93 protein-coding genes and 1 pseudogene (1 of these 94 only partly in view) are annotated in these 114,498 nt (G+C 72.4%); 43 read left to right on the top strand and 51 right to left on the bottom strand.

Annotated elements, in window-relative coordinates:
• Positions 1-653 carry the 3' portion of a phosphotransferase enzyme family protein gene (locus tag ACZ5CZ_RS31440; RefSeq protein WP_468947715.1) on the top strand. 211 nt of this gene lie to the left of the window's left edge, so the window shows 653 of its 864 coding nt (coding positions 212-864); its start codon lies beyond the left edge, outside the window; its stop codon occupies positions 651-653.
• Positions 654-672: 19 nt separating this feature from the next.
• Here ACZ5CZ_RS31440 and ACZ5CZ_RS31435 read toward each other — a convergent pair whose 3' ends face one another.
• Both ACZ5CZ_RS31435 and ACZ5CZ_RS31430 read right to left on the bottom strand, forming a co-directional pair.
• On the bottom strand, positions 673-1,398 hold the full coding sequence (locus ACZ5CZ_RS31435) for an exonuclease domain-containing protein (protein ID WP_468947713.1): 726 nt from the start codon (positions 1,396-1,398) through the stop codon (positions 673-675).
• A gap of 102 nt (positions 1,399-1,500) precedes the next feature.
• Positions 1,501-2,739, bottom strand: a complete 1,239-nt coding sequence (locus ACZ5CZ_RS31430; protein ID WP_385840672.1) for an SAV2148 family HEPN domain-containing protein — start codon at positions 2,737-2,739, stop codon at positions 1,501-1,503.
• Between the two features lie 294 nt (positions 2,740-3,033).
• Between ACZ5CZ_RS31430 and glgX the strand changes: the two genes are divergently transcribed.
• The gene (glgX, locus tag ACZ5CZ_RS31425; protein WP_385840671.1) at positions 3,034-5,142 is read left to right on the top strand and encodes a glycogen debranching protein GlgX; all 2,109 of its coding nucleotides are present in this window, start codon (positions 3,034-3,036) and stop codon (positions 5,140-5,142) included.
• A 111-nt stretch (positions 5,143-5,253) separates the two neighbouring features.
• Here the strand turns inward: glgX and ACZ5CZ_RS31420 are convergent, their stop codons facing one another.
• Entirely contained in the window at positions 5,254-6,534 is a 1,281-nt protein-coding gene (locus ACZ5CZ_RS31420; RefSeq protein ID WP_468947710.1) for an MFS transporter, read from the bottom strand.
• Between the two features lie 81 nt (positions 6,535-6,615).
• On the opposite strand from ACZ5CZ_RS31420, the gene treY reads away from it, so the two are divergent.
• Positions 6,616-8,985, top strand: a complete 2,370-nt coding sequence (treY, locus tag ACZ5CZ_RS31415) for a malto-oligosyltrehalose synthase (protein ID WP_468947708.1) — start codon at positions 6,616-6,618, stop codon at positions 8,983-8,985.
• Between the two features lie 269 nt (positions 8,986-9,254).
• Entirely contained in the window at positions 9,255-10,505 is a 1,251-nt protein-coding gene (locus tag ACZ5CZ_RS31410; RefSeq protein WP_468947706.1) for a M14 family zinc carboxypeptidase, read from the top strand.
• 28 nt (positions 10,506-10,533) lie between these two features.
• On the opposite strand, the gene ACZ5CZ_RS31405 is transcribed toward ACZ5CZ_RS31410, so the two are convergent.
• The gene (locus tag ACZ5CZ_RS31405; protein ID WP_468947704.1) at positions 10,534-11,013 is read right to left on the bottom strand and encodes an SSI family serine proteinase inhibitor; all 480 of its coding nucleotides are present in this window, start codon (positions 11,011-11,013) and stop codon (positions 10,534-10,536) included.
• A gap of 160 nt (positions 11,014-11,173) precedes the next feature.
• The gene (locus ACZ5CZ_RS31400; protein ID WP_450787507.1) at positions 11,174-11,725 is read right to left on the bottom strand and encodes an FHA domain-containing protein; all 552 of its coding nucleotides are present in this window, start codon (positions 11,723-11,725) and stop codon (positions 11,174-11,176) included.
• A gap of 192 nt (positions 11,726-11,917) precedes the next feature.
• On the opposite strand from ACZ5CZ_RS31400, the gene treZ reads away from it, so the two are divergent.
• Positions 11,918-13,663 (top strand): malto-oligosyltrehalose trehalohydrolase, encoded by a 1,746-nt coding sequence (treZ, locus tag ACZ5CZ_RS31395; protein WP_385840663.1) that lies wholly within the window; start codon positions 11,918-11,920, stop codon positions 13,661-13,663.
• Positions 13,664-13,733: 70 nt separating this feature from the next.
• Here the strand turns inward: treZ and ACZ5CZ_RS31390 are convergent, their stop codons facing one another.
• From ACZ5CZ_RS31390 to ACZ5CZ_RS31375, 4 genes are all read right to left on the bottom strand, one after another.
• Positions 13,734-14,678: an aminoglycoside phosphotransferase family protein gene (locus tag ACZ5CZ_RS31390; RefSeq protein ID WP_385840654.1), complete on the bottom strand. Its 945-nt coding sequence runs from the start codon at positions 14,676-14,678 to the stop codon at positions 13,734-13,736.
• Between the two features lie 51 nt (positions 14,679-14,729).
• Positions 14,730-15,857: an aminopeptidase P family protein gene (locus ACZ5CZ_RS31385; protein ID WP_468947701.1), complete on the bottom strand. Its 1,128-nt coding sequence runs from the start codon at positions 15,855-15,857 to the stop codon at positions 14,730-14,732.
• Between the two features lie 132 nt (positions 15,858-15,989).
• Positions 15,990-16,553, bottom strand: coding sequence for a PDZ domain-containing protein (locus ACZ5CZ_RS31380; RefSeq protein WP_385840651.1), 564 nt, complete (start codon positions 16,551-16,553; stop codon positions 15,990-15,992).
• 151 nt (positions 16,554-16,704) lie between these two features.
• Entirely contained in the window at positions 16,705-17,571 is an 867-nt protein-coding gene (locus ACZ5CZ_RS31375; RefSeq protein WP_468947698.1) for a LysR family transcriptional regulator, read from the bottom strand.
• A 107-nt stretch (positions 17,572-17,678) separates the two neighbouring features.
• On the opposite strand from ACZ5CZ_RS31375, the gene ACZ5CZ_RS31370 reads away from it, so the two are divergent.
• Positions 17,679-18,401, top strand: coding sequence for a CTP synthase C-terminal region-related (seleno)protein (locus ACZ5CZ_RS31370; RefSeq protein ID WP_385840648.1), 723 nt, complete (start codon positions 17,679-17,681; stop codon positions 18,399-18,401).
• On the opposite strand, the gene phsA is transcribed toward ACZ5CZ_RS31370, so the two are convergent.
• Complete coding sequence (gene phsA, locus ACZ5CZ_RS31365) at positions 18,389-20,245, bottom strand: O-aminophenol oxidase PhsA (RefSeq protein ID WP_468947744.1); 1,857 nt, start codon at positions 20,243-20,245, stop codon at positions 18,389-18,391. The two genes, ACZ5CZ_RS31370 and phsA, sit on opposite strands and share 13 nt — an antisense overlap.
• 225 nt (positions 20,246-20,470) lie before the next feature.
• Between phsA and ACZ5CZ_RS31360 the strand changes: the two genes are divergently transcribed.
• Positions 20,471-22,009: a hypothetical protein gene (locus ACZ5CZ_RS31360; protein ID WP_468947696.1), complete on the top strand. Its 1,539-nt coding sequence runs from the start codon at positions 20,471-20,473 to the stop codon at positions 22,007-22,009.
• Here ACZ5CZ_RS31360 and cyc2 read toward each other — a convergent pair.
• Positions 22,002-24,164, bottom strand: a complete 2,163-nt coding sequence (cyc2, locus tag ACZ5CZ_RS31355; protein WP_468947694.1) for a germacradienol/geosmin synthase Cyc2 — start codon at positions 24,162-24,164, stop codon at positions 22,002-22,004. The two genes, ACZ5CZ_RS31360 and cyc2, sit on opposite strands and share 8 nt — an antisense overlap.
• Before the next feature lie 178 nt (positions 24,165-24,342).
• Between cyc2 and ACZ5CZ_RS31350 the strand changes: the two genes are divergently transcribed.
• Together ACZ5CZ_RS31350 and ACZ5CZ_RS31345 are read left to right on the top strand one after the other, a co-directional pair.
• On the top strand, positions 24,343-25,125 hold the full coding sequence (locus tag ACZ5CZ_RS31350) for an alpha/beta fold hydrolase (RefSeq protein WP_468947692.1): 783 nt from the start codon (positions 24,343-24,345) through the stop codon (positions 25,123-25,125).
• On the top strand, positions 25,122-26,384 hold the full coding sequence (locus ACZ5CZ_RS31345; protein ID WP_468947690.1) for a cytochrome P450: 1,263 nt from the start codon (positions 25,122-25,124) through the stop codon (positions 26,382-26,384). The genes ACZ5CZ_RS31350 and ACZ5CZ_RS31345 overlap by 4 nt, the downstream gene beginning before the upstream one ends.
• On the opposite strand, the gene ACZ5CZ_RS31340 is transcribed toward ACZ5CZ_RS31345, so the two are convergent.
• The 3 genes from ACZ5CZ_RS31340 to ACZ5CZ_RS31330 form a co-directional block, all read right to left on the bottom strand.
• Positions 26,361-27,560, bottom strand: coding sequence for a damage-control phosphatase ARMT1 family protein (locus ACZ5CZ_RS31340; RefSeq protein ID WP_468947688.1), 1,200 nt, complete (start codon positions 27,558-27,560; stop codon positions 26,361-26,363). The two genes, ACZ5CZ_RS31345 and ACZ5CZ_RS31340, sit on opposite strands and share 24 nt — an antisense overlap.
• 22 nt (positions 27,561-27,582) lie before the next feature.
• A complete protein-coding gene (locus tag ACZ5CZ_RS31335) occupies positions 27,583-28,230 on the bottom strand; it encodes a ScbR family autoregulator-binding transcription factor (protein ID WP_385840640.1) in 648 nt (215 codons plus the stop codon).
• A gap of 356 nt (positions 28,231-28,586) precedes the next feature.
• Positions 28,587-29,240, bottom strand: a complete 654-nt coding sequence (locus ACZ5CZ_RS31330) for a Tat pathway signal sequence domain protein (RefSeq protein WP_385840639.1) — start codon at positions 29,238-29,240, stop codon at positions 28,587-28,589.
• Between the two features lie 604 nt (positions 29,241-29,844).
• Here ACZ5CZ_RS31330 and ACZ5CZ_RS31325 point away from each other — a divergent pair.
• Positions 29,845-30,543: a DUF6230 family protein gene (locus ACZ5CZ_RS31325; protein ID WP_385840834.1), complete on the top strand. Its 699-nt coding sequence runs from the start codon at positions 29,845-29,847 to the stop codon at positions 30,541-30,543.
• A gap of 5 nt (positions 30,544-30,548) precedes the next feature.
• Positions 30,549-30,998 (top strand): DUF6114 domain-containing protein, encoded by a 450-nt coding sequence (locus tag ACZ5CZ_RS31320; protein ID WP_468947685.1) that lies wholly within the window; start codon positions 30,549-30,551, stop codon positions 30,996-30,998.
• Between the two features lie 53 nt (positions 30,999-31,051).
• On the opposite strand, the gene ACZ5CZ_RS31315 is transcribed toward ACZ5CZ_RS31320, so the two are convergent.
• Together ACZ5CZ_RS31315 and ACZ5CZ_RS31310 are read right to left on the bottom strand one after the other, a co-directional pair.
• Complete coding sequence (locus tag ACZ5CZ_RS31315; protein WP_385840636.1) at positions 31,052-32,017, bottom strand: ABC transporter substrate-binding protein; 966 nt, start codon at positions 32,015-32,017, stop codon at positions 31,052-31,054.
• Positions 32,018-32,095: 78 nt separating this feature from the next.
• A complete protein-coding gene (locus ACZ5CZ_RS31310; RefSeq protein ID WP_385840635.1) occupies positions 32,096-32,515 on the bottom strand; it encodes a CBS domain-containing protein in 420 nt (139 codons plus the stop codon).
• Between the two features lie 227 nt (positions 32,516-32,742).
• Here ACZ5CZ_RS31310 and ACZ5CZ_RS31305 point away from each other — a divergent pair, with 227 nt between their 5' ends.
• Positions 32,743-33,168, top strand: a complete 426-nt coding sequence (locus tag ACZ5CZ_RS31305) for a CBS domain-containing protein (RefSeq protein WP_385840634.1) — start codon at positions 32,743-32,745, stop codon at positions 33,166-33,168.
• Between the two features lie 29 nt (positions 33,169-33,197).
• Here ACZ5CZ_RS31305 and ACZ5CZ_RS31300 read toward each other — a convergent pair whose 3' ends face one another.
• The 8 genes from ACZ5CZ_RS31300 to ACZ5CZ_RS31265 form a co-directional block, all read right to left on the bottom strand.
• Positions 33,198-33,866 (bottom strand): ABC transporter permease, encoded by a 669-nt coding sequence (locus ACZ5CZ_RS31300; RefSeq protein WP_385840632.1) that lies wholly within the window; start codon positions 33,864-33,866, stop codon positions 33,198-33,200.
• Positions 33,863-34,516, bottom strand: coding sequence for an ABC transporter permease (locus tag ACZ5CZ_RS31295; RefSeq protein WP_468947681.1), 654 nt, complete (start codon positions 34,514-34,516; stop codon positions 33,863-33,865). Before ACZ5CZ_RS31295 ends, ACZ5CZ_RS31300 begins: the two co-directional genes overlap by 4 nt.
• Positions 34,513-35,631 (bottom strand): ABC transporter ATP-binding protein, encoded by a 1,119-nt coding sequence (locus ACZ5CZ_RS31290; RefSeq protein ID WP_468947679.1) that lies wholly within the window; start codon positions 35,629-35,631, stop codon positions 34,513-34,515. The genes ACZ5CZ_RS31295 and ACZ5CZ_RS31290 overlap by 4 nt, the downstream gene beginning before the upstream one ends.
• Positions 35,632-35,737: 106 nt before the next feature.
• Positions 35,738-37,018 (bottom strand): PP2C family protein-serine/threonine phosphatase, encoded by a 1,281-nt coding sequence (locus tag ACZ5CZ_RS31285; protein ID WP_468947677.1) that lies wholly within the window; start codon positions 37,016-37,018, stop codon positions 35,738-35,740.
• An 81-nt stretch (positions 37,019-37,099) separates the two neighbouring features.
• The gene (gene msrB, locus ACZ5CZ_RS31280; RefSeq protein ID WP_385840627.1) at positions 37,100-37,507 is read right to left on the bottom strand and encodes a peptide-methionine (R)-S-oxide reductase MsrB; all 408 of its coding nucleotides are present in this window, start codon (positions 37,505-37,507) and stop codon (positions 37,100-37,102) included.
• A 23-nt stretch (positions 37,508-37,530) separates the two neighbouring features.
• On the bottom strand, positions 37,531-38,922 hold the full coding sequence (murC, locus tag ACZ5CZ_RS31275) for a UDP-N-acetylmuramate--L-alanine ligase (RefSeq protein ID WP_468947674.1): 1,392 nt from the start codon (positions 38,920-38,922) through the stop codon (positions 37,531-37,533).
• Positions 38,923-39,027: 105 nt separating this feature from the next.
• Positions 39,028-39,501 carry an indole-3-glycerol phosphate synthase gene (locus ACZ5CZ_RS31270; RefSeq protein WP_385840625.1) on the bottom strand — a complete coding sequence of 158 codons (474 nt, stop codon included), beginning with the start codon at positions 39,499-39,501 and terminating at the stop codon, positions 39,028-39,030.
• A 129-nt stretch (positions 39,502-39,630) separates the two neighbouring features.
• A complete protein-coding gene (locus tag ACZ5CZ_RS31265; protein WP_468947672.1) occupies positions 39,631-40,464 on the bottom strand; it encodes a pyrimidine reductase family protein in 834 nt (277 codons plus the stop codon).
• Positions 40,465-40,501: 37 nt separating this feature from the next.
• Here ACZ5CZ_RS31265 and zapE point away from each other — a divergent pair, with 37 nt between their 5' ends.
• The 8 genes from zapE to ACZ5CZ_RS31225 all read left to right on the top strand — a co-directional run bounded on the left by zapE (position 40,502) and on the right by ACZ5CZ_RS31225 (position 47,846).
• A complete protein-coding gene (gene zapE / locus ACZ5CZ_RS31260; protein WP_468947670.1) occupies positions 40,502-41,620 on the top strand; it encodes a cell division protein ZapE in 1,119 nt (372 codons plus the stop codon).
• 153 nt (positions 41,621-41,773) lie between these two features.
• Positions 41,774-42,169: a hypothetical protein gene (locus tag ACZ5CZ_RS31255; protein WP_385840621.1), complete on the top strand. Its 396-nt coding sequence runs from the start codon at positions 41,774-41,776 to the stop codon at positions 42,167-42,169.
• A 104-nt stretch (positions 42,170-42,273) separates the two neighbouring features.
• Entirely contained in the window at positions 42,274-42,852 is a 579-nt protein-coding gene (locus ACZ5CZ_RS31250; RefSeq protein WP_385840620.1) for a carbonic anhydrase, read from the top strand.
• 8 nt (positions 42,853-42,860) lie between these two features.
• Positions 42,861-44,345, top strand: coding sequence for a SulP family inorganic anion transporter (locus ACZ5CZ_RS31245; protein ID WP_385840619.1), 1,485 nt, complete (start codon positions 42,861-42,863; stop codon positions 44,343-44,345).
• 80 nt (positions 44,346-44,425) lie between these two features.
• Positions 44,426-45,238 (top strand): slipin family protein, encoded by an 813-nt coding sequence (locus ACZ5CZ_RS31240; protein WP_385840618.1) that lies wholly within the window; start codon positions 44,426-44,428, stop codon positions 45,236-45,238.
• Positions 45,239-45,241: 3 nt separating this feature from the next.
• Positions 45,242-46,093: a PPK2 family polyphosphate kinase gene (locus ACZ5CZ_RS31235; protein ID WP_468947666.1), complete on the top strand. Its 852-nt coding sequence runs from the start codon at positions 45,242-45,244 to the stop codon at positions 46,091-46,093.
• Between the two features lie 17 nt (positions 46,094-46,110).
• Entirely contained in the window at positions 46,111-47,637 is a 1,527-nt protein-coding gene (locus ACZ5CZ_RS31230; RefSeq protein WP_468947664.1) for an FAD-dependent oxidoreductase, read from the top strand.
• A 26-nt stretch (positions 47,638-47,663) separates the two neighbouring features.
• Positions 47,664-47,846, top strand: coding sequence for a hypothetical protein (locus ACZ5CZ_RS31225; RefSeq protein ID WP_468947662.1), 183 nt, complete (start codon positions 47,664-47,666; stop codon positions 47,844-47,846).
• Here ACZ5CZ_RS31225 and ACZ5CZ_RS31220 read toward each other — a convergent pair.
• Both ACZ5CZ_RS31220 and ACZ5CZ_RS31215 read right to left on the bottom strand, forming a co-directional pair.
• Complete coding sequence (locus tag ACZ5CZ_RS31220; protein ID WP_468947660.1) at positions 47,838-48,509, bottom strand: ABC transporter; 672 nt, start codon at positions 48,507-48,509, stop codon at positions 47,838-47,840. The genes ACZ5CZ_RS31225 and ACZ5CZ_RS31220 overlap by 9 nt on opposite strands.
• Positions 48,506-49,390, bottom strand: a complete 885-nt coding sequence (locus ACZ5CZ_RS31215) for an ABC transporter ATP-binding protein (protein WP_468947658.1) — start codon at positions 49,388-49,390, stop codon at positions 48,506-48,508. The genes ACZ5CZ_RS31220 and ACZ5CZ_RS31215 overlap by 4 nt, the downstream gene beginning before the upstream one ends.
• Positions 49,391-49,449: 59 nt before the next feature.
• Here ACZ5CZ_RS31215 and ACZ5CZ_RS31210 point away from each other — a divergent pair, with 59 nt between their 5' ends.
• A complete protein-coding gene (locus tag ACZ5CZ_RS31210; protein WP_468947656.1) occupies positions 49,450-50,166 on the top strand; it encodes a peptidyl-tRNA hydrolase in 717 nt (238 codons plus the stop codon).
• Between the two features lie 21 nt (positions 50,167-50,187).
• On the opposite strand, the gene ACZ5CZ_RS31205 is transcribed toward ACZ5CZ_RS31210, so the two are convergent.
• Positions 50,188-51,105: a GNAT family N-acetyltransferase gene (locus ACZ5CZ_RS31205; protein ID WP_468947654.1), complete on the bottom strand. Its 918-nt coding sequence runs from the start codon at positions 51,103-51,105 to the stop codon at positions 50,188-50,190.
• 161 nt (positions 51,106-51,266) lie between these two features.
• Here ACZ5CZ_RS31205 and ACZ5CZ_RS31200 point away from each other — a divergent pair, with 161 nt between their 5' ends.
• From ACZ5CZ_RS31200 to ACZ5CZ_RS31185, 4 genes are all read left to right on the top strand, one after another.
• Entirely contained in the window at positions 51,267-52,949 is a 1,683-nt protein-coding gene (locus ACZ5CZ_RS31200; protein WP_468947652.1) for an MbnB/TglH/ChrH family RiPP precursor modification enzyme, read from the top strand.
• 649 nt (positions 52,950-53,598) lie between these two features.
• Positions 53,599-54,309: a DUF4142 domain-containing protein gene (locus tag ACZ5CZ_RS31195; protein ID WP_468947650.1), complete on the top strand. Its 711-nt coding sequence runs from the start codon at positions 53,599-53,601 to the stop codon at positions 54,307-54,309.
• 97 nt (positions 54,310-54,406) lie between these two features.
• Positions 54,407-55,192, top strand: coding sequence for a TIGR04222 domain-containing membrane protein (locus tag ACZ5CZ_RS31190; protein ID WP_468947648.1), 786 nt, complete (start codon positions 54,407-54,409; stop codon positions 55,190-55,192).
• A gap of 371 nt (positions 55,193-55,563) precedes the next feature.
• Positions 55,564-57,207 (top strand): alpha/beta hydrolase, encoded by a 1,644-nt coding sequence (locus ACZ5CZ_RS31185; RefSeq protein ID WP_468947646.1) that lies wholly within the window; start codon positions 55,564-55,566, stop codon positions 57,205-57,207.
• 12 nt (positions 57,208-57,219) lie between these two features.
• On the opposite strand, the gene hemQ is transcribed toward ACZ5CZ_RS31185, so the two are convergent.
• Both hemQ and hemG read right to left on the bottom strand, forming a co-directional pair.
• Positions 57,220-57,951 (bottom strand): hydrogen peroxide-dependent heme synthase, encoded by a 732-nt coding sequence (hemQ, locus tag ACZ5CZ_RS31180; protein ID WP_385840602.1) that lies wholly within the window; start codon positions 57,949-57,951, stop codon positions 57,220-57,222.
• Between the two features lie 5 nt (positions 57,952-57,956).
• The gene (hemG, locus tag ACZ5CZ_RS31175; RefSeq protein ID WP_468947644.1) at positions 57,957-59,411 is read right to left on the bottom strand and encodes a protoporphyrinogen oxidase; all 1,455 of its coding nucleotides are present in this window, start codon (positions 59,409-59,411) and stop codon (positions 57,957-57,959) included.
• An 88-nt stretch (positions 59,412-59,499) separates the two neighbouring features.
• On the opposite strand from hemG, the gene ACZ5CZ_RS31170 reads away from it, so the two are divergent.
• A complete protein-coding gene (locus ACZ5CZ_RS31170) occupies positions 59,500-60,891 on the top strand; it encodes an FAD-dependent oxidoreductase (protein WP_385840600.1) in 1,392 nt (463 codons plus the stop codon).
• A gap of 6 nt (positions 60,892-60,897) precedes the next feature.
• On the opposite strand, the gene ACZ5CZ_RS31165 is transcribed toward ACZ5CZ_RS31170, so the two are convergent.
• Complete coding sequence (locus tag ACZ5CZ_RS31165) at positions 60,898-61,167, bottom strand: hypothetical protein (protein ID WP_385840599.1); 270 nt, start codon at positions 61,165-61,167, stop codon at positions 60,898-60,900.
• A 91-nt stretch (positions 61,168-61,258) separates the two neighbouring features.
• On the opposite strand from ACZ5CZ_RS31165, the gene ACZ5CZ_RS31160 reads away from it, so the two are divergent.
• Complete coding sequence (locus tag ACZ5CZ_RS31160; protein ID WP_468947641.1) at positions 61,259-62,083, top strand: rhomboid family intramembrane serine protease; 825 nt, start codon at positions 61,259-61,261, stop codon at positions 62,081-62,083.
• Positions 62,084-62,086: 3 nt separating this feature from the next.
• Here the strand turns inward: ACZ5CZ_RS31160 and hemE are convergent, their stop codons facing one another.
• A complete protein-coding gene (gene hemE / locus ACZ5CZ_RS31155; RefSeq protein ID WP_385840596.1) occupies positions 62,087-63,145 on the bottom strand; it encodes a uroporphyrinogen decarboxylase in 1,059 nt (352 codons plus the stop codon).
• Between the two features lie 130 nt (positions 63,146-63,275).
• On the opposite strand from hemE, the gene ACZ5CZ_RS31150 reads away from it, so the two are divergent.
• The 3 genes from ACZ5CZ_RS31150 (at position 63,276) to ACZ5CZ_RS31140 (ending at position 66,372) form a co-directional block, all read left to right on the top strand.
• The gene (locus ACZ5CZ_RS31150; protein ID WP_385840594.1) at positions 63,276-63,953 is read left to right on the top strand and encodes a DUF3000 domain-containing protein; all 678 of its coding nucleotides are present in this window, start codon (positions 63,276-63,278) and stop codon (positions 63,951-63,953) included.
• A gap of 290 nt (positions 63,954-64,243) precedes the next feature.
• Positions 64,244-64,900 carry a response regulator transcription factor gene (locus ACZ5CZ_RS31145; RefSeq protein WP_158925899.1) on the top strand — a complete coding sequence of 219 codons (657 nt, stop codon included), beginning with the start codon at positions 64,244-64,246 and terminating at the stop codon, positions 64,898-64,900.
• 182 nt (positions 64,901-65,082) lie between these two features.
• Positions 65,083-66,372 carry a ribonuclease D gene (locus tag ACZ5CZ_RS31140; RefSeq protein WP_467543324.1) on the top strand — a complete coding sequence of 430 codons (1,290 nt, stop codon included), beginning with the start codon at positions 65,083-65,085 and terminating at the stop codon, positions 66,370-66,372.
• Between the two features lie 58 nt (positions 66,373-66,430).
• On the opposite strand, the gene ACZ5CZ_RS31135 is transcribed toward ACZ5CZ_RS31140, so the two are convergent.
• The 3 genes from ACZ5CZ_RS31135 to ACZ5CZ_RS31125 are packed head-to-tail and all read right to left on the bottom strand — an operon-like array spanning position 66,431 to position 69,440.
• A complete protein-coding gene (locus ACZ5CZ_RS31135; protein WP_468947637.1) occupies positions 66,431-67,261 on the bottom strand; it encodes a carbohydrate ABC transporter permease in 831 nt (276 codons plus the stop codon).
• Complete coding sequence (locus tag ACZ5CZ_RS31130; protein WP_468947635.1) at positions 67,258-68,121, bottom strand: carbohydrate ABC transporter permease; 864 nt, start codon at positions 68,119-68,121, stop codon at positions 67,258-67,260. The genes ACZ5CZ_RS31135 and ACZ5CZ_RS31130 overlap by 4 nt, the downstream gene beginning before the upstream one ends.
• A complete protein-coding gene (locus tag ACZ5CZ_RS31125) occupies positions 68,121-69,440 on the bottom strand; it encodes an ABC transporter substrate-binding protein (protein ID WP_468947633.1) in 1,320 nt (439 codons plus the stop codon). The genes ACZ5CZ_RS31130 and ACZ5CZ_RS31125 overlap by 1 nt, the downstream gene beginning before the upstream one ends.
• Positions 69,441-69,596: 156 nt before the next feature.
• Between ACZ5CZ_RS31125 and ACZ5CZ_RS31120 the strand changes: the two genes are divergently transcribed.
• From ACZ5CZ_RS31120 to ACZ5CZ_RS31105, 4 genes are all read left to right on the top strand, one after another.
• Positions 69,597-71,981 (top strand): glycoside hydrolase family 2 protein, encoded by a 2,385-nt coding sequence (locus ACZ5CZ_RS31120; RefSeq protein ID WP_468947631.1) that lies wholly within the window; start codon positions 69,597-69,599, stop codon positions 71,979-71,981.
• Positions 71,981-73,039, top strand: coding sequence for a LacI family DNA-binding transcriptional regulator (locus tag ACZ5CZ_RS31115; protein ID WP_385840586.1), 1,059 nt, complete (start codon positions 71,981-71,983; stop codon positions 73,037-73,039). The genes ACZ5CZ_RS31120 and ACZ5CZ_RS31115 overlap by 1 nt, the downstream gene beginning before the upstream one ends.
• Positions 73,040-73,140: 101 nt before the next feature.
• Positions 73,141-74,358, top strand: coding sequence for a thiolase family protein (locus ACZ5CZ_RS31110; RefSeq protein WP_385840585.1), 1,218 nt, complete (start codon positions 73,141-73,143; stop codon positions 74,356-74,358).
• Positions 74,355-76,484, top strand: coding sequence for a 3-hydroxyacyl-CoA dehydrogenase NAD-binding domain-containing protein (locus ACZ5CZ_RS31105; protein WP_468947628.1), 2,130 nt, complete (start codon positions 74,355-74,357; stop codon positions 76,482-76,484). The genes ACZ5CZ_RS31110 and ACZ5CZ_RS31105 overlap by 4 nt, the downstream gene beginning before the upstream one ends.
• A 63-nt stretch (positions 76,485-76,547) precedes the next feature.
• Here the strand turns inward: ACZ5CZ_RS31105 and ACZ5CZ_RS31100 are convergent, their stop codons facing one another.
• From ACZ5CZ_RS31100 to ACZ5CZ_RS31090, 3 genes are all read right to left on the bottom strand, one after another.
• Entirely contained in the window at positions 76,548-77,564 is a 1,017-nt protein-coding gene (locus ACZ5CZ_RS31100) for a DUF8189 domain-containing protein (RefSeq protein WP_385840582.1), read from the bottom strand.
• Positions 77,565-77,673: 109 nt separating this feature from the next.
• Positions 77,674-79,077: a C4-dicarboxylate transporter DctA gene (gene dctA, locus ACZ5CZ_RS31095; protein WP_468947625.1), complete on the bottom strand. Its 1,404-nt coding sequence runs from the start codon at positions 79,075-79,077 to the stop codon at positions 77,674-77,676.
• Entirely contained in the window at positions 79,074-80,192 is a 1,119-nt protein-coding gene (locus ACZ5CZ_RS31090) for a PrpF domain-containing protein (RefSeq protein WP_385840580.1), read from the bottom strand. The genes dctA and ACZ5CZ_RS31090 overlap by 4 nt, the downstream gene beginning before the upstream one ends.
• A 147-nt stretch (positions 80,193-80,339) precedes the next feature.
• Between ACZ5CZ_RS31090 and ACZ5CZ_RS31085 the strand changes: the two genes are divergently transcribed.
• Both ACZ5CZ_RS31085 and ACZ5CZ_RS31080 read left to right on the top strand, forming a co-directional pair.
• A complete protein-coding gene (locus ACZ5CZ_RS31085) occupies positions 80,340-81,245 on the top strand; it encodes a LysR family transcriptional regulator (protein WP_385840578.1) in 906 nt (301 codons plus the stop codon).
• 15 nt (positions 81,246-81,260) lie between these two features.
• On the top strand, positions 81,261-81,644 hold the full coding sequence (locus ACZ5CZ_RS31080; RefSeq protein ID WP_385840577.1) for a PIN domain-containing protein: 384 nt from the start codon (positions 81,261-81,263) through the stop codon (positions 81,642-81,644).
• Positions 81,645-81,651: 7 nt separating this feature from the next.
• On the opposite strand, the gene ACZ5CZ_RS31075 is transcribed toward ACZ5CZ_RS31080, so the two are convergent.
• The 9 genes from ACZ5CZ_RS31075 to ngcE form a co-directional block, all read right to left on the bottom strand.
• Positions 81,652-83,175 (bottom strand): amino acid permease, encoded by a 1,524-nt coding sequence (locus tag ACZ5CZ_RS31075; protein WP_385840576.1) that lies wholly within the window; start codon positions 83,173-83,175, stop codon positions 81,652-81,654.
• 121 nt (positions 83,176-83,296) lie between these two features.
• On the bottom strand, positions 83,297-85,225 hold the full coding sequence (dxs, locus tag ACZ5CZ_RS31070; RefSeq protein WP_468947621.1) for a 1-deoxy-D-xylulose-5-phosphate synthase: 1,929 nt from the start codon (positions 85,223-85,225) through the stop codon (positions 83,297-83,299).
• 166 nt (positions 85,226-85,391) lie between these two features.
• Positions 85,392-86,714: a sugar ABC transporter permease gene (locus tag ACZ5CZ_RS31065; RefSeq protein WP_385840574.1), complete on the bottom strand. Its 1,323-nt coding sequence runs from the start codon at positions 86,712-86,714 to the stop codon at positions 85,392-85,394.
• Positions 86,711-87,502 carry an ATP-binding cassette domain-containing protein gene (locus ACZ5CZ_RS31060; protein ID WP_450787404.1) on the bottom strand — a complete coding sequence of 264 codons (792 nt, stop codon included), beginning with the start codon at positions 87,500-87,502 and terminating at the stop codon, positions 86,711-86,713. The genes ACZ5CZ_RS31065 and ACZ5CZ_RS31060 overlap by 4 nt, the downstream gene beginning before the upstream one ends.
• A 206-nt stretch (positions 87,503-87,708) precedes the next feature.
• Positions 87,709-88,806, bottom strand: a complete 1,098-nt coding sequence (locus tag ACZ5CZ_RS31055) for a substrate-binding domain-containing protein (RefSeq protein WP_385840833.1) — start codon at positions 88,804-88,806, stop codon at positions 87,709-87,711.
• A 133-nt stretch (positions 88,807-88,939) separates the two neighbouring features.
• The gene (locus ACZ5CZ_RS31050; RefSeq protein ID WP_385840571.1) at positions 88,940-90,139 is read right to left on the bottom strand and encodes an ROK family transcriptional regulator; all 1,200 of its coding nucleotides are present in this window, start codon (positions 90,137-90,139) and stop codon (positions 88,940-88,942) included.
• 204 nt (positions 90,140-90,343) lie between these two features.
• Entirely contained in the window at positions 90,344-91,267 is a 924-nt protein-coding gene (locus ACZ5CZ_RS31045; protein ID WP_385840570.1) for a carbohydrate ABC transporter permease, read from the bottom strand.
• A 4-nt stretch (positions 91,268-91,271) separates the two neighbouring features.
• On the bottom strand, positions 91,272-92,198 hold the full coding sequence (locus ACZ5CZ_RS31040; protein ID WP_385840569.1) for a carbohydrate ABC transporter permease: 927 nt from the start codon (positions 92,196-92,198) through the stop codon (positions 91,272-91,274).
• A gap of 28 nt (positions 92,199-92,226) precedes the next feature.
• A complete protein-coding gene (ngcE, locus tag ACZ5CZ_RS31035; RefSeq protein WP_385840567.1) occupies positions 92,227-93,672 on the bottom strand; it encodes an N-acetylglucosamine/diacetylchitobiose ABC transporter substrate-binding protein in 1,446 nt (481 codons plus the stop codon).
• A gap of 371 nt (positions 93,673-94,043) precedes the next feature.
• Here ngcE and ACZ5CZ_RS31030 point away from each other — a divergent pair, with 371 nt between their 5' ends.
• A complete protein-coding gene (locus ACZ5CZ_RS31030; RefSeq protein WP_468947616.1) occupies positions 94,044-97,847 on the top strand; it encodes a GH92 family glycosyl hydrolase in 3,804 nt (1,267 codons plus the stop codon).
• An 18-nt stretch (positions 97,848-97,865) separates the two neighbouring features.
• Here the strand turns inward: ACZ5CZ_RS31030 and ACZ5CZ_RS31025 are convergent, their stop codons facing one another.
• Positions 97,866-101,132, bottom strand: a complete 3,267-nt coding sequence (locus tag ACZ5CZ_RS31025) for a GH92 family glycosyl hydrolase (RefSeq protein WP_468947614.1) — start codon at positions 101,130-101,132, stop codon at positions 97,866-97,868.
• A gap of 133 nt (positions 101,133-101,265) precedes the next feature.
• Positions 101,266-102,342 (bottom strand): lytic polysaccharide monooxygenase auxiliary activity family 9 protein, encoded by a 1,077-nt coding sequence (locus ACZ5CZ_RS31020; protein WP_468947741.1) that lies wholly within the window; start codon positions 102,340-102,342, stop codon positions 101,266-101,268.
• 218 nt (positions 102,343-102,560) lie between these two features.
• Here ACZ5CZ_RS31020 and ACZ5CZ_RS31015 point away from each other — a divergent pair, with 218 nt between their 5' ends.
• Entirely contained in the window at positions 102,561-102,926 is a 366-nt protein-coding gene (locus ACZ5CZ_RS31015; protein ID WP_468947612.1) for a hypothetical protein, read from the top strand.
• A gap of 74 nt (positions 102,927-103,000) precedes the next feature.
• Here the strand turns inward: ACZ5CZ_RS31015 and acnA are convergent, their stop codons facing one another.
• Positions 103,001-105,718, bottom strand: coding sequence for an aconitate hydratase AcnA (acnA, locus tag ACZ5CZ_RS31010; protein ID WP_468947610.1), 2,718 nt, complete (start codon positions 105,716-105,718; stop codon positions 103,001-103,003).
• Positions 105,719-105,936: 218 nt separating this feature from the next.
• Between acnA and ACZ5CZ_RS31005 the strand changes: the two genes are divergently transcribed.
• The 5 genes and pseudogenes from ACZ5CZ_RS31005 (at position 105,937) to ACZ5CZ_RS30985 (ending at position 113,933) form a co-directional block, all read left to right on the top strand.
• The gene (locus tag ACZ5CZ_RS31005) at positions 105,937-106,269 is read left to right on the top strand and encodes a hypothetical protein (protein ID WP_468947608.1); all 333 of its coding nucleotides are present in this window, start codon (positions 105,937-105,939) and stop codon (positions 106,267-106,269) included.
• Between the two features lie 148 nt (positions 106,270-106,417).
• Entirely contained in the window at positions 106,418-107,947 is a 1,530-nt protein-coding gene (locus tag ACZ5CZ_RS31000) for a helix-turn-helix domain-containing protein (protein ID WP_385840560.1), read from the top strand.
• A gap of 307 nt (positions 107,948-108,254) precedes the next feature.
• Positions 108,255-108,989 (top strand): annotated as a pseudogene (locus tag ACZ5CZ_RS30995) (IS5 family transposase); the annotation flags it as partial.
• Positions 108,990-109,631: 642 nt separating this feature from the next.
• Positions 109,632-110,015, top strand: a complete 384-nt coding sequence (locus ACZ5CZ_RS30990; RefSeq protein ID WP_468947606.1) for an effector-associated constant component EACC1 — start codon at positions 109,632-109,634, stop codon at positions 110,013-110,015.
• Positions 110,016-110,021: 6 nt separating this feature from the next.
• Positions 110,022-113,933: a caspase, EACC1-associated type gene (locus tag ACZ5CZ_RS30985; protein ID WP_468947605.1), complete on the top strand. Its 3,912-nt coding sequence runs from the start codon at positions 110,022-110,024 to the stop codon at positions 113,931-113,933.
• 49 nt (positions 113,934-113,982) lie between these two features.
• Here ACZ5CZ_RS30985 and ACZ5CZ_RS30980 read toward each other — a convergent pair whose 3' ends face one another.
• Positions 113,983-114,150, bottom strand: a complete 168-nt coding sequence (locus ACZ5CZ_RS30980) for a hypothetical protein (RefSeq protein ID WP_468947739.1) — start codon at positions 114,148-114,150, stop codon at positions 113,983-113,985.
• Between the two features lie 8 nt (positions 114,151-114,158).
• The gene (locus ACZ5CZ_RS30975) at positions 114,159-114,380 is read right to left on the bottom strand and encodes a beta family protein (RefSeq protein WP_468947604.1); all 222 of its coding nucleotides are present in this window, start codon (positions 114,378-114,380) and stop codon (positions 114,159-114,161) included.
• Positions 114,381-114,498 lie beyond the last annotated feature (118 nt).

Genomic DNA, 114,498 nt, shown 5'->3' with positions numbered 1-114,498 from the left:
TGCGGGCGGCCGAGCCGGAGCCGCGGCTGGTGGCGGGGTATCCGGTGACCGTGTGGCTGCGGCTGCCCGAGGCGGTCCGGCCGGCCGAGCCGCGCGACCTGGCCGAGCTGCTGCGGGTCGTGCACACGCTCCCCGCTCCCCCGTTCGCGCTGCCGCCCCGGGATCTGCTGGGCGGGGTGGAGCGATGGCTGCGGCTCGCGGGGGACGCGATCGACCCCGCGGACGCGGCCTATCTCCGTGCCCGCCGGGACGGCTTCGCGGCGGCCGCGGCCGCGCTGACGCCCCGTCTGACACCGGGGCCCGTCCACGGCGACGCGCTGCCCCGCAATGTGCACGTGGGGCCGGACGGGCCGGTGCTGGTCGATCTGGAGACCTTCTCCATGGACCTGCGCGAGCACGACCTGGTGGTCATGGCTCTCTCCCGGGACCGGTACGGGCTGCCCGCCGAGAGGTACGACTCCTTCGTCGAGGCGTACGGCTGGGATGTGCGGGAGTGGGAGGGGTGCGCGGTGCTGCGCGGGGCGCGGGAGACCGCCAGCTGCGCGTGGGTGGCCCAGCACGCACCGGGCAACGCGGCGGCACTGGCCGAGTTCAGGCGGCGGGTGGGGTCCTTGCGGGACGGGGACGAGACCGTGCGGTGGTATCCCTTCTGAGCCACCGGCCGCGCCGGCGCTACGCGGGCCGGGCCGCGGTCAGCTCTCGCAGGGGCCAGGTGCCGTCCACCACCGCGTCCGCCTCGCCCTTGCGGCGCAGGAAGTCCTGGAAGTCCGCCGCCCATTCCGCATACCACTCGATCTGGGCCCGGTGCAGTTCGGCCGGGCCGAGCGCGGCGATCTTGGCGTGCCGGTCGGCTATCGCGGTGGCGAGGCGGGCCGCGGCCAGGGCGTCGGCGGTGGCGTCATGGGCCGCGCCGAGGACTATGCCGTACTCCGCGCACACCGCCTCCAGGTTCCGCTTGCCCCGGCGGTAGCGGTCGACCCGGCGGTCGATGGTGTACGGGTCGACGACCGGCGCCGGGGCCCGGCCGCCCAGCCGCTCGGACAGCGACGGCAGGCCGTGCCGCAGCAGTTCCGCGGTGAGCAGGGTGAGGTCGAAGGCCGCGTTGTAGGCGACGACCGGCACGCCCGCCTGCCAGGCGGAGACCAGGGCGTCCGCGATCGCGTCGGCGACCTGGTCGGCCGGTTGGCCCTCGGCCGCCGCGCGTTCGTTGCTGATGCCGTGCACGGCCACCGCGTCGGCCGGGATCTCCACTCCCGGGTCGGCCAGCCACTCCCGCCGCCCCACGGGCTCGCCGGCCCTGACCTCGATCACCGCGCCGGTGACGATGCGCGCCTCGCGCGGATCCGTTCCGGTCGTCTCCAGGTCGAAGCCGATCAGCAGCTCCCGGTGCCAGCCCATGGGTGATCCCCCTCCTTGGTGGTGCTTTCCCCCAGTGGGCTCCACCATCGCACGCGGCACTGACAATCCGAGGGGCGCGTTCCGCCCGGGACCGCGGGCCGTTCAGGAGACGGGGCGGGAATCCGCCCAGGCCAGCTCGAACTCCTCCCGATAGGTGGAGAAAAGTCCGGCTTCGCCCACATCGTCCGACCTGACCAGCTTGCTGCCGTTGCGCAGCACCAGTACCGGTGACTCCATGCCCCGCGCCCCGCGCAGATAGGACTGCACCACGGCGACGCCGTCGGCACCGTCGCCGTCGACCAGGTAGGCGGTGAAGCGGGGCGTCTCGTCGTACACCTGGATCTCGAAGGCGCCCGGGTCGCGCAGCCGGGAGCGCACCCGGCGCATGTGCAGGATGTTCATCTCGACCGAGCGGCTCAGCTCGCCGCGCTTCATGCCCAGTTCGCGCTCGCGGCGCTTGACCGAGCTGGAGGCGGGGTTGAGGAAGAGCAGCCGCACCCGGCAGCCGGACTCGGCGAGCCGGACCAGGCGCCGTCCGGAGAAGTTCTGCACCAGCAGGTTGAGGCCGATGCCGATGGCGTCCAGGCGCCGGGCGCTGCCGAAGATGTCCTCGGCCGGGAACTGGCGCAGCAGCCGTACCCGGTCCGGGTGGACGGCGACGACGTCGGCGTACCGGTCGCCGACCAGGTCCTCGACCGCGTCGACGGGCAGCCGGCGCGCGGAGGGCACGTCACCGCCCGCGCCGAGCATCTCCAGCAGACGGGCCGAGGCCCGCTCGGCCTGGCCGAGGACCGCCTCGGACAGCGCACGGTTGCGGGAGACGACGTTGCGGGTCACCTCCAGCTCGTCCAGGGCGAGTTCGAGGTCGCGGCGCTCGTCGAAGTACGGCTCGAAGCACGGCCAGTGCTGCACCATCAGCTCGCGCAGCTGCGGCAGGGTGAGGAAGCTGAGCACGTTGTCGTCGGCCGGGTCGAGCAGATAGCCCTTGCGGCGGCTGACCTCCCGTACGGCGACCGCGCGCTGCACCCACTCCTGGCCGGCCGGACCGGCCGCGGCGACCACCCAGTCGTCCCCGTGGACGGGTTCGTAGACGGGCCGCAGGACGGCGGCGACGACCGCGCGCAGCCGCTGTTCGACGAGGTTCAGCCAGATGTAGGCCCGGCCGGCCCGCTGGGCGCGGGTGCGCACCTCGTGCCAGGCGTCGGCGTCCCAGTCCAGCTCCGGCCCGATGGATCCCGCGTCCATCGGCCGGGCCAGGGACACCGCGCCGGGCGGGACGTCCGCGGAGTTCCCCTCATGACCCTCGTCACCAGGGGGCAGCTCCAGCCCTCCCGAGCCCACCCGTGCACCGCCTTCCGCTTTCCGCGCTTCTCCCCGTCTCAACGATCAAGGAAGGGTACTCCGGGAGCGGTACGCGGTGCAGCCGGATGGACAGGTCGGTTTCCCGGATGGTTTTCTCAACTCCTCTGCCTTCCACGGCCGTTCCGCCGTGGCCGTGCGCGGGGAGTGAGCGGATTCATAGCCGCCGTGCGCGAGCCGCACTGACCCCGGGCGCGGGACGCCCGCCGCACTTTCCGGGAGACTCGCTGGGCGACCGGCCCCCGGCCGGGCGGCACACCTGGGAGAGTCGTGTCCATGCAGGTCTGGCCTGGAACGGCGTATCCGCTCGGCGCCACCTATGACGGCGCCGGAACCAACTTCGCGGTCTTCACGGAGGCCGCGGACCGAGTAGAGCTGTGTCTGCTGCACGACGACGGCTCGGAGACGGCGGTGGAACTGCGCGAGAGCGACGCGTTCGTGCGGCACGCATACCTGCCCGGTGTGATGCCGGGGCAGCGGTACGGGTTCCGGGCGCACGGTCCGTACGACCCCGGGCGCGGACTGCGCTGCAACTCGGCGAAGCTGCTGCTCGACCCGTACGCGAAGGCGGTCGCCGGGGCCGTCCGGTGGGGCGAGGAGGTGTACGGCTACCACTTCGGGGCGCCCGAGCGGCGCAACGACCTGGACTCGGCGCCGCACACCATGACCTCGGTGGTGATCAACCCGTACTTCGACTGGGGCGACGACCGGCCGCCGCGCACCGAGTACCACCACACGGTGATCTACGAGGCCCATGTGAAGGGCCTGACCATGCGGCATCCTGGGCTGCCCGAGGAGCTGCGCGGCACCTACGCGGGGCTCGCCCATCCGGCCGTCATCGAACATCTGACGGAACTGGGGGTGACGGCCCTGGAGCTGATGCCCGTACACCAGTTCGTGAACGACCACCGGCTGGCCGATCTGGGGCTGAGCAACTACTGGGGTTACAACACCATCGGCTTCTTCGCCCCGCACAACGCGTACGCCTCCTGGGGCGACCGGGGCCAGCAGGTGCTGGAGTTCAAGTCGGCGGTGCGGGCGCTGCACGAGGCCGGCATCGAGGTCATCCTGGACGTCGTCTACAACCACACCGCCGAGGGCAACCATCTGGGGCCGACGCTGTCCTTCAAGGGCCTCGACAACCCGTCGTACTACCGGCTCGCCCAGGACCGCCGGTACTACATGGACACCACCGGCACCGGAAACTCGCTGCTGATGCGGTCCCCGCACGTGCTCCAGCTGATCATGGACTCGCTGCGGTACTGGGTCACCGAGATGCATGTCGACGGGTTCCGCTTCGACCTCGCGGCGACCCTGGCCCGGCAGTTCCACGAGGTGGACCGGCTGTCGTCGTTCTTCGATCTGGTGCAGCAGGACCCGGTGGTGTCCCAGGTGAAGCTGATCGCCGAGCCGTGGGACGTGGGCGAGGGCGGCTACCAGGTGGGCAACTTCCCGCCGCTGTGGACCGAGTGGAACGGCAAGTACCGCGACACCGTGCGGGACCTGTGGCGGGGCGAGCCGCGGACGCTCGCGGAGTTCGCCTCCCGGCTGACCGGCTCCTCCGACCTCTACCAGGACGACGGGCGCCGCCCGCTCGCCTCCATCAACTTCGTCACCTGCCACGACGGCTTCACGCTGCACGACCTGGTGTCGTACAACCACAAGCACAACCAGGCCAACGGTGAGGAGAACCGGGACGGCGAGAGTCACAACCGGTCCTGGAACTGCGGGGCGGAGGGCCCGACCGACGACCCCGGGGTGCTGCGGCTGCGGGAGCGCCAGATGCGGAACTTCATCGCCACCCTGATGCTGTCCCAGGGTGTGCCGATGATCAGCCACGGGGACGAGTTCGCGCGCACCCAGCACGGCAACAACAACGCCTACTGCCAGGACAACGAGGTGGCGTGGCTGGCGTGGCCCGAAGAGGGCGGCACGCTGCTGGACTTCACGCGCGCGATGGTGTGGCTGCGGCGCGACCACCCCGTCCTGCGGCGGCGCCGCTTCTTCCACGGCCGTCCGGTGGAGGGCACCCATGACGACCTGTCCGACATCGCCTGGTTCACCCCGGAGGGGCGGGAGATGACACAGCGGGACTGGGACTCGGGGCGGGCCTCCGCGCTGACCGTGTTCCTGAACGGCAACGCCATCTCCGAGCCCGGTCCGCGCGGGGAGCGCATCACCGACGACTCCTTCCTGCTGATGTTCAACGCCTCCCCCGAACCACTGGAGTTCGTGGTGCCGGTCGACCACGGCCGGCAGTGGCAGCTGGTGGTCGACACCGCCCAGGAGGACGGAGTACCGCCGGGCACCGGGGAGAAGGTGGCGGCCGGCGACCGCATCACCCTCCCGGACCGCAGCCTGACAGTCCTCCAACGCCCCGCCTGACACCCCGCCGGGCCGGCCCCGTCCACTGAGGCCGGCCCCCGACCTGGCTCGGCTCGCGCCCACGCGCGCGTGGGCAGGCGGGCGCCCTTAAGTCGTCAGCCGTGTCCTGGGTCAGGTCGCGTCCGCGCGTGCGGGGTTGGTGGATTCGGTCGGGGGCAGGAAGGGTGCTGGGCGGGCTGTCAGCGCGATGGTGAAGGTGAGGGCCGCGGACGCGGTTGCCGTCGCGAAGGCTGCCGAGGGGCCGTGGGAGTCGGCCAGGGGGCCGGTGGCGGCGACCGCGAGGGCCTGGCCGGCGACCAGGGAGCTGGTCGCGGAGGCCATCGCCTCGGCCAGCCGGGACGGTGGCACGGCGCGTTCGGTGAGCCCGAACACCGTGACGAGGTGCGGCGCGTAGGAGGCGCCGAGGACCGTGACGACCGCGTACAGACCGGGCAGGCCGTGGGTGACGGGCAGCGGCAGCGACAGCAGGAGCGCGGCGCCGGTCGCCAGCCGCCAGCGCGTGCGCAGCCCGATCCGGGCCGGTACGGCGGCCATGCCGAACCCCGCGAGCGCGCTCATCACCCCCATGGCCGCGTACACGAGCCCCGCCTGGTCCTCCTGCCCGAGCCGGGCGGTGAGCGCGGTGATCCCGGCCTGGCAGGCCCCGAACATCGCGCCCTGAAGCGCCAGTGCGGCCCGCAGGGCGTGCACGGAGCGGGGCATGGGGCTGCGGGGCATGGGGCTGCGGCGCCCGGGGGTGGGGCCGGCCGGGGTCGGTCGTACGGCGTGGGCGGTCGGGTGGAGGGCGAAGGCGGTGCCGCAGGTGGCGGCGAGGAGCGCGGCGGCGGCCAGCGCGTACGCCGGATGGGCGAGCACGGCGGCGAGGCCGACCAGGGCCGGGCCGAGGACGAAGGACAACTCGTCCAGGGTGCTCTCGAAGGACAGCGCGGCGCCGACCGTGTGCTCGGGGGCGCCCGCGCGGCGGGCGAGGGCGACCAGCCGGGCGCGGGCGAGCGGCCCGACGAGCGGCACGGTGGCCCCCGTGACGGCCCCGAGGAGGGCCAGGAGCGCCGTGGGCAGCCCGGCGAGCGCACCGGTGACGAGGGCGGCCGTGGCGAGCGCGTGGGCGAGCGAGAACGCGAGCACGACCGGACGCTGCCCGTGCCGGTCGGCGAGCCGTCCCACCAGCGGCCCGCAGACCACCTGGCCGAGCGCGAGGGCCCCGCCGGTCAGCCCGGCGGCGGACAGCGAGCCGCTCGTGCGGGCGACGAGCAGCACGCTGCCGAACTGGACGGTGGCCGTGGGCAGCCGCCCCAGGAACGACACCCCGGGCAGCAGCGGCCCGGTCAGGCCGATCACGTCCCGGTAGGTGTCCCGTGTGCGGCGCGGGCCCGGTTTCCCCGTTGTTCCCATCGCTCGACGCTAGGCACACGTGCGGGGGGCCGTGCAGGGGGCGATGACACGAAAGACGGCGGGCGGGGTACGTAGCTTTCCATGACCTCTGCGCGCCCCCGGCCCCAGGTGCCCACGGCCACCTACCGGCTGCAAGTGCAGCCCGCGTTCCCGTTCGCCGCCGCCACGGCCGCCGTGCCGTACCTGGCGTCGCTCGGCGTGTCGCACCTGCATCTGTCCCCCGTCCTGGAGGCCGTACCGGGCTCCACGCACGGCTACGACGTCGTCGACCCCGCGCGCGTGCGCGAGGAACTGGGCGGCGAGGCGGGCCTGCGCACGCTGGCCCGGACCGCGCGGGAGCACGGTCTGGGGCTGGTGGTGGACATCGTGCCGAACCACATGGCGATGGCGCCCCGGCACAACCGGGCCCTGTGGGAGGTGCTGCGCGCGGGGCCCGGATCGCCGTACGCGCGCTGGTTCGACATCGACTGGGAGGCGCAGGGCGGCCAGGTGCTGCTGCCGGTGCTCGGCGGGCCGGTCGGCGAGCAGCTGGCACACCTGGTGGTCGACGGGGACGTGCTGCGCTACCACGACCACGCCTTCCCGCTCCGCCCCGGCACCGAGGAGCTGCCGCTGCCGGAGCTGCTGGACGCGCAGTGGTACCGGCCGGTGTGGTGGCGGCTGGCCCGCACCGAGCTGAACTACCGCCGGTTCTTCAGCATCTCGGAGCTGATCGGGGTGCGGGTCGAGGACCCGGAGGTGTTCGAGGCCACCCACGCCAAGATCCTCCAGCTGGTGCGGGAGGGCGTGATCGACGGGCTGCGGGTCGACCATCCGGACGGGCTCGCCGACCCCGAGGGCTATCTCACCCGGCTGCACGAGGCGACCGGCGGCTGCTGGACGGTGGTGGAGAAGATCCTCGCCGACGGCGAACGGCTGCCGGTCTCCTGGCCGGTCGCGGGCACCACCGGCTACGACGCGCTGCGGCACGTCGACGGCCTGTTCACGGACCCGGCCGGGGCGGCGGAACTCCTCACCGAGTACCGGCGGTTCGCGGCCCCGCAGACGGACCGGGGCGGCGACTGGGACGCCACCGCCCGCCGGGCCGCCTACGAGGTGCTCCGGCACGAGCTGGCCACCGAGGCCGACCGGCTCACCCGGGTCGCCGCCCGGCTGTGCGCCGCCTCCCCGGACCTCTCGCTGCGCGACCGGGCGCCCTGGGCGCTGCGCACCGCGCTGGAGGAGCTGCTGGTACGGCTGCGGGTGTACCGGCCGTACGCCGGCGGCGAGGTGGCCGAGGTCGTCACCGCCGAGGCGGCCGAGGAGGCCCGGCATGCCTTCGTGGTGCCCGAGGAGGCCGGCGCGGTGGACGTCGTACGCCGGCTGCTCCTGGAGCCGCCCGGTGACCCGTCGGCCCCCGACCACGCCGGCCGGGTGGAGTTCTTCACCCGGTTCGCGCAGACGGCGTCGGCGTTGCGCGCCAAGTCGGTGGAGGACACCGCGTTCTACCGCTATGTGCCGCTGCTGTCGGCGACCGAGGTGGGCGGCGATCCGGGCCGCCCCGGGGTGTCCCCGGCGGAGTTCCACGCGTACTGCGCGCGCGTGCAGCGCGACTGGCCCGCCACCGGCACGGTGGTCTCCACCCACGACACCAAGCGCAGCGCCGATGTGCGTGCCGCACTGGCCGTGCTCACCGAGTGCCCCGGACGGTGGGCGCAGCTGCTGGCCGAGGTCAGCCGGGGCGAGTCGATCGTGCCGGACGGCCAGCTGGCCTGGGCGGCCTGGCAGACGGTGTTCGGGCTGGGCCCCGCCGAGGAGGAGCGGGTCCGGGGGGCGCTGCTCAAGCATGTGCGCGAGGCCGGTCTGTACACCAGCTGGACGGAGCAGGAGCCGCCGTACGAGGAGGCGGTGACGGCGTTCGTCGGGGCCGGGCCGTGCGGTCCGCCGGGCGAGCGGGTGGCCGCGTTCCGCAAGGTGCTGGAGCCGTATGTGCGGGCCAACGTCCTCGGCACCGCGCTGGTCCATCTGACGATGCCGGGCGTGCCGGACGTGTTCCAGGGCACGGAGGGCGAGTACCGGGCGCTGGTGGACCCGGACAACCGGCGGGCGGTGTCCTTCCCGCCCGGGCTGCCGGGCGAGAAGGACGCGCTGACGGCGGCGGCGCTGCGGCTGCGCGCCCGCCGGCCGGACGCCTTCGGCCCGGCGGCGACGTACGAGGCGCTGGCCGCCGAGGGCCCGGCGGCGGAGCACTGTGTGGCCTTCGCCCGCTCCGGGGAGGTGGTCACGGCGGTGACCCGGCTGCCGCTGCGGCTCGCCGAGGCGGGCGGCTGGCGGGAGACCCGGCTGCCGCTGCCGCCGGGCCGCTGGACCGGTCTGCTCGCTCCGGGGCGGGAGTTCTCCGGGTACGCGCGCGTGGCGGAGCTTTTCGAACGGCTGCCGGTCGCCCTGCTGGAGCGCGCCCCGGAGGACTGAACCCAGCGTTGAGGCCGATCCGGAGGGCGGACGCGGCTCCGCCCGGCGCGGCGAGCGGGGCGGTCGGATGCGCCGGAGGCGCCGGGGGTGGTGCTGCTGAGGCCCGCGGGCCGTGCCGCGCCTCCTGAGGTGCACCGGGAAACGCAGGGGACGCGTCACCGCCCCGGGCCCGCGTCCGGGCGCCCCCGGGCGCCTCCCCCGCCGTCTCCTTGACAGTTCACCCGTCCCGTGCGGGACTGGGAGGGCGAAGCCGGGCGGACTAATCGGGGGTGAGTCTCCTGCCGGAGCTGCGCTACCCCAGCGTTCCCGAACTGGTCGGCTTTGCCCGGGCATTGACCACTCGGGCACCCGGGCTGTGCACGCTGCGCCAGGTGGGGCTCTCGCGCGCGGGACGGCCGCTCCATCTGCTGTCGGTGGGGCACGCGCGCCGGGCGGTGCTGGTGGTCGCGGGCGCCCACGCCAACGAGCCGACCGGCGGCAGCACCCTGCGCGTGCTGGCCGAACGGGTGGTGGCCGAGCGGGAGTTGCGGGCCGGCGTCTCCTGGCACTTCCTGCTGTGCGCGGACCCGGACGGGGCGAGCCTGCATGTGACGCCGGCGCCGCGCAGCCTGCTCGACTACCACCTCGGCTTCTACCGGCCGACGGGCGCGGAGCAGCCGGAGTGGTCGCCGTCGGTGCTGCCTCCGGACCGGCTGCCGCCCGAGACACGGGCGCTGACCGGGGTGATCGACGAGCTGCGCCCGTACCTCCAGGTGACGCTGCACGGCACCGATCTGGGCGGCAGCTGGGTGCAGTTGACGCGGGACGTGCCGGGCCTCGCCGAGCCGTTCGCCAAGTCCGCGGCGGAGCTGCACATTCCGGTGGAGACGGGCGCCTCGGACGCCGCGGGCTGGCCGGTCCTGGGGCCGGGGGTGCATGTCATGCCGGGCCCCGAGACGGGCGTCGCCTACCCGAGCATGCCGGACGACGCACGGCACAGCACCTGGTACCACGCGCACCGCTACGGCGGTCTGACGGCCGTGGTGGAGGTGCCGATGTGGGCGAGCGACCTGGTGGACGATCCGGCGCCGCATCCGGCGCCCGCGGTGGCGATGCAGCGGCTGGCCGGGCGGCTGCGGCGGGACGCGCTGGAGGTGGAGCGGATACTCGCCGACGCGCTGCCCCGCCTGGACGGCGCGGACGGTCCGCTGCTGCGGGCCGCGCGATGGGTGCTGGAGCTGGTGCCGGGGCTGGCCGAGGACTGGGTGCAGACGCCTCCGGCGGCGGGCACGATGGCGTACATCGGCAGCGTGGACGCCTTCGGCCGGCGGCTGCCGCTGCGGGCGGCGGCGATGCTGCTGCGGGTGCTGCGGGAGGCCGACGACCACGCGGCACCGCGGCTGGAGCGGCTGGTCGTCTCCTGGTGCGACTCCTTCGCGGTGCGTTTCCGGGCCCGCTGGGTGCCGCTGGAGCACCAGGTGGAGCATCAGTCCCGGACGGTGCTCGCGGCGGCCCGGCAGGCCCGGCAGCAGGACGCCTGAGCCACGGCGGACGGCCCCGGCGGCGCGTTCAGTCGTCCAGGGCGAAGACGGAGCCCGTCCGCGCGTTCATGACGCAGGTGTTGGTGTACGTCTGCCGGAACTCGACGGGCCGTCCGTGCCACCACCCGCGCGCGTGGGCGGTCACCGGCGCGTAGAGCATGGTGCAGAAGACGTTGCGGGGCGGGATGCGGCCGATGTCGCCGTCGGCGGCCGCGAGTTCGGCGCATGCCTCCGCCGCGTGCGCGTGCCCCTGCGGCGGGTCGCACAGCAGCAGCGTGCCGCGCGTGTCGCGGGTGTGGGCGTCGCCCCGGGTGACCGTCAGATACAGCCGGTCGCCGGAGCCGGACAGGGGTCCTGAGGCGCGGTCCGCCGCCTGGGCCGGGGCGGCGGCGAGGAGACCGGCTGCCGCCAGCAGCGCCCCGGCGGCCGCGGCCGTTCGGACAGGACGGATGCGGCCGGGGAGCGAAGTGGGACCGGCGAGCCTGGTGAGACCGGTGAGATGTGTCATCCCCGAAGCATCGGCGCGGCGGCGCGGATTCCGCAGCGCGCCGCTCCCGGCCTCACCCGATCGGGAGACCACACGCGCGCGTGCCGGAGCGCCAGTTCGAACCGGCGGGCCCGGACACACGCCCGCCCCTCGGAGGCACGGGCATGCGGGGCGGCGGCGCTCAGCTCACCGCGAGCCGGAAGGCCATTCTGCCGAAGGCGACCTGGTCGCCCTCGCGGACGACGACCGAGCCGATCACGCGGCGGCCGTTGACCGTGGTGCCGTTGGTGGAGCCGAGGTCCCTGAGGACCCACAGCTCGCCCTCGCGCCTGAGTTCGGCGTGCTCACGGGAGACCGTCTCGTGGGTCAGGCGCAGCCCACTGGCGGGGTCGCGGCCGATGCGCAGCGGTCCGCGCTGCGCGGGATGCGGCAGCAGCAGCTTGGGCAGCCGCTCGGCCTGCCAGGCCCGGCGCAGCCGTACCGTGAAGCCGGAGACGGCCTCCACGGTGCCGAGGACCGCCCGGGAGAGGCGGTTCTCGCGGGGCAGGTCGGCCACGAGGACGGCGAGTTCGTCGGCATGGCGGGCGGCGAGCGCCAGCTCCATGCGGTGCACGAACGTGTCGTGCGAGATGCGGCCCATCGCGACGCCGTCCCGCAGCACCTGCAACGCCTTGTCGCGCTGCGCGTCGGACAGCCGCGCGGGATAGGTGGGGAACTCGAAGGACGACGTCACGGAGGTGATTGTCGGTCAGTGAACCCCTGGTGTCCAGAAACCGTGGAATCGGTGCCCACCTGCGAGTACTGCCACGACACCGATCGGGAAAGGGATCGAATGCGGAGGCGGATCGATCGTCCTGGCGGCACGATGGGACCGCGGGACATCACGGTGAGCAGGCGATCCATCACAGACGAAGGGGAACCGTCCGTGCAGTTCGAGGTGTGGGCACCGCAGGCAGACCGAGTGACGCTCCAGTGCGCGGGCGACACGCGCGCGTTGGCGCGCGATCCTGCGCGGGCGGGCTGGTGGACGGGGGAGGCGGAGGCCGAGGACGGCACCCGGTACGGGTTCGCGCTGGACGACGGTCCCGTGCTGCCGGACCCGCGCTCGCGCCGCCAGCCGGACGGCCCGGACGGGCTGAGCGCGGTCGTGGACCATGGACGGTACGCGTGGCGGGCGTCGTGGGCGGGGCGCGGGCTGCCGGGTGCGGTGCTCTACGAGCTGCACGTGGGCACGTACACCCGCGAGGGCACTTTGGACGCGGCCGCCGACCGTCTCGGCCACCTGGTGGAACTGGGCGTGACCCATGTGGAGTTGATGCCCGTGTGCCCGTTCCCGGGGCGGCACGGCTGGGGGTACGAGGGGGTGTCGCTGTGGGCGGTGCACGAGCCGTACGGCGGCCCCGAGGCCCTGAAGCGCTTCGTGGACCGGGCGCACGAACTGGGGCTGGGCGTCGTGCTGGACGTGGTGCACAACCACCTGGGCCCGTCCGGTAACTATCTGCCGCGCTTCGGGCCGTACTTCACGGATACGCACACCACCCCCTGGGGTGCGGCGGTGAACCTGGACGCGCCCGGTTCGGACGAGGTCCGGGCCTTCCTCGTCGGCAGCGCGCTGGCGTGGCTGCGGGACTACCGGATCGACGGGCTGCGGCTGGACGCGGTGCACGCGCTGTACGACACGCGCGCGTGCCACTACCTGGAGGAGCTGTCGGCCGCCGTGGACGCGCTCGCCGAGGAGGTGGGGCGCCCGCTGTTCCTGATCGCCGAGTCGGACCTGAACAACCCGCGGTTCATCACCCCGCGCGCGGAGCAGGGCCTGGGGCTGCACGCCCAGTGGAACGACGACTTCCACCATGCGCTGCACACCGCGCTGACCGGTGAGTCGCAGGGATATTACGCCGACTTCGCCCAGGCCCCCTGCGCCGCGCTCGCCAAGACGCTCACCGGCGGGTACTTCCACGACGGCGGTTACTCCAGTTTCCGGGGCCGGAGCCACGGGCGTCCGCTGGACCGCGCGCGCGTGGCCGGGCACCGGCTGCTCGGCTACAGCCAGACCCACGACCAGGTCGGCAACCGCGCCCAGGGCGACCGGCTCGCGGCGTCCCTCTCCCCCGGTCTGCTGGCCTGCGCGGCCACACTGACGCTGACGGCGCCGTTCACGCCGATGCTGTTCATGGGCGAGGAGTGGGCGGCCGGCACGCCCTGGCAGTTCTTCACCGACCACACCGACCCGGAGCTGGCCGAGGCGGTACGGCAGGGCCGGCGGCGGGAGTTCGCGGCGCACGGCTGGGCCGCGGAGGAGGTCCCGGACCCGCAGGACCCGGCGACCCGCGAGCGGTCCTGCCTGGACTGGTCGGAACCCGGCCGCGATCCCCACGCGCGCGTGCTGGCCTGGTACCGGGAGCTGATCGCACTGCGCCGGGACCAGCCCGACCTCACCGATCCCGACCTCACCGACATCAAGGTGGCCTACGACGAGGACGCCCGCTGGCTGGCCTTCCGGCGCGGCGACGTACGGGTGGCGGTGAACCTGGGCAAGCAGCCGGCGGCGATCCCGCTGGGCACCGCCCGGGTGGAGGTCCTCGCCGCCTGGACCCCGGTGTCCACCCCGGGCCCGGACGGCCTGCTCCACCTCCCGGCAGAGTCCTCCGTGGTGCTTACCCAGCCCTGAGACACGGTGCTGCACGGCGACGGGGTCGCGGGAAGGGCGGTGTGCGCGGGGTCGTCGGGGCAGGGGGCCGTCACGGGTCCGGGGTGTCTTCCTTGAAGTCCGTCACCCGTTCCAGAAGGATCGGCTCCCACGCCCGCCGCAGCTGGGTCCGCAGCAGGGTCGGGGAGCCTCCCGCGCGGCCCTCGATGTGGCCGGTGAGCCGGATGACGGTGTCGCAGCGGGCGAGCCACAGGCCGCGCAGGCAGGGGCGGGCGCCGTACCCGGCGAGGGTCGCGGCGCGGACGGCGGCCGGCGAGCCGACGGCGAGGGCGAGTCCGGCGATGTCCTCGGCGGGGTCGCCCACGGCCGCCCGGGTCCAGTCCAGGATGCCGCGCACCCGGCCATCGGCGCTGACCACCACGTGCTCCCCGGTCAGCCCGTGGTGGGTGAGCACGGCGGTGCCGGGCTGCGCGGCGAGCTGGGCGGCGCCCGCGGGGGTGAGCTGGAGCAGCCGGGCGGCGTCGAACTCGTCGGCCGCGGCGAGCCGTTCCGCCGCGTGCACGGCCATCCGGCGCAGCGCCTCCAGCGAGCGCGGGGCGGTGCGCGGCACGCCGAGCGCCTCGGCCTGGCGTGCGGGCACCGCGCGCAGCCCGGTGAGCAGCCCGGCGAGGTCGGCCTCGCCGAGGGCGGAGACGTCGTGCTCGTCGGCCGTGCCGCCGGGCAGCTTGGTGTCGAGGGTGTAGGCGAGACCGGGCGCCCAGTCGCCGTGCGCGACGCTGGTGGGGACGGCGAGCGGCAGATGCGGGCGGACCAGGTCGCGCAGCCGCAGTTCCCTGCGGCGCAGCGCCGAGGCCTCCCGGTCGGGCGCCAGGCGCAGCACCTGACGGGTGCCGACGTACCAGGTGTAGTCATGGCCCTCGCGGACCGGACGGACGTCGGGTCCCGCGGTGCCGCCCGCCTTGTCGCCGCTGTCCTTGATCAGCGAACGGACCAGTCTGCGGACGGTCTCCGCGGTGGGTGTCGGTGCCTCGGTCATGGTCGGATGTCGCCGTTCCGGGTGTCGTCGAGGGTGTGTCTCCTGGGCCTCTCAGTCCACTATGACCATCTCACGCGTCGTGGTGTTGAAACGGCGGCCGCCGTCCTCCGTGACGGTGACGATGTCCTCGATGCGCACGCCGAAACGGCCGGGCAGATAGATGCCGGGCTCCACGGAGAAGCACATGCCGGGCACAAGGGGCTGCTCCTCGCCCTCGATCATGTACGGCGGCTCGTGCGTGGTGACGCCGATACCGTGCCCGGTGCGGTGGATGAAGTACTCGCCGTACCCCGCGTCGGCGATCACCGCGCGGGCGGCACGGTCGACCTCCTGACAGGCCACGCCCGGCCGTACGGCCAGGAAGCCCGCCTCCTGGGCGGCGCGCACGGTGTCGTGCACCCGGCGTTCCTCCTCGGTGGGCTCGCCGACGTGGACCGTGCGGGTGGTGTCGGAGCCGTAGCCGTCCTTCAGCCCGCCGAAGTCGAGGACGACCATGTCGCCGTGCCGGATGACCCGGTCGCCGACCTCGTGGTGCGGGTTGGCGCCGTTGGGGCCCGAGCCGACGATGGTGAAGTCGACCTGGGAGTGGCCGAAACGGCGCAACAGGTCGGCGAGGTCGCGGCCGATGTCGGACTCGCGGCGGCCGGCGAAGGGAACCTTCCGGATCTCCTCGAACGTTGCATCGGCAGCCGCTCCGGCGGCTGCCAGGAGTTCCAGCTCGGCGGCGTCCTTGACGGCGCGCAGCATGGGCAGGGCGTCGGTGAGGGAGGCGTAGGAGGTGTCGGGCAGCGCCCGTTGCAGGCCGAGCAGGTGCATCGCCCAGGTGTTGTCGCTGATGCCGAACCGGCCGCGGGCGTCGAGGAGCGCGGCGGTGACGGCGTACGGGTCCTTGCCGTCGGTCCAGTCGCGCAGCGCCACCGCGGCGGCGCCGGCCGCCTGCTCGGCGTCGGGCGCCTCCAGGGTGGGCACGACGAGGACGGGGTCACGGCCGGCGGCGAGGACGAGCACGGTGAGCCGTTCGGTGACCGCGGCCGGTGTGTAGCCGGTCAGCCAGACCATGTCCGGGCCGGGTGCCACGAGCAGGCCCGCGAGGCCCGCGTCGGCGGCGGAGCGTGCGGCGCGTTCCATGCGGGCCCGGTAGTCGGCGGCGGTGAAGGGCGCGGGCGCGCTACCGGTCATGACATGCCTCCGGGGGCGGACGGGAGAGACGGGAGAAGCGGGCGGGGATGTCTCTCGGGCAGCATCCTGCCCGGAAGGACAGGGCCCCGCGAGCCGGTCGCACGGCGTCGGGGGGCAGCGCGGCCGGCCCGGTCAGACCACCACTCCCGGCACCACCGTCAACTGCTGGTACCCCCCGCTGCTGTGACGGATGGTGAGCAGCACACCGCTGCCGGGCCGGGCGTGGGCCACCGCGCGGGCGAGGTCGGCCGCGGTGTCGACCCGGACGGCGCCGAACTGGAGCAGGACGTCCCCGCGGACCAGACCGGCGGTGTAACCGGGCCCCGGCACATGGACGCCCACCACCAGCGCCCCGACCTTCCCGGCGTCGACGGCCTCCACGCCCAGGGTCGCCGTGGGCCCTGCCGGGGCGGGGCTCTGGGTGGCGGCGGGGCCGGGTCCGGTCGAGGGGGTGGGCCTCGGTTCCTGGCGTTGCAGCCCGGCGAGTCTGCTCATGCCGATCACAGTGGCGCCGACCGCTCCGATGCCGACCCCGGACAGCACCAGCACGGCGCCGGTGAACAGGCCGAACAGCAGGGTCCGCAGCCGCCGGCCGCGCCGGCGCGCGGCGTGCGGGCGGCGGGCGGGGCCGGGGTTGCCGGGGTCACGCGGGTCCTGTCCGGGCATCGGCTTGGGCCGCAACGCAGTCTGTTCCATGGTTCGCTCGCCTCCGGCTGGTGCCTACCCGGGGCACCGGGCCGCGACAAGACACGAACGAGTGAGACTGGCCGGGGCGTGGCGCAGGGTATCCATCCCCTGGGGGTGCTCGTCGGCCCCGCAGGTGGCCCCCTCCGTTGCCCGCACCCCCTCATGCGCCCGGCACCAGTCTGCTCACGAGCTGGGCCGCCGCTCCCCTCGGGGTTCCGCCGTGGAGGAGTTCCGTGCGGTGGACGAGGCGGGGGTCGGTGAGGGGGACGGCGGTCGTGCCCGGTACGGCCTCGGCGGTCGAGCGGGGCAGCAGGACCAGACCGTGGCCGGCGGCCGCGAGGGCGGTGAGGGTGCGCAGGTCGGTGCCCTCGTAGCGCAGGGCGCGGCGGAAGGCGCCGCCGCCGGTGGCGGCGCGCGCTTGCGGGAGCGGCAGGGCGGCGTCGGGCGCGTCGAGCCAGCGGGCGTCGCTCAGGTCGGCGAGGCGCAGACCGGGGCGGCCGGCGAGGGGGTGGGCGGCGGGCAGCAGGACGCTCACGGGCTCCTCGGCGACGCCGTGGCTGCTCAGCGGTGCCACATCGGACAGCCGCAGCGGATCGCTCGGCGCGGCCAGCCCGTCGACGAGGCCGAGATCGGCGGTGCCGGTCGCGACGGCGGCCGGGATCTCCTGGCGGGTGAGCACGCGCAGGGTGACGCCGGAGGGCGGCAGCGCGGCGAGGAGGGCGGCACCGAGGGCGGTGGGCGTGGTGGCGAGGGTGAGGCCATGGGCGGGCGCGGCGGCCATGCGGGAGACATCGGCGCGGGCCGCGTCCAGGCGCAGCAGCAAGGGACCCGCGTGCTCCAGCAGCCGCTCCCCGGCCGCCGTGGGCGTGACCGGACGCCGGGTCAGCAGGGCCGCGCCCAGATCCTGTTCGAGCGCGGCGATGTGCTGGGAGACCGCCGACTGGGTGTAGCCCAGCTCGCGGGCGGCCGCGGAGAAGGAGGCGAGGCGCGCCACGGTGACGTACGTGCGCAGCAGATGGGGGTCCATGCGGCTCAGGATCCCACTGTGCGGGGCCTGCACCATCAGCTCTGCTTATCGACAGTGCATGAATCATCGTTGGACGTGAACGAGAGGCCGAGCCGAGGATGGGGCACATGACGAACACCGCCACCGTCGCCCTCGTCGGCGATCGCTCCCCGAACGTCGTCTCGCACACGCGTGTGCCGCTCCTGCTGGAGGCGCTGGCCGCGCGGGACCGGCTGGTCCTGGACGCCTACTGGATCCCGTCCGAGGACGCCGAGGCCGACGGAGCCGTGCGCGGTTTCGACGCGGTGTGGGTGCTGCCGGGCAGCCCGTACCGCAGCGAGGCGGGCGTCCTCGCGGCCGTACGGACCGCGCGCGAGGAGGGCATTCCGTTCCTCGGCACGTGCGGCGGCTTCCAGCACGCGCTGCTGGAGTACGCGCGGAACGTGTGCGGGCTGAGCGGGGCCGCGCACGCGGAGAACGACCCGGGCGCCGAGGATCCGCTCATCGAGCCGCTGGCCTGCTCGCTGGTCGGGCACGAGGCCGCGGTGGTCATCGAGCCGGGCTCGCTGGCCGAGTCCGTGATCGGCTCGGCGCGCACGGTCGAGCGGTACTTCTGCGCGTACGGGCCCTCTCACCGCCTCGACCCGCTCCGCGCCCATGGTCTGCGCTTCTCCGGGCATGACGAGGACGGCCGGGTCCGGGTCGCCGAACTGCCCGGTCACCCGTTCTTCCTGGCGTCGCTGTTCCAGCCGGAGCTGGCCGGCGACGGCTCGCGCCCGCACCCGATCGTCCGGGCGCTGGCGCGGGCCGCCGTCGAGCACGCGGCGTCGCGGCGCGCTCAGCCCGTGTGACCCTCGCCGTGGCCGCCGTGACCGCCGTGCGCCGCGTCGTGGCTGAACTTCATGGCCTCGGCCGGCATGACGACGAAGGGCCGCATCATGCCCTCGTCCTCGTGCTCCAGCAGATGGCAGTGGTACATGAACCGGCCGTACGCGCCGTCGAAGCGGCCCATGACCCGCAGCAGCTGGCTGCCGGGCACCCGGAAGACGTCCTTGTAGCCCCACTCGTTGGGGGCGAGCGGGATCACCCGCCCGGTGTCGTACCGGATCGGGGTGCGGGTGCCGCCGACCGCCGGGTCGAAGCCGGACACGTCGTAGGCGTCCCGGCCGAGCAGCTGGAAGTCGGCCAGGTGGATGTGCATGGGATGCACGATCGGCGCCAGGTTGAGGAAGCTCCACTGCTCGTAGCCGCCCTCGGGGACGGTGAAGCCGAGACCGTCGTTGAACGTCCGTGCGATGCGCCGGTAGGTCTTCGTGGTGCCGTCGGGTCCGGTGACCTGGACGATGCCGTCGGCCGGGAGGGTTAGTCCGGCGACGTCCTCGACCTCGGCCATCTCCCAGATCTCCGGGTGGCCGCCGCTGCCCCTGGTGGGCGGCGGGGTCAGCAGGATCAGGCGGTGACCGTGCGGGAGGTCGTGGGTGAGGCGGCGGAAGGAGCCGGAGAGGACCGCGGGCAGCTCGAAGGTGTCCTCCTCGCAGGCGTCCCGGACCCGGAACTCCAGGACGTCGGGGTGGCGTACGTCCCCGGCCGGGTCGGGCACCCCGGCCGGCTGGTTGCGGCCCTTGTTCACCAGCCGGAGCGTCCGGCCGGCCAGCGCGCGGAAGTCGACCAGGAGGTCGAACCGCTCGGCCGGGGCCGCGGTCAGGGTGGGCAGGTCCGCGTCGAAGTCGACGGGCACCGGGCGCGGCAGCAGCCCGCCGTCGCTGCCGATCTGGTGCACGAGGCCGGGCACCGGCTCACCGTCCTCGTCGATCAGCACGAGGTCGTAGATGCGCGCGTTGGAGGCGTTGAGCAGCCGGAAGCGGTACCAGGCCGCGTCCACGTCGGCGTACGGCCAGATGCGGCCGTTGACCGTGGTGTACGGGCCGGTGAAGGGCAGCGTGACCGGCTTGCCGGTCTCCGGGTTGCTCTGCTGGACGATGACCGTCTTGTGCAGCAGCCGGCCGTTGAGGCGGCCGTCCTCGTCGGTGTCGAGGTTGCGGTCGGCGATGATCAGCGGGATCTCCCGCTCGCCCGAGGGCAGGTGGAGGGCGTCCTCCTCGTCGTCACGGAGGAGGTAGGTGCCGAACAGGCCGGACATCACGTTCCACCGGGTGATGTTCATGGCGTGGTCGTGGTACCACCACTGCACCGCCTGGTGGTCGTTCGGGTACTCGGAGAGCTGGGCGTCGCCGTGGCCGACGGCGTTGTCCGCCCAGCCGTCGTTGCCGCCGCCGGTCTGGGCGCCGTGCAGATGGGTCACCGTCCAGGCGGGCAGCGCGGCGACGTCCTTGTCCGGCTCGACGCCCTCGCGGCCGGGCTCGGTGGAGGCGGGCGGGGTGCCGGGCGCGCGGGCGGGCACCTGGACCGCGGTGACCGGGTACTCGGACTCCTTCGGTATGCGGTTGGTCCAGGCGATCCGGACGCGCTGGCCGCGCCGCACCTCGACGGTCGGGCCGGGCACATGGCCCTCGTACCCCCACATCAGGGTCGGCGGCAGCTGCGGGTGCAGCCGCACCCAGGTCGGACGCTGGGCGATCTCGGTCTCGTGCCGGACGTCCCCGACGGCCGGGCGCAGGACGGGCGGGACGGTCAGCGGCGCGAGGTACGGCGTCAGTTCGGCCGTGACCGACGGCTGTTCCGCCCCCTCCGGCACCTGTTCCGGACGCTGTCCGGCGGCTTCGACGGTTCCCGCGATGAGGTCGGTCAAGATGAACACCCCCGTGTGTTCCGTGGTGGTTCCCCCTATGTCCCGCAAGACTTCCGGCGGGCCGACGGCGTTCCCTGAATGCCCCGTTCCGCACGCGAACGTCCGGAAACAGTCGGTCCGGGCAGGCCGGGCCGGGCGGCGTTGTCAGTGGGCGCTGTTACGTTCTGTGACATGAGCGATCGTCTTCTGCGGCAGCTGCGCCGGCACCGGCACCTCGCCGAACTGGCCGCCTTCCCCTTCGGCTTCGACCTGGACCGGGCCGCCCGCGGCCATGTCGAGCCCGTCCGCCTGGCCTCGGGCGGCCCGCTGGAGGTGCTCGCGGGTGACGACACCGGAGGCACCTTCTTCCGCTGCCCCGACGGGTCCGTGCTGTACGCCGACTCGGAGGGCGGCGCCGGGATCGTCGGGGCGAGCGTGGACGAGGCGCTGGAGATCCTGATCGGCCTGCCCGGCTGGCCGGATCACCTCGATCTGTCACCGGCGGACGGCGCGGAGACGATCCTCGCGCGCGTGGCGGAGACGGAGGAGGAGCTGCGCGAGTGCTACGGCATCGACGCCGAGCGGGCCGAGCTGCGCGCGGCGCTCGGGCTGCCGGAGCGCTCCCCGGTGGAGCTGGTCGGCATGCTGCACGCGGCCCTGCTGCGCACCGAACCGGAGCATGTGCTGCTCAACGCCGAGGAGGGGCGGGCCTACCGGCTGCTCGACGGCCATCCCCGTCCGCCGCTGTGGGAGCGGGTGCTGGCCGAGGGACGGGCCGGACTCGCCCGGCTGCGCGCCGGGGACACGTCCGTGGCCGGCGATCCGGTGCGGCGCCGACTGGTGCTGCGGGCCGCGCAGTTCGACCGCGCGGACGGCGATCTGCCCCTGCTGCGGCTGCTGCTGCGCCGGGAGGCGGAGTCGTCCATGACGGACGAACTGCGGCTCGCGGCCGTCCTGGTGGGACTGCACGGCGATCCGGCGGACCTGCCGCTGCTGCACGAGGTGCGGGAGACGGACTTCGACACCTGGTGCGGCCTCGGCGGGATACCGGAGCCGGAAGCCGGCGGGGCCGCGCTGCGCCGCTGGGCCGAGGGGCTGGACGCGTCCCTGTTCGGCGCCGACCCGGCCGACGAGCCGGAGTCGACCTGGACCGACCTGGCCGCCGCGCAGGGGCTCACCGAGCCGGCCCGGGTGGCGCTGATCCGGCGGCTGGACGCCATCGAGATGGACCAGAGCCTGCTGCGCCGGCCCGGCGACCCCACCGCGCTCGACCCGTCCCCGCTCGCCGCCCTGGCCTTCGACTTCGAGCACCTCGGCGACCTGGACCAGGCGCTGCGCGCCCAGCGGCTGTACGCCGCGCTGCGGGACAGCGCCTGGGACCGGGTGTCGGCCCTGCACGACCAGGCCCGGCTGGAGCGGGCGACGGGCCGGCTCGTCCCGGCCGCGCGGTCGCTGGCCAGGCTGCGGGAGATCCTCACCGCCCCGGGTGACGACTCGCTCGGGTACTGGCGGGAGGTGAACCTCGGCCGGTATCTCGCCCAGGAGCACTACGCGCTCGTCCGCGCCCTGGCCGACGCGGACCTCCTTGCGGAGGCGCGTGCGGCCTTGGCGGGCGGCGGGGCGATACGCGCCGAGTTGCGCGGGGCGGCCCGGGCGGGGCTGGACGAGACCGCGGCGGAGGCGGCGGAGCACATCGCCGCGGCCGAACGGCGGACCGCGGAGGTCAGCTGACGAGCTGGAGGGGTGGTGCCGGCGTGTGGCCGGGCAGGAAGCCATGGGCCCGGCGGCCCAGCCACTCGGCCTTGTAGCGGTCCACCTTCCGGTGCCAGTTGAGAATCCCGGCCAGCCAGTTCTGGAGGTCCAGGACATAGGCGTCCATCGCCGCGCGCGCCCCCGCCGACAGTTCGAAGTCGTCGCAGAGCACGGGCAGTTCGTGCGCGATGACATGCTCGAACTGCTGCATGCGCTGGGTGGTCAGGTCATGGACGACCCGGAGCGCGGTCGGATAGTCCATGCCGAAGAAGTTCTGTACGACGAGGACGGCGTTGTGCAGCTCGCCCTCGTACTCGATCTCCTTCTGGTAGGAGAAGATGTCGTTGAGGAGGCACGCGTAGTCGATGGCGGCGTTCTCCAGGGAGCGCACCGGGCCGCTGCGGTAGACCTCCGGCGGGAGGGCGGGGCCCTGGCCCATCCGGCACAGGCTCAGGGTGAGGTCGGAGCCGAAGGTGGAGCGGCGCATCTCCAGGTAGTCGACCGGGTCGGGGACGCGGTTCTGCATCTGGTTGGACAGCTCCCAGACCCAGCTCTCGGTCATCGTGTCCACGGATGCCTTGACGGTGCGCCGCTGCTCGGCGGTCATCCTGGCCGTCGTCCGGGCCCACAGGTCGATCAGCCCGCGCTCCATGGCGTTGGCGGGCACCAGGGCCGGCTCGCCCTCGACGGGCATGCACTGGGAGAGCCGGGCCGTGGTCAGCCGGGCGGCGGCCAGGTCCCGGCGGTGGCCGTAGACGAGCGGGTAGTAGTCGTCGCCGTAGGTGCCCCAGGCGAGCCACTGGGCGCTGAGGTCGAGGGCCTCGGGGGTGGCGTCCGGGTCCAGGCCGGCGGAGCACAGGGCGAGGTCGTAGGCGGCGAGCTTGTCCTCGTCCCAGACGCCTTCCTGGAGGATGCCCATCCGGTGCGACCAGGTGACGAGGTTGCTCCGGGCGCTGTCCAGGTGCGCGCTCAGCTGGAGCGGGTACGGCATGCGGAACTCCGGCAGCACGGACGGGCCGACCTTCTGGTACGGCACGTGCGCGTAGGCGCGCAGGCGTTCCTGGGCGGCCGAGGCGAGCAGTGCGCCGATGTCGGCCGCGGAGGTGCCGGGCCCGCTCGGGAGCTGCCACGGCGAGCGGGAGCGTGCGCCCTTGTTCATGTAGCGGCTGGAGCGCATGTGCCACTCGTGGCCGCCGGACTGCCAGTCCTGGAGCCCCTTGGTGTAGGCGGCGACCGCGGCGACGTCGACGGGCGTGAGGCCCTTCTCCAGGGCGACGGCGGGGACCTCGGTGAGCGCGGTGTGCTCGAACTGGTGCAGCCGGGAGGTGAGGATGTCGTTGACCGTGTCGGCGGCCTCCTGGGTGGTGCAGCCGAAGAACTTCTCCAGCACGAGGACGCCGTTGCTGTTCTCGCCCTCGTCCTCGACCTCGCGCTGGTAGGAGAACAGGTCGTTGCGCAGATGGACGGCGTCGGAGAAGGTCTCCATCAGCACGCGCAGCGGCCGGGTCCCGGCGACGGCCGCGGGCACCTCGGCGGTCGCGTACTCCACGAGCCCCGCCGACCAGGGCGCGCCGCCCACCTTGCGGCGCATCTCGATGTACTCGACGGGGTTGGCGATCCGCCCCTCGTTGATGTTGGACAGCTCCCACATCGACTCGTTGAGCAGGTGCTCGGTGGCGACGGCGAAGCGGCGGCGCCAGTCCGCCGACATCGAGGGCACCGTGCGCTCCCACAGGTCCTTCAGGCCCGCCTCGACCGGGTTCGCGGGCTCGGGCACCTCGGTCGCGAGGTCGAGCGGCATGAACAGCGGCAGGCGGTCCAGGTGGGCCTTGCCCGCGGCGCGGTCCTGGGTGCGCTTGAACATGTCCAGGAAGTGGTCGTCGAAGAAGAACACCCACACATACCAGTCGGTGATCAGCGAGAGGGCGGGTCCGTCGCAGTCGGGGTGGGTGTAGGCGCACAGGAGCCCGTAGTCGTGCGCCTCCAGGTCGGCCTGGTCCCAGATTCCGGAGCCTTCCAGCATGCCCATCTCGCGTGCCCACGCGGTGGAGTGGGCACGGGCCTCGTCGAGGTGCGGGTTGAGCCGCGCGGGATACGGCATGTAGAAGTGCGGGAGTTCGAACGGCTGCGTCATGGCCGGGGCCCTACCCGTGCCCTCCGAGGCCCATCCACCGGGAGGCACATGATCACACCATCGCGTGAAGTGTCGTCGAAACACCGATGCTCCCGCGCACCGGTGTGCACGCGGGCGCCGGGCGACGCGTTGTGCCGGTGCCCTTGCCGCGGCCGTGCGGGGACGTCACGGTAGGCCCATGACCTCCTTCGTACTGCCTCATGAGGTGCACGGCGACGGCGCCCACAAGGTGTTCGCGGTGCACGGCTGGTTCGCCGACCGGTCCGCCTACGCGACCGTCCTGCCGGACCTGGACCGTACGGCCTTCAGCTACGCGCTGGTGGATCTGCGCGGCTACGGCGAGGCCCGCGACGCCGGTGGCGCGTACACGACCGCCGAGGCGGCCGGGGACCTGCTGGTGCTGGCCGACCGGCTCGGCTGGGCGCGGTTCTCGGTGATCGGGCACTCCATGGGCGGCGCGGTCGCACAGCGGCTGCTGGCGCTCGCCCCGCACCGGCTGCGCCGGATCGTCGGGGTCTCCCCCGTGCCCGCCTCGGGCATGCCGCTGGACGGCGAGCAGGGCGCCCTGTTCACGGAGGCGGCGCACAGGGCGGAGAACCGCAGGGCGATCATCGACATCACCACCGGGGGCCGCCGTCCGGCCGCCTGGCTGGACCGGATGACCGCGCGCTCGCTGGAACGCAGTGACGCCACGGCGTTCCGGGCCTGGCTGGACTCCTGGGCGGGCGAGGACTTCCACACGGAGGTCAAGGGCAGCGAGGTGCCGGCGCTGGCAGTCGCGGGCGAGCAGGATCCGGCGCTGTCGGCCGAGGTCATGACGCAGACCTGGATGGCCTGGTATCCGCGGGCGCGGCTCGTCAGCCTCCCGGGGGCCGGGCACTACGCCATGGACGAGACCCCGCTGGAGCTGGTCCGCACGGTCGAGGACTTCCTGCGCGCGGACGGGGACGCACCGGCGTGAGCGTGCGCGCGACGCCGTCGGTCCCCGATGTCTTCGACCCGCGCCGCTATGCGGCCGGGGTGCCCTACGACGACTACCGCGTGCTGCGCGACCACCACCCGGTGGCCTGGCAGGAGGAGCACGAGGTGCTGGGCTGGCCGGCCGGACCGGGTTTCTGGGCGGTGACCCGGCACGCGGACGTGGTCCGGGTGCTCAAGGACGCGGCGACGTTCTCCTCGTACCTCGGCGCGACGCAGATCCGGGATCCGGAGCCGGCGGACCTGCCGTTCGTCCGGCGCATGATGCTCAATCAGGACCCGCCCGCCCACGGGCGGCTGCGCAGGGTGGTGAGCCGGGCGTTCACCCCGGGGCGCGTGGACCGGTTCGCTCAGGCCGCCCGGGAGCGGGCGCGCGGTCTGCTCGCCGGGGCGCTCGCGGCGGCGCGGGCGGGCGACGGCACCCTCGACCTGGTCGGCTCCGTCACGGACGAGTACGCGCTGCTCAACCTGGCGGATCTGCTGGGGGTGCCGGAAAGCGACCGGGGCCTGCTGCTGCACTGGACCCGGCGGGTCATCGGCTACCAGGATCCGGACGAGGCCGGGCCGCAGGTGCGGGACGCGGCGGGCCGCCCGGTCAATCCCCGCTCCCCGGCGCTGCTGGCGGACATGTTCGGCTACGCCCGCCGGCTGGCCGCGTACCGGAGACGGTGTCCCGCCGACGACATCCTGACCACCCTCGCCCACGACCCGGATCTCGACGACGCCGGCCTGGAGATGTTCTTCTTCCTGCTCACGGTCGCGGGCAACGACACCGTGCGCAGCGCGGCCCCCGGCGGCCTGGCGCAGCTCGCCGCGCACCCGGAGGCGTACGAGCGGCTGCGCACCGGGAAGGCGGAACCGGGCCCGGCGGTGGAGGAGTTGCTGCGGCTGCATCCGCCGGTGCTGACCTTCCGGCGGACGGCCGCCCGGGACACCGAACTGGCCGGCCGGCGGATCCGGGCGGGTGACAAGGTCGTGGTGTTCCATGCCTCGGCCAACCGCGACGAGCGGGTGTTCGCCGACCCCGACCGGCTGGATCTGGCCCGCTCGCCCAATCCGCATGTGTCCTTCGGCGACGGCCCGCATGTCTGCCTCGGCGCCCACTTCGCCCGGTTGCAGCTGCGGATCCTCTACGAGGAGGTGCTGAGCGCCCTGCCCGAGCTGCGGCTCGCCGGGCCGCCGGTGCGGCTGGTGTCGAACTTCATCAACGGCCTCAAGTCACTGCCGGCGCGGGCCGCGTGAGGCGTTGACCTGGATGAGGGCGTGGGTGCCCGCGGTGCGCCAGCGCTGTCCCTCCGCCGCCACCAGGGCCGTCTCGGTGGCGGCGGTCAGGCCGGTGATCACGTCCGACTTCAGGGTACGCAGCGCCGCGACCGGGCCGGGGAACCAGGCGGTCGCCTCCTGGAAGGACGTGGTCGGCGGCCACCACCGGTCGCCCACCAGGCGCCGGTAGTTGAGGTCGCCCTTGAAGAGGGTGAGCGCGGCGGCGGCGAACTCGGCGCGCAGGTCGTCGGGCATGTCGGCGTACGGCAGGGGGGCGCACGAGAAGGGGTGCGCGCGCACGGTCAGCCGGCCGTCGGCCAGCGCCGACCAGAGCACCCCGCCGTATCCGGCGGCCGCGCCGCCCGCCGCGCGCAGCCGGTGCAGGGCGTCGACCACGTCGGCGGTCGTGGCGTCGGAGACGTAGTAGGGGTACGGCTTGACGTGCAGCACGGCGCGGGCGGCCCGGCCCTCGGTGAGCAGATGGGCGATGAGCAGCAGGTCGGGGACGAGTTCACGGCCCGCGTTGTCGGCGACCAGGACCAGGGTGCCCGTGCCGCCGGGCGGCAGCAGCCGCCACAGGGTGTCGCTGTCGTCGGCGACCAGCGCGGGCACCGGCTCGCCGGCCTCGGCGCCCGCGGCGGAGAGCCGGAAGCCGAGGTCGGCGCGGTTGCCCCAGAGCGAGCCGTGCAGCAGGGCGTGCGCGCGCTCGGCCGCGGGCCGCTCGTGCAGCTCGTCCAGGGCAGCCAGTTCCGCGTCGGTCTCCGGGGCGTCCAGTTCGGCGCGTTTGAAGGGACGGAAGGGGTCGATGCCCTGCCAGGCGCCGGGCCCGAACCAGCCGACGGCGTCCAGCAGCCGGCGGTAGAAGTAGCTCTCGGCCCACAGCCACGGCACCTCGTACCAGGACCGCCCGGTGTGCTCGGCCAGGCCCCAGGCGTGCCACCGGTCGCGGTCCGGCGCGTCGCCGGGCAGCGGCTCCACCGTGCCCTCGGTGCAGCTCTTCAGCAGCTCGTCCAGGGCCCGGTGCTGCCCGGGGCCGTACGGGAAGGCGTCCCGCACCTGCCGGATGATCGCGGGGTGCCGCTCGGCCAGCACGCTGTGCGGGAACGAGCCGGGTTCGTTGCCGAGGATCACGGGTGCGAACGGGGTGTCGGGCATGTCGGTCACCGTATCGCGGCGGTCAGGCGGTCCTGGTCTCCCGCTCCAGCTGCGTGGCGAGGGTGACATAGCGGGGGCGGCGGTGCACCGGGACCAGGCTCCGGATCAGCAGGTGCCACATCTCGGCGATCCGGCGCGGAAGCCGTCCCACCGGTTCGAGGGAACGTCCGGCGACACGGGTGCCGATGAAGAAGCAGACGAGGGAGTGGGCGACGACGCCGACATCGAGGTCGCTGTGCACGTCGGCCTCTCGGATGGCTCCGCTGAACTTGCGGGTGGCGAACTCCAGCGCCTCGGTGAAGGGGTGCCGCAGCGGCGGCCGTACGGCGACGTCCGCGGTGGCCAGCCGGAGTCCGGCGCGCGGCACCGGGTCCTCCACGGCGAGCCGGGCGACGCCGAACGTGCAGCGCATGAGGGCCTCCAGCGAGGAGTAGCCGCGGCTCTCGACGTCGGCCACGACCGCTTGCGCGGACTTGAACTGGAGTTCCAGGATGGCGTGGGCGAGGTCCTCCTTGGCGGCGAAGTGGAAGTACAGCGCACCCTTGGTGACCTTCGCGTGTGCGACGATGTCACTCAGACTGGTGGACTCGTAGCCGTGCCGGTCGAACAGATCGGCGGCGGCCGTGATGATCGTCGACCGGGTCTGCTCAGCGCGTAACTGCCTCGCCATCGGTGGACCCCTCCTCGCGGCTCGGACGAACAGGACATGCGGTTTGTTTTAGCCCCTTGCACACGATAACTCACCGAATGCCAGCGGGAATCCCCGGATTGATCGCCACGATACGAGGCCGACGGCCGGCTCCTCAACGGGGCCGCGCGCGGGAGCAAAACAGCCGATTCGGTCTGTGACCGGCCCCGGGACCGGAAAGCCGTGCGACAGGGCGGGCGGCACGGGGAACTCCGCACACGGAAGGAACGGGGAACTCCGCACACGAAGGAGCCGCCGGCGACGGCACTCCGTGACGGAGGCCACGCGCGGCGGCTCGGGATCCTCGGTACCGGCCTCGAAGTCGGCCGGGTCCGGGGTCAGTTGACGAAGACCTTGGCTCCGTTGTCGGTGACGGGGGCGTACTTGGCGGTGAAGTAGCCGCTGGAGAAGCAGAGCGAGGAGCCGGACACCTTGGTGAACTGCTGGTTGGTGAAGGCGATGCTGTTGTCGGTGTTGTCGGCCTTTCCGGTCAGGGCGGGGGCCTGGTAGACGCAGGTGACGGTGCCCAGCAGGGTGGTCAGCTTGACCGTGGTCTGGATGGTGGAGCCACTGGCGGGCGAGACGGTGAGGGTGCCGTCGGAGGCGACCGTCGCCGAGTAGGGCAGGTTGTTGACGGTGATGCCGCTGACCCCGAGCACCCCGGCGACGTTGCTGGTGCAGCTGCCGCTGTCGAAGGTGTGCGCGACGACCGACTCGGTGGCCGTGCCGGGCGCGGTGGGGTTGCCGGTGACCTTGGCGGTGAACTGCGAGGACTTGCAGCTGACCCCGCTGGTGCCGGTCGCGCTGGAGTAGAGGGTGGCGGAGGTGCCGGAGGCCAGGGGCGCGGTGAGGGTGTCGCCCACGGCGGCCGCGGTGCCGCCGGCGCCGCCGGTGGTGAGGACGGCGCCGCCGTCGGCGGAGGCGGGACCGGCCGTCGCGAGGGCGAGCGCGGTGGCCGTACCGGCGAGGGCGAGGAGGGTACGTGTGCGCATGCGGGTGCCTCTTTCCAGGAGTGGGGGGACGGTGGGGTGAGGTGGGGGGTGGGCGTGCGGGCGCGGCCGGAGGCGGGGGGTTGACCTGCGGCCGCACCCGGACAGGACAGGGCCGGGCACGGAGAAGGAGGAGAAGAGACCGTGCCGAAGCCAAGCCGGGGGTGAGCCGGCGGACGCGGCGGCCGTCGGGATGAGCGGTCGCCGAATCGCCGTACGGGCGGAAGCGGTTGCCGTGCGTGCCGGGAAGCGGGGCTCGCGGCCTTGCCGCCGCCCCTGCTGCCGCTCGGTGGATCCGGCGCCACGGATCCGCGGAAACACCGGAAGTTGTAGACCTGATGAACCATCAACGTCAAGGCTCGAAAGGGCAGTTGATGAGGACGGGAAGCGGTGCGCGCATGTCCGACACCGTTTTTTCACATCTCCCTTGACCCCCCGAAGTAACCGGCGGTAACTTCCTGGAAGCTACCGCCGCGTAACGAGAAAGCCCTTGCACCCGCCGGGAGTGCGAGGAGGCGTCCGCGGCGGCCGCTGTCCGCGCCAGGACACGCGCCACTGGAGCCCAACCCGCATCCGATCCACTTGATCCATGCCCATGGGAGCAGACATGGCCTCGTCCCCGGACGTCCCGTCCACCGGCAACACCCCCGACAACCCGGACAGCGGTTCCCCGTCCGCAAGCCCGAGCGCCACCGAGACCGCCGCGGGCGGCGAGAGACGGGGACGGGTCCGGGCCCGCAGGGCCGCGGTGATGGCGGTGCCCGCCACCCTGGTCGCCGCCGGCCTCGCGGTGCTCACCGCGCAGGGCGCGCTCGGTGTGCAGTTCGCGATCTCCGGCATGCCGTTCACCGTCACCGCCACCGACCTGAACGGCACCGGGTTCGAGCAGTACGGCGGGCTGGACAACATGGCGGACGGCAGCCCGAACGCCGGGGACTCCGGCGGCCAGGTGCTCATCGTCACCTCGGCGATCAGGAACGCCACGCTGGACCACCTGTGCCAGAGCGTCGACCTCGGCGGCACCAACCTGCTGATCACCGCGGGCAGCGGCGCACAGAAGGTGCAGGCGAGCGATCTCACCACCGACTCCACCGAGTTGTCGGGCAACGCGGAGTTCAACAACATCGAGATCGGCAACGACGCCAGCACGCTGACGAAGGCCGGCAAGAAGGGCCCGATCGGCGTGTTCAGCCAGCAGGCCGACACCGTGCACATCGGCAATCTGCGCCAGACGAACTACGCCACGACCGCCGGTGTGTTCAAGCTGCCGGGCCTCAAGCTCCGCTTCAGCGACTCGGGTTGCTGAGCACCGTGCCGGAGCGTCCACGCCGGGGAGCGCGGCTCGCCTTCCGCGGCTGGCGGGCCCGCCGGCCGTTCTGGGGCGGGCTGCTGCTCGCCCTGGGCGGCGGGGAGATCCTGCTGACCGAGAAGGCCTCGCTGAAGGTCGTCATGCACATCGGGATGCAGGGCCTGGCCGGCTATCTGCTGCCCGCCCTGATGCTGCTGCTGGGTCTGCTGATCCTCTTCAACCCCGCACAGCGGCTCTTCTACTCCGTCACCGGCATCCTGCTGTCCCTGGGCACCTGGCTCACCTCCAACCTGGGCGGCTTCTTCATCGGCCTGCTGCTGGGCGCGACCGGCAGCTGCCTCGCCTTCGGCTGGCTGCCCGACCAGGAACCGCGCGTCGGCCGCCGGGAACGCCGCAGGCGGGCCCGGGCCGCGGCGCAGGCGGCGCAGGCGGCACAGGCCGAGGGCGCGTGAGGGGAGGCTGACCCCCTCACGCGCGCGACCGCCGGCCGCCGGTGACGGGTGGTTCAGCCGAGGCCGGCGGAGCCCAGCCACGCCCGGGCCACGTCCAGCGGGTCCTTCTTCTGGGCCTGCACCTGGGTGTCCAGGTCCCGCAGGGTCGCGGTGTCCAGCTTGGCCGAGACCGCGTTGAGCGCTGCCACGCCCTTCTGCGGCAGCGCGCCCTTGCGCACGAGCGGCTGGATGTTCTCGAACCCGAAGAGGTTCTGCGGGTCCTGGAGGACGACGAACTTCTCCTTGGAGATGGTCGGATCGGTGGTGAAGATGTCCGCGACCTGCACGGTGTTGCGTTGCAGCGCCGCCTGGGTGAGCGGGCCGCCCGCGTCCAGCGCCCGGAAGGACCTGAACTCCAGCCCGTAGACCGACTTCAGGCCGACCAGGCCCTGCCGCCGGGCCTGGAACTCCGGCGAGGCGCCGATGACCAGGTCCTTCGCCAGGGGCTTCAGATCGGCGATGGAGGACTTCCCGGTGAGGCCGTACTTCCGCGCGGTGGCCGCGTTGACCGTCACCGAGTCCTTGTTCTGCGCGGCGGACGGCTCCAGCAGGGTGAGCCCCGCGTCCAGCTTCGCCTCGATGGCCGAGGTCGTGGCCGCGGTGGTCTTCGGCGCGGCCTTGGGGTCCAGGTAGGCGAGCAGTGCGCCGTTGTACTCGGGCAGCACCTGCACCGAGCCGTTCTTGAGCAGCCCGTAGGTGGTCTCACGGCTGCCGATGTTGGGCTTGTAGGTGACCTTGATCCCCTTGGCCTTGAGCGCCTCCCCGTAGAGGTCGGCGAGCAGGGTGCTCTCGGGGAAGTTGTTGGAGCCGACGACGACCGTGCCGGCGCTCGCCTTGCCGCCGCCGTCCGACAGGGGGTCGCGGGAGCTGCCGCTGTGGGAGGAACAGCCCGCCAGCAGGGCTGTCGCCGCCGCGAGGACGACCGCCGCCGCGCCCCGACTCCGCCGGATGGGCCTGCTGTTCTGGGGTGTTGAAGTCACCCGCCGATCCAACCCAGGTCGTTCTCGGTCAGTCAAGGGCGTCGGATCATCAATTTACCTGGCGTTACGATCAGTTGTTCAGGCGTTCGGCGGGGCCTCGCTGATGTGGGCGAGGACCGAGTCCGGGTCCCGGACCAGGGCCAGGTCGCCCAGGCTGAGGGTGCCGACCAGCCGGTCGTCCTCCAGCACCGGCAGCCGTCGTACGGCGTGCTCGCGCATCAGCCGGACCGCGTCCTCGACCGGGTCCTCCGGCGCGCAGGTGAACAGATCGCCGCTGCACACGTCGCCGGCCGCGGTGGTCGCGGGGTCGCGGTGCTCGGCGACGGCCCGGATCACCAGATCGCGGTCGGTCACCAGGCCGAGGACATGGCCCGACTCGGCGACGACGACGTCCCCGATGTCCCGCTCCCGCATCAGCCGCGCCACCTCGGTGAGCGGCGTCCGCTCCGTCACCGTCGCCGGGTCCGGCGTCATGATCTCCCGGACGTGCTGCACCATGACCGCCTCCCTGGGCCTCGCGGTACGCCGGTCCCTGCGGCCGGCGCGCTCCGGGTACCCGGCGCGGCCCGGCCCACCCGCGCGGCCGGCCCACCCGCGCCGCTCGGCCCACCCGCGCGGGCGACCCCGCCGTTTCGTCCGGCCGCCGGTGGCTACCCGGTGTCGCGGACCGCAGGGCGGTCCGGCCTGCCCCTGTCCCTGCTCTCTTTCCTGCCCAGGAGGTACCGATGAGCCGGCGGATACGAGACGTGATGTCGTGCGGTGCGGTGGCGGTGGAGCCGATGACCACCGTGGAGCGGGCGGCGCTGGTGATGCGGGAGCACGACGTCGGTGACGTCCTGGTGGCCTACGACTGCGATCTGTTCGGCGTGCTCACCGACCGGGACATCGTGGTGCGGGCGCTCGCCGAGGGCCGGGACCCGCACACCACCCCCGTCGGCCAGGTGTGCAGCAAGCCGCCGGTGGTGACGGTGTCGCCGGAGGACACCACCGACCACGCCATGGAGCTGATGAGCCGGCACGCCGTGCGCCGGCTGCCCGTCGTGGAGCGCGGCGGCTGCCCGGTCGGCATGGTGAGCATCGGCGACCTGGCCACGGTCGAGGACCCGCACTCCGCGCTGGCCGACATCAGCGCCGCCGACCCCGGCCACTGAGCGCCCGCGCGGCTCAGCGGCCGCGCGGCTCAGCGGCCGCGGCGCACGCCCGGCGACACCGTCAGCCGGGCCACCGCCCAGAAGACCGCGAGGGTGGCGAGGGCGAGCCCGGCGACCAGGGTGGCGCCGCCGACGACCTTCTCGTAGCTCTTCTGGTAGAGCCCGTCGATGATGTACCGGCCGAGGCCGCCCAGGCTGACGTACGCGGCGATGGTGGCGGTGGAGATGATCTGCACCGCCGCGTTGCGCAGACCGCTCAGGATCAGCGGCAGCGCGACCGGCACCTCCACCTGGAACAGCACCCGCGACTCGGACATGCCCATGCCCCGCGCCGCGTCCACCGGGGACGGGTCGACGGAGCGGACCGCCTCGTAGGTGGTGACGAGGATCGGCGGCACGGCGAGCACCACCAGCGGGATCATCACCGGGAGCAGACCGAAGCCGATCCAGATGAACATCAGCACCAGCAGGCCGAAGCTGGGCAGCGCCCGGCCCGCGGTGGCGATCAGGGACAGCACGGTGCCGCCGCGGCCGTAGTGCCCGGTGACCAGGCCGACCGGCAGGCCGATCAGGGCGGCGATCAGCAGCGCCTCCCCCGCGAAGGCGAGGTGCTCGGCGAACCGGGTGGGGATCCCGTCGTAGCCCTGCCAGTGGGTGCTGTCGGCGAAGAAGGCGCGGGCGAAGTCGAGGACGTTCACAGGGCGGCCCCCGAGCGTGCCATCCAGGGCGTGAGCAGCGTCCGGAGCAGGACCAGCGCGCCGTCGGCGAGGGCGCCGAGCACTCCGATCGTCACGACCGCGTTCACGGCCAGGGCGGGCCGGTGGTAGGTCATGGCGTCGTAGAGCAGATTGCCGAGCGCGCCCTGGTTGCCGATGAGCATGCCGACGCTGACGAGGGAGATGCTCGACACGGTGGCCACCCTGAGGCCCGCGATGATCGCGGGTACGGCGATGGGGAGCTGCACCTGGAGATAGCGGCGTACCGGGCCGAAGCCCATGGCGCGGGCGGCGTCCAGGGTCTGCGGCGGCACCGAGCGGACGCCGTCCACGATCGCCGGGACCAGCACCACCAGGCTGTACAGCGCGAGCGGGATCATCACCGTGGTCTCGCTCTGCCCGAAGTAGTCGATGAGCACGACGAAGAGGGCCAGCGACGGGATGGCGTACAGGACGGTGGTGACGCCGAGGACGGGCGGATAGAGCCAGCGCAGCCGCACGCACAGCTGGGCGACGGGCAGCGAGACGAGCAGCCCGGCCAGCACCGGCAGCAGGGCCTCGCGCAGATGCAGTCCGACGAGGCCGGCGTAGCTGTGCTGGAGGTCGCTGGGGAGGTCGAAGAAGCCGTTCATCGTACGGCCCTCGCGTCGCTGTCCGCGGTCGCGCGGCGGTGGGCGGCGCGGATGGCCTCGCCGATGTCCTGCTGGGAGACCACACCGACGGCGCGTCCCTCGCCGTCCACGGCGACGGCCCAGCCGGTCGGGGAGAGGACGGCGCCGTCGAGCGCCGTGCGCAGTGAGTCGACGCCGGGCACGAACGGCCTTCCGTACGGCAGGAGGTGGTGCCGGTCGACAGGTCCGTCGCCCTCGTGCCAGCCGAGTGGCCGGCCGTCCTCGTCGGTGACCAGCAGACAGGGGGCGTCGGTTCGGGAGGCGAGCTGCTCGGGTCCGGCGTCGGCCGGGACGAGCGGCGCGGTCCGCAGGCCGAGCCCCGCCGAGGAGAAGAAGGACAGCCGGCGGATGCCCCGGTCGGCGCCGAGGAAGTCCTCCACGAAGGGGTCGGCGGGCGCGCTGAGCAGATCGGCCGGCGAGGCGAACTGGGCGAGCCGGCCGCCGGTGCGCAGTACGGCGACCATCGTGCCCAGCTTGACCGCCTCGTCGATGTCGTGGGTGACGAAGACGATGGTCTTGCCCAACTCCTCCTGAATGCGCAGGAGTTCGTCCTGGAGCTGCTTGCGGACCACGGGGTCGACGGCGGAGAACGGCTCGTCCATCAGCAGCACCGGCGGGTCGGCGGCGAGCGCGCGGGCCACGCCGACCCGCTGCTGCTGGCCGCCGGAGAGCTGGTAGGGGTAGCGCCGGGCGAGCGAGGTGTCGAGGCCGACCCGCGCCATCAGCTCCGCGGCCCGGTCCCGGGCCTGGCGCCTGCGCTCGCCGAGCAGCCGGGGCACGGTGGCGATGTTGTCGAGGACGGTGCGGTGCGGGAAGAGTCCGGCGTGCTGGATGACGTAACCCATCGAGCGGCGCAGGGTGTTGACCGGATGCCGGCGGATGTCGGTGCCGTCGAGGAGGATGCTGCCCTCGGTGGGCTCGACCATCCGGTTGATCATCCGCAGCGTGGTCGTCTTGCCGCAGCCGGAGGGGCCGACGAGCACGGTGATCGCGCGATCCGGTATGTCCAGCGACAGCCGGTCGACCGCGACCGTGCCGTCCGGGTACCGCTTGGTGACTGCGTCTATCCGTATCAAAGCGCCGCGTACCCTTCGGGTCTGACCGGTCCTGGACTGATGCGGGTCGAGTCTAGACCGCGGGGTGACCATCATCGGGTGACGTGTCGTCACCGGAGCACCGCGATCACGAACTCGCACTGCGGGTGGTGCGGCGCGGTTGTGGGCGGGCGCCGAGGACGGCCACGTCGTCCTCGGCGTTCCGGGCGTCCAGGCGGCGGAGGACGGTGTCGAGGATGGCGTCGAGACCGGCATCGGGGGCGAAGCGGAGGGCGGCCAGCCGGGCGAGGGAGTCGTCGATGTCCTCGCCACGGCGTTCCACGAGCCCGTCGGTGAACAGCACCAGCGTCTGCCCGGGCTCCAGGGTGTGGGTGGTGACGTCGTACCCGCCGAGCCCGGTGCCCAGCGGCGGTCCGACCGGCACCGGCAGCAGGGTGGCGGCGCCGTCCCGGTTGATCAGCAGGGGCGGCAGGTGACCGGCGCTGGCCAGCGTCAGCTGGCCCCGGGCGGGGTCCACCCGGACGAGCAGACAGGTCGCGGGCCGGTGCTCGGCCTCACCGGCGGCGAGGTCGTCCATCTGCCGCAGCACCCGGTGCGGCGGGAGGTCGGCGGCGGCGATGGCGCGCAGTGAGGAGCGGTAGGCGTTCATGTCGACGGCGGCCTCCAGCCCGTGTCCCATGACATCGCCGACGACCAGCAGGGTCCGGCCGAAGTGCAGCCGTACGGTCTCGCACCAGTCGCCGCCGACCAGGGCGCGCCGGCCGGCCGGGAGGTAGCGGGTGGCGACGTCCAGGTTGGGGTGCGGCCGGCCGGGCTCGGCGAGCAGGGCGCGTTGCAGGTCCACGGCGGTGCGGCTGACGCGCTCATGGGCGCGGGCGTGCCTCAGGTGGGAGGCGGCGCGTTCGGCGAGCAGGGCGAGCAGCTCGCCCTCCGCGGGGCCAGGCGGCCGCCCGGCGCTCGCCCACACCAGGACGCCGTACGTGTCGTCGCCGCTGGTCAGCGGCGCACAGAGCGCGGTCCGGCGGTGGGTGCCGGCGGGCTGCTCCAGCCAGGTCCGGGCCGGGGCGTCCAGCACCGGTACGGCCGTCTGCCGGGCCACGGCGGTGGCCCAGCGGGCGTCGGGCAGCAGGTCGGTGTCCCCGGTGATCGCCGTGTACCCGGAGAGGGTCTGCCCGTGGCGGAGCAGTACGGCGGCGGCCCCACCGGTCAGCCGTACGGCGGCCCGGGTCAGCTCGGTGCAGGTCGTGGCCTCGTCGAGGGTGGTCCCGATCGCGGCCAGGGCCGTGCGCAGCGTGGCCGGCGGCACGGCGGCCTGCGTGTCCGCGCAGGGCTCCCCGGCACCGCCGTCGCGGCGGTGGCGCAGGCCGACGGGCACGGGCCGGCGCCGGGACCGGATCCAACGCGGCACACCCAACACCCTCACAGCGTCTCAAACCAGTACAAGCAGGACAGCCCGGCCCAGCCGCCGCTCGGCGCCGGCCGCCGAGGCTCAGCCCTGGTCCGGGGTCAGCCGCAGCGAGATCGAGTTGATGCAGTAGCGCTGGTCGGTGGGGGTCGGATAGCCCTCGCCCTCGAAGACGTGTCCGAGGTGGGAGCCGCACCGGGCGCAGCGCACCTCGGTGCGGACCATGCCGTGGGACCGGTCCTCGACCAGTTCCACGGCGTCCGTGTCCTTCGGGTCGTAGAAGGACGGCCAGCCGCAGTGCGACTCGAACTTGGTCTGCGAGGTGAACAGCTCGGCACCGCAGGCCCGGCAGGAGTACACCCCCTTGGTCCTGGTGTCGGTGTACTCACCGGTGAAGGCCGGCTCGGTGGCGGCCTGGCGCAGCACCGCGTACTCCCCCGGAGTCAGCTCCGCGCGCCACTGCTCGTCCGGCTTCTCGACCTCGTACGACATGGGTCCTATCCCCTCACTGCTGCTTACTGCCGCGCCAGGCGGTCCAGGATCAGCGGGCCCAGGTCGGTCACGTCGCCCGCGCCCATGGTGAGAACGAGATCGCCCGGCTTCGCCATTCCCGCGATCACCTCGGGGATCTCCGCCTTGTCGGACACGGCGGTCACCTCGGTGCCCGCCGTGCGCGCGGCCTCGATGATCAGCTCGCTGGTGACGCCCGGGATCGGGTCCTCCCGGGCCGGGTAGATGTCGAGCACGGCCGAGGCGTCCGCGAGGGCCAGCGCCTGGCCCATCTCCTTGCCCAGCTCCTGGGTGCGGGAGAACAGGTGCGGCTGGAAGACGACGAGGATGCGGGAGTCGCCGGCGGCGGCCCGCATGGCCTCCAGGTCGGCGGTCATCTCGGTCGGGTGGTGCGCGTAGGAGTCGATCACCTGCACCCCGGCCGCCTCGCCCTTGAGCTGGAGGCGCCGCTTGACGCCGGTGTAGGCGGCCAGCGCGGGCGCCAGCTCGGCGGCCGGGATGCCGAGGGCGGCACCGGCGGCGAGCGCGGCGACGGCGTTGAGCGCGTAGTGCCGGCCGGGCACGGAGACGGCGAAGGTCAGCTCCTGCCCGTCGAGGACGGCGGTGACCTGGCTCTTCAGGCCCTGCGGGACGATCGACAGCACGCGTACGTCGGCGTCCTCGGCCTCGCCGTAGGTCACGGTCCGCACGGAGCCGGCCAGTCGCCGGGTCAGTTCGCGGGCGCCCTCGTGGTCGGCGGAGATCACCAGCGTGCCGCCGGGCACGATCTTCCCGGCGAAGGTCTCGAAGGACTCGTAGATCTCGTCCATCGAGGCGTAGTTGGCGTGGTGGTCCAGCTCGACGTTGAGGACGATGGCGACCTCGGGGGCGTACCGGTGGAAGCTGCGGTCCGACTCGTCGGCCTCGGCGACGAAGATGTCGCCCGTGCCGTGCAGCGCGTTGGAGCCGGGGGCGTCCAGGTCGCCGCCGATGGCGTACGACGGCTCCAGCCCCAGCTCGGTGAGCGAGACGGCCAGCATCGAGGTGGTCGTGGTCTTGCCGTGCGTGCCCGCCACGGCGATCGGGCGCAGCCCCTCCATCAGTGCGGCGAGCGCGTCGGAGCGGTGCACGGTGGGGATCCCCAGCTCGGCGGCGCGGGCCAGCTCGGGGTTGTCCTTGCGGATCGCCGACGACACGACGACACAGCTCGCGTCGTCGGCGAGGTGCTCGGCGGCGTGCCCGATGTGCACGGTCACGCCGAACGAGCGCAGCGCCTCGGCGGTCGCCGACTCCTTGGCGTCGCTGCCGGCGACCTTGGCCCCGCGCTGCGCGAGGATCTTGGCGATGCCCGACATCCCGGCGCCGCCGATGCCGATGAAGTGCGGTCGGTCCATGGCGGTAGGAAGGCCGGGTGCCATGCGTTTCTCCCCAGGGGCGGTACGTGACTAGAGCGGGCCCTAGCCTATGCGCTGCGGCACCGGGCCCCGCGCAGCGAGGGCCGACCGGCTCCGCGCGGGCGTCGGCTAGGCCTTGCTGTGCGAGAACAGCTTCAGGACCGGGACCCCCACCTTGTGCCGGGCCCGGGAGGCCCAGTCGCGGTGGAAGAACTCCTCCACGTAGTGCGGGTCCGTCAGCACGATCACCTCGTCGGCGGAGACCGAGGCCACCAGGTCCTTCAGCGCGTCCAGCGGGTGGTCCTCGACCAGCGAGCCGTGCGCCTCGCTGCCGGCCGCCCGCAGGGCCGCCAGGGAGACCTCCAGCGCCCGCCGGCCGACGCTGAGCGCCTCCTCACCCTCCGGCGTCTCTCCTTCTCGGACGGCCTCGTCGAGTTCGCCCAGCGCGATGTCGTCGATGGCCCGCAGCAGCCGGTCCGCCTGGTCTCCGCGCGGCTGGAGCAGCACATGGAAGGTCACCGGCTCCTCTCCGTGCAGGGTGGTGACGAACTCCACGTCGGCGGACGTCAGGGCCTTCTCGATCATCAGAACGCTTGTGAACACCAGGCGCCTCTTCTCCTTTGGGGCCCGGACAAGGCCCTTGCGGAAACCATCCTTCCCCGTGATCGCACGGGTACTGCCGGACTAAGTCTGCCCGCCGGAAGCTAACCGGAACGGTAGATTCCGCTGAATTCAGGAGCGCTGGTAACGACCGAACAGAAATCCGTCCTCTTCCAGCAGGGACGCGAGCGAGAACCGGCGCGGCACGGTGACCGACGGCCCCCCGGCGATCCGCTGGGCGTCACCGGCGGTCAGCATCGGCGAGACGGTCAGACACAGCTCGTCCAGCACCTCCGCGGCGACCAGCTGGCCGAGCAGCCGCGGACCGCCCTCGGTGAGCAGCCGGGTGTGGCCGAGACCGGCGAGGGCCTCGACGGCCCGCGCGGGGTCGACGCCCATGCCTTCGCCGGCGATCACGACCCGGGCGCCGGCCCGCTCGGCGGCGGCGACCCGGTCGGGGGCGGCCGCGGCACCGGTGAGGATCAGCGTGGGCACCGTGGGCGAGGTGAACAGGGGCAGCGAGAAGTCCAGGTCCAGGCTGGCGGTGACCACCGCGACGGCCGCGGCCGGGGCCTGTCCGGCGGCCTTGCGGGCCCCGGCGAACTCGGCCCGCGCGCGGGCCGGGCGGTAGCCCTCCATCCGCACCGTCTCCGCGCCGACCACGATGACGTCCGCGAGCGCCCGCAGCGTGCCGAAGATCCGCATGTCGGCGGCGCTGGAGATGGGCTGGGAGCGGCCCTCGTGCTGGGCGGCGCCGTCGAGCGTGGAGACCATGTTGGCCCGCAGCCACGGCCGCGGGGCGCCCTGGGCCGGCGGGTAGGCGTACGCGGCGGCCAGCTCGGCGAGGCTCCACTCACGGTCCGCGAGCGCCCCGGCGTCCGACCCGCCACCGGCGCCCTCGGCACCAGGGGCCGTACCGGCGGTCTGGGCTGCTGTTTCGTCGGTCACAGGGAACAGGCGTCGCATGCCGTGCAGTCTGACACGGCGCTTAGCATGGATAACCGTGTCGTCCTCCACCACCGCCCCCGGTTCCGCCCCGCTGACCGACGCGGGCCCCTTCTCCCTGTGCGAGCGTGAGCCGCACGTGCCCGCGGACCGGCTGGTCGCCGAGATGGTGCCGCCGCCGCGCTTCGACTCGGTGCGCTTCTCGACGTACATCCCGGACCCGAAGCAGCCCAGCCAGACCGAGGCGGTCGGCGTGCTGGAGGGCTTCGCGGCCGGGCTCGGCGGGGCGCACGCCTCCGGCGCCGGGCGCCGCGGGTTCTTCGGGTTCGGCCGCGGGAAGGCGCCCAAGGCCCCGGCGGGTCCGCGCGGGATGTACCTGGACGGCGGCTACGGCGTCGGCAAGACCCATCTGCTCGCGTCCCTGTGGCACGCCACCCCGGCCGAGCCCGCGCTGAAGGCGTTCGGCACCTTCGTGGAGCTGACCAACCTGGTGGGCGCGCTCGGCTTCCAGCAGACGGTACGGACCCTGTCCGGCCACCGCCTGCTGTGCATCGACGAGTTCGAGCTGGACGACCCGGGCGACACGGTGCTCGTCTCGACGCTGCTGGGCAAGCTGGTCGAGGCGGGTGTGGCGCTGGCCGCGACCTCCAACACGCTGCCCGGGAAGCTGGGCGAGGGCCGGTTCGCGGCCGCCGACTTCCTGCGCGAGATACAGGGCCTGTCGGCGCACTTCCGCAGCCTGCGCATCGACGGCGAGGACTACCGCCACCGCGGTCTGCCCGAGGCGCCGGCGCCGTTCACCGACGAAGAGGTGACGAAGGCGGCGTACGCCACCGAGGGCGCCTCGCTGGACCACTTCCCGCATCTGCTGGAGCACCTGGCCCGGGTGCACCCCAGCCGGTACGGCGCGCTGACCGACGGTCTCAAGGCGGTGTGCCTCACCGATGTGCGGCCGGTGCCGGACCAGTCGACCGCGCTGCGCCTGGTGGTGCTCGCCGACCGGCTCTACGACCGCGAGATCCCGGTGCTGGCCTCGGGGCTGCCCTTCGACCGGCTGTTCAGCGAGGAGATGCTGAAGGGCGGCTACCGGAAGAAGTACTTCCGTGCGATCTCCCGGCTCACCGCGCTGGCCCGGGACGCCAAGGGGCTCGTCCCCGGCGACCGGCACAGCGACTAGTTCACGCCACCCGACAGCGCTTTCCACGCTTCCTTCGGCACGTAACCCTCCGTTAACCCTGCAAAGGACTTTGCAGGGTTAATCTGTTTCTTGACCAACCATTGACCAATGTTTGGTCCAAGCGAGAGGTGTGGACTTCCCGGAGGGGGGCGCATGTTCCGAGGTACGACGACCCGCACCCGGCTCGCCCTGCTTGCCGTCACCCTGCTCGCCCTCAAGTTCTTCGCTCTCACGGGCCCCTTCGCAGCCGCGCACACGCTCAGCCATGCGAAGGCCAAGGCCACTTCCGGAACCGTGCTGTCCACGCAGCCCGTGCGCCACAAGCCCAGCACCCTGCGCGACGGCGGCGGCACCCAGGACGCCGCGTCCACCCAGCATCTGCGCGACCGGCAGCGCGGCTCCGGCCACGGATGGCCGGCGGATCGCGCACCGATATCCCGGCAGTCCGCCGCTGCGCGGACCCCGGGCGCGACCGGCGCCCCGCACCCGCACGCCCCCAGAAGCTCCAGAGCCCACGCCCCGGCGGCGCTTCAGGTCTTCCGCTGCTGACGGCCACTGACAGCCGCTGCCGGCCGCGCCGCGGCTCCGCTCCCCCCACCCCTGTCGTGCACGTCCGACGCGCCACGCAGGCGCGCCAGGAGGAACCCACACACATGCAGCCCCTCATCGACAACGCCCGTACGTTCGGACAGCGCCCTGAGGAGTTCGCCCCGCTCGCCGAAGGCCAGTCCCCCGAGGTCCTCTTCATCACCTGCTCCGACTCCCGGGTCGTCCCGGCCCTGATCACGGGCGCCCGCCCCGGCCAGCTCTTCGAGCTGCGCACCGCGGGCAACATCGTCCCGCCGCACACCTCCGAGCAGCCCACCAGCGAGGCGGCCACCATCGAGTACGCCGTGGAGGTGCTCGGCGTCCGCGACATCGTCGTGTGCGGCCACTCGCACTGCGGTGCCGTCGGCGCGCTGGTGCGCGGCGACGACCTGACCGCCGTACCCGCCGTACGCGACTGGCTCGCCCACGCCACCCCGCGCCCGGCCGGCGCGCCCGAGGACCCGGAGGTCGCCGAGGGCGTGCAGGCCCATGTCCTGACCCAGCTGCTGCGGCTGCGCTCGTACCCCTGCGTCGAGCGCAGGCTGGCGGACGGCCGGCTGACCCTGCACGCCTGGTACTACGAGGTGCACACCGGCTCCGTACGGACGCACCGCCCGCAGACCGACACCTTCGAGTCCCTGTGAGCGCGCCGATGACCAGCAACGACAACACCCTGATAGCCCGTTTCCCGTATCTGCGGCAGGACTTCACCGCCTCGCTCGTGGTCTTCCTGGTCGCGCTGCCGCTCTGCGTGGGCGTGGCCGTCGCCTCCGGGGTCCCGGCCGAACTCGGCCTGGTCACCGGCATCGTGGGCGGCATCGTCACCGGGCTGATGCGGGGCAGCAGCCTCCAGGTCTCGGGGCCGGCGGCCGGCATGACCGTGCTGGTCTTCGAGGCGGTCAAGGAGTTCGGGCTGCCGATGCTCGGCGCGCTCGTGCTCGCCACCGGACTGCTCCAGGTGGGCATGGGCCTGCTGCGGCTCGGCCGCTGGTTCCGCGCCATATCGGTCTCCGTCGTGGAGGGCATGCTGGCCGGGATCGGGCTGGTGCTCGTCGCCGGACAGCTGTACCCGGCGCTCGCCGCGAAGGCTCCCGACTCCGGCCTGGGCAAGATCGCCGGGCTGCCCGGGGCGTTCGTGGACGCCCTGGGCGAGGGCAGGGCGCTGGCCTCGCTCGCGGTGTGCGCGGGCACCGTCGCGGTGCTGCTGCTGTGGAAGCACGTCCCGGCGAAGCTGCGTACGCTGCCCGGCCCGCTGGCCGCGGTCGGCCTCGCCACGGTGGCCGTGTTCGCGCTGGGCCTGCCGGTGGCCACCGTCGAGGTGCAGGGGCTGCTGGGCTCGGTCCAGCCGCCGCCGCTGAGCGCGTTCGGCGAGCTGGCGGCCGTCGGCGCGCTCGGCACGGTCCTCGCGTTCACGCTGATCGCGTCCGCCGAGTCGCTGTTCAGCGCGGCGGCCGTGGACCGGCTGCACTCCGGCCCGCGCACCCGGTACGACCAGGAGCTGGTCGCCCAGGGCGTCGGCAACGCGGTGTGCGGGGTGCTCGGCGCGCTGCCGATGACCGCGGTGATCGTGCGCAGCGCGGCCAACGTCCAGGCGGGCGCCCGTACCAAGGCCTCCCGGGTGCTGCACGGCGTATGGCTGCTGCTGTTCACCGCGCTGCTGCCGGACGTGCTCGGCTACATCCCGATCCCGGCGCTCGCCGGCATCCTGATCTATTCCGGGGCGAAGCTGGTACCGGTCCGGGCGCTGGCCGCGCTCTGGCGCGAGCAACGGGGCGAGGCGGTGGTACTCGCCGCCACGGCCGTGTCCATCGTCGCGGTCAGCATGTTCGAGGGGGTGCTGATCGGCCTGGCGCTGGCGGTGGTCAAGACCGCCTGGGAGGCCTCGCACGGCAAGCTGGAGATCGTCGACAAGGGCGCCGGCCCCATCGAGGCGTATCTGTCGGGCAACGCGACCTTCCTGCGCCTGCCGAAGATCCTGGACACCCTGGAGTCGCTGCCCCAGGACCGCCCGGTCCGCCTGGACCTGTCCGGGCTGCACCATCTGGACCACGCCTGTCGTACGGCCCTGGAGAACTGGGCCGAGCGGCACAGCGCGGCCGGCACCGAGCCGGTGCGGGTGCTGACCGCCGCCGCGTAATCCCGGCATGGCCACTGCGGCCGCCGCGGGCATATCGTTGCAGCAACAGACAAACCAGACCTCTGTGCGAGGAGGTCGACATGGTCCAGGAGCTGCTGGGAGCGATCGCCGCGGCGGCCGTCTTCGGTCTGGTGTATCTCGCGATGGCGGCCCGCGTGGTCAAGCAGTACGAGCGCGGGGTGCTGTTCCGGCTGGGCCGGGTGGCCGGTGACGCCCGGACGCCCGGCTTCAAGCTGATCATCCCGTTCGTCGACCGGCTGCAAAAGGTCAACATGCAGATCGTGACGCTGCCGATCCCCGCCCAGGAGGGCATCACCCGGGACAACGTCACGGTCCGCGTGGACGCGGTCGTCTACTTCCGGGTGATCGACCCGACGAGCGCGCTGGTGAAGGTCGAGGACTACAAGTTCGCGGTCTCGCAGATGGCGCAGACGTCCCTGCGCTCGATCATCGGCAAGAGCGACCTGGACGACCTGCTCTCCAACCGCGAGAAACTCAACCAGGGGCTGGAGCTGATGATCGACAGCCCGGCCGTCGGCTGGGGCATCCAGGTCGACCGGGTGGAGATCAAGGACGTGTCCCTGCCGGACACGATGAAGCGGTCCATGGCCCGCCAGGCCGAGGCCGACCGGGAGCGCCGGGCACGGATCATCAACGCGGACGCGGAGCTCCAGGCCTCCAAGAAGCTCGCGGAGGCGGCCCAGCAGATGTCCGGGACGCCGGCCGCGCTGCAACTCCGGCTTCTCCAGACCGTGATGGCGGTGGCCGCGGAGAAGAACTCCACGCTGGTGCTGCCGATTCCGGTGGAGCTGCTGCACTTTCTGGAGCGGGGCGGACAGGGCGGACAGCAGCAGGCGCTGCCCGACGGGGACGGCGAGGTCCGGGATGGTTAGGCGGTGCGGGTGACCGGGGAACTCCGCGATGTGCTGCGGCTGCCGGTCGGGGAACCGGTCGAGCTGGCCGCGTACGACAGCCGGGCCACGCCCGAGGCGCCCGGCGGGAAGAAGGTGTCCCGGGCGGACACGGGCCGGATGGGCGCGTGTCTGGCCGAGTTGCAGGAGCGGCTGTGGGCCGCCGGGACCGCGGGGGACCGGCGGCGGGTGCTGCTGGTGCTCCAGGGCATGGACACCAGCGGCAAGGGGGGCACGGTCAAGCATGTCATCGGCCAGTTCAACCCCTCCGGCTGCCGGATCCGGGCGTTCAAGGCGCCGACGGAGGAGGAGCGGCGGCACGACTTCCTGTGGCGGGTGCGGCAGGCGCTGCCCGAGCCGGGCGAGATCGGCATCTTCGACCGCTCGCACTACGAGGACGTCCTCATCGCCCGCGTCCGGCATCTCGTCCCGCCCGCCGAGATCGGCAGCCGCTACGGCCTGGTCAACGACTTCGAACGGTCCCTCGCCGAGGACGAGGTGACCCTCGTCAAGTGCTTCCTGCACATCTCGTACCAGGAGCAGCGGCGCCGGCTGCTGCGCCGGCTGGACCGCCCGGACAAGCAGTGGAAGTTCGACCCCGGCGACATCGACGAGCGGTCCCGGTGGCCCGCCTACCAGGAGGCCTACCAGCTGGCCCTGGAGCGCTGCGCGGCGCCGTACGCGCCCTGGTACCTGATCCCCGCGGACCGCAAGTGGTACCGCAACTGGGCCGTCAGCCGGCTGCTGCTGGAGCATCTGACGGCCCTGGACCCGCAGTACCCGAAGCCCGGGTTCGATGTGGCGGAATGCCGGGACCGGCTGCTGAACCAGAGGTAGGCGGGTACCCGGCGCGCATGCGCGAGCAACCGCATCTCACGGATTCGTACTGGCTGCGGACCGCCCCGGGGCCCGAGCTTCCCGCCCTGGACGGGGATCTGGACGCCGATGTGGCCGTCGTCGGCGCGGGCATCGCCGGACTGAGCACCGCCCATGAGCTGGCCAGGGCCGGGCTGCGGGTGGTGGTGCTGGAGGCCGGGCGGGTGGCGGCCGGGGTCACCGGCTACACCACCGCCAAGCTGACCGCCCAGCACACCCTGGTCTACGACCGGCTGCGCCGCACCCGTGGCCCCGAGGCCGCGCGGCTGTACGCCCGCTCGCAGTCGGAGGCGATCGAGCATGCCAAGGGGCTGGTGGACGAGCTGGGCATCGACTGCGAGTGGGAGACCCGGGACGCCTACACCTTCGTACGGGACCAGGCGCGGGTGGACGAGGTGCGGGCGGAGGCGGAGGCCGCGCGGGAGGCGGGGCTGCCGGCCGCGTTCACGACCAGGACCGGGCTGCCGTTCCCGGTGGCGGGCGCGGTCCGGGTGACCGGGCAGGCGCAGTTCCACCCGGTCAGGTATCTGCGGGCGCTCACCGAGGATCTGCTCGCGCGGGGCGGGCGGGTGTACGAGCGGACGCGGGTCGTCGGTCTCCAGGAGGGCGGGCGGCCCTGCCGGGTGACGACCGAGGCCGGCCACACGGTGACCGCCGGGGACGTGGTCGTCGCCACCCACTACCCGGTGTTCGACCGCGCCCTGCTGTTCCCCCGCCTCTCCCCACGCCGGGAAATGGTGGTCGCCGGGCCACTGGACGACGGCGCCGACCCGGAGGGCATGTACATCACGCCGGAGGAGAACACCCGGTCCGTGCGCACCGCGCCGTTCGGGGCGGACGGGCAGCGGCTGCTGGTGGTCACCGGGGAGCACTTCACGCCCGGCACCGGCGATGTGCGGGCCGGTCTCGACGCCCTCGCCGGCTGGGCCGAGCGGCACTTCCCCGGCGTGACGCTGGACCAGGCCTGGGCCACCCAGGACAACGACGCCACCGACACCGTGCCGATGGTGGGCCCGCTGCACCCGGCCGCCCGGCACACCTACGTGGCCACCGGCTTCGGCGGCTGGGGGCTGAGCGGCGGCATCATGGCCGGGCTGCTGCTGACCGCGCTGATCACCGGCCGGGACTGCGCCTGGCGGGAGCTGTACGACCCGCGCCGGCTGAAGCCGGTGGTGCGGGAGGCACCGGCACTGCTGAAGACGCAGGCGGAGGTGGCCCGGCACTTCGTCGGCGACCGGCTCAGGCCACCCGCCTCGACGGACGACATCGCGCCCGGCGACGGCGCGGTGGTCCGGGCGGCCGGCGGCGGGCGGGTCGCCGTGCACCGGGACGACGCGGGTGAGCTGCACGCGGTCTCGGCCCGCTGCACCCACCTGGGCTGCCTGGTCGGCTTCAACCGCGCCGAACGCGCCTGGGAGTGCCCCTGCCACGGCTCCCGCTTCGCCGTCGACGGCAGCGTGCTCCAGGGTCCGGCGGTGCACCCGCTGGAGCGGCGGGAACCGTGACGCCCGCCGCTCACTACGCTGGACCTATGAGCGACGAGGACTACTGCACGGTCGCCGCGGCCCTGCGGCCGCCGCAGGCCGACGGACCGCCGTACGCGGAGTGCGTGCTGTGCCGGCAGCCCACGGAGTACCCGGAGTCCTACAAGGGCATCACGCTGTGCCCGGTGTGCGAGTGGCAGGAGGCGCAGCGCACCGCCTGTTCAGGGTGAGCGGCGCGCGGTGAGACCCGCGGCCAGGGCGAAGGCGGCCGCCGTGAGGACGGCCGCCCCGGTCAGCGGCAGCAGCGACAGCGGCGCCCGGCCGGTCTGCGAACCGGTGACCAGACCACTCACCGCGGCCTGCGCCGGGGACCCGGTCACCACCACCGCGAGCAGCGCGCCCAGCAGCATCGCCGGGACCGCGCGGCCGGTGGACCGCAGCACCGGCCGGTTGGTGAGCGCGCCGACGGCCGCGCCGAGCAGCGCGCAGACCAGGGTGGCCGGCAGCCCGGCCGCGGCCGCCCGCAGCCGGGGCACCGGGATCCGGTGGCCGTTGCTCGCCGCGTCGCTGACCAGCGTGAAGACCACGGTCGCGGCCACCCCGAGCAGCACGGCCGCCAGCAGCGCGGTCAGCAGACAGGCGAGGTGGGCCCGGACCGGCCCGCGCGCGGCGGCGACACAGGCCTGGGCGGCGGGCGGCTCCGCCGTGACACAGATCCGTACCAGCCAGGCGGCGACCGGCAGCAGCCCGGCGGCCGTGTAGCCGAGCGAGTCGAGGATCGGCTCGCCGCTCTGCACGCCGACCCCGAGGAAGGCGACGTAGAGGATCACCGGCGGCAGCCACCGCTGCGAGCGCAGCAGCAGGTCGGCCTGGTAGCGCAGGAGTGCGGTCATGGGCGGTCCTGGAAGTGGTCGGGGGCGGCCGCGGGATCCGGGGGCGTGGCGACGCTGACCACGTGCCACGGCGGGTCGGCCGTGAGCAGCGCGCGCAGCACGACGTCGGAGCGGGCGGCGGGGACGGTGAGGCGGTAGGTGCCGGGCGTGGTCTCCTCGGCGGAGGCGAGGGCGCGCACGGCGTCCGGCGGCAGCTGTCCGCCGGCCGGTCCCCGGACCGTGATCCGGGCGAGCGGCCCGGTCTGCGGACGCGGCGTCGCGGTACGGCGCTCCAGCCGGCCGTCGGTCACGGCGTAGGTGGCGTCCGGCGCCCCGGCCAGCCGGCGGGGGTCGTGGTCGACGAAGACGACGGCGCCCCCGGCGGCGGTCCGCTCGGCCACCGCCCGCTCCAGCTCGGCCCGCGCGGCCGTGTCCAGCCCGGTCCACGCCTCGTCCAGCACCAGCAGCTCCGGCTCGCCGAGCAGGGCCTGGGCGACGGCGACCTTCTGGCTGCTGCCCTTGGACAGCAGCGCCATCGGCGTACCGGCGTAGGCGGCGGCGCCGAACCGCTCCAGCCAGGTGCCCGCGGCGCGGGCGGCGTCGGCGCGGCCGAGGCCGTGGACGGTGCCGAGGTGGGTCAGATAGCCGATCGTCGTGAAGGGCAGGGCGGCGGGGAAGCGCTCGGGTACGTAGGCGGTGCGGGGGCGGCCGGTGACCCGGCCCTCGGTGGGGGCGTCGAGGCGGGCCAGCAGCCGGAGCAGGGTGGACTTCCCGCTGCCGTTCGCCCCTTCCACCCGGATGAGCGTGCCGGGGGCGACGGTGAGGTCGACCCCGCGTAACACCCAGGGGCCGCGCAGGCCGTAGCGGCGGCCGACGGCGGTCAGGCGCAGGTCATGGTGCATGGGGCCATTGTGGTCGGCGGGGCGGGGTGCGGGGGCCGCGCCCCGTAGAGTTGGCCGGTGTGAGCAGTGTTTCAGCGCCCCCCGGAGACAGCCCCTTCCACGCCGACCGCACGGTCCGCGACGAGGCACCGCAGTTCGTGCTGCCCCTCGTGGTGCGGATCGAGCGTGCCGCGCCGCCGGCCCGTACCGACGCGCTGGAGACGGCCGCGCGGGCGGTGCTGGTGCTGCTCGGTGACGCCCGGGCGCTCGGTGACGGCGAGTGGGCCGAGGCGGTACGGAACTGGGAGGACGCCCGGATCCGCAAGGTGGTCCGGCGGGCCCGGGGCGCGGAGTGGCGGCGGGCCGAGGCGCTCCCCGGCATCACGCTCACCGGAACGTCCGCGCAGGTACGGGTGTTTCCGCCCGTCCCGCTGGACGGCTGGCCCAAGGAGCTGGCCAAGCTCCAGGTGTCGGGCACCGAACTGGACGACCCGGAACCGCCGCCGGCGGCCGGTTCCGCCGAGCCGGTGCTGTGGCTCAACCCCGAGCTGGAGATGTCGGCCGGCAAGGCGATGGCGCAGGCCGGGCACGGCGCCCAACTGGCCTGGTGGGCGCTGTCCGACGCGGCGCGCACCGCCTGGCGGGACGCCGGCTTCCCGCTGGCCGTCCGCACCGCGGACCCCGCCGCCTGGCCGGAACTGACCCGCTCGGGGCTGCCGTTGGTCCGGGACGCGGGCTTCACCGAGATCGCCCCCGGCTCCTGCACGGTCGTGGCGGACCATCCCGCCCTGCGCTGACCGCCCGCGCGGCGACGGACCTCAGGAACCGGCGCGCGGCAGGGGGAGGGAGCGGGCCTCCTCCAGGACGCGGTAGCCCGTGCTGGTGTACAGGCCCATCGCGACCTCGTTGCCGCCCCACACGGTGAACATCAGCACCGAGTCGCCGGCCGCGAGCGTCGCCTGTTCACCGGCCGTCATCGCGGCCCGGCCGTAGCCCTTTCCCCGGTGCTGCTCGTGGATGTACAGCGAGTAGCCGTAGCTGACCCCGGGAAGGTATCCGTGCTTCAGCCAGCCGGTGCCGATCCGCTCGCCCGCCGCCTCCAGCACCAGGAAGGTGTGGTCCGGCGTGTCGAGGCCCTCGGGGACCAGCTCCGCGAAGTCGCGGTCGGCCTTGCGTGCGGCGTCCTCGGGGCTCAGGAATCCGGCCCGGATGATGTCCCCGGCGTACTGGGCCTTCTCGGCGGCGACCCACTCGGGATACTCGTCCGGTGTCATGGGCCGCGCGGTGACGCCGTCCGGCGCGTCCGGCGGGGAGCCGATCGGCCGGGTCCGGAACTGGGCGCGGACGCCGTACCCGGCGAACAGCTCGCCGGCGGGCTCGGTGAGCGTCACGTCTATCCGGTGCGCGCCCCGCTCCTCGCACCAGGCCTCGGCCCAGTCCCGGGCCACCTGCTCGTGGCCCCGGCCGGCGTGGCGCGGGTCGATGTGCAGGTCGTGGATCCGGCCCGTGGGGACGCCGTTGCGGTCGTCGGCCGTGGCCACGGCAATGTGCCCCACGCGGGTCCCGGCGTCCGTGATCTCGGCGACGGTGCAGTCAGCGATGCCGGCGCGGCCGTTCTCGATCAGGCGGTCCGCCGCGGCCGCGGTCAGCCCGGACGCCGTGTACGCGGTGCGCAGCCGCCGCTCGAAGTCCGCCTGCCAGTCGGTGGTTTCGCCCAGGATGCTGATCTCGGTCATCGGGGCACAGTAGCTTCCGCTGTCATGATCCTGATCGGAATATCCCGCCGAAGCCGGTGCCTCCGGCGGAACCTCAAATGTTGCTCTGAAGGAAGCCCGTAGGTGATTCGGTGCGGTGTGCCGGGGCCATACCCCCCTCACGGACCAGGAGGGGGACACGGATGCGGGGACTGGGCACGGGGATCGGGTGGCGGCCGGAGATCGCCGAGGCCGTCGAGCGCATGCCGGGCATCGACTGGGTGGAGGTCGTGGCGGAGAACGTCTGCCCCGGCCATTTCCCCGACTCCCTGCTGCGGCTGCGGGAGCGCGGGGTCACCGTGATCCCGCACGGGGTGTCCCTCGGCCTCGGCGGCGCCGACCGGCCCGACCCCGACCGGCTGACGGCGCTGGCGGAGCGGGCGGAGGCGCTGGGCGCTCCGCTGGTCACCGAGCACATCGCGTTCGTCCGCGCGGGCGGCCCGCGCACCGCGTCCCCGCTGCTGGAGGCCGGGCACCTGCTGCCGGTGCCGCGCACCCGGGACGCCCTGGACGTGCTGTGCGAGAACGTCCGCATCGCCCAGGAGGCGCTGCCGGTGCCGCTCGCCCTGGAGAACATCGCCGCCCTGTTCGGCTGGCCGGGCGAGGAGCTGACGGAGGGGCAGTTCCTGTCCGAGCTGGTCGAGCGGACCGGCGTACGGCTGCTGATCGATGTCGCCAACCTGCACACCAACCGCGTCAACCGGGGCGAGGACCCGGCCGAGGCACTGGCCGCGCTGCCGCTGGAGGCGCTCGCCTACGTCCATGTCGCGGGCGGCTTCGAACGCGACGGCGTCTGGCACGACAGCCACGCCCACCCCGTCCCCCGCCCGGTCCTCGACCTCCTGACCGACCTCTCCACCCGGGTGGCCCCGCCCGGGGTGCTCCTGGAGCGCGACGAGAACTTCCCCGAACCGGCGGAGCTGGAAGCCGAGCTGACGGCGATCCGGGCGGCGGTGGCGGTTGGGCGGGCTCGGGGTACGGCGCGGGGTGCCGCTGGTGCCGGTACGGCCGAGCGGGCGCGGGGTACGGGTGCTGCTGATGCCGGTGCGGTTGGGCGGGCTCGGGGTACGGCGCGGGGTGCCTCTGGTGCCGGTGCGGCCGGTAGGGCTCGGGGTACGGCGCGGGGTTCCGGTGATGCCGGTGCGGCCGAGCGGGCGCGGGGTACGGGTGCTGCTGATGCCGGTGCGGCCGGTAGGGCTCGGGGTACGGCGCGGGGTGCCGCTGGTGCTGGTGCGGCCGGTAGGGCTCGGGGTACGGCGCGGGGTGCCGGTGATGCCGGTGCGGCCGGGCGGGCTCGGGGTACGACGCGGGATGCCGCTGATGCCGGTGCGGCCGGGGGCCGTACGGCGGCCGGGGGCGGGGGTGTGGCCGTGCTGGCGCGGGCGACGGCCGGGGCGGAGGTCCGCGAGGCCACCCGGCAGCGGCTCGGGGTCGCCCAGGCGGCCGTGCTGTCGGCGCTGGTGGCGGGGACGCCGGTGCCGGAGGGGTTCGACCGGGTGCGGATGGGGGTACAGGCGCGGGCACTGGCGGCGAAGCGGGCGGACGTGGTGGCGAAGGTCGCGCCGGAACTGCCGGGGATCCTGGGGGCGGGCTACCGGCCGGCGTTCCTGGAGTACGCCCGCGAGCGGCCGATGAGCGGGGGGTACCGCCGGGACGCCCTCGACTTCGCGGCGCATGTGCTGCGCAGCGGGGCGGAGTTGGCGGGCGGCGCGGACGCCGCGCTGCGGGAGTGGTGGCTGGACCGGGCGGGCCCGGCGCCGAGGCCCCACGGGCGGCGAGCGCGGCTGGCCCGGGCGGTGGGGAGGGTGCTGCCGGGGAGGAGGTGAGGCGCGGACGGCCGGTGCGGGCGGGGCGCGGCGCGGCCGGAGCGGGCGGGGCGCGGCGCGGCGCGGCCGGAGCGATGCCGGCCCATGGCCGGAACCGGCGCGCACCCCAGCGGCCCCGAGGACGCGCACCCCGGCCGCGCCGCGCAGCAGCCGGAAGCGACGCACACCTCAGGCACCCCGACGGCGCGCGCACCCCAGCCGCGCCTCTCCCCCAGCCGGAAACAGCACGCACCATGGCGGGGAACACCACGGTGTTGTCCGCCTGGGCGGGCCGCTCCCCCACCCGGAAACAACACGCACCCCGGCCGACCCGACGGCCCCCGGCGGCAACGCGCAGTAGCCGGAAACGGCGCACGCCTCAGGCACCCGACGGCGCTCACCCCAGCCGCACCGCGCACCAGCCGGAAGCCACGCACACCTCAGCCACCCAGCCGGCCCGCACCCCGGCCACGCCGCTCCCCCACCCGCAAACTTCACGCCACCCCAGCCACCCCGCCCCCGGCCGGAAACAGCGCGCTGCCCAGCCGTGCCGCCCCGCGATCCTCCCCCGCCGTCCACCGCCCAGTAATATCCAACCCCGCACCAGCCCGTACCACCCCGCACCCGCCCCCCGACCCACCGTGGTGTGCGGTGCGTAGCAGGAGTCACCATGCGACCGCGTCCCCCGATCCAGGGTCGAGGCATATTCAGCGGCACCGGGCTCGTCATCGCGGCCCTCGCGGCGACCACGGTCGCGCTGCTGTACCCGCTGTGGACCTACGCCGACCGGCAGCAGCCCACCGGCGCGGCCACCCTGAGCGCCCGGGCCGTGACCACGCCGTACGGCCCGCTGTCCGCGCAGGACCAGGACTTCATCACCAAGGTGCGGCTGGCCGGACTGTGGGAGCTGCCCGCCGGTCGGCTCGCGGAGCGCAAGGGCACCACCCCGGCCGTACGCGCGGCGGGCCGGCACCTGATCGACGGCCACACCTCCCTCGACGCGCATGTGCGCACCGTCGCCACCCAGCTCGGCGTCCCGCTGCCCAACGAGCCGAACGAGCAGCAGAAGCAGTGGCTCGCCACCCTGAACGCGGCCCAGGGCCAGGACTTCGACCGCCAGTTCGCCGGTCTGCTGCGCCTCGCCCACGGCCGGGTCTTCTCGCTGGTCGCCGCCGTCCGGGCGGGCACCCAGAACTCCCTGGTCCGCGATCTCGCCGACGACGCCAACGCGACCGTCCTCGACCACATCAAGGTCCTGGAGGCGACCGGATACGTCGACTTCGCCTCGCTCGCCCGCGAACTGGCGGCCTCCGCCACCCCCGTACCGACCCCGCCCGCGGTCGCACCCGCCTCCGCCGTCCCGGTCACGCCCGGCCCCTGACCTGCACGGCGAACGGAACGTCACAAAGCCGCAACACCGCGTCCGGATACGGGAAATGCCATGGCGCGGGCCCGGGGCCGTGACATAGAAACACGTCATGTTCTGGGTCCTACTCCTGCTCCTGGCCTGGGCTTTCGCCGGTACGGCCTGTACCCGGCTGTGTCTGGCGGCCGCCCGCGCGGCCGCCGTCGACACGGATGTCGCGACGGCGGACCGGGAGCACGCGCTGACGTTGTACGAGGCGGCCTTCCTCTCCGGCGGCCCCGCCCGGGTCGCCGACGTGGCCCTCGTGTCGATGGCCCGGCAGCGCCGTCTGCTGCTCGCCCACACCGGCTGGGCCACCGTGGTGGACCCGCGGGGCCGGGACGAGCTGGAGAAGTCCGTCATAGGGGCGATAGGGCCGGAGGGCCAGTCCCGGATCGCACCGGTGCGGGCGCGGACGGCCGGCGCGGAGGCGGTACGGCGGCTGGCCGACGGGCTGGTGCGCGCGGGCCTCGCGGTACCCGACGGCGCCCGTACGGGGACCGTGGGAGCCGCCGTACGGCAGGTGCGGGCCGCCGCCGCGGCCGCGCTGCTGCTCGGGGCGACCGCGCTGCTGCTGCCCGTCGAGTCGGGGACGTCCCGGCTGCTGGTCGGCCTGTGGTTCGCGCTGCCCGTCATCCTGTCCCTGAGCTGCCTGGCCATCGCCCGCTTCGAGGTGCACCCGTACTCGCGCTGGGCCTCCCCGGCCGGTCAGCGGCTGCTGGGCGCGCTGGCCCGCAGGCCGGCCGGTGACGAACGGTCCTTCCTCACCTCGGTCGCCATGCGGGGCGTCCGCGCGATCGGCGAACCGGAGCTGCGCGCGGCCTTCGCCCACCGCGACCAGCCACACTGGCGGGACTAGGGCCTTTCTTTCGGATCAGGTCGGCTGCGGCGCCGGCGCCTTCTCGGCCGACCCGAGCGGGGTCATGGGGGTGCCCCCTGCTCATGGGGGTCCCCCCGCTCGAGCGGAGCCGAGAGTGGGGGAGAGTGACGACAACGCAGCAGATGTGCGTGCCAGGGCCCGCGACGCCGGCAAGATCCGAAAGAGAGGCCCTAGGGGCGAAAGAGAGGTCCTGAGGGCGCCGGAGGGCTTCGGGGGGCGCATAGGGGGCATTGGCGCCGACACCGGCCGGGTGGTGCTTGCCTTCCCCGACAGTCATACGAAACATCCCTTTTGTGGTCGCCGGGCCATGGCAGCCGTGCCATCGCCGCCGCTCACCGAAGGGATTCGCGATGAGAACTGCCGCCCTGTACTCGGCCGCCGGCTCCTTGCTCCTGACCAGCCTGGCCGCGGCCCCCGCGGGCGGCGCACCCGGCGGGCCCGGCAGCCTCCCCGGCGCCCCCGGCACGGCCGAGCTGCGCGGCACCGCGGTGGCCGTGGCCCGCGCCCGGGCGGCCGGGGTCGACTTCGGGACCTGTTCCGCGGCCGACGTGCCGGACGCGCCGGAGGGCCTGGAGTGCGGCACCGTGACCGTCCCGCTGGACTACGCGCACCCCGACGGCAGGAGGATCCGGCTCACCGTCAGCCGGGTCCGGGCCACCCAGCGGGACCCGCGCAACAGCAAGCGGAAGGTGCCCCGGCAGGGCGCCCTGGTCTACAACCCGGGCGGGCCGGGCGCCTCCGGCATGTACTTCCCGCTGATCGGCGTGGTCCCGCAGTGGAAGCAGATCGCGGCCGCCTACGATCTGGTCGGCTACGCCCCACGCGGAGTGGGCCGTTCGGCGCCGCTGTCCTGTGTGGACCCCGCGCACTTCCTCAAGGCACCGACGGCGGCGCCGGAGCACCCCTCGGAGAGCTACAAGCGGCAGCGGATCGCCCAGGCGAAGGCGTACGCGCGCGGCTGCGCGCAGCGGTCCGGGAGCGGGCTGCGTTTCTTCAACTCGCTCAACAACGCCCGTGACCTGGACGTCCTGCGGGCCGCGCTGGGCGAGGACCGGCTGACCTTCATGGGCGCGTCGTACGGCACCTACTTCGGCGCGCTGTACGCGGCGATGTTCCCCTCGCATGTGCGGCGCATGGTGCTGGACTCGGCGGTGGACCCGGACCCGGAGAAGATCTGGTACCGCGACAACCTGGACCAGTCGGCCGCGTTCGAGGACCGCTGGGCGGACTTCCGGGAGTGGATCGCCCGGAACGACGCCGTGTACCGGCTCGGTGACACCCCCGCGAAGGTGCAGCGCAGCTACGACACGGCGCGGGAGCGGCTGGGCCGGAAGGCGGCGGGCGGCACGGTCGGGCCCGGCCAGTTGCAGAACGCGTTCCTGACCGCGGGTTACTACGACGACTTCTGGCCGAGCCGGGCCGCCGCGCTCTCGGCCTATCTGCACGGCGACCCCAAGCCGCTGGTCCGGCTGGCCGCCCCGAGCCCGGAGTCGGCCGCGGAGGCGGAGAACGGCAGCGCGGTGTACACGGCCGTCGAGTGCAACGACGCGCCATGGCCGACGGACTGGAAGGTGTGGGACCGGGACAACACCCGGCTGGCCCGCTCTGCGCCCTTCGAGACCTGGGACAACGCGTGGATGAACCTGCCGTGCGCCTACTGGCCGGCGCCCCGGCAGCGGCCGCTGGACGTGCGGACCGGGCCGGGTGAGCTGCCGCCGGTGCTGATCCTGGCGGCCGAGCGGGACGCGGCCGCGCCGTACCCGGGGGCGCTGGAGATGAGCCGGCGGCTGGCCGGTTCGGCGCTGGTGACCGAGCGGGACGCGGGGACGCACGGCATCGGGGGCGGCCCCAATGCGTGCGTCAACGCGTACCTCGATGCGTATCTGCTGGCGGGACGGGTGCCGGAGCGGCATGCGTCCTGTGCCCCGCACACGCCCCCGGCGGCCGGGCCGAAGGCGCAGAGCACCCTCGCCGGCAGGGCCGGGCGGCGGTGAGGCGGCCTGCGCTCAGGCCAGGCCTGCCACCAGATCCGCGATGTCCTTCCTGCGGCCCGTGAAGAAGGGGACTTCCTCGCGGACGTGCATGCGGGCCTCGGAGCCGCGCAGATGGCGCATGAGGTCGACGATGCGGTACAGCTCGTCGGCCTCGAAGGCCAGGAGCCACTCGTAGTCGCCGAGCGAGAACGAGGCGACCGTGTTGGCGCGCACGTCCGGGTAGCCGCGGGCCATCTTGCCGTGGTCGGCGAGCATGCGGCGGCGGTCCTCGTCGGGCAGCAGGTACCAGTCGTAGGAGCGCACGAACGGGTACACGCTCACGTAGTTGCGCGGCGTCTCGTCTGCGAGGAAGGCCGGGATGTGCGAGCGGTTGAACTCCGCGGGGCGGTGCAGCGCCATGTTCGACCACACCGGGGTCAGCGCACGGCCGAGCCTGGTGCGGCGGAACAGGTTGTACGCCTCCTGGAGCTGGTCGCTGGTCTCGGCGTGCCACCAGATCATGAGGTCGGCGTCGGCCCGCAGGCCGGAGACGTCGTACGTGCCGCGGATCGTCACGTCCTTGGCGGCGAGCTGGTCGAACAGCTCCTGGACCTCGTCGGCGTATCCCGCGCGGTCCTCCGGCAGTACGTCCTTCAGCTTGAAGACCGACCAGAGGGTGTAGCGGATGACCTCGTTGAGGTCCTTGGCCAGCTTGCCCTTGTTCGGGATCCTGCCGGACTCGGTGGTGGAGGCGTCGTCACTCATGTCCCTTATTCTCCTGCTCCGCCGTGCAGACTCTGCACCGGGGCCGCGGTGAGCTGCTGCACACCGCGCAGATCTCCGCCCAGCTGGTCCACCGCGGCGTTGGCGCTCGCGATGCACGCCGGGATGCCGACGCCGTCGTACTGCGCCCCGCACACCGCGAGGCCGGGCAGCTTGGCGATGTGTTCCCGGACGCGGGCCACGCGCGCGTGGTGGCCCACCGGGTACTGCGGCAGGCCGTCGGTCCAGCGGGTGACCCGGGTGCGCAGGGGTACGGCGTCCAGTCCGGTGGCCTCCCGCAGGTCGCGCCGGGAGACCTCCACCAGCTCGGCGTCGTCGCGCTCGAGGATCTCCGTCTCGCCGTGCCGGCCGACCGAGGTGCGCAGGACGACCACGTCGGGGTCCTCCTCGGCGATCCAGCCCCACTTCTGGGAGGCGAAGGTGGACGCCTTGATGGTGCGGCCGTCGACGGGCGGGACGAGGAAGCCGCTGCCCTCGGGCAGCTCCAGCCCGGTGCGCCGGTAGGCGAGGGTGACCAGGGCCATGGAGGCGTACTCGATCGCGGCCAGTTCGGCGGCGGCCGCCGGGGACTCGGCGCGCAGCAGCCGCGCGGCGGCCGGGGCGGGTACGGCGACGATCACCGCGTCGGCGTGCAGCACCCGGTCGCCGGCCGTGACCCGCCAGCCTCCGCCGGCCTCCCGGCGCAGCCCGGTCACGGGCGTCCCGGTGCGGATCTCGCCGCCGCGCGCGCGGACGGACTCGGCGACGGCGAGGGGCAGCGTGCCCACGCCGCCCTCGATGCCCATGAAGACCGGGCCGGTCTGCGCGCTCGCGGCGGCCTTGGCCTGGATCTCCCGGACGCCCTCGGTGAGGGAGGTGTGGGTGCGGGCGGCCTGGAAGAGCTGGGGTACGGCCGAGCGCATCGAGATGCGGTACGCGTCGCCCGCGTAGACCCCGCCGAGGAGGGGCTCGACCAGCCGGTCGACGACCTCGCGGCCGAGCCGGGCGGCCACGTACGCGCCGACCGCCACGTCGTCACCGATCTCGGTGCGGGGCAGGCCGGCGTCCTGCTCGATCCGGGCCAGGCCCTCGTCGGACAGGACTCCGGACAGTGCGGCGGCGGTGCCGGGGACGCCCATCACATGGCCCCTCGGCATGGGCCGCAGGGCGCCGCGGGTCCAGATCGAGGCGGTGGCGGTGGCCGGCGGCCGGAGCCGCTCGCCGAGGCCGACCTCCCGGGCGAGGGCCACTGCCTCGGGGCGGCGGGCGAGCATCGACTCGGCGCCGAGGTCGACCCGCACGCCCGCGATCTCGCCGGGCAGCAGCTTGCCGCCGACCCGGTCGGAGGCCTCCAGGACGGTCACGCGGACGCCGCGTGCCAGCAGGCGGTGGGCGGCGGCCAGGCCGGCGACACCGGCTCCGACGACGACGGCGTGCTCGGCTTCGGTACCCCTTGCGCTCATGCCCCCCACTCTCTCAGACCCCGCTGACACTCCGTCCGGGACCCGGGAACACCGGTGCGACGGACGGGTCCTCCTCTAGCGTGTCCTCATGGGCAACGGTGGCATGGAGCGGCTGGTCGTGATCGGCGGAGACGCGGCGGGGATGTCCGCCGCGTCACAGGCGCGGCGGATGAGGGACCCCGGCGAGCTGGAGATCGTGGCGTTCGAGCGCGGGCACTTCACCTCCTACTCGGCGTGCGGCATCCCGTACTGGGTGGGCGGCGACGTGGCCGAGCGGGACGACCTGATCGCCCGCACCCCCGAGGAGCACCGGGCCCGCGGGATCGATCTGCGGCTGCGCACCGAGGTGGTGGAGATCGACGTTCCCGGACAGCGGGTACGCGCGCGTGACGTCGATTCCGGGGCCGAGTCCTGGACGTCGTACGACAAGCTCGTCCTCGCCACCGGCGCCCGCCCGGTCCGCCCGGACCTGCCCGGCGCGGACGCCGCGGGGGTGCACGGTGTGCAGACCCTGGACGACGGCCAGGCCCTGCTCGACACGCTCACGCGTGCGCGTGGGCGCCGCGCGGTGGTCGTGGGGGCGGGCTACATCGGCGTGGAGATGGCCGAGGCGCTGCTCCACCGCGGCTTCGAGGTGACCGTCGTCAACCGCGGCCGGGAGCCCATGTCGACGCTCGACCCGGACATGGGCCGGCTGGTGCACCGGGCCATGGAGGGCCTGGGCATCACCATGGTGAACGACGCCGAGGTCACCAAGATCCTCACCGACGCGGACGGCGGCGTCCGCGCGGTGGCCACCCGGGAGGCCGAGTACCCGGCGGACGTGGTGGTCCTCGGGATCGGCGTCCGCCCGCAGACCGGTCTCGCCGAGGCGGCCGGTCTCCCCCTCGGCGCCCACGGCGGCCTGCTCACCGACCTCGCCATGCGGGTGCGCGGCCACGAGAACATCTGGGCGGGCGGCGACTGCGTGGAGGTGCTGAACCTGGTCTCCGGCCAGGAGCAGTACGTCCCGCTGGGCACCCACGCCAACAAGCACGGCCAGGTCATCGGCACCAACGCGGGCGGCGGCTACGCCACGTTCCCGGGCGTGGTCGGCACGGCCGTCAGCAAGGTGTGCGACCTGGAGATCGCCCGTACGGGGCTGCGCGAGAAGGACGCCCGCAGGGTGGGTCTCGCGTACGAGACGGTCACCATCGAGTCGACCAGCCGCGCCGGCTACTACCCGGGTGCCTCCCCGATGACGGTCAAGATGCTCGCCGAACGCCGTACCGGCCGGCTGCTCGGCGTGCAGATCGTCGGCCGGGAGGGCGCGGCGAAGCGGGTGGACATCGCCGCGGTGGCGCTCACCGCGCGGCTGACGGTGGAGGAGATGACGGCCCTGGACCTCGGCTACGCCCCGCCCTTCTCCCCGGTGTGGGACCCGGTCCTGGTGGCGGCGAGAAAGGCGGCGGCGAAGGTGCGCCAGGGAGCGGCCCGGTGAGGCGCCCTATGCCGACCCGCTGATCCGGGGCAGGGCGGACACCGCCGCGCCGCCGGTGGCGTCCGCGGGCTTCGCATGGGTGGCGGTCGGCCGGGCCGAGCGCAGGCGATGGCTGACGGCCTCGTCCAGCGTCACCGGCCGCCCGGTCTGCGCCGCCAGCCGGCCGGCGTCCTGGCCGAGCCGGGCGACGTCCTCCCAGGGGAGCCGTATCACCAGTGACAGCTCGGCCTCGCCGTCGGGCAGAGCATGCAGAGCCGGAACCTGTGCAGCGTTCATCGCCTGTCCTCACGTCGGTTGTGAAGAGATACGCACACCCGCTCGGAGGTGTTCACCGATTCACCCGGCCCGCCTGGGGCAGTAGTCCTGTGTGGTCATCCCCGTCCATGACGTGAACCCGGTGCGCCGCACCCCCTGGGTGACGTACGCCCTCATCGCCGCCAATGTGCTCGTGTTCATCTCCACGCCCGGCATAGCCGGTTCCGTGGCCGGCGGCAGCGATCTGGTCCAGCTGTGCCAGCTGCACGCCTTCATGGACCACTACGCGGCGGTCCCGCGGGAACTGATCCACCATCAGCTGCCGGGGGTGGTGCCGACGGGTCAGGCGGGGCTGGGCGCGCACGGCCCGGGCTGTGTCGTGGGCCCGCCCGGCTACCACAAGTCGCCGGCGCTGTCGGTGTTCACGGCGATGTTCCTGCACGGCAGCTGGCTGCACCTGCTCGGCAACATGCTCTTCCTGCTGATCTTCGGCAACAACGTCGAGGACCGGATGGGGCACATCCGCTTCTTCCTCTTCTACGTCGTCTGCGGCTATGCGGCCGGGTACGGCTTCGCGCTGCTGAACGCCGGTTCCGGCGACCCGCTGATCGGGGCGTCCGGGGCGATCGCCGGGGTCCTCGGCGCGTACATCGTGCTGTGGCCGAAGGCCCGGGTGTGGGTGCTGGTGCCGTTCCTGGTCTTCCTGCCGCTGCGGCTGCCCGCCTGGCTGGTGCTGGGCTTCTGGTTCGCGCTCCAGGCGGTGTACTCCTCGGGGCACGGCGTCTCCGGCGCCGGCACGGTGGCGTACGCGGCGCACGTGGTCGGCTTCGTGGCGGGCGCGCTGCTCGCCTGGCCGCTCAAGCCCGGTACGCCTGCCCCGCCGGAGCCGCGCGGCCTGCTGTTCGGCAGGCGCGCCCGGCCCCGGTACACATGGTGAGGCTCAGCGCGCGCTCGCGGCGTGGACGTACTCGACGAGGCGGGTGAGCGCGTCCGGGTCGGTGTTCGGCATGACGCCGTGGCCGAGGTTGAAGATGTGTCCCTCCAGCCCGGCGGCGGCGTCGAGCACCTCCTGGGCCTTGGCCTCGACTGTCTCCTTGCCGGTGAACAGCACGGTCGGGTCGAGGTTGCCCTGGAGCGCCTTGCCCGGGCCGACACGGCGCCGGGCCTCGTCCAGCGGGACCCGCCAGTCGACGCCGACCACGTCCGCGCCGGCCTCGCCCATGAGCCCCAGCAGCTCGCCGGTGCCGACGCCGAAGTGGATGCGCGGGACGCCGTACCCGGCGACGGCGTCGAAGACCTTCGCCGAGGCGGACATGACCGAGGCGCGGTAGTCGGCGGGGGCGAGGGCGCCGGCCCAGGAGTCGAAGAGCTGGACGGCGCTCGCGCCGGCCTCGATCTGGACCTTCAGGAAGGCGGCCGTGATGTCGGCGAGGCGGTCCAGCAGGTCGGCCCAGAGCTGCGGGTCGCCGTACATCATCGCCTTGGCGTTCTCGTACGTGCGGGACGGGCCGCCCTCGACCAGGTAGCTCGCGAGGGTGAACGGCGCGCCGGCGAAACCGATCAGCGGGGTGCCGCCCAGCTCGCGGGTGAGCAGGCCGACGGCCTCGGTGACGTAGGGCACGTCCTCCGGGGTGAGGTCACGCAGCCGGTCCAGGTCGGCGCGGGTGCGGATCGGCTCGTCGACGACCGGGCCGACGCCGGGCTTGATGTCCAGGCCGACGCCGATGGCCTTGAGCGGGACGACGATGTCGCTGTAGAAGATCGCCGCGTCGACGTTGTGCCGGCGGACCGGCTGGAGGGTGATCTCGGTGACCAGCTCGGGGCGCATGCAGGAGTCGAGCATCGGGATGCCCTCGCGGACCTTGCGGTACTCGGGCAGGGAGCGGCCGGCCTGGCGCATGAACCACACGGGGGTGTGCGGTACGGGTTCGCGGCGGCACGCCCTGAGGAAGGCGCTGTCGTACGTCGGGGTCGGCTGCGTGCTCTCGTTCGCGGTCACAGGGGCAAGTTTCGCATGCCGCCGTTCCGCGGCCCGCCCGGCAGGGGGTGGCCCGGCGGCGGGGCGCTCGCACATGCCGTAGGGGTGTCTTGCCCTGCGCGGGGGCCCGCTTCGCCTTACTCTTCCCCGCATGGCTGCGGCTCACGGACAAATGTCGGACGACTCCGACGGAATGGACGACGTGCAGGACACCGAGGGGGCGGACCCGCGTTCCCGTGCTTCAGGCCCCCCGGCTTTCCGGGCCGCGGTCGACGCCCTGCGCGGGTGCCGGCTGCGGCCGCAGGTCGAGGTGGAGCCGACGCCGGCGCCGCAGCGGCTCGCGCCGTACGCGTACGCGCTGGAGGCGGTGGTGGTCGACGGCGAGCAGGAGCTGGCCGACGGCCGGCTGGTGCTGCTGCACGACCCGGCCGGGCACGACGCGTGGCGGGGCACGTTCCGGCTGGTGACGCTGGTGCGGGCGGAGCTGGAGCCGGAGATGGCGGCCGATCCGCTGCTGCCCGAGGTGTGCTGGTCGTGGCTGACCGGTGCGCTCCAGGCGCGCGGGCTCGGTTACGGCGAGCCGAGCGGCACGGTCACCCGGGCGGGGTCGCACTACTTCGGGGGGCTCGCCGAGCGGCCGCCCGCCTCGCAGATCGAGATCCGGGCCTCCTGGACGCCTCGCGAGGGGCTGGGCGGGGTGCCGGACACCGCCGCCCACCTGGCCTCCTGGTGCGATCTGCTGGCGCAGGTGGGGGGGCTGCCGCCGGCCGGTCCGGGGGACGCGTCGGTGGTGACGCTGCCGCAGCGCCGGGGCCCGCAGCCGCACTGAGCGGCCACCGTCGAACCGTCGAACCCGCGAAAACACGGTGAGCGCCGTATTGACCATCTCTTTGTCGATACGGCCACTTTCCGCATCGGAATCGCATCCGCTTGAACCGACTCGATCTTCGGATGATCGATCGCGTGTCCGAATTGCACGGATTGTTACTCACTAGATCGTGATCATTCTCTAAAGGCGGACGGGTTTGCTGCCGAAGACGACTGTGACCTTGAAAGCACGGTTAGTCCCGGCTTCATCCCCACAAGCCGGCCCCCCGTCCCCCCACCCCAGGAGGCCTGGTGTCCGTTCTCCTCGAGCAGCCCGCAAGCCTGGTCGCCTACCGCCCGAACAAACCCACCGCCATGGTGGTCGTGGCCGACCCGCGCGTCCGCTCCACCGTCACGCGCCACCTGTGGGCGCTCGGCGTGCGCGATGTCATCGAGGCCTCGTCCATCGCCGAGGCCCGCCCCCGTATCGGAAACCCCCGCGACATCTGCGTCGCCGACGTCCACCTGCCCGACGGCTCCGGCCTGACCCTGCTGTCCGAGACCCGCGCCGCCGGCTGGCCCAACGGTCTCGCCCTCTCCGCCGCCGACGACATCGGCGCCGTCCGCAACGCCCTGGCCGGTGGCGTCAAGGGCTACGTCGTCACCGGCACCCGCACCAACATCGGGCTGCCCACCCGGCCCGGCGCCACTCCCCTCGGCGCCGCCCGGATGCACCGCCGCCCCCCGGGCGCCCCGAGCCACCCGGGCGGCTACCGGGAACTGTCCGGACGCGAGGTCGAGGTGCTCCGGCTGGTCGCGGAGGGCCAGTCGAACAAGGCGATCGGCGTCTCCATGGGGCTGTCCGCGCTCACCGTGAAGAGCCACCTCGCCCGTATCGCCCGCAAGCTGGGCACCGGCGACCGGGCCGGAATGGTGGCCGTGGCCCTGCGCACGGGGATCATCCACTGAGTCCGCACCGCGACCGCCCGCCCACCCGGGACCCCGCCCGCCCCCCGAGCCGGCCGGGGCCGCCTCCGGCCCTTCCGGGTGAACCCCGCGTTTCCCCGGCCTGACTGGATTACGACCCTCCGGCGCCCGTCGACGGAACGTTCCGTCGACGGGCGCCGTCCGCGCACGGATACCCTTGACAGGTGACCGACGCCCAAGACACCGCAGCAGACAGCTCCCTGCGCATCACCGGAGGCACCCCTCCGGACGACGCCGGATCTTCTGTCGTGGGGGCGCCGACTCCCTTGCTGGAGCCCCGTGAGGGCATTCCGCCGGTGGTCGCCGACGCGGCCACGCTGGCCGAGGTGATCGCCGCGTTCGAGGCGGGCTCCGGCCCGGTCGCCGTCGACGCCGAGCGCGCCTCCGGCTACCGCTACGGCCAGCGCGCCTACCTGGTCCAGCTGCGCCGCGAGGGCGCCGGCACCGCCCTGATCGACCCCGTCGCCTGCCCCGACCTGTCCGCTCTCGGCTCGGCGCTGTCCGGCGTCGAGTGGGTGCTGCACGCCGCCACCCAGGACCTGCCCTGCCTGCGGGAGATAGGCATGGTGCCGACGGGGCTGTTCGACACCGAGCTGGCCGGCCGGCTCGCCGGCTTCCCCCGGGTCGGCCTCGGCGCGATGGTCGAGAACGTCCTCGGATACGTCCTGGAGAAGGGCCACTCCGCCGTCGACTGGTCCACCCGGCCGCTGCCCGAGCCGTGGCTGCGCTACGCCGCCCTGGACGTCGAGCTGCTGGTCGACCTGCGCGACGCCCTGGAGAAGGAGCTGGACCGCCAGGGCAAGCTGGAGTGGGCGCTCCAGGAGTTCGACGCGATCGCGGCCGCGCCGCCGGCCGAGCCCCGCAAGGACCCCTGGCGGCGGACCTCCGGCATGCACAAGGTGCGCCGGCGCCGGCAGCTGGCGGTCGTACGGGAGCTGTGGGAGACCCGGGACCGGATCGCCCAGCGGCGGGACGTGTCGCCGGGCAAGGTGCTGAGCGACGCGGCCATCGTGGAGGCCGCGCTCGCCGTTCCGGCCAATGTGCACGCGCTGGCCGCGCTGAACGGCTTCGGGCACCGCATCGGGCGGCGCCAGCTGGAGCAGTGGCAGGCCGCGGTGGACCGGGCCAGGGCGCTGCCCGAGAGCGCGCTGCCGCAGCCTGGGCAGCCGGTGGCCGGTCCGCCGCCGCCGCGGGCCTGGGCCGACAAGGACCCGGCGGCCGCCGCCCGGCTGTCGGCCGCGCGCGCGGGCGTGACGGCCCTGGCCGAGCAGCTCGCCCTGCCCCAGGAGAACCTGGTCTCCCCGGACACCGTCCGGCGCCTGTGCTGGGAGCCGCCGAAGGCCGTGGACGCGGCCTCGGTGGGTGCCGCCCTCGCCGGATACGGGGCACGCCCGTGGCAGGTGGAGCTGGTCACCCCGGTACTGGTCGCCGCGCTGGCCAAGGAAAGCGCGTAACTCAACGAGCTTGCGCAGCCGCCGCAGCGGTGTCGCGCGTGCGGCGGCTGCGGCGCGGCTATCTCGTGGCTCCGCGCAGGAAGCCGTTGTAGATGAACCTCTGGAGCGCCAGGAAGACGATCAGGGTCGGCAGGATCACCAGGACCGTGCCGGCCGAGATGATCTCCCAGTGGGCGCCGTAGGGGCCGCGGAAGCGGAACAGTGACGTCGAGATCACGCCAAGATCCTGGGACGGCATGTACAGGAAGGGGATGTAGAAGTCGTTGTAGACGGCGATCCCCTTCACGATCACCACCGTGGCGATCGCCGGCTTCAGCAGGGGCAGGATGATCCGCCAGTAGACGGTGAACGCGTTGGCGCCGTCCAGGCGGGCCGCCTCGTCCAGGGAGACCGGGATGGAGCGGATGAATTGCAGGAAGATGTAGATCGAGACGATGTCCGTGCCCATGGAGAGCACGATCGGGGCCCACCGGGTGTCGAACAGGCCGAAGCTGTTGACGATCTGGAAGGTGGCCACCTGGGTGGTCACCCCCGGGACCAGCGCGGCCAGCAGGAACAGCGCCATCACCAGTTTCTTCAGGCGGAAGGTGAAGCGGTCGATGGCGTAGGCCGTCATCGAGCCGATCAGGACCGTGCCGCCGATGGCGAAGGCGCAGATGAACAGGGTGTTGCCGAACGCCTGGAGCATCCGGCCGTCCCGGAACGCCGTCACGTAGTTGTGGAAGTTCAGCAGGTCGTCGGGGAGGGTGAGGGCGCCGCTGTCGTTCGCCATCTCCGTGCCGGACTTCAGCGAGGTGAGCAGGACGACTCCGAGCGGGAGCAGGACGACGACGGTGGCGGCGACCAGGCTTACGTAGACCAGGGCGCGGGCGGCGACGCGGCGCGTCATACGAGGTCCACCCGGTCGTCGGGGACGAGCCTGCGCTGCACCCAGGTCACCGCGAGGACGATCAGGAGCAGCACGATCGCCGCCGCCGAGGCCAGCCCGGTCTTGTTGTACTGGAAGGCCAGCTTCACCGTCTGGGTCACGAAGGTCTCGGTGCCGGTCGCGCCCCCGGTCATGATGTACGGCACCTCGAAGACCGACAGCGAGCCGGAGACGGAGAGGATCACGCTGAGGGTGACGACCGGTTTGATGCCGGGCGCGATGATGTGGCGGAACTGCTGCCAGCGGTTCGCGCCGTCCAGCTCGGCGGCCTCGTACAGCTCGCCCGGGATGGACTGGATCGCGCCGAGGAAGAGCACGAAGTTCAGGCCCGTGTAGCGCCAGACCGAGACCCCGGCGAGCGAGGTGTTGGCGGAGACGGGGGTGCCGAGCCAGGCGTGGTCGCTGTGCACACCGGCCAGCCGCAGCACGGTGTCGAGGGTGCCGCCGTCCTGGAAGAAGTACAGGAAGACGAAGCCGATCGCGACGCCGTTGATCAGGGACGGGAAGAACAGCACGCCCTTGAAGAAGTTCCGGAAGCGGACCTTGAAGCTGAGGATCGTCGCGAAGTACAGGGCGGCCACGATCTGGAGCACGGAGGCGGCGAGGTAGTAGCCGCTGACGAAGAAGACCTCGAAGAGGTCCCGGCGGGTGAAGATCTCGCCGTAGTTGTGGGCGCCGGTGTAGTGGAGTTCGGGGCTGACGCCGTCCCAGTCGGTGAAGCTGTACGCGACCATGTTGACGATCGGCGCGTAGGTGAAGGTGATCAGCAGGGCGAGCGGGAGAAGCAGGAACAGCCAGGGGGTCAGGGTGCGCCGGCTCATCAGGAGCCCACCCGCTGCTCGGCGTCGGTCCACTTCCTGCCGAGTCCGTCGAGGAAGGCGTCCAGGCTGCCGGAGCGGGCGCCGCGGGCCAGGTCGACGAGGTTCTGCCGGTAGTCGGGGGCGTTGATGCCGACCTCGGACTCGGAGTCGATGAGCTTGACCCGGGCGCCGTCGGTGTCGTCCAGCTCGATCAGCTTCACGCCCGCGTCCTGGTACGGCTTGAGGACGCTCGGCAGGGGTGCGTGGATGCGCGGGGAGATCGCCAGGTTGTCGCGGTCGTAGCCGGACTTGTCGGTGAACCAGTCGATCCAGGCGCGGGCCGCGTCCTTGTGGGCGGAGTGGATGTTGACGGCCTGGTTGTAGTCGGGGCCGACGACCGCGCAGAACGTCCCGCCGGCCTGGGCCGGGAAGGGCATGAAGCCGATGTCGTCGGGGCTCACCCCGGCCTTCTTCGCCGCGTCCCGGAACTGGATGACCGCCCAGGTGCCGAGCCACTCGGTGGCGATCTGTCCCTTCGCCAACCGGGCTTTGGACGCTTCCCAGTTGGTGGTCGTCGGGTCCTTCTCGGCCAGGCCCTGGTGGACGATGTCGTAGAGCAGCGTGTCACCGACGCGCAGGTCGGCGCCGGGCGCCCACGGGTTGCCGGTCGCGAGTTTCGTGGTGGCCCGGGTGTCGCAGTGCACCGAGCCGTTGACGAAGGTCCAGGCGGTCAGCGGCCACTGGGCGGCGAAGTTGGTGTAGTACGGGATCGCGCCGGTCTTCTGCTTGACGGCCTTCAGGGCGGCGAGGAACCCGGCGGGGGTGGTGGGCCACTCGGTGACGCCCGCCTGCCGCCAGACGCGCTTGTTGTAGACGAAGCCGGGGGTGACGCCGATCGGGCTCTGGCCGTACACCTTGCCGTCGACGGTGGTGAAGTCGGTGAAGCGGTACTTCCTGGACCGTTCGGCCCGGGTGCCGAGGGAGGCGAAGAACCTCGGGTAGTCGCTCTTCTTGATCACCCCGGGGATCATCAGGACGTCACCGTAGTTCTCGGTGTTCATCCGGATCTTGACTTCGGACTCGTAGTCGGTGAGGGCCTGGAACTTCACCTTCACCTTCGGGTACGTCCTGTTGAACTCGGCCGCGTACCGGTCCATCGTGCCGTCCTGCACGAGGTCGGTGCGCTGGGTGAGGACCGTGATGGTCCCGCTCACCTTCGCCGGGTCGGTGGGCGCGGCGGCGTCCTCGCCCCTGGTCGCGCCTCCGGTGCCGGTGCAGCCCGCGAGCAGCAGGGCGGCGGCCGCCAGGGCGGTGGCGAGGGCGGTCGTACGGCGGTTCATGTGCATCAGCTCCGTTCGCGAAATGACGGACGAGCACGTGCGGGGTTGGCTGGTTCGGCACTCTGACAGCGCTTTCCTCAACCGGTAAAGTCCCAATTCCGCCAAGGATGGCAGAACAACGTCCAGTGCTGGCATAGACCGGTTTAGGGAGTGTGCATGCTGGAGGTCACACCGCTCGGCGACGGCTGGATCCTGCGGCACGAGGGGGCGGAGCTGCCCGCCCGGGTGCCGGGGTGCGTGCACACCGATCTGCTCGCGGCCGGGGTGATCCCGGATCCCTTCCTCGGCACGAACGAGCGCGCGGTGGCCTGGGTCGGGCGGCGGGCGTGGACGTACGAGAGGGAGCTGCGCGCGGCCAGCGGCCACCAGCGGACCGATCTCGTCTTCGACGGGCTGGACACCGTCGCCCGGATCACCCTGGACGGCCGGCTCCTCGGCAGCGTACGGAACATGCACCGCTCGTACCGCATCCCCGTCACCGGCCTCACGGGCCGGCTGGCGGTGCGGTTCGAGTCCGCCTACGCCGAGGCGAAGGGGGTGCGCGACCGGCTGGGCGAGCGGCCCGCCGCCTATGCCGAGCCCTACCAGTACCTGCGCAAGATGGCCTGCTCCTTCGGCTGGGACTGGGGGCCCACGCTGGTGACGGCCGGAATCTGGCGCCCGGTGCGGCTGGAGCACTGGTCCACCGCCCGGATCAGCCGGGTCCGGCCGCTCGTGACCGTCGAAGAGGGCACGGGCGTGGTCGAGTTGCACATCGAGGTGGAGCGGACCGGCGTACCGGCCCGGCTCGCGGTCGAGGCCCGGGTGGCCGGCCGGACGGCGCGGGCCGACCTGGCCGGGACGGGCGCGACGGTGCGGGTCCGGGTGCCGGACGTACGGCTGTGGTGGCCACGCGGGTACGGCGAACAGCCCCTGTACGACATGGAGGTGACGCTCCTGCACGAGGACGCGCCGCTCGATGTGTGGCGGCGCCGGATAGGTTTCCGGACGGTGGAGCTGGACCGCCGGCCGGACGCCCACGGCACCGGGTTCACCCTGGTCGTCAACGGGGAGCGGCTGTTCGCGCGGGGGGTCAACTGGATCCCGGACGACGTCTTCCCGTCCCGGGTCGGCCGCGAGCGGTACCGGGAGCGGCTCGGGCAGGCCGCCGCGGCGGGCGTGGACCTGGTCCGGGTCTGGGGCGGCGGGATCTACGAGAGCGAGGACTTCTACGACGCCTGCGACGAGCTGGGTCTGCTGGTCTGGCAGGACTTCCCGTTCGCCTGCGCGGCCTACCCGGAGGAGGAACCGCTGCGCGGGGAGGTGGAGGCGGAGGCCCGCGAGAACGTCGTACGGCTGATGCCGCATCCCTCACTGGTGCTGTGGAACGGCAACAACGAGAACCTGTGGGGCTTCCGGGACTGGGACTGGGAGCGGCGGCTGGCCGGCCGGTCCTGGGGCGAGGGGTACTACCTGGCGGTGCTGCCGCGCGTGGTGGCCGAGCTGGACCCCACCCGGCCGTACACGGCGGGCAGCCCGTGGTCCGGCTCCTGGGACCGGCACCCCAACGACCCGGCGCACGGCACCCACCACTCCTGGGAGGTGTGGAACCGCGCGGACTACGCCGACTACCGGCTGAGCGTGCCGCGGTTCGTCGCGGAGTTCGGCTGGCAGGCGCCGCCCGCCTACGCCACGCTGCGCCGGGCGCTGCCGGACGAGGACCCGGCGGCGGACTCCCCCGGCATGCTGCACCACCAGAAGGCGGACGACGGCAACGGCAAGCTGGAGCGCGGGCTCGCCCGCCATTTCGCCACGCCGGTACGGGACTTCGACCGCTGGCACTACCTCACCCAGGTCAACCAGGCGCGGGCGGTGGCCGCCGGGATCGAGCACTGGCGCTCGCACTGGCCGGTGTGCGCGGGCACGGTCGTCTGGCAGCTCAACGACTGCTGGCCGGTGACCTCCTGGGCGGCGATCGACGGGGACGGACGGGAGAAACCGCTCTACCACGAGCTGAGGCGGCTGTACGCGGACCGTCTGCTGAGCCTGCGCGCGGCGGACGGTTCCGTGCAGCTGGCCGCGGTCAACCAGTCCGCCGACGGCTGGACGGGGTCGGTGCGGCTGCGCCGGATGACCGTCGACGGCGCGGTGCTCGGCGAGGCGGGCGTCGAACTGGCCGCCGCGGCGCGGGCGGTGGCGTGGACCGCCGTACCGCCGGAGCTGCTGCCCGCCGGGGCGAAGGAGTTCCTGGTCGCCGACACTGAGGGGCCGGGCGATGCCGAGGGGCTGCGTGCCCTGTACTTCCCCGTGCCGGACCGGGACATCCCGTATCCGCGGCCGGAGTTCGAGGTGGAGGTGGCGCCGGGGGCGGTGACGGTCACGGCCCGGACCCTGGTGCGGGACCTGCTGTTGCAGGCCGACCGGCTGGACCCGGCGGCGCGGGCCGACCGTGGCCTGATCACGCTGCTGCCCGGCGAACGGGTCACGATCGGGGTGTCCGGCTGGCAGACTCCGGATCCGTCCGCCGCCCGGTCCGCCCTGTACTGCATGGAGCCCGCCTGATGAGTCCGACACCGCCGCCCCGCGTCACGATCAAGGATGTCGCCGCGCGCGCCGGGGTGTCCAAGGGGGCCGTGTCGCTGGCGTTCAACCACAAGCCGGGCCTGTCCGAGGCGACCCGGGACCGGATCTTCGCGGCGGCCCGCGAGCTGGGCTGGGCGCCGAGCCACACGGCCCGGTCGCTGGCCGGGGCGCGGGTGGACGTGGTGGGCCTGGCCATCTGCCGGCCGGCCCGGATGCTGGGCCTGGAGCCCTTCTACATGGAGTTCGTGTCCGGGGTGGAGAGCGTGCTGAGCGAGCACTCCTGCTCGCTGCTGCTGCGGCTGGTGCGCAGTCCGGAGGAGGAGGCCGGGCTGCTGGAGTCGTGGTGGCGGGGACGGCACATCGGCGGCGCCATCCTGGTCGACCTGCGCGCGGACGACCCCCGGGTGCCGGTGGCCCGGCGGCTCGGGCTGCCCGCGGTCGCGGTCGGACACCCGTCCCTGACCGGGGGGCTCACCTCGGTGTGGACCGACGACACCACCGCCGTCACCGAGGCGGTGCGCTATCTCGCGGCGCTCGGGCACCGGCGGATCGCCCGGGTGGGCGGCGCGGCGGCCCTCGGCCACACCGGGATCCGGGCGGCGGCCTTCGACGAGGCCGGGCGGGCGCTGGAGCTGGCCGGGGCCTGGCAGGTGGCGACCGATTTCTCCGGCGAGTCGGGGGCGCGGGCCACCCGCTCGCTGCTGACGGCGCCGGCCCGGGACCGGCCGACGGCGATCGTCTACGACAACGACATCATGGCGGTGGCGGGGCTCGCGGTGGCCGCGGAGATGGGCCTGCGGGTGCCGGCCGATGTGTCGCTGCTGGCCTGGGACGACTCGCAGCTGTGCCGGCTGACCCACCCCACGCTGTCGGCGATGAGCCATGACGTGCACGGGTTCGGCGCGGAGGTGGCCAGGACCCTGTTCGGGGACATCGCGGGCGGCGGCCCCGGGTCGCATCCGGTGCCCACTCCGGTGCTGACGCCGAGGGGCTCGACGGCTCCGCCGGGGCCGCCGGTGTCCGCCATCGGGGTGTGACCTTCGCCGCTAAGGCGAACAGGACTGGGCAGCTACATTACTCGGCAGTAGCATGGGCTTAAGCAAGCGCTCAGCGTTCCGCACCCTGGAGGAGAGCCATCGTGCCTCGTACCGTCAGGGACGTCGTCTTCGTCGACGGCGTCCGTACCCCGTTCGGCAAGGCGGGCCCGAAGGGCATCTACCACGAGACCCGCGCCGACGACCTCGTCGTGAAGGCGATCCGGGAGCTGCTGCGCCGCAACCCCGGTCTGGACCCGAAGACGGTGGACGAGGTCGCCATCGCCGCGACCACCCAGATCGGCGACCAGGGGCTGACCATCGGCCGCACGGCCGGCATCCTCGCGGGCCTGCCGCAGTCGGTCCCCGGCTACTCCATCGACCGCATGTGCGCGGGCGCGCTGACGGCGGTCACCACGGTCTCCGGTTCCATCGCCTTCGGCGCGTACGACGTCGCCATCGCCGGCGGTGTCGAGCACATGGGCCGCCACCCGATGGGCGAGGGCGTGGACCCCAACCCGCGGTTCGTCTCCGAGAAACTCGTCGACGAGTCCGCCCTGTTCATGGGCATGACCGCGGAGAACCTGCACGACCGCTACCCGCAGATCACCAAGCTGCGCGCCGACGAGTACGCGGTGCGCTCGCAGGAGAAGGCCGCCAAGGCGTACGCCAACGGCAAGATCCAGCAGGACCTGGTGCCGATCTCGGTGCGCCGTACCAACCCGGAGGCCGGCGAGACCGGCTGGGGCCTGGTCACCGCCGACGAGCCGATGCGCCCGGGCACGACCCTGGAGAACCTCTCCGGTCTGAAGACGCCGTTCCGCGTCCACGGCCGGGTCACCGCCGGTAACGCGGCCGGTCTGAACGACGGCGCCACCGCGTCGATCGTGGCGAGCGAGGAGTTCGCCCGCGAGCACGGCCTGCCGGTCAAGATGCGCCTGGTGTCGTACGCCTTCGCGGGCGTCGAGCCGGAGGTCATGGGCTACGGCCCGATCCCGGCCACGGAGAAGGCCCTCGCCAAGGCGGGCCTGTCCATCTCCGACATCGGCCTGTTCGAGATCAACGAGGCCTTCGCCGTCCAGGTCCTGGCCTTCCTCGACCACTACGGCATCGCCGACGACGACGCGCGGGTCAACCAGTACGGCGGCGCGATCGCCTTCGGTCACCCGCTCGCCTCCTCCGGCGTCCGTCTGATGACGCAGCTGGCCCGCCAGTTCGAGGAGCAGCCGCACGTCCGCTACGGCCTGACCACCATGTGCGTCGGCTTCGGCATGGGCGCGACGGTCATCTGGGAGAACCCGCACTTCGAGGGGGACAAGTGAGCACCACCGCCGAGCTTCTGAAGCAGGCCTCGGACCTGTTCCCCGACGAGGTCGTCACCAGTGCGCACGTGCGCCACTTCGACCTGCCGTTCGGCGCCGGCCGCTTCGCGCTGATCACGCTGGACAACGGCCTGGACCACACCAAGCCGACCACCTTCGGCCCGGCCTCGCTGGCGAACCTGAACACCGCCATCGACCAGGTCGAGAAGGAGGCCGCCGACGGCACCATCGTCGGTGTCGGCATCACCGGCAAGCCGTTCATCTTCGCGGTCGGCGCCGACCTCAAGGGCGTCGAGCTGCTGAAGGAGCACGAGCACGCGCTCGCCATCGGCAAGGGCGGCCACGACGTCTTCAAGCGCCTCGGCAAGCTGGCCGTGCCGACCTTCGCCTACTACAACGGCGCGGCGATGGGCGGCGGCGTCGAGGTCGGCCTGCACTGCACCTACCGGACCGTCTCCAAGGCGATCCCGGCGTTCTCGCTGCCCGAGGTCTTCCTCGGCCTGGTCCCCGGCTGGGGCGGCTGCACCCTGCTGCCGAACCTGATCGGCGCCGACAAGGCCGTCTCGGTCATCATCGAGAACTCGCTGAACCAGAACAAGCAGCTCAAGGGCGAGCAGGTCTTCGAGCTGGGCATCGCCGACGCGCTGTTCGAGGGCGCCGACTTCCTGGAGCAGTCGCTGCTGTGGACCGCCCAGGTCCTCAAGGGCGACATCCAGGTCGAGCGTCCGGTGATCGACCGCGGCGAGGCCTGGGACCAGGCCGTCGCGCGCGGCCGGTTCATCGCCGACGGCAAGGTGCACGGCGCGGCCCCGGCCGCCTACCGCGCCCTGGACATCATCGCCGCCGCCAAGAACGGCGACTTCCAGCAGGGTTACGACGCCGAGGACCAGGCGCTCGCCGACCTGATGATGGGCGGTGAACTGCGCTCCGGCATCTACGCGTTCAACCTGGTGCAGAAGCGCGGCAAGCGCCCGGCCGGCGCCCCGGACAAGAGCCTGGCCCGCCCGGTCACCAAGGTCGGTGTCGTCGGCGCCGGTCTGATGGCCAGCCAGCTCGCGCTGCTCTTCCTGCGCCGCCTGGAGGTGCCGGTCGTGCTGACCGACATCGACCAGGAGCGCGTCGACAAGGGTGTGGGCTACGTCCACGCCGAGATCGACAAGCTGCTCGGCAAGGGCCGTATCAACCAGGACAAGGCCAACCGCCTCAAGGCGCTGGTCACCGGTGTCCTGGACAAGGCCGAGGGCTTCGCGGACGCGGACTTCATCATCGAGGCCGTGTTCGAGGAGATGGGTGTCAAGCAGAAGGTGTTCGCGGAGGTCGAGGCGGTCGCCCCGGCGCACGCGATCCTCGCCACCAACACCTCCTCCCTCTCCGTCACGGAGATGGCCTCCAAGCTCCAGCACCCCGAGCGGGTCGTCGGCTTCCACTTCTTCAACCCGGTCGCGATCCTGCCGCTGCTGGAGATCGTCCGCGGTGAGCGCACCGACGACGCCTCGCTGGCGACCGCGTTCGCGGTGGCCAAGAAGCTGAAGAAGACCGCGGTGCTGGTCAAGGACGCCCCGGCGTTCGTCGTGAACCGCATCCTGACCCGCTTCATGGGCGAGATCCAGAACGTCATCGACGAGGGCACCCCGGTCGCCGTCGCCGAGAAGGCGATCGAGCCGCTGGGCCTGCCGATGTCGCCGCTGGTCCTGCTGGAGCTGGTCGGCCCCGCGATCGGCCTGCACGTCTCGGAGACCCTCAACAAGGCGTTCCCGGACCGCTTCACGGTCTCCCCGAACCTCAAGGCGGTCGTGGAGGCGGGCAAGCGCGGCTTCTACGTCTACGACAGCGGCAAGCCGGAGCTGGACCCGGAGGTCGTCGCGCTGCTGAAGCAGGGCGACAGCGTCCTGACCGAGGAGCAGGTGCGCGAGCGCGTGCTGAACGCGGTGACGCAGGAGATCGGGCTCATGCTCGACGAGGGCGTCGTCGCCGAGGCCCAGGACATCGACCTGTGCCTGATCACCGGCGCCGGCTGGCCCTTCCACCTGGGCGGCATCACGCCGTACCTGGACCGTGAGGGCGTCTCGGAGCGGGTGAACAGCAAGCGGTTCCTCGCCCCGGGCGTGGCGAGCGTCCCGGCGTAACACCGGTACGACAGCGAAGGGCCCCCGCCGCGGCGGGGGCCCTTTCCTGCTCTTTCCCTCTGCTCAGACCTGGCGCCACGCCTCCAGAGCCAGTCCCGGCTCGTCCTTGCGCCGGGTGAGCAGCAGCCGGCCGGTGGACGGCGACAGGGTCGCGGCCACCACCCGGTCGTCCGCGTCCTTGGTCAGGGCCACCAGCGCGTCGACGGGCAGCTGCGGGCCCGACTCCGTCCACCAGGCGCCCGCCGACTCCTGCTCCGAGGGATAGGCGGCGAAGGCGACCCGGCCGTTCTCCGAGCGCTGGGCGAGCACCGTGCAGTCGTAGCCGTCGAGTTCGCAGCGGACCGCGGCGACCGGGCCGGGGCCCGCCGCACGCACCAGGACCACCGGCTTGCCACCGGGACGCCAGGCGCACAGGTCGCCCGATGGGTCCGTGTAGAAGAGGGTCGTACGCTCGGCGGAGGTGGCCAGCGCGCGCAGCGTGCCCGGGCGGACCGGGGCCTTCAGCGGCTCCTGCATGACCGGCGTGGCGCCCGGCTTCTCCTGGCGCCAGTGCAGGACGCCGTCGGGGACGGCCGCGTACACCTCCACCAGGCCGGACTCGCCGGTCACCGCCGCCAGCCCGTCCTGGACCTTGCTGCCGCGCAGATCCCGCCAGGGTTCCCAGCCGCCCGTCTCCTTCTGGGCGACATGGTGCACCCCGGCGCCGTTGTTGCGGACGAACACATGGGCGCGGCCCTGGGCGTCGACCGTGACGGCGGGGGTGCCCGTCCGGTCGCCCTTCTTCTTCGGGTGCCCGATCGGGTTCCAGTCCAGGGGCGCGAGCAGCGGGCGGAAGTGCGTGGAGTGCACCAGGCCCGACTCGCCCTCGACCGTCGGCCGCCAGGCCACCAGGTGGGCATAGCCGTCGGCACCCCCGCCGACGCCCACCGAGGGGTGCAGCCGCTGATCGCCGCCCGCCCTGCGCGGGGCGGTCCAGGGGCCGCCGGGGATCTGCTCCGCCCTGGTGAGGACGGCATCGCCCGACAGCTGGTAGACAGTGAGTCGGCCGTCTCGGCCGCACAGAAGCCAGTCGCCGTTCACCGGTTCACTCTAACCGTGCTGCTCGAAGCGGCAGCGGGTGGGCCCGACGGCCCGTGGAGGGGGCGTCCGCTGCCGGCGGCCGGAAGCGGGAAGACCCGCGCACGTCCTGTCAGTTCGCGGCGGGGACCGGGTCGCGGGTGGGGCCGGGCATCGCCGCGGGTGCGGGCGTCTGCTGGGGATCGGGCTCGGCGGTCACCGTGGAGGGAGCGTAGGGGATCTCTCCGCGCAGGACGGCCTTGGCGCGGTCCGTGTCGAGCTCGCCCTCCCAGCGGGCGACGGCCAGGGTGGCGACGCCGTTGCCGACCAGACTGGTCAGGGCGCGGGCCTCGGACATGAACCGGTCGACGCCGAAGATCAGCGCGAGGGCGGTGACCGGGACGTGCGGGACGGCGCTGAGAGTCGCGGCCAGGGCGATGAAGCCGGAGCCGGTGACGCCCGCGGCGCCCTTGGAGGTGAGCAGCATGACGGCGAGCATGGTCAGCTGCTGGGTGAGGGTGAGGTCGATACCGAGGGCCTGGGCGAGGAAGACCGAGCCCATGGTCAGGTAGATGGCGGTGCCGTCGAGGTTGAAGGAGTACCCGGCGGGCAGCGTGATGCCGACGACCGGTTTCGAGGCGCCCACGTGCTGGAGCTTGGCCATCATGCGCGGCAGGACGGGCTCGGTGGAGGAGGTGCCCAGGACGATCAGCAGTTCCTCCTTGATGTAGCGCAGGAAGGGCAGCAGCCGCAGCCCGTTCAGGCGCATCACGGTCCCGAGGACGACCAGGACGAAGAGGAGGGCGGTCAGCCAGAACGAGCCGACCAGCAGGGCCAGATGGCGCAGGGTGCCCAGGCCGTAGTGGCCGATGGTGAAGGCCATCGAGCCGAACGCGCCGAGGGGGGCGAGCCTCATGATCCAGCGGATGAGCGTGAACAGGACCGTGGAGAACTTCTCGATGCCCCGGGCGATGTTCAGGCCGGCCTCTCCGCTGGCGTGCAGGCCGAAGCCGAACAGCACGGACACCAGCAGCACCGGCAGGATCTGGTTGCCGCTCAGGGCACTGACCAGGGTGGCCGGGATGACGGACAGCAGGAACCCGGCGAAGCCCTCGTGGGCCGTGGTGGCCTCCGGCGGCAGGCCCTTGGCGGACAGGGTCGACGGGTCGATGTGCAGACCGCTGCCCGGCTTGACGACGTTGACGACGACCAGGCCGATCACCATGGCCACGGTGGTCAGCACCTCGAAGTAGACCAGAGCCTTCAGGCTCACGCGGCCGACCGCGCGGGCGTTGCCCATGGAGGCGATGCCGTGGACGACCGTGCAGAAGATGACCGGCGCGATGAACATCTTCACCAGCGCGATGAAACCGTCGCCGAGCGGCTTGAGGTCGGCGCCGACGGACGGCCACAGCCCGCCCACGGCGGCGCCGAGGAGGACGCCGATCAGACACTGGACGTAGAGGTGGGACAGCATCCGGCGGATGCGGCCGGGTGGTGCGGTGACGGTACCCGGGGCGGCGTCGTTGCGGCTCATGCGGGGCGTCCTTCCAGGACGGGAACGAGGAGTTCGGCTCGGGCGATACGCCGGGCGGCGCGGTGCAGCAGCACCGTGGGGGACGCGCCGTCCGGTGCGGGGACGGCTCGGGCGGCGATCACGCCGGCGGGGGTGCCCAGGCGCAGCGTGCCATCGGCGGTCTGCCGGGCGACGCGGTGGGCGAGGGTGCCGGGGGTGGCGGCGGCCGTGGTCAGGGCCACGGCGGAGGTCAGGCCGATCGCCGGGTGCGGGGCGTGCATGGAGACCATGCGTACGGCCAGGTCGTACTCGTCCTGGTTGACGAGTGTGCCGTGAGTGGTGCGGTAGGGGGCGGGGCGGGCGACGATGCCCACCTTCGGCACCGCGTGGCTGACCGGATCGCCCTCGCGGGCCAGGCCCATGGCCAGCGCCGCCTGGCGGCGCAGCAGGGTCAGCGCGGGCACTGCGGCGGCGAACGCGGTGAGGGATTCCGTGCCGTCGAGGCCGAACGCCTTGGCCTCGAACAGGGCGGCCGGCGCACCGGCGTCCACCAGGGTCGCCTCGACGGGACCGTCCGGGCCGGTCAGTTCGTCCAGTGCCCGGCCGGTCGGCAGAGCGCGGCCGGTCGTCGAGCCCGCCGGGTCCTCGAACCCGAGCAGGACCGGAACGCCCGGTGCCGAGGTGCCCGGCACCACGGCCGTGCCCTCCTCCGGGGCCAGGCCCCCAGGGGTGGGGATCGTGCCGGTGAGGCGGGCCCCGGTGTTGACGTTGAGCATGCGGACGGTGGTGGTGTCCGACGTGATCGGCACGAGGTCGTGGTGGACGGCGTACAGGGCCACGGCGGTGGCGCAGTTGCCGCAGTTGCTGGCCCACTCCACCCGCTCGTCGCCGATGCCGACCTGGGCGAAGGCGTACTCGACATCCACACCGGGCCGGGTCGACGCCTGGACGACGGCGGCCTTGGAGGTGGTGGAGGAAGCGCCGCCCACGCCGTCGATCTGGCGGGGGTCGGCGGCGTTGAAGGCGGCGAGCAGCAGGGCATCGACGTCCACGCCCGTGGCGGCCACGTCACGGTGGTCGAAGAGCCAGCACTTGCTGGTTCCACCCCGGATCATTTCGCCCTTCAGACGCAGCACAGCCGACTCCTCACAGACAGGGAAGGGGAAGCCCACCGACGGTCTCGCCGCGGCGTGGTGTCCTCCACGGTGGGTTACGGCAGCGTGAAGTACAATCTCGGAAATCTTTATGGCTATTAAGGTGAAGTGAACGCTGGAGGTGGCGGCATGCTCGACGTCCGGCGCATCCTGCTGTTCACGGAGGTCGCCCGGCGCGGCTCGGTGACAGCGACCGCGCGCGCCCTCAACTACACACCGTCAGCGGTGTCGCAGCAGATCAGCCGCCTGGAAGCGGAGGCGGGACAGCCCCTGCTGGAACGCCACGCCCGGGGCGTCACCGTCACCGACGCCGGACGGGCGCTGGCCGAACGGGGGGAACGGATCGAACGCGAACTGCGGGCCGCGGAAAACGAACTCGCCGACTTCGCCGGCCTGCGCGCGGGCACCCTGCGCATCGGCACCTTCCCCACCGTCGGCGCCTCGCTCCTCCCGCAGGCCGTGACCGCCTTCCGGGACGCCCACCCCGACGTACGGCTGACCGTCCGCAGCGCCCGCATCGCCGGACTCTGGACCATGCTGGAGAACCGGGAGATCGAGATGTCGCTGATGTGGGACTACGACTGGAGCCGCATCGACCGGGAGGACATCGTCATCACCCCCCTCCTCGATGACCCGCCGGCCCTTCTGGTCAGCGACCACCATCCCCTCGCCGGCCGTCACACCGCCTCACTCGCCGACTTCGCACACGACCCCTGGATCACCCGCGCCGACCATCACCCGGTGGCCGAGGCCCTGGTCCGCGGCTGCCGCGCCGCCGGCTTCGAACCGCACATCGCCTACGAGGCCCACGACTACCAGGAAGCCCAGGCCATGGTCGCCGCCGGCATCGGCGTCGCCCTCGCCCCCACCCTCGCTCTGGAGGGCATCCGACCCGGCGTCGACGTCCTGCCCCTGAAGCCGCCGGCCCCCATCCGCCGTATCCTCCTGGTCCGTATGGCCGACCACGCGCTCACCCCCGCCGCCCTGACCTTCGCCGGACTCCTCCGTGACGCCGCTGCGGCCCGAACCCCTTGATGACACCCTGACGCCATGACCGACGCCCTTCCCCTCCCCCTCCTCCTCGTCGACGGCGCCAATGTCGTCGGGTCCGTGCCCGACGGCTGGTGGCGGGACCGCCGGGCCGCCGCCGAGCGGCTGCGCGACCGGCTGGTGCCGTACGCGCGCTCCGGTGTGGCGGGGCTGGGCGGGCCGGTGGAGCTGGTGCTGGTCCTGGAGGGCGCGGCCCGGGGGGTGGCCGCCGTACCCGGGGTGCGGATCGAGGAGGCGTCCGGCAGCGGCGACGACCGCATCGTGGACCTCGCGGCGGCGGCCGGCGACCGCCCGTGCCTGGTCGTCACCGCCGACCGCGAGCTGCGCCGCCGGGTGACCGAGCTGGGCGCGGAGGTGACGGGACCGCGCGCGGTGCTCGGCTGAGGATGTCCTACGGCGCGTTTCCCGGGGGCGGCTGCGGGACTTCCCCGGCCGGGGTCTGCTCGCGCAGGGCGAGGCGGCTGTGGGTGCGGCCGTAGAAGAAGTAGACCGCGAAGCCGATGACCATCCAGATCGCGAACCGGAGCCAGGTCTCGGCCGGCAGGTTGAGCATCAGCCACAGCGAGGCGCACACCGACAGGATCGGGACGAACGGCACCCACGGGGTGCGGAAGGCGCGCGGCAGGTCGGGACGGGTCCGGCGGAGGATGATCACGCTGATCGCGACGACGACGAACGCGAACAGGGTGCCGATGTTGACCAGTTCGGCCAGCTGGCTGAGGCTGGTGAAGCCGGCCACGATCGCGATGATCACGCCGAGCAGGATGGTGGGCCGGTGCGGGGTCTTGAACCGGGGGTGGACGCGGGAGAAGAAGCGGGGCAGCAGGCCGTCCCGGCTCATCGCGAAGAAGACCCGGGTCTGGCCGAGGAGCAGGATCATGCAGACGGTGGTCAGACCGACGGCCGCGCCGAAGCTGATCACGCCCGCGTACCAGGGGTGGCCGATGGCCTTGAACGCGTCGGCCAGCGGCGCGGCCACCGACAGCCTGGTGTACTTCTCCATGCCGGTGACGACGATGGACACGGCGACGTAGAGCACCGTGCAGATGAGCAGGGAGCCGAGGATGCCGCGCGGCATGTCCCGCTGCGGGTTGCGGGTCTCCTCGGCGGCCGTGGCGACGATGTCGAAGCCGATGAAGGCGAAGAACACCACCGAGGCCGCGGTGAAGATACCCATCACACCGAAGTTGGCGGGCGCCCAGCCGAACATCAGCTGGATCAGCGGGGCCTTGAGACTGCCGCCGGCCGGCACCGGCTGGGCCGGCGGGATGAACGGCGAGTAGTTGGCGGACTTGACGAAGAAGGCGCCGGCGACGATCACGATGAGGACGACGGCCACCTTGACGGCCACCACCAGCGAGGTGATCCGGGCCGACAGCTTCATGCCGAGGACCAGGATGGCGGTCAGCACCAGGACCAGGGCGGCGGCGAGGATGTCGAAGCCGAAGCCGGAGGCGTTGTCCCGGCCGGACAGATAGGCGGGCAGGTGCCAGCCGGCGTTGTCCAGCAGCGAGCGGATGTAGCCGGACCAGCCGACGGCCACCACCGCCGTGCCGAGCGCGAACTCCAGGACCAGGTCCCAGCCGATGATCCAGGCGGGCAGCTCGCCCAGCGAGGCGTAGCTGAAGGTGTACGCCGAACCGGCCACCGGGACCGTGGAGGCGAACTCGGCATAGCAGAGGGCGGCGAGCGCACAGACCACGCCGGCCGCGACGAAGGCCAGGGACACCGCCGGACCGGCGTTGTTCTTGGCGACCTGTCCGGTGAGGACGAAGATGCCGGTGCCGATGATGACACCGACGCCGAAGACGGTCAGGTCGAGCGCGGAGAGGGACTTCTTGAGTGAATGCTCCGGCTCCTCGGTGTCCCGGATGGACTGCTCGACGTTCTTCGTCCTGAACAGCGTGCTGCTCACGTACCTACCTCCCACGCAGAGGGTCGGGAAGCGTATGCCCGGCACTGGCAGGTTCACGCAAGCGGGCCGGTTCCGCCACCGCAGAAAGCGGCGCAACCGGCCCGGGAGGGTGCGTACGGCGTCAGTCGCGCGCCGGTTCGACGGAGTCGACGGCGTCCGCCGGACGGTCGAACCTGCCGTCGAGCTTGGCGACCAGCCCGGTGACCTGGCGGGCGATGTCGGGGGCGGTCAGCCCGATCTCGGCGAGCACCTCGGCACGGGAGGCGTGGTCCAGGAAGCGCGGCGGGATGCCGAAGTCACGCAGCGGTACGTCCACGCCCGCGTCCCGCAGGGCCTGGGCGATGGCGGAGCCGACACCGCCGACCCGGCTGTTGTCCTCGACGGTGACGACGACCCGGTGCCGCTCGGCCAGCGGGGCCATCGCCTCGTCGACGGGCTTGACCCAGCGCGGGTCGACCACGGTGGTGGAGATGCCCTGCTTGTCGAGCAGTGCGGCGACCTCCAGGCACATCGGGGCGAGGGCGCCGACCGAGACCAGCAGCACGTCCGGCTTGTCGGTGCCGGGCTCGCGCAGCACGTCCATGCCGCCGACCCGGCCCACGGCGGGTACCGCGGGGCCGACCGCCCCCTTGGAGAAGCGCACCACGGTCGGCGCGTCCTCGACGGCCACGGCCTCGCGCAGCTGGGCGCGGACCTGGTCGGCGTCGCGCGGGGCGGCCAGCCGCAGCCCGGGCACGACCTGGAGGATCGACATGTCCCACATGCCGTTGTGGGAGGCGCCGTCGGTGCCGGTGACGCCGGCCCGGTCCAGCACGAAGGTGACGCCGCACTTGTGCAGGGCCACGTCCATCAGCACCTGGTCGAAGGCGCGGTTGAGGAAGGTGGCGTACACCGCGAAGACCGGGTGCACCCCGGCGTAGGCGAGACCGGCGGCGGAGACGGCGCCGTGCTGCTCGGCGATGCCGACGTCGTACACGCGGTCGGGGAAGCGCTTGGCAAACTTGTCCAGGCCGACCGGCTGGAGCATGGCCGCCGTGATGGCGACGATGTCCTCCCGCTCCTCGCCCAGCTTCACCATCTCCTCGCCGAACACGGAGGTCCAGTCGGCGCCGGAGGTGGCGATCGGCAGACCGGTGTCCGGGTGGATCTTGCCGACGGCGTGGAAGCGGTCCGCCTCGTCCTGGAGGGCCGGCTGGTAGCCGCGGCCCTTCTCGGTCAGGCAGTGCACGATCACCGGGCCACCGAACCGCTTGGCGCGGGCCAGCGCCGACTCCAGCGCCTCGATGTCGTGGCCGTCGATCGGGCCGACGTACTTCAGGCCCAGGTCCTCGAACATGCCCTGCGGGGCGATGAAGTCCTTCAGGCCCTTCTTCGCGCCGTGCAGGGTCTCGTACAGCGGCTTGCCGACGACCGGGGTCTTCTCCAGCACCTCCCTGGTGCGGGCGAGGAACCGCTCGTAGCCGTCGGTGGTGCGCAGGGTCGCCAGGTGGTTGGCGAGGCCGCCGATGGTCGGCGCGTACGAGCGCTCGTTGTCGTTGACGACGATGACCAGGGGGCGGTCCTTGGCGTCGGCGATGTTGTTCAGCGCCTCCCAGGCCATACCGCCGGTGAGCGCGCCGTCACCGATGACCGCGACGACCCGGCTGTCCCGCTGCTTGAGCTGGTTGGCCTTGGCGATGCCGTCGGCCCAGCCGAGCACCGTGGAGGCGTGGCTGTTCTCGATGACGTCGTGCTCGGACTCGGCCTGCGCGGGGTAGCCGGACAGGCCCCCCTTCATCTTGAGCTTGGAGAAGTCCTGCCGGCCGGTGAGCAGCTTGTGCACGTAGGACTGGTGGCCGGTGTCCCAGAGCACCTTGTCCTTCGGGGAGTGGAAGACGCGGTGCAGGGCGATGGTCAGCTCGACCACACCGAGGTTGGGACCGAGGTGACCGCCGGTCTTCGAGACGGCCTCGACGAGGAAGCTCCGGATCTCCTCTGCCAGCTGGTCCAGCTCCTCCAGGCTGAGCCGGTCCAGATCGCGCGGTCCCCTGATGCGGGTCAGCAGCGGCACCCCGTGCCTCCTTGCAATAGAGCTGATCGAGCTTGTTACCGGACTCGCCAGAGTCTAATGTTCCGACTTTGCGGCACACGACAGCCCTGGCAATTTGCGGCTCCGGCAACACAAAAAGGGGCGTGGGGCTGTATCGGCCCCACGCCCGTTCGGTGAGACGGCGCTGTTACGCGCGTCCCGCCGTCTTCTGCGTCTTCCGGGTGATCGAGTCGATCACGACGGTGGTCAGCAGCACCGCGGCGGTGATCATGTACTTCACCGGCTCGGCGATGGACTCCAGCTGGAGGCCGTACTGGATCGAGACGATCACCAGCACACCCAGCAGCGCGTTCCAGGTGCGGCCGCGGCCGCCGAACAGCGAGGTACCGCCGATCACCGCGGCGGCGATCGCGTTCATCAGCAGGTCACCGGTACCGGCGCTCTGGTTGGCCGACGCGATCTTCGAGGCCAGGAACAGACCGCCGATCGCCGCGAAGCCACCGGAGATCGCGAACACGGAGATCCGCACCGCGGTGACGTTGATGCCCGCGCGCCGCGAGGCCTCGACGCTGCCGCCGAGAGCGAAGATCTTGCGGCCGTAGGCGGTACGGCGCAGCAGGAAGTCCGTGCCGACCAGGAAGGCCAGGAAGACGACCGTGGCCAGCGGCAGGCCCTTCCACTGGTTGTACATGTAGGCGGCGGCGAAGGCGATCACGGCCAGCAGCGCGGTGCGCAGCAGGGTGTCGCTGAGCGGCCGGGACGGGACGCCCACGGCCTCCCGGCGCCGGTTGCTCAGGAAGGAGGTGAGGAAGAACACCGCGACCACGACGACCGCGAGCCCGTAGGCGGCGGCGACGTCGGAGAAGTAGTACGTGGTGAGTTTGCCGACCAGACCGTTGGGGTCGAGGTTGATCGTGCCGTCCGCGCCCAGCACCTTCAGCATGAAGCCGAGCCAGAACAGCAGACCGGCCAGCGTCACGGCGAAGGCGGGGGCGCCGAGCACCGCGAAGAAGAAGCCGTGCAGCGCGCCGATGGCGACACCGGCGGCGACGGCGACCAGCACGGCCGCCCACTCGGGCCAGCCCTGGTTCACCGCGAGGACACCGGCGAGGGCGCTGGCCGCGCCGCTGACCGAGCCGACCGACAGGTCGATCTCGCCGAGCAGCAGCACGAACACGATGCCGACCGAGATCATGCCCGTGCCGACCATCGTGATGGTGATGTCGTTGATGTTCTGCGCGGACAGGAAGTTCGAGTTCAGGACCTGGAAGATCACACAGATGATCGCGAGGCCCACGACGACCGGCAGGGAGCCCAGCTCGCCGGCCTTCATCTTGCGCTTGAACTCGTCCCAGTAGCCGAGGATGCCTTCCTGGCGGACCAGCAGCCGGGGGTCGACCGCGGCGACGGAGGGCACCGCGGCCTCGGGGTTCTCCACCGCCTGCGCCGTCTCGGCGCTCTTGTCGAGGCTCGCCTTGTCGGCGTTCGCGGAGGTCTTGTCGATGCTCACTTGGAAACCTCCCCGGTCGTGCGCGCCGCACGGCGGGTCACGGCGTTGTCGGTGGCGCCCGTGATGGCGGAGATGATCTCCTCCTGGGAGGTCGTCTTGACCTCGAAGACGCCGTTGTTGCGGCCGAGGCGCAGGACGGCGACCTTGTCGGCCACCGCCTTCACGTCCGCCATGTTGTGGCTGATGAGGATGACGGCGAGGCCGCGCTCACGCAGCCGCTCGACCAGGTCGAGGACCTGGGCGGTCTGCTCCACGCCGAGGGCGGCGGTGGGCTCGTCGAGGATCACCAGCTTGGGGTCGCCGAGCATGGAGCGGGCGATGGCCACGGTCTGGCGCTGACCGCCGGAGAGCGAGGCGATCGGGATGCGGACGCTGGGGATGCGGATCGAGAGCGTGGTGAGCAGCTCGCGGGAGCGGCGCTCCATCTCGACCTCGTCCAGGACGCCCCACTTCTTCAGCTCTCGGCCGAGGAAGAGGTTGCCGACGACATCGATGTTGTCGCACAGCGCGAGGTCCTGGTAGACCGTCGCGATGCCCAGGGCCTGGGCGTCGTGCGGACGGGTGATGGTGACGGGCTTGCCGTCCCACTCGATGGCACCCTCGTCGATCGGGTGCACGCCGGCGATCGTCTTGACCAGCGTGGACTTTCCGGCGCCGTTGTCGCCGACCAGGGCGACCACCTCACCGGCGTGGACCTCAAGCTCTACGTCGGTGAGCGCCTGAACGGCACCGAATCGCTTGGAGACCCCGCGCAACGCCAGCACGGGCGTAGCGGACACGTGAACCATCTCCTTCGCCGCCTGACCCGGCGGGAGGTTGTGCAGAAAGTTTGGGGGGTAGTTCCGTCCGGCGCCCCGCGCCGAGCTTGCGGGGCTGTATGAGTGCGCGGGGCACCGGAGGAGCTTGGGCGGCCGGCCGTGTTCCCCAGGGGCATTCAAGAGCGGATGCCCGTTTCAGGGAAGGGACCGGGCCGGGTGACCGAAGGTCGGTCCGCCTACTGGAGGCCGATCTTCTTGCAGGCGTCCTTGTAGTCGGCGGTGCAGATCTCGTTGACCGTGTACACGCCGTCCTTGACGACGGTGTCCTTGATGTTCGCCTGGGTCAGCGAGGTGACCGGGACGAGCACCGAGGGGACGTCCTTCTGGGAGGTGCTGGAGACCTTGTCCTTGGCGACGGAGTCCAGCGACTTGCCCTGGGCGAGCGCGACGGCCATCTCGGCGGCGGCGTCGGCCTCGGGGGCGTACGGCTTGTAGACGCTCATGTACTGGGTACCGGCGACGATGCGCTGCACACCGGCCAGCTCGGCGTCCTGGCCGGTGACCGGGACCTTGATGCCCGCGGCGTTCAGGGCGGTGATGATACCGCCGGCCATGCCGTCGTTGGCGGAGTAGACGCCCGCGATCTTGTCCTTGCCGACCGCGGAGATCGCCGCCTCCATCTCGGAGTTGGCGTTGTCCGGCGACCACTCCTTGGTGTCGTACTCCTTGGCGATGGTCACCTTGCCGTCGAGGACGGAGTGGGCGCCCTTCTTGAACTGGGCGGCGTTCGGGTCGGTGATCGAGCCGTTGATCATGACGATCTTGGAGGACTTGGTGGCCTTGCTGCCCATGGCCTTCAGCAGGGCCTGGCCCTGGGTCTTGCCGACCTCCTCGTTGTCGAACGAGGTGTAGGCGCTGATCGGGCCCTCGGCGAGGCGGTCGTAGGCGACGACCTTGATGCCGGCGTCCACGGCCTTCTGCACGGAGTTCTGGATGGCCTTGGCGTCGACGGCGTCCACGATCAGGACGTCCACCTTGTTGGTGACCATCGTGTCGACCTGCTGGGCCTGAAGGTTCGCGTCCTGGCGGGCGTTGTTGTACTGAATGGTCGCCTTGCCGTGCGTCAGCTCGCTGATCTTCTTCTCGATCAGCGGGCGGTCGAACTTCTCGTAACGCGCGGTCTTGTTCTCCGGAAGCAGGAGACCGACCTTGATGTTGTCGCCCTTCGGGGCCGACGAGGAAGAGGTGCCGCCCTTCGACTCCTTGGCACTGCCACAGGCGGCCAGCGAGACGGCCATGGCACCCGCGGCAACGGCAACGGCGGCACGACGCATACGTGCGTTCACTTCAGAAACCTCCCTGACGAGGCCGCGTCGTTGCGGCCGAGGTGGCTGGAAGTCAACTCGGCCACACGTGCGACGTCAAGAAGTAAATCCTTAACGAGATGGCAACGGTGCCATCCGTTCTCTAAGTGAAGGCAGGGGTGGCGACCGGCGGAGTGCCGTCCAAAAGGGTTGAATCACCCATCTCGCTGAGGGCGAGGGCGAGCGCCCCCAGCACCTCCGCGCGACCACCAAGTGCCCCGGGGAGAACGGACAGTTGGCGCGCCGCGCTGGGGATGGCGTAGCGGCCGACGGACTCCCTGATCGGCCCGAGCACCAGCTCACCGGCCTCGGCGAGATCACCGCCGAGCACCACCCGGCTCGGGTTCAGCAGATTGCAGAGATTGGCCACTCCACTGCCGATGTGGCGGCCGACGTCGGCGATCACCCGACGGCAGCCCGGGTCACCGTCCCTGGCCAGCCGTACGACGCCCTCCATGGTGAGGTCGGGGCCGTGACTGGGCTGGAGCAGCGGCAGCACATAGCGCGCGGCCGCGAAGGTCTCCAGGCAGCCGCGGTTTCCGCAACGGCAGACCGGGCCGGATTCATCGAGTGTAATATGTCCTATTTCGCCCGCAGTGCCACCCGGGCCGCGGTAGATCTTCCCGTCGATGACCAGACCGGCGCCGACACCGCTCGCGACCTTGATGTACGCGAGGTCGCGCACCCCCCGGCCGGCGCCCCAGACCAGCTCGCCGAGGGCGCCGAGGTTGGCGTCGTTGTCCACGTGCACCGGCACGCCGAGCCGCTCGCGCAGCTCCTCGGCGGGCTTGGTGCCGCCCCAGCCCGGCAGGATCGCGGTCGAGCCCAGGGTCCCCGACTCCACGTCGATCGGGCCCGGCACGCCGAGCCCCACCCCGGCCACCTTGGACCGGTCCACGCCCGTTGCTGCGATCAGGCGACTGACCAGCTCCTCGGCCCGGTCGAAGCCCTGCGCGGCGGAGGCGTCGACGTCCAGCGGCTCGGACTCCTCGGCCAGCACCTGGTGGGCGAGGTTGCCGATCGCGACGCGCAGATGGGTATGCCCGAAATCGACGCCGATGACGATGCCGGCGTCCCCGCTCAGACTGACGCTGCGGGCGCGCCGCCCGCCCGCCGAGGTGGGCGTGACCTCGACGGTTCCGCCGTCCTTCAGCTCCCGCACGATATTGGAGACGGTCGCGGCGGACAGACCGGTCGTCCGCGCGATCTCCGCCTGCGTGAGGGACCCGGCCAGCCGTACGGCCCGGACCACCCGCTCCAGGTTGGCTCGGTGCAGCGACGACTGCGACCCTGGAGTCTCCACGACGACCTCCTGAGCGCGGGGCCGCTTCGGCGAGGCCCCGCGTATGTCCAACTAGTGAACTCTAAGCTGAGCTGTTCGGGTCGCCTTCCGTCAAGAGGTTGAACCGTTTCCGGGGACCCGGACATACGCGTGCACGCCGCCCCCGAAGGGAAGCGGCGTGCGTACGAGCGATCGCTGGGTGTTACCCCGCAGCGGCCCCCGGGGCTACTTCAGCGCCCCCGCGGTCAGCCCCTGGACCACCTGGCGCTGGAAGACGATGTACGCCCCGAGCACCGGCAGCATGGCCATCACCAGGCCCGCGAACAGGCCGGACCAGTCACCCTTGTAGCCCTGGCTGACCGCCAGCTGGACCAGACCCTGGGTGAGGACGTGCTTGTCGGGGTCCGTGTTGAGCACCGTAGGCAGCATGTACTGGTTCCACTGGCCGAGGAAGTTGAAGATCCCCACGCTGATCAGGCCGGGCTTGGCCATCGGGAGCATGATCTGGAAGAACGTTCGCGTATGCGAAGCTCCGTCCACGAAGGCGGCCTCCGCCACCGAGGTGGGCAGCGTACGGAAGAAGGCCGTCAGGAAGAACACCGTGAACGGCAGCGAATACGCGATGTAGACCAGGATCAGGCCGTGGAGCGTGTTCAGCAGGCCCATGTTGTTGACCACGAAGAACAGCGGGACCAGCGCCAGCATGATCGGGAAGCTCATGCCGCCGACGAACAGGAAGTAGATGAACCGGTTGCCCGGGAAGTCGAAGCGGGCCAGGACATAGGCCGCCATCGAGCCGAGCACCAGCGTGCCGACGAGCGAGCCGCCCACCACCAGGACGGTGTTGAGGAAGTAGTCGCTCATGTTGGCGTCGGTCCAGGCCCTGGCCCAGTTGTCGAAGTGCAGCGTGTGCGGCAGGGCCCAGGGCGAGCTGAAGATCGAGCGGTCGTCCTTGAAGGAGGTCATCACCGCCCACAGCAGCGGCATCACCACCATGATCGCCCAGATGACCAGCACCCCGTGGGAGAAGGCGTTGAGGACACCGCCCTCCCGCTGCGGACGGGCGGGCCGCGGCGGCGGGACGTCGGCCTTGGAGACGGTCGCGCCGGACTCGGCCGGCAGCGGGGCGGGGGTCTCGGTCGTCTTCATCGCTTCAGAACTCCAGCCGCTCGCGACGGCCCAGCTTCATCACGATCGCCGCGAAGGCGAGCGTGACCACGAGCAGGGCGACGCCGATGGTGGTGGCGTAGGCGGCCTGACCGTCCCGGAACGCCTTCTGGTACACGTACAGGACCAACACGGTGGTCGAGTAGTCGGGCCCGCCCGGTCCGGTCGTCATGATCTGCACGACCGCGAAGGACTCGGCGCCGAGCGCGAGGATGCCCATGTACACCCAGCCGGACTGCACGGTGTCCCACAGCAGCGGCAGGGTGAGCCGGAAGAACGTGGTGGCCCGGCTCGCCCCGTCCAGCAGCGCCGCCTCGTACAGCTCGGCCGGGATCGAGGCCATGCCCGCGGAGAACAGGACCACGAAGAACCCGACCGTGGACCAGACGAGCACCGCCATCACACACCACAGTGCGAGATCGGGGTCGCCCAGCCAGAGCGGCTGGACGGAGCCGAGGCCGATCCCCCGCAGGACGGAGTTGACCGCGCCGCTGTCCGGGTTGTACGCGAACTGGAACAGCAGCGCCACGATCGCGATGGACAGTACCTGCGGGAAGAAATACACGATCTTGTAGAAGGCGGAACCCCGCACGCCCGAGATCACGGGGCCGCCCCGTCTCCGCCGTCCGCCCACATTGATCATGAAGGCGAAGAACAGCGCCAGACCGATCGTCACCAGGGGCAGCACCAGAGCGAACAGCAGACTGTGCTCCAGCGACTTCCAGAAGATGTCGTCGTCGAGCATTCTCGAGTAGTTCTGGAAGCCGACCATCTTGAATTCGGGGCTCAGGCCGGTCCAGTCCGTGAACGAGTAGTAGATGGACTGGATGAACGGCCACACCACGAAGAGCGCGTACAGTCCCAGGGGCACTGCCAGAAACCCCACGATGAACCGGTACTTGCCGTGCTGCATCGCCACTCCGGTGCGGTTGCTGGGGCGCTTACTGGTGCTTGTAGTGCTTGATCGAGCTGTCCTTGGCCGCTTCGTCGGCGAAACCCTGGATCTTCTTGATCGCCTCGGCCGGGGTGAGCCGGCCCGCCATCATCTCGCCGAGACCGGCCACCCCGATCTTCTCCTTCTGCAACTGCACGTACCAGTCCTGGAGCCGCGGATTCACCACGTTGGAGCCGGCCAGCCGGAGGGCCGCCACGCCCGACTTCAGGCCCGGGGTGAGGGTGATGCCGCTGGTGCCGCCGTTGTAGGCGGTCAGCGACTTCACCTTGGCGGTGAAGTTCTTCGAGGATGCCTCCGACAGCATGATGCGCAGCTGCTCCATGCCGCCCTCGGGGTTCGCGGCCTTGGCCGGGACGACGAACGGCTCGCCGCCGGACGCCCAGATGGTGCCGAACGGCAGCTTGTCGGAGCTGTCGATGCCGGAGGGCGCCGAGACCGCGAGGTCGAAGTCCTTCGGGATGACGTTGGCCGACTCGTTCTCCACCCAGGAGCCGTTCGGGATGAACAGCGCCTTGCCCTCGGCCCAGGCGGTCTGCGACTGGATGTGGTCCAGGCCCGGGGTCCCCCGGAGGATGTACCCCTTCTTGTACAGCTCGTAGTACGCCTCGAAGCACGCCTTGACCGCCGGGTGCTTCCAGGCTCCCGGCTCCAGGTTGTCGATGGCGTCGAGCACCTCGCGCCCGCCGACCTTGCCGATCATCGGGTAGAGCGAGAAGGGGATGTAGTACGGGTACTTGCCCGCGTAGGTCCAGCCCGCCATGCCCTTCTTCTTGGCCTTCTCGCAGACCTTCAGCATCTCGTCCCAGGTCTGCGGGTACTTCTCGTCGAGCGAGTCGAGGGCCTTCTGCGAGTACCAGACGCCGTAGACCGTGTAGGCGTAGTAGAGGACCCACACCGGCTTGCCGTCGAACTGGCCCATCTCCACGATGCCGGGGCGCAGCGTGTCACGGACCTTCTTGTTCGGGTCGTCGTACGACGGCGCGTCCAGCAGCGGGGTGAGGTCCGCCAGCTGGTTCTTGCCGACGAGCACCCCCATGTCCATCTGCTCGGCGCCGGAGTTGTCGATGAGGTCCGGCGGGTTGCCCTGGTTGAAGCGGGGCTGGAGGGTGGACTGGATCTTCTGGGTGGCGGCGAACTTCACCGTGGCCTTGGGGAAGTCCTTCTCGTAGATCTTCACCGCGTCCTCGGCGTACTCCTTGCCGAAGCCGCCGTCGAAGAGGACGAACTCCATCTTGGCGCTGTCGTTGACGCCCAGCGGGTTCTTGGCGGTCTTCTCGCCGGCCTTGGCCTTGCTCTGGCCGCCGCCCCCGCTGCTGGCGCACGCGGACAGCAGGCCCATGCCCGGTGCCGCGACCAGGCCGAGCGCCGCAGACCGCTTGATCAGTTCGCGCCGTCCGACACCCTCGACGCCGTGCTCGGAAGTGGATCCCATGCTCAAGTCCTCGCCTTCTCCAGGACTCAGGCGGTGAACCGGATCCTCCCCGGCACCGCGGGCTGGTCGTGCTGGGTAGTGCAGGGTCATGCAGGAGCGTGCAGGGTCGTGCTGGAAACGCCGACAGGTATAGTCCATTTCCGGTCGGCTGAGCAAGATCGAATGCAGTACGGGCGCCGGGTCTTTTCCGAGTTGAGACCTCGCGGAAATCTGGCACCCCCAGGGCCGGCCGGGTGGAAAAACTCGCGACACAAGTCCCTGAATGCCACACCCAACGCCCTTGACATCAACGGCCACTTGACCACCTACTGGTTTCCGTGCCCCGAAGCTGACAACGTTGTCTCAAGGGGGCACAGGAGGGGAATCCGTAGATGCAGCGGAGAACTCGGCACAGACACGGTCCGGCGGTCGTCCTCACGGCCGCCTTTGTCATGGCGGCCGGCGCCCAGGGCGCCGCGGTCGCGCTGCCCGCCAAGGACCCGGTCCCCGACCGCGAGTTCGCATCCTCGTTCGAGACGGGCGATCCGGCACCCGACTGGCTCAACACCGTCGACACCGGCCCCGACGGCGGCAAACGCGCCTCGGGCGTGGACGGCGGCTACAGCACCGGCATCCCGGGCAATGTCACCGACCATGTCACCGACATCCGGGCGAGCGGCGAGAACAAGGGCGCGGGCGAGGTCAAGGAGAACCTCGCCGACGGCGAGCCCGGCACCAAGTGGCTGACCTTCGAATCCACCGGATGGGTGGAGTTCGACCTCGACAAACCGGTCAAACTGGTGACCTACGCGCTCACCTCGGCCAACGACTACGCCGAACGCGACCCACGCGACTGGGCGCTGCTCGGCTCCACCGACGGCAAGGACTGGAAGACCGTCGACACCCGCTCCGACGAGACCTTCGACGAGCGGTACCAGACGAAGTCGTACGACCTCGACCAGCCGGCCGAGTACCAGCACTTCCGTCTGGAGGTGACCCGCAACAACGGCGCCACCGGCATCCTCCAACTCGCCGACGTGCAGTTCTCCACCGGCGGCGGGGGCGGCCCGGTGCCGCAGGACATGCTGACCCTGGTCGACAAGGGCCCGACCGGCTCCCCCACGGCCAAGGCCCGCGCCGGGTTCACCGGAAAGCGGGCCCTGCGTTACGCCGGACGGCACACCGCGGGCGGCCGCGCCTACTCGTACAACAAGGTGTTCGACGTGAACGTGAAGGTCGGCGGCGACACCCAGCTGGCGTACCGGATCTTCCCGTCGATGGCCGACGGCGACCGCGACTACGACGCCACGAACGTCTCCGTGGACCTGGCCTTCACCGACGGCAGCTATCTGAGCGACCTGGGCGCGCTCGACCAGCACGGGTTCCCGCTGTCGCCGCGCGGGCAGGGCGCCTCGAAGTCGCTGTACGTCAACCAGTGGAACAACGTGGTCTCCCGGATCGGCTCGGTGGCGGCCGGCCGGACGGTCGACCGGATCCTGGTGGCGTACGACTCCCCCGACGGCCCGGCGAAGTTCCGCGGCTGGATCGACGACATCGCGCTGCGTCCCGTACCGCCCCAGCCGCCGAAGGCACACCTCTCGGACTATGCGCTGACCACCCGCGGCACCAACTCCAGCGGCAGCTTCTCGCGCGGCAACGACTTCCCGGCGACGGCCCTGCCGCACGGCTTCAACTTCTGGACGCCGGTGACCAACGCGTCCTCGCTGAGCTGGCTGTACGAATACGCACGTGCGAACAACGCCGACAACCTGCCGACCATCCAGGCGTTCAGCGCGAGCCATGAGCCGAGCCCGTGGATGGGCGACCGGCAGACCTTCCAGGTGATGCCCTCGGCCGCGCACGGCACCCCCGCCACCGGCCGGACGGCGCGCGCGCTGCCGTTCCGGCACGAGAACGAGACCGCGCGGCCGTACTACTACGGCGTCCGCTTCGAGAACGGACTCAAGGCCGAGCTGGCCCCGACCGACCACGCGGCCGTCCTGCGCTTCACCTATCCCGGTGACGACGCGAGCGTGCTCTTCGACAATGTCACCGAGCAGGCGGGCCTGACCCTGGACCAGGAGCACGGGGTCGTCACCGGCTACTCGGACGTGAAGTCGGGCCTGTCCACGGGCGCGACCCGGCTGTTCCTGTACGGCGTCTTCGACAAGCCGGTCACGGACGGCGGCTCCAGCGGGGTGAAGGGCTATCTGCGGTTCGCCGCGGGCGCCGACCACACCGTCACGCTGCGCCTGGCGACCTCGCTCATCAGCGTCGACCAGGCGGAGGACAACCTGCGCCAGGAGATCCCGGACGGCACCTCCTTCGACACGGTCCGGGACCGCGCGCAGCGCACCTGGGACCGGCTGCTGGGCAGGGTCGAGGTGGAGGGCGCGAGCCCGGACCAGCTGACCACGCTGTACTCCAGCATGTACCGGCTGTTCCTCTATCCGAACTCCGGCTTCGAGAAGGTGGGCGGGGCCTACGCGTACGCCTCGCCCTTCTCCCCCATGCCGGCCCAGGACACCCCGACGCACACCGGCGCGAAGATCGTCGAGGGGAAGGTGTACGTCAACAACGGCTTCTGGGACACCTACCGGACCACCTGGCCGGCCTACTCGCTGCTCACCCCCGGCCAGGCGGGCGAGATGGTGGACGGGTTCATACAGCAGTACAAGGACGGCGGCTGGACCTCCCGCTGGTCCTCCCCCGGCTACGCCGACCTGATGACCGGCACCTCCTCGGACGTGGCCTTCGCCGACGCCTACGTCAAGGGCGTGAAGTTCGACGCGCGGGCCGCGTATGAGGCGGCCCTGAAGAACGCCACCGTCGTCCCGCCGATGTCCGGGGTGGGCCGCAAGGGCATGGCCACCTCCCCCTTCCTCGGCTACACCAGCACCGCCACCGGCGAAGGCCTGTCCTGGGCGATGGAGGGGTATGTCAACGATTACGGCATCGCCCGGATGGGCCAGGAGCTGTACCGCAGGACGGGCGAGAGCCGCTACCGGGAGGAGTCCGCGTACTTCCTCAACCGCGCCCGGGACTATGTGCGGCTGTTCGACCCCCGGGCGGGCTTCTTCCAGGGCCGCGACCCGGACGGCGGCCGGCGGGTCGACTCCGCGTCGTACGACCCGCGCGTGTGGGGCTACGACTACACGGAGACCAACGGCTGGGGCTACGCCTTCAGCGTCCCGCAGGACAGCCGGGGCCTGGCCAACCTGTACGGCGGCCGGCAGGGCCTCGCGGACAAGCTCGACGCGTTCTTCGCCACCCCGGAGACGGCCTCGCCGGACTTCGTCGGCTCCTACGGCGGCGTCATCCACGAGATGACCGAGGCCCGGGACGTCCGGATGGGCATGCTCGGTCAGTCCAACCAGCCCGCGCACCACATCGCCTACATGTACGACGCGGCCGACGAGCCCTGGAAGACGCAGGCGACGGTCCGCGAGATCCTCTCCCGGCTCTACCTCGGCAGCGAGATCGGGCAGGGCTACCACGGCGACGAGGACAACGGCGAGCAGTCCGGCTGGTACCTCTTCTCCGCGCTCGGCTTCTACCCCCTGGTCATGGGCAGCGGCGACTACACCATCGGCTCCCCGCTGTTCAAGAAGGCCACCGTGCACCTGGAGAACGGCCACGACCTGGTCGTCAAGGCCCCGGCCAACAGCGCGCGGAACGTCTACGTCCAGGGCGTCACCTTCAACGGCCGCCCGTGGACCTCCACATCGCTGCCCCACTCGCTGCTGGCCCAGGGTGGGGTGCTGGAGTTCCGCATGGGCGCCGAGCCGTCCACCTGGGGCACCGGGGAGGACGCGGCGCCCGTCTCCGTCACCCAGGACGACAAGGTGCCGGCCCCGCGCGCCGACGTGCTGAAGGGGGACGGCGCCCTGTTCGACAACACCTCGGCGACCGACGCGACGGTCACCTCGGTGGACCTGCCGGTCGGGGAGGCCACCCGGGCCGTCCAGTACACCCTGACCTCCTCGACGGACCGCGGCACGGCGCCGACCGGCTGGACCCTCCAGGGCTCGACGGACGGCAGCACCTGGCAGACCCTGGACCACCGCTCCGGCGAAACGTTCACCTGGGACCGGCAGACCAGGGCCTTCACCATCGCCGAGCCGGGCCTCTGGACGAAGTACCGGCTGGTCCTGGACGGCGCGTCGACGCTGGCGGAGGTGGAGCTGCTGGCCTGAGCCGCCTGGTGCGGGCACTCAGCCGGTGGCCAGGGCGAACACACGCAGGCCCGCGTCGTCCGGCAGCCGTACGCTCCTGAGCGTCCTGCCGGGCGGCGCCCGGTACGGCGTCGTGGCCAGGACGTACGTGGTCACCGGGTCCCGCCCGGAGCCCGCGGCATTGCGGTACGGCGTCCTGGCGACCACCTCGTTGCCGTACCGGACGGTGCCGCTGCCGCCGTCGGCCGTCCAGTCGGTGAAGGACAGATCGGCGGTGCCGGTGGTGCCGTCGCTGTAGGTGACGGTCGCGGCGGCCCGCCGGTCGCCGTCGACCGCACCGCCGACGAAGGCCAACGCCCGTGTCCCGGGCGGGAGTTCGATGGTCTGGCCGTGGGCCGAGGCGTTGTCGGGACGGCCGGCGGGCGAGTCCGGCCAGACGAACCCGAGCCCGCCGGCCGTGCCGTGCGCACCGGCCCGCAGACCGGCCGCGGCGAGGGCCTGCCGGGAGTAGCTGAAGCCATCGCCGTCGAAGTCGGCCTCGGTGTGGTCGCCGGTGTCGTCGGACACGCCCGTCGAGTCGTAGGCGGCGAGCAGGGTGCCCGGCGCGGCCACGGTCAGTGCGACGGGCTGCGTGTACGACGTGTCCCCCGCGGTGAGGGTGACCCGCACGTCGGCGAAGCCCTGGGCGGCGCCCTCGGCCGCGGTGAGCGTGATCTCCCGGCTGCCGCCGGTCACCGTGCCCTCGGTGGGGGTGGCCGTGACACCGGCCGGGGCCGTCACCCGGAAGCGCACCCCGGGCCCGGCGCCGCCGCGCAGCGCCAGCGCGCGCACGGCGATCCTGGTCCTGCCGCCGGGTGCCAGGGTGGCGGTGGTGGGGCCCACCGCGAACTGGTACGGCTGCTCGCCCGCCCGGAAGGACGGCGGCGGGGCGTCCGCGCCCCAGGTGCGGTCGGGGGTGGCGGACAGCGTGTAGTCGAGCCGGCCGCCGTCCCGGACGAAGGACGCGGGCAGCCACGGGCGCCGGGAGACGCGACCGTCGACCTTCAGGGACCGAATGTAGGGCGCGTCGGCCGCCGCCCGCGGGGCGCGGACGGAGATGTCGTTGCCGTACGGGCGGTGGATCTCGATCCGCGGGAACAGCGGTGAGGCGAGGACCAGTTCGGCCCGCGAGGGCACCTGGGGGTACATGCCGAGGGCGGCGAAGACGTACCAGGAGGACATGGCGCCGAGGTCGTCGTTGCCCGGGATGCCGCCGGGTGCGGCCGACCACAGCAGCCGCATCGCCGCGCGCACGGTCTGCTGCGTGCGGTAGGGGGCCCCGGCGTAGTCGTACACGTAGGGCACGTTGATCGACGGCTCGTTGTCCAGCTCGGCCCGGGTGCCGCCGCTGCCGGTGAAGGCCCAGCCGCCGCCGGGGTCGTGGAAGAAGGCGTCGAGCCGGGCGAGGGCCTTCCCTCGGCCGCCCATCGCGGCGAACAGCCCGGCCGGGTTGTGCGGGACCATCCAGGTGTACTGGGCCGCCGTGCCCTCCACGAAGCCGGCGCCGGTGCCGGGGGTGAAGCCGGTGACCCAGCCGCCGTCGGCCCTGCGGTCGGCGATGTAGCCGCCGCCGGGGTCGGCGGCGATGTCGAAGGTGTTCTGCCACCACTGGGCGCGCCGGGCGAAGGCGGCTGCCGTGTCCGGCCGGCCCGCGGCCGCGGCGAGCCGCGAGAGGGAGAAGTCGGCCGTGGACATCTCCAGGGTCTCGGCGGCACCGCCCCAGGCGTTGGAGGCGCTGGGCATGTAGTGCAGGGCGAGGTACCGGTCGAGCGAGGGCCGCTGGCCGACGGAGAGCACCGGCCGCCCGGCGGCGGACAGGTCCTGCGGTGTGGGTACGGTCGCCGCCCGCACCAGAGAGTCCAGCGCGCCCTTCAGATCGAAGTCGGTGCCGCCGAAGGCGTGGATCCCGGCCAGCGCGGTCGGCGCGGGGTCGCCGTTCATGACATGGGTGCCGCTCGCGCCGTGCAGCCAGCGGTCCCAGGTGCCGCCGTTCTGCCGGGCCAGGGTGTACAGCGACTGGGCGATGTCGGAGCCGGTGCGGGGGTCGAGGAGGGTGAGCAGCTGGAGCTGGTCGCGGTAGACGTCCCAGCCGGAGAAGGTGCCGTACTGGGCGCGGTGGCCGGGGCCCACCGGGTGCACCTCGGCGTCGCTGCCGCGGTATCTGCGGTCGGCGTCGCTGATGACGCCGGGATGCAGCAGCGCGTGGTACAGCGCGGTGTAGAAGGTGGTCCGCTCGGCGTCCGTGCCGCCGCCGACGCGGATGGCGGCGAGGCGGTCCCGCCAGGCGCGGCGGGCCGCCTCCCGGACGGCGTCGAAGGAGCGGCCGGGCGGGTTCTCCGCGGCGAGGTTGGCCTCGGCCGCGGCCGGACCGACGTAGGAGATGCCGACCTTGACGTGCACCGCCGTGGTGCCGGGCGCGAACGTCACGTATCCGCCGGCGCCCTTGCCCGGGACCGGCCGTCCGCCGTGGGCGAAGCCGCCGGTGCCGCCGGAGGTCTGGCGGGTGCCGGGGGCGAGCGTGCCGTCCTTCCAGGTGCCGGTGGTGGTGAAGGGGCGGTCGAAGTGCGCGGTGAAGTACAGGGTGTAGTAGGCGCGCCGGCCCTCCGGGTCGAGGTAGCCGCAGAAGTTGCCGGAGGTGACGGAGCCGGAGACGGTGCGGCCGGCGGGGTCGATCCGGACGGTCGAGTCGGCCGAGCCCACTTCGGAGTCGGCGGTGCGGACGAGCAGTGCGGCGGGCCTGCCGGCCGGGAAGGTGAAGCGGCCGGAGCCGGTGCGTGCGGTGGCGGTGAGGTCGGCGCCCGCTCCGGAGGCGAGGCGGACCGCGTAGTGGCCGGGCTCGGCCCGCTCGTCGCCGTGGCGGAAGTCGGAGGCGTAGACGGCGTTGCCGGTGTCGCTCGCCGGGGAGGAGGTGACCTCGCCGGCGTGCGGGTAGAAGGGGATGTCGCCACTGCCGCCGGCGCAGCCGGTGCCGGACAGGTGGGTGAGGCTGAAGCCGCGGATGCGGGTGGCGTCGTACTGGTAGCCACCGGGGGCGGCGGTCCGGGTGGCGTCGCCGCGGGTGTTCTCCGGGCTCCAGGAGAGCATGCCGAAGGGCACGACGGCGCCGGGGAAGACGTTGCCGCCGTTGCGGGTGCCGATCAGTGGATCGACGTACGCCGTGGGGTCGGCGACGAGCGCGGGCCGGGCCGCGGTCGCCGCCGGGGCGGGGGTGGTGGCACCGGCCGTGAGGAGCGCGGCCAGCAGCAGGGACACGGGTCTGAGACGCACGTGCGCCACCGGTACCGGCGGCGGGGCGTCCGGCCGCGCAGGCACGCCGGTGGGCTCACTCGGGCGGCCGTCCCGGGGCGCGGTGGGCACGGAGGTGCGGGCTCGCCGGTCCTTCCCGCACCTCCGCCGCCGGTCAGCCGACCTGGCAGGGCAGGGTCGTGGTGCCGTCCGCGCCGTCGCCCTGGACGACATAGCCGAAGGTCGTGCTCTGCCCCGGACTCAGGGCGCCGTCGTAGTCCGCGTTGTGGACCATCACGTCCTGTCCGGAGTAGGTGGCGTTGCCGTTCCAGACACTGGCCACGGACTGGCCGGAGGGCAGGGTCCAGCCGACCATCCAGCCGAGCATGGGGACGTCACCGGTGTTGGTGACGGTCACCTGGGACTGGTAGCCGCCGGGCCAGCTGCCGGTGGTGGTGCGGGTGGCGGTGCAGGTGCCGGGCGGCGGTTCGGTGGGGTGGCCGGGGTCGTGGACGCCGGTGACCTCGCCGTTGCCGCCGTCGAAGACCACGTCGGAGCAGGAGTAGAAGGTCTCGGTGCTGTCCGAGCGCTGCCAGACCATGTAGATGATGTGCCGTCCGGACTTGTCGCGGGGCAGCGTGCCGGTCCAGGAGTAGTGGCCGTCGACGGTGCCGGGGGTGCCTTGGAGCGGCGGGTGGTCGACGGTGAGGAAGGGCTGGTCCTCCATGTCGTCCCAGGTGAGCGGCTTGGTCGGGTCGTAGGTGTCCTTGGTGATGTAGACGCGGAACCAACCGGGGTGGGCCGCCCAGGCGTTGTAGGAGAAGTCGATGGTGGCGCCGGCGGTCAGATGGGTCACCGGCCAGTCGTCGCGGGCGAGGTCGAAGCCGGCGAAGGCGGGGTTGCCGCCGCTGCACAGCCGGCCGTCCGGGACGAAGCCGCGGGTGCGGCCGGCGCCGTCGGAGCGCAGCACCGAGAACCAGTTGTAGAAGGGCGTGGTGCCGCCGGTCTGCTGGGCCGCCCGGCAGGCCGGGTTCACGGGCTTGATCTCGCCGGTGCCGGTGAGCGCGTCCTGCCAGCACAGGAAGGTCCGGCTGCCGGGCTTCATCGGCGTGCCGTGGGCCGAGGCCGGGGTGCCGGCGGCGACGACGAGGCCGAGGGCGGGCAGGGCGGTGAGCAGGGCCAGCAGGACGAGGAGCAGGGGTGTGCGGCGGGTCGGGCGGGTGCGGCGCGGTAATCGCGCACCCGGGATCATGATTGTCGCGAGCATGACATACCAGCCTTTGGTGTCGAGGTCGCGTACGGAAAAGGGAGGCCGTGGGGTGGGCCGCCTCCAGGCGTGGCGGGTTCCGGTCCACCGAGCGATGGGAGCGCTCCCACCCCACTGCTTGGGAAGCTAGCGCCGACGGCCTCCGGTGTAAACGGCCGTGCACCGGTTGGACGGCGGAAACTGGAGAGGAGGGAGGTTCTGCCATGGCACGGCTGCTCGTCGAGGACGGCGGACTGGTGCTGCGGCTGTCCTGGAGCGAACGGCTCCGGGCGCGGCGCGGCACGATCCGGCTGCCCTGGACGGTGGTGGAGGCCGCGCGGATCGAGCCCGACTGGTGGCGGACGCTGCGCGGAACGCCGGTGAACGGCAGCCACCGTCCGGCACACTGCCTGGGCGAGCGCCGTCATCCCGCCGGACGGGACTTCGTGGCGGTGCGCAGCGGCGGACCGGCCGTCCTGGTCGGCCTCCGGCCCGGCGCCCCCTTCGCCCGCATCGCCGTGACGGTGCCGCAGGCCGAGGCGGAGGAGACGGTGCGGGCGGTGCGGCGGCATCGGACGCCGCACCGTTAGGTGTGCGCGGGGTACGGCGAAGGGCCGCACCCCCGGTGTCGGGGATGCGGCCCTGGACCGCTGTGCCGTGCCGCTTACTTGCGGATCAGGCTGCGCAGCACGTACTGCATGATGCCGCCGTTGCGGTAGTAGTCGGCCTCACCGGGGGTGTCGATGCGGACGACCGCGTCGAACTCGACACCGGTGTCGGTGGTGACCTTGACCGTGCGCGGCGTGGTGCCGTTGTTCAGCTCGGTGACGCCGGAGATGGAGAAGGTCTCCTCGCCGGTCAGGCCGAGGGACTCGGCCGAGGCGCCCTCCGGGAACTGGAGCGGGAGCACGCCCATGCCGATGAGGTTCGAGCGGTGGATGCGCTCGTACGACTCGGCGATGACGGCCTTGACGCCGAGGAGCGCGGTGCCCTTGGCCGCCCAGTCGCGGGACGAGCCGGAGCCGTACTCCTTGCCGGCCAGGACGACCAGCGGGATGCCGGCGGCCTGGTAGTTCTGCGAGGCGTCGTAGATGAACGACACCGGCGCGTCGGGCTGGGTGAAGTCGCGGGTGTAGCCGCCCTCGGTGCCCGGCGCGATCTGGTTGCGCAGGCGGATGTTGGCGAACGTACCGCGGATCATGACCTCGTGGTTGCCACGGCGGGAGCCGTAGGAGTTGAAGTCACGACGCTCCACACCGTGCTCGGTGAGGTACTTGCCGGCCGGGGTGTCGGCCTTGATGGCGCCGGCGGGCGAGATGTGGTCCGTCGTCACCGAGTCGCCGAGCTTGGCCAGGACGCGGGCGCCGGCGATGTCCTCGACCGGGGCCGGCTCCATGCCCATGCCCTCGAAGTACGGGGGCTTGCGGACGTAGGTGGACTCCGGGTCCCACTCGAAGGTGTTGCCGGTCGGGACCGGGAGGGACTGCCACTGCGCGTCGCCCGCGAAGACGTCCTGGTAGGACTTGGAGAACATGTCCTCGCCGATGGCGGCGGCCACGACCTCGTTGACCTCGGCCTCGGTCGGCCAGATGTCCTTCAGGTAGACCGGGTTGCCGTCCTGGTCGGTGCCCAGGGCGTCACGGGTGATGTCCACCTTCATGGAGCCCGCGATGGCGTACGCGACGACCAGCGGCGGGGACGCCAGGTAGTTCATCTTGACGTCGGGGTTGATCCGGCCCTCGAAGTTGCGGTTGCCGGACAGCACCGAGGTGACGGCGAGGTCGTGGTCGTTGACGGCCTTGGAGACCTCCTCCGGCAGCGGGCCGGAGTTGCCGATGCAGGTGGTGCAGCCGTAGCCGACGAGGTTGAAGCCCAGCTTGTCCAGGTACGGGGTGAGGCCGGCCTTATCGAAGTAGTCGGTGACGACCTTCGAGCCCGGGGCGAGGGTGGACTTGACCCACGGCTTGCGGGTCAGGCCCTTCTCGACCGCCTTCTTGGCGACCAGGGCGGCGCCGATCATGACGTACGGGTTGGAGGTGTTGGTGCAGGAGGTGATGGCCGCGACCGTCACCGCACCGTGGTCCAGCTCGTAGGTCGTGCCGTCGGGGGCGGTGACCTGGCACGGGTTGGACGGGAAGCCGTTGGGGTGGACGGCCGGGGCGTCGGAGGCCGGGAAGGACTCCTTGCCCGCCTCGTCGACGTCGTCGACGTAGTTGCGGACGTCCAGCTTGAACTGCTCGGCGGCGTTGGCGAGGACGATGCGGTCCTGCGGGCGCTTCGGGCCGGCGATGGACGGGACGACCGTGGACAGGTCCAGCTCGAGCTTCTCGGAGAAGTCCGGCTCGGCCTTCGGGTCCAGCCAGAGGCCCTGCTCCTTGGCGTAGGCCTCGACCAGCGCGACCTGCTGCTCGGAACGGCCGGTCAGGCGCAGGTAGTTCAGGGTCTCGTCGTCGATCGGGAAGATCGCGGCGGTGGAGCCGAACTCCGGCGACATGTTGCCGATGGTGGCGCGGTTGGCCAGGGAGGTGGCGGCCACACCCTCGCCGTAGAACTCGACGAACTTGCCGACCACACCGTGCTTGCGCAGCATCTCGGTGATGGTGAGGACGAGGTCGGTGGCGGTGGTGCCGGGCTGGAGCTGGCCGGTCAGCTTGAAGCCGACGACGCGCGGGATCAGCATGGAGACCGGCTGGCCGAGCATGGCGGCCTCGGCCTCGATGCCGCCGACGCCCCAGCCGAGGACGCCGAGGCCGTTGACCATGGTGGTGTGCGAGTCGGTGCCGACCAGGGTGTCCGGGTAGGCCTTGCCGTCGCGGACCATCACGACACGGGCCAGGTGCTCGATGTTCACCTGGTGGACGATGCCGGTGCCCGGCGGGACGACCTTGAACTCGTCGAAGGCGGTCTGGCCCCAGCGCAGGAACTGGTAGCGCTCCTTGTTGCGGCCGTACTCCAGCTCGACGTTCTGCTTGAAGGCGTCGTTGGTGCCGAACTTGTCGGCGATGACCGAGTGGTCGATGACCAGCTCGGCGGGGGCCAGCGGGTTGATCTTGGCGGGGTCGCCGCCCAGTTCCTTCACGGCCTCACGCATGGTCGCGAGGTCCACGACGCACGGCACGCCGGTGAAGTCCTGCATGATCACGCGGGCCGGCGTGAACTGGATCTCCTGGCTGGGCTGGGCCTGGGAGTCCCAGCCGCCGAGGGCACGGATGTGGTCGGCGGTGATGTTCGCGCCGTCCTCCGTGCGGAGCAGGTTCTCCAGCAGGACCTTGAGGCTGTACGGCAGGCGGGCCGAGCCCTCCACCTTGTCCAGCCGGAAGATCTCGTACGACTCGTCGCCCACGTGCAGCGTGCTGCGGGCGTCGAAGCTGTTCGCCGACACGACAGTCTCCTTCATTGATGTGCGCGTACCACCGTCAATCCTGCCGCCACGCCGGCTGGGCCGATCCGCTAAGGTAAGGCTAAGTTAGGTGACCCTTACTGGAGTGGCGGCTGCGGTGCGCCTCGGCAGATATCTCGATGTCGAGATAACTCTAGTACATGGGCGCCCGATGGTCATGCCCGGACACCCCCGCACCCCGGTCGGGGAATCATGAAGCCATGCATCTCGACACCGCACTGATCGGCCGCTGGGACAGCTCCCCCTTCGACGTCGGCGCCATGGAGGCCTCGGAGCTGGAGTTCCGCGAGGACGGCCGGGGCAGCGGGACGGTGGCCAACGCGCTGAGCGAGGACACCGAGGAGTTCTCGTGGCACTGCCCGGAACCGGGCGTGGTGGAGATACGCGAGGACTCCGGCGGAACCGAGCGGTTCCAGTACACGGTCGGCGCCGCCACACCGCCCTACGAGTCCGGCGCCGTCCCGGCCGTCACCTTCGAACCGCATCTGCTCTTCACGCAGCAGTACGCGCGCGTGCACCCATCTTCCGCCTGATAACACCCGGAAGCAATACGATCCGGATGTACCGGACATCGGCCGAAGCGTCCGGTACCTCCCGCATCACCCCAGGCCACTGACGTGTCGTCACCCGAATGGACCCCCCGATCGGGCACCATCTCATATCTGAGATAGCCTCAACCTCATGGCAGACGACTACCTCGTACGCATCGGCAAGCTCATCCGTGACGCCCGGCAACACCGGGGCTGGACACAGACGCAGCTCGCGGAGGCCCTCGGCACCAGCCAGAGCGCGGTCAACCGCATCGAGCGGGGCAACCAGAACATCAGCCTTGAGATGATCGCCCGCATCGGTGAGGCCCTGGACAGCGAGATCGTGTCGCTCGGCTACGCGGGCCCGATGCACCTGCGGGTCGTGGGCGGCCGCCGGCTGTCCGGCGCCATCGACGTGAAGACGAGCAAGAACGCCTGCGTGGCGCTGCTGTGCGCCTCCCTGCTCAACAAGGGCCGTACGGTGCTGCGCCGGGTCGCGCGGATCGAGGAGGTCTACCGCCTGCTGGAGGTGCTCAACTCCATCGGCGTGCGCACCCGCTGGATCAACGACGGCGTGGACCTGGAGCTGGTACCGCCGGCCGAGCTGGAGATGGCGGCGATCGACGCGGAGGCCGCCGTCCGCACCCGCTCCATCATCATGTTCCTGGGCCCGCTGCTGCACCGCATGGACCACTTCAAGCTGCCCTACGCGGGCGGCTGCGACCTCGGCACCCGGACCATCGAGCCGCACATGATCGCGCTGCGCCGGTTCGGCCTGGACATCGCGGCCACCGAGGGCCAGTACCACGCGCAGGTCGACCACACGGTCCGCCCCGACCGCCCGATCGTCCTGACCGAGCGCGGCGACACGGTGACCGAGAACGCGCTGCTGGCCGCCGCCCGGCACGACGGCGTGACGGTCATCCGCAACGCCTCCTCCAACTACATGGTCCAGGACCTGTGCTTCTTCCTGGAGGCCCTCGGCGTCAAGGTCGAGGGCATCGGCACCACCACGCTGACCGTGCACGGCGTGCCGAACATCGACGTCGACGTCGACTACTCCCCCTCCGAGGACCCGGTCGAGGCGATGAGCCTGCTGGCCGCCGCCGTGGTAACCGAGTCCGAACTGACCGTGCGCCGCGTCCCCATCGAGTTCCTGGAGATCGAGCTGGCGGTCCTGGAGGAGATGGGCCTCGACCACGACCGGTCGCCCGAGTACTTCGCGGACAACGGCCGCACCCGCCTGGTCGACCTGACGGTCCGCCCCTCCAAGCTCGAGGCGCCGATCGACAAGATCCACCCCATGCCCTTCCCGGGCCTGAACATCGACAACGTCCCGTTCTTCGCGGCGATCGCGGCCACCGCGCAGGGCAAGACCCTCATCCACGACTGGGTCTACGACAACCGCGCGATCTACCTCACCGACCTCAACCGCCTCGGCGGCCGCCTCCAGCTGCTGGACCCGCACCGGGTCCTGGTCGAGGGCCCGACCCGCTGGCGCGCCGCGGAGATGATGTGCCCGCCCGCACTGCGCCCGGCCGTGGTCGTCCTGCTGGCGATGATGGCCGCCGAGGGCACCTCGGTGCTGCGCAACGTCTACGTCATCAACCGCGGTTACGAGGACCTCGCCGAGCGTCTGAACTCCGTGGGGGCGCAGATCGAGATCTTCCGGGACATCTGAAAATCTTCAGAAGAGACACCGCCACACCCCTGCTGAGCTGCGTGAACGCAAGGAAAGTGGGAGCGTGGCGGCGCCTCTGGGACATTTCTGGGACTTTCGGCTGGAACTGAAGCCGTCATCTTGTGGGCCGAGCGAGTCCGTGTGAAGGACCAGGCCAGAACCTTTTCCCGGCTGCCTGCCCTGCGTGCGTCCGGAGCGTCAGACGAGCGTCATACCGACTGCCCGTGCCTCTGGTTGGGGGGTAAGACAATGTCCTATGTGGTGAGGCGGTCGTTGGTCCGTTCATGGGCGGGATACGTGGAGCTGGATAGTTCCGGACGGCCTGTGGGAGATCGCGAAGCCGCTGATCCGTCCGTCACGGGTGCGTCCGCAAGGTGGTAGAACGCAGGACACGCCTGATGAGACGCTCTTCGCGGCCGTCGTCTACGTCCTGGTCAGCGGTTGCGCATGCCGTGCTCTGCCACCCTGCTTCGGCATCTCGAAGTCGACCGCCCACCGCCGGTCCCTGATCCGGTCGAGAGCCGGCGTCTGGGGTCGCCCGTACGAGGCCGTGCTGCACGAACTCGACGATGCCGGCCTCCTCGACATCACCCGCGTCGTCCTCAACACAGCCCACGTCAGGGCTAAAAGGGGGCGAACACACAGGTCCGAGTCCCGTGGACCGGGGCAAGCCGGGTTCCAAGATCCACGTCCTGTCGGACGCGAACGGGCTACCCCTCCTCGTCGGCGTCTCGGCGGAAAAACCCACGACAGCGAAGGGCTGAAGCCCATGGTCTAGGGGCATCAAACGAGACACGACCCTCACAGGGGCCGGTACTTCAAGCCTCAACGCCTGCATGCGGACAAAGCCTACGACCGGGCCGACCTGCGCAGGTTGCGGTGGAAGCGCATCGGAGTGCGTATCGCCCGCAAAGGCATCGAGTCCAGCGAACGATTAGGGCGACGCCGCTGGGTCATCGAGCGCACCATGTCCTGGCTGTCCGGCTACCGCCGCCTCAGCCCCCGCTACGAGCGCAACGCCCGCAACTACCTGGCCTTTCTTACAGCGACTCGTCCGCCTCACCACATAGGACACAGTCTAAACAGCCCCATCTCCACCCCACAGGTGCATGTCTCCGGCGCCGAGGCCGAAACGGTCCGCCCCCGCCACGAGCTCGCGTCTTCACCCTTCCCCGCGCGGCGCGCGCCTCGCCCGCAGACTGGTCTCCCACCGGCTCGATGCGTGGGCACCCGTATGGCCGCCGGGTCAGCGACACCCTCCCCCTGATCACCGCCGAACTGACCGCCAACGCTGTGCAGCACGGGCACGTCGACGGACGGGGTTTCCACCTCCGTGCCCCTCGGCACCGACACCGTGCGCGTCAAGGCACCGACACCCTGACTGAACGAGTCCCTGTCCTCTCGGCAGCGGACCCGCCCGGCGACGCGGAGTCCGGCCGGCGTCTGCTGATTGTTGCCGGGCTGGCGACGCGGTGGACGGTCGCCTCATGCGAGGGCGCGCCGGGCACGAGGGTCTGGGCGGAACTCGGCTGCGCGTCAGACGTGCGGGACTCGGCCATCGGCCACCAGGTTCACGCCAACGGCCTTGCAGGTCAGGCTCATTGGACCGTCGCTGTCAGTGGCGGGCGCTAGTGTCGTTCGCCCGGCAAGGAGCCGCTGAACCCACGGGGAGCACGAGTACGCCATGCAGGACAACCACACCAGATACCGAATCTCCGTCATTGACGAGGACCCGTTGCGCGCCCGTAAGGAGGCACGCGAACTGCTCGCCCTTCTCACCGAGGGAGATTCCACGGCCAGGCTGGACCTGCTCGCACCCGGCGGCCCCGTGGGAGCCGGTGACAAGGGTGGCCCGTCCACCGAGACCGTCGGGCTGCTGCTGAGCGCCGGCTCTTTCGTCGTCGGGCTGGTGCAGACGTGGCTGGCGCGGGTCCCGCAGCGCACCATCCTCGTCAAGCGGCCAGACGGCGCGGTCCTGCACATCACCGGCAAGGAGGCCCGCGAGGACGACACGCTGATCGAGCGGTTCCTCGCGGACGACGGCGACGAGGGCACGACGGCGGGCTGAGCGACGATGACCGACAACGACCGTCACGCCTTACTCGTCGGCGTCTCCACGTACGACAGCGAGGCGTACGCCGACCTCCCGGCCGTACGCGCCGATCTGCACTACATGCGGGCCGTCCTGGAGAACACCGAGATCGGCATGTACAACGAGTGCGCGGTGGCCGCCGAGCCGACGCGCGCGGAGATGCTGCACGCCGTGGAGACGTTCCTGGAGGCCCGGCAGCCCAGTGAGACCGCGCTGCTCTACTTCAGCGGGCACGGGGAGTACTGCGAGCAGGACGGCCAGCTCTACTTCCTGACCCGGGACACCGACCCTGCCGACCTGCCGGGCACGGCCGTACCGGCGGAGTTCCTGGAGCGGATGCTCCAGTCCTGCCGGGCCGCCTCCAAGCTGGTACTGCTGGACTGCTGCTCCAGCGGTTCCGTCGTCCAGGGTTGGACCGCCAAGGGACCGTCGGGGGAACCGGACCGGCCCGCGGCGAGCACGCTGCTGCGGCCGACCGGCGTGTACTTCATCACCGCGTCCGACGCCCTCCAGGCGGCCTCCGCCATGGCGCCGCCGGGGTCGAGTCTCGGCACCTCCCGGTTCACCGGGGAGATCGTCGAGGGGCTGCGCAACGGCCGGATCAAGGACGGCGGCTGGATCACCCCGGATGACCTCTTCGACTACCTGACCGCGCAGATGACCCGGGACGGCGTACCGGAGGAGCAGCGGCCCACCAAGTCCACGATCAGGGCCACCCGCAGCCTCCCCTTCGCCCGGTCGGTGGCACGACCGGTGCGGCTTCCCGCACTGCCCCACGACGCCGACGAAGCCGCCCGGCGCTCCCCCGCGCTACTGAAGGCCCGGACCCTGGCCGAGGCGGACGAACGGGACGGCGTCGACGCGCAGCGGCTGCTGCGGTACTACGCGGACTGCCTCACCGCGCAGGCGGCGGCCGGTATGCGGCCCGACCGCGATAGCGGCCGGAACGAGAAGTACTTCCTGCTCGCCCAGGGCGAGGAGACCATCCAGTCGGGCCGCGGACCGCAGATCGTCGCACCCGGATCGCTGCCCCGGCCTCAGAACGGGCGGACCGGGCCGGGCACCGAGGCGGGGACGCGGCAGGAGTACTGGTACGGGTATCCGGCGATCACGCTGCCCGCGCGGGACGGCGGCCGGGGGCGGCGCGCGACCATGGAACTGGCACCGCTGATCGTCCAGCAGATGGAGCTGGCGCCGGACGAGGACGGCCGGGACATCCTCCGGCCCAGCGGCGTGCCCTCCCTGCACAGCGGCGTCGTCTCCGAACTCCTGGACGCGGGGGACGCCGCCGACCTGGTGGGCCGCTGGCAGCCGGCCTGGCAGGAGGGCAACGACGCCCAGATGCTGCGCGCCGTCAGGGAGTTGCTGGACGAGCTGGGGGTGCCAGAACTCGAACCGCTGGACCCCTCCGCGCTCAGCGACCGCACGGTCATGCAGGCACTGCGGCCCGGTGCGCACAACGCGGCCGTGCTGCTGGTGCCGTCCGGCGCGGAGGCCATGGCCACCCAGGCGCTGGTGGACAACCTGCTCCAGATCTCCACGCGGACCGAGCAGATCGCGGGCACCGCCCTGGACGCGCTGCTGGGCGGCGGAGCCCGGCAGGCGCCGGCCATCACCGCCACCGCGGCGGACCCGGTGGCACCCGTCGCTCCCGGGCCCTGCAACGAGAGCCAGGAACAGGTGATCTCCTCGGCGATGACCCGGCCGCTGACGGTGGCGACCGGGCCGCCCGGCACGGGCAAGAGCGAGGTCGTCACGGCCGTCGTCACCACCTGCGTCGCGGCGGGGCAGTCGGTGCTGGTCGCGTCCACGAACAACGAGGCCGTGAACGTCGTCGCCGAGCGCTGCGACGACATCGCGCCCGGTCTGCTGATGCGCACGGGCAACGCGGAGGCGCTGGAACGGGAGGCGGCCAAACTGGAACGGCTGCTCGCCGAACCGGTCGAGGCGCCGGGGCGCGGATCGGCCACCATCGGCGGCGAACTGCGCAACACCCGAAGGACGGCGGACCGGCTGCGGGCGGAGGCGGCCCACCGCGTGGCCGAGGAGACGCGACTGCTGTCACTCCTCCGCGACCGCGAGAAGCGGACCGCCGCCCTGGAGCTGCCCCAGACCCTCCTCGCAGAGGCCTGGGCGGCGGACGGGAACGGCCTCGCCCCGCTGGACCGGTGGGCGGACAGGGCACGGAGGACGGCCGGGGCCCGCTGGTGGCAGCTCGGCGCGTGGCGACGTGACCGGGCGCTCGCCGCGCTGGTCGCGGCGGTGGCGTCGGTGGCGGAACACCCCGGGGGGCACGGACCGGCATGGCCCCGGTGGGCGACGGAACGGCCCGTGCCACCGGAGCTGCTGGAGTCCCTGGCCGGGATCGTGTCCGTGGAGCGGGAAGTACGGGAACTCGCCCGCGAACACGGGGAATGGGACGAGGACGGGCTCAAGGCGTCCAGGGCTGCGACGGCCGAGGCCCTGTCCGGCCTGTCGGCGGAACTGTCCCGCGCGCTGTCCGCCGAGACCCTAGACCGGGCCACCGGGCTCATGAACCAGCGGCTCCAGGCGCTCCGCCGCCGCTCCGGCTACCAGCGCAGCCAGAAGAACCTGATGGCGCACATCAAGGGATGGGCCGTCAGCACCCACTCCGTGCGGCAGCTCGAACTCACCCCTAAGCTGTTCGACCTCGTCGTCATCGACGAGGCCAGCCAGTGCTCCATCCCGTCGGTGCTGCCGCTGCTGTTCCGGGCCCGTCGGGCGCTGATCATCGGCGACCCCATGCAGCTGGGGCACATCCCCGGCGTGTCACCCCAGCAGGAGAGGCAGGCACGGACGCGGGCCGGACTGAGCGCCGCGCAACTGGAGCACCGCCGCCTCGCCTACCACGTGTACTCCTCGTACCACGCGGCCGAACAGCACGGCGACGGCGCGCTGCTCCTCGACGAGCACTACCGCTGCCACCCGCGGATCGCGGACGTCGTCAACGGCCACTGCTACGGCGGCCGGCTGCGCGTACTGACCGACGTCCGGCGGCAGGTACCGGCACACGACCCGGTCGGAGCGGCCGACCCCGCGCCGGTGCTCGGCTGGGTCGACGTGCCCTCCGGGGAATCGGCGCGCGGCGGCGACGGGCGGTCCTGGCGGAACGCGGCCGAGGCGGAGGCCGTGCGGCGCGTGGTCGACGGACTGCTGGCAGGGCTCGCGCCGGACGCGACGGTGGGAGTGGTCACGCCGTTCCGGGCGCAGAAGGAGACACTGGCCCGGATGTGGCGGGACGACGACCGGGTGCGGGTCGGCACCGTCCACACCTTCCAGGGCGGACAGCGCGACGTGATGGTGCTCAGCCCGGTGGCGGCACCCAACACACCGCCCCGGACGACGCACTGGGTCGCGAGCCAGGTCAACCTGTGGAACGTGGCGGTCACCCGGGCCAAGTCGCAGCTGATCACCGTGGGCGGCCGCGCCTTCTGGCAGGAGCAGAGCGGCCTGCCAGCCCTCCTCGCCGCGCGCTCGGCGCCGCTGGGAGCGGGCGACGACGGCACGACGGCCGAGGCCGGCCCGTGGGGCCCGGTAACCGAGGCCCGTGAAGACCTCGCCGACCGCCTCCAGCGGTACCTCACCGGACGCGGCATCACCGATCTGGAGCGGGCCGCGCTGGTCGGCGGACACCCGGTGGACCTGCTGTTCACCGACGCCGGCGAGAACACGGCGGTGCTCATCGACCACGGACCGAGGCCCGGCGAGGACCCCGCGAGGCACCTCCGGCTCATCCACGCGCGAGGTGACCTGCTCACCGGACTGCCCTCCGGGGGACGTGGGGCCAAGGCCTGCCCGGTGAGCCGGACGGTGCGGGTGCCCGCCTGGCGAATCCTGGCGGGCGGGACCGCGCTGGCACCGCTGTTCGGCTGAGCCCCCGGACAGGGAGGCCCGGTTCGGGCGACCGGGCCCGGCGGCCCGCTCAGTCGCCGGACAGACTCCGTACGACGTGGGTCATGTGCTGGAGGTTTCCCGCGCGCAGCCACTCCGTGGGTCCGCCCACGCCCTCGCTCATCGAGAGCGGGCCGTTCGCGTACTCGCTCAGCCATTCCTCGCCCTGTCTAGCCTGTGCTCCCCGGGACTCGGGCAGTTCGGTGATCAGACGGGCCGCAGCGCGTTGAGGGCGATCCAGTCGCGCCCCCCGGTCATCGTCCTGACGAGGACGTACGAGCTGCCGGTGGTGTAGCGGAGCACACCCCAGGGCGGGCCACCCTTCTTCCCGGGTGCCGGAGCCTGCGCAAGGACACTTGGAGGCTGCACCCCGTAGTCGCCGTAACCGAGCAGCGGAGCATAGGCCCTGCCTGTGACGCCTCGTGCCACAGGCGCCACTCCGCCCGCGGCTCCTTAGACGTCATTTCACTTGGCTAGTCGGCGGTGGCATATGAGGGTCGCGGCGATGGCTGTGAAGGCGAGGAAGTGTTCCGGCTTGCGCTCGTAG

It is taken from the genome of Streptomyces sp. NPDC031418 (assembly GCF_055581605.1).
The sequence above is the reverse complement of the archived record's forward strand: the minus strand, read 5'-3'. Positions and strand labels throughout refer to the sequence as shown.

Excerpts from the sequence above, each read along its gene's own strand:
- ACZ5CZ_RS31215 (WP_468947658.1), bottom strand. The coding sequence starts at position 49,390 with ATGCACCATGACCTGCGCCTGACCGCCGTCGGCCGCCGCTACGGCCTG.
- ACZ5CZ_RS31295 (WP_468947681.1), bottom strand. The coding sequence starts at position 34,516 with ATGAACGGCTTCTTCGACCTCCCCAGCGACCTCCAGCACAGCTACGCC.
- ACZ5CZ_RS31120 (WP_468947631.1), top strand. The coding sequence starts at position 69,597 with ATGCTGGAGGTCACACCGCTCGGCGACGGCTGGATCCTGCGGCACGAG.
- hemG (WP_468947644.1), bottom strand. The coding sequence starts at position 59,411 with ATGAGCGCAAGGGGTACCGAAGCCGAGCACGCCGTCGTCGTCGGAGCC.
- ACZ5CZ_RS31335 (WP_385840640.1), bottom strand. The coding sequence starts at position 28,230 with ATGGCGAGGCAGTTACGCGCTGAGCAGACCCGGTCGACGATCATCACG.
- ACZ5CZ_RS31015 (WP_468947612.1), top strand. The coding sequence starts at position 102,561 with ATGGCACGGCTGCTCGTCGAGGACGGCGGACTGGTGCTGCGGCTGTCC.
- ACZ5CZ_RS31310 (WP_385840635.1), bottom strand. The coding sequence starts at position 32,515 with ATGGTGCAGCACGTCCGGGAGATCATGACGCCGGACCCGGCGACGGTG.
- ACZ5CZ_RS31360 (WP_468947696.1), top strand. The coding sequence starts at position 20,471 with ATGAGCGATCGTCTTCTGCGGCAGCTGCGCCGGCACCGGCACCTCGCC.
- ACZ5CZ_RS31020 (WP_468947741.1), bottom strand. The coding sequence starts at position 102,342 with ATGATCCCGGGTGCGCGATTACCGCGCCGCACCCGCCCGACCCGCCGC.
- ACZ5CZ_RS31150 (WP_385840594.1), top strand. The coding sequence starts at position 63,276 with ATGGCTGCGGCTCACGGACAAATGTCGGACGACTCCGACGGAATGGAC.
- ACZ5CZ_RS31115 (WP_385840586.1), top strand. The coding sequence starts at position 71,981 with ATGAGTCCGACACCGCCGCCCCGCGTCACGATCAAGGATGTCGCCGCG.
- ACZ5CZ_RS31390 (WP_385840654.1), bottom strand. The coding sequence starts at position 14,678 with ATGACCGAGGCACCGACACCCACCGCGGAGACCGTCCGCAGACTGGTC.
- ACZ5CZ_RS30985 (WP_468947605.1), top strand. The coding sequence starts at position 110,022 with ATGACCGACAACGACCGTCACGCCTTACTCGTCGGCGTCTCCACGTAC.
- ACZ5CZ_RS31080 (WP_385840577.1), top strand. The coding sequence starts at position 81,261 with ATGACCGACGCCCTTCCCCTCCCCCTCCTCCTCGTCGACGGCGCCAAT.
- ACZ5CZ_RS31435 (WP_468947713.1), bottom strand. The coding sequence starts at position 1,398 with ATGGGCTGGCACCGGGAGCTGCTGATCGGCTTCGACCTGGAGACGACC.
- ACZ5CZ_RS31245 (WP_385840619.1), top strand. The coding sequence starts at position 42,861 with ATGACCAGCAACGACAACACCCTGATAGCCCGTTTCCCGTATCTGCGG.
- ACZ5CZ_RS31240 (WP_385840618.1), top strand. The coding sequence starts at position 44,426 with ATGGTCCAGGAGCTGCTGGGAGCGATCGCCGCGGCGGCCGTCTTCGGT.
- hemQ (WP_385840602.1), bottom strand. The coding sequence starts at position 57,951 with ATGAGTGACGACGCCTCCACCACCGAGTCCGGCAGGATCCCGAACAAG.
- cyc2 (WP_468947694.1), bottom strand. The coding sequence starts at position 24,164 with ATGACGCAGCCGTTCGAACTCCCGCACTTCTACATGCCGTATCCCGCG.
- ACZ5CZ_RS31405 (WP_468947704.1), bottom strand. The coding sequence starts at position 11,013 with ATGACACATCTCACCGGTCTCACCAGGCTCGCCGGTCCCACTTCGCTC.
- ACZ5CZ_RS31305 (WP_385840634.1), top strand. The coding sequence starts at position 32,743 with ATGAGCCGGCGGATACGAGACGTGATGTCGTGCGGTGCGGTGGCGGTG.
- ACZ5CZ_RS31330 (WP_385840639.1), bottom strand. The coding sequence starts at position 29,240 with ATGCGCACACGTACCCTCCTCGCCCTCGCCGGTACGGCCACCGCGCTC.
- ACZ5CZ_RS31255 (WP_385840621.1), top strand. The coding sequence starts at position 41,774 with ATGTTCCGAGGTACGACGACCCGCACCCGGCTCGCCCTGCTTGCCGTC.
- ACZ5CZ_RS31250 (WP_385840620.1), top strand. The coding sequence starts at position 42,274 with ATGCAGCCCCTCATCGACAACGCCCGTACGTTCGGACAGCGCCCTGAG.
- ACZ5CZ_RS31380 (WP_385840651.1), bottom strand. The coding sequence starts at position 16,553 with ATGGAACAGACTGCGTTGCGGCCCAAGCCGATGCCCGGACAGGACCCG.
- ACZ5CZ_RS31385 (WP_468947701.1), bottom strand. The coding sequence starts at position 15,857 with ATGACCGGTAGCGCGCCCGCGCCCTTCACCGCCGCCGACTACCGGGCC.
- ACZ5CZ_RS31005 (WP_468947608.1), top strand. The coding sequence starts at position 105,937 with ATGCATCTCGACACCGCACTGATCGGCCGCTGGGACAGCTCCCCCTTC.
- ACZ5CZ_RS31185 (WP_468947646.1), top strand. The coding sequence starts at position 55,564 with ATGAGAACTGCCGCCCTGTACTCGGCCGCCGGCTCCTTGCTCCTGACC.
- ngcE (WP_385840567.1), bottom strand. The coding sequence starts at position 93,672 with ATGGGATCCACTTCCGAGCACGGCGTCGAGGGTGTCGGACGGCGCGAA.
- ACZ5CZ_RS31055 (WP_385840833.1), bottom strand. The coding sequence starts at position 88,806 with ATGCGTCGTGCCGCCGTTGCCGTTGCCGCGGGTGCCATGGCCGTCTCG.
- ACZ5CZ_RS31040 (WP_385840569.1), bottom strand. The coding sequence starts at position 92,198 with ATGCAGCACGGCAAGTACCGGTTCATCGTGGGGTTTCTGGCAGTGCCC.
- murC (WP_468947674.1), bottom strand. The coding sequence starts at position 38,922 with ATGGCACCCGGCCTTCCTACCGCCATGGACCGACCGCACTTCATCGGC.
- ACZ5CZ_RS31350 (WP_468947692.1), top strand. The coding sequence starts at position 24,343 with ATGACCTCCTTCGTACTGCCTCATGAGGTGCACGGCGACGGCGCCCAC.
- ACZ5CZ_RS31265 (WP_468947672.1), bottom strand. The coding sequence starts at position 40,464 with ATGCGACGCCTGTTCCCTGTGACCGACGAAACAGCAGCCCAGACCGCC.
- ACZ5CZ_RS31190 (WP_468947648.1), top strand. The coding sequence starts at position 54,407 with ATGTTCTGGGTCCTACTCCTGCTCCTGGCCTGGGCTTTCGCCGGTACG.
- ACZ5CZ_RS31060 (WP_450787404.1), bottom strand. The coding sequence starts at position 87,502 with ATGGTTCACGTGTCCGCTACGCCCGTGCTGGCGTTGCGCGGGGTCTCC.
- ACZ5CZ_RS31170 (WP_385840600.1), top strand. The coding sequence starts at position 59,500 with ATGGGCAACGGTGGCATGGAGCGGCTGGTCGTGATCGGCGGAGACGCG.
- ACZ5CZ_RS31000 (WP_385840560.1), top strand. The coding sequence starts at position 106,418 with ATGGCAGACGACTACCTCGTACGCATCGGCAAGCTCATCCGTGACGCC.
- ACZ5CZ_RS31325 (WP_385840834.1), top strand. The coding sequence starts at position 29,845 with ATGGCCTCGTCCCCGGACGTCCCGTCCACCGGCAACACCCCCGACAAC.
- ACZ5CZ_RS31205 (WP_468947654.1), bottom strand. The coding sequence starts at position 51,105 with ATGACCGAGATCAGCATCCTGGGCGAAACCACCGACTGGCAGGCGGAC.
- ACZ5CZ_RS31230 (WP_468947664.1), top strand. The coding sequence starts at position 46,111 with ATGCGCGAGCAACCGCATCTCACGGATTCGTACTGGCTGCGGACCGCC.
- ACZ5CZ_RS31340 (WP_468947688.1), bottom strand. The coding sequence starts at position 27,560 with ATGCCCGACACCCCGTTCGCACCCGTGATCCTCGGCAACGAACCCGGC.
- ACZ5CZ_RS30990 (WP_468947606.1), top strand. The coding sequence starts at position 109,632 with ATGCAGGACAACCACACCAGATACCGAATCTCCGTCATTGACGAGGAC.
- msrB (WP_385840627.1), bottom strand. The coding sequence starts at position 37,507 with ATGTCGTACGAGGTCGAGAAGCCGGACGAGCAGTGGCGCGCGGAGCTG.
- ACZ5CZ_RS31030 (WP_468947616.1), top strand. The coding sequence starts at position 94,044 with ATGCAGCGGAGAACTCGGCACAGACACGGTCCGGCGGTCGTCCTCACG.
- ACZ5CZ_RS31220 (WP_468947660.1), bottom strand. The coding sequence starts at position 48,509 with ATGACCGCACTCCTGCGCTACCAGGCCGACCTGCTGCTGCGCTCGCAG.
- ACZ5CZ_RS31225 (WP_468947662.1), top strand. The coding sequence starts at position 47,664 with ATGAGCGACGAGGACTACTGCACGGTCGCCGCGGCCCTGCGGCCGCCG.
- ACZ5CZ_RS31375 (WP_468947698.1), bottom strand. The coding sequence starts at position 17,571 with ATGGACCCCCATCTGCTGCGCACGTACGTCACCGTGGCGCGCCTCGCC.
- ACZ5CZ_RS31045 (WP_385840570.1), bottom strand. The coding sequence starts at position 91,267 with ATGAAGACGACCGAGACCCCCGCCCCGCTGCCGGCCGAGTCCGGCGCG.
- ACZ5CZ_RS31130 (WP_468947635.1), bottom strand. The coding sequence starts at position 68,121 with ATGAGCCGGCGCACCCTGACCCCCTGGCTGTTCCTGCTTCTCCCGCTC.
- ACZ5CZ_RS31165 (WP_385840599.1), bottom strand. The coding sequence starts at position 61,167 with ATGAACGCTGCACAGGTTCCGGCTCTGCATGCTCTGCCCGACGGCGAG.
- ACZ5CZ_RS31420 (WP_468947710.1), bottom strand. The coding sequence starts at position 6,534 with ATGGGAACAACGGGGAAACCGGGCCCGCGCCGCACACGGGACACCTAC.
- treY (WP_468947708.1), top strand. The coding sequence starts at position 6,616 with ATGACCTCTGCGCGCCCCCGGCCCCAGGTGCCCACGGCCACCTACCGG.
- ACZ5CZ_RS31370 (WP_385840648.1), top strand. The coding sequence starts at position 17,679 with ATGACGAACACCGCCACCGTCGCCCTCGTCGGCGATCGCTCCCCGAAC.
- ACZ5CZ_RS31085 (WP_385840578.1), top strand. The coding sequence starts at position 80,340 with ATGCTCGACGTCCGGCGCATCCTGCTGTTCACGGAGGTCGCCCGGCGC.
- ACZ5CZ_RS31135 (WP_468947637.1), bottom strand. The coding sequence starts at position 67,261 with ATGACGCGCCGCGTCGCCGCCCGCGCCCTGGTCTACGTAAGCCTGGTC.
- ACZ5CZ_RS31195 (WP_468947650.1), top strand. The coding sequence starts at position 53,599 with ATGCGACCGCGTCCCCCGATCCAGGGTCGAGGCATATTCAGCGGCACC.
- ACZ5CZ_RS31125 (WP_468947633.1), bottom strand. The coding sequence starts at position 69,440 with ATGAACCGCCGTACGACCGCCCTCGCCACCGCCCTGGCGGCCGCCGCC.
- ACZ5CZ_RS31200 (WP_468947652.1), top strand. The coding sequence starts at position 51,267 with ATGCGGGGACTGGGCACGGGGATCGGGTGGCGGCCGGAGATCGCCGAG.
- glgX (WP_385840671.1), top strand. The coding sequence starts at position 3,034 with ATGCAGGTCTGGCCTGGAACGGCGTATCCGCTCGGCGCCACCTATGAC.
- dctA (WP_468947625.1), bottom strand. The coding sequence starts at position 79,077 with ATGAGCCGCAACGACGCCGCCCCGGGTACCGTCACCGCACCACCCGGC.